General features: G+C 66.9%; 103 protein-coding genes, 1 tRNA gene and 1 pseudogene. 37 read left to right on the top strand and 68 right to left on the bottom strand.

Annotated features, from left to right (window positions below):
• Nucleotides 1–76 precede the first annotated feature (76 nt).
• The 5 genes from AC1D2F_RS17005 to glnA all read right to left on the bottom strand — a co-directional run bounded on the left by AC1D2F_RS17005 (nt 77) and on the right by glnA (nt 5,780).
• Complete coding sequence (locus AC1D2F_RS17005) at nt 77–277, bottom strand: AsnC family protein (RefSeq protein ID WP_229994708.1); 201 nt, start codon at nt 275–277, stop codon at nt 77–79.
• An 87-nt stretch (nt 278–364) separates the two neighbouring features.
• A complete protein-coding gene (locus AC1D2F_RS17000) occupies nt 365–880 on the bottom strand; it encodes a GNAT family N-acetyltransferase (protein WP_364743895.1) in 516 nt (171 codons plus the stop codon).
• A gap of 49 nt (nt 881–929) precedes the next feature.
• Entirely contained in the window at nt 930–1,346 is a 417-nt protein-coding gene (locus AC1D2F_RS16995) for a VOC family protein (protein ID WP_229994710.1), read from the bottom strand.
• A 72-nt stretch (nt 1,347–1,418) separates the two neighbouring features.
• Complete coding sequence (locus AC1D2F_RS16990; protein ID WP_229994711.1) at nt 1,419–4,430, bottom strand: bifunctional [glutamine synthetase] adenylyltransferase/[glutamine synthetase]-adenylyl-L-tyrosine phosphorylase; 3,012 nt, start codon at nt 4,428–4,430, stop codon at nt 1,419–1,421.
• Between the two features lie 9 nt (nt 4,431–4,439).
• Nucleotides 4,440–5,780: a type I glutamate--ammonia ligase gene (glnA, locus tag AC1D2F_RS16985; protein ID WP_120954845.1), complete on the bottom strand. Its 1,341-nt coding sequence runs from the start codon at nt 5,778–5,780 to the stop codon at nt 4,440–4,442.
• Nucleotides 5,781–6,042: 262 nt separating this feature from the next.
• On the opposite strand from glnA, the gene panB reads away from it, so the two are divergent.
• The 3 genes from panB (at nt 6,043) to AC1D2F_RS16970 (ending at nt 8,417) form a co-directional block, all read left to right on the top strand.
• Nucleotides 6,043–6,993: a 3-methyl-2-oxobutanoate hydroxymethyltransferase gene (gene panB, locus AC1D2F_RS16980; RefSeq protein ID WP_229994712.1), complete on the top strand. Its 951-nt coding sequence runs from the start codon at nt 6,043–6,045 to the stop codon at nt 6,991–6,993.
• 238 nt (nt 6,994–7,231) lie between these two features.
• Nucleotides 7,232–7,621 carry an SHOCT domain-containing protein gene (locus tag AC1D2F_RS16975; protein ID WP_476967227.1) on the top strand — a complete coding sequence of 130 codons (390 nt, stop codon included), beginning with the start codon at nt 7,232–7,234 and terminating at the stop codon, nt 7,619–7,621.
• Between the two features lie 37 nt (nt 7,622–7,658).
• Nucleotides 7,659–8,417 carry an MBL fold metallo-hydrolase gene (locus AC1D2F_RS16970; RefSeq protein WP_364743889.1) on the top strand — a complete coding sequence of 253 codons (759 nt, stop codon included), beginning with the start codon at nt 7,659–7,661 and terminating at the stop codon, nt 8,415–8,417.
• A gap of 44 nt (nt 8,418–8,461) precedes the next feature.
• Here the strand turns inward: AC1D2F_RS16970 and AC1D2F_RS16965 are convergent, their stop codons facing one another.
• Nucleotides 8,462–10,492 (bottom strand): phage holin family protein, encoded by a 2,031-nt coding sequence (locus tag AC1D2F_RS16965; protein WP_229994715.1) that lies wholly within the window; start codon nt 10,490–10,492, stop codon nt 8,462–8,464.
• Nucleotides 10,493–10,636: 144 nt separating this feature from the next.
• Nucleotides 10,637–10,801 (bottom strand): SPOR domain-containing protein, encoded by a 165-nt coding sequence (locus tag AC1D2F_RS16960; protein WP_139164280.1) that lies wholly within the window; start codon nt 10,799–10,801, stop codon nt 10,637–10,639.
• 142 nt (nt 10,802–10,943) lie between these two features.
• Here AC1D2F_RS16960 and map point away from each other — a divergent pair, with 142 nt between their 5' ends.
• Together map and ppgK are read left to right on the top strand one after the other, a co-directional pair.
• A complete protein-coding gene (map, locus tag AC1D2F_RS16955; protein ID WP_229994716.1) occupies nt 10,944–11,822 on the top strand; it encodes a type I methionyl aminopeptidase in 879 nt (292 codons plus the stop codon).
• Between the two features lie 98 nt (nt 11,823–11,920).
• On the top strand, nt 11,921–12,724 hold the full coding sequence (gene ppgK / locus AC1D2F_RS16950) for a polyphosphate--glucose phosphotransferase (RefSeq protein ID WP_229994717.1): 804 nt from the start codon (nt 11,921–11,923) through the stop codon (nt 12,722–12,724).
• A 206-nt stretch (nt 12,725–12,930) separates the two neighbouring features.
• Here the strand turns inward: ppgK and nrdR are convergent, their stop codons facing one another.
• The 3 genes from nrdR to AC1D2F_RS16935 all read right to left on the bottom strand — a co-directional run bounded on the left by nrdR (nt 12,931) and on the right by AC1D2F_RS16935 (nt 15,574).
• Complete coding sequence (gene nrdR / locus AC1D2F_RS16945; protein ID WP_229994718.1) at nt 12,931–13,434, bottom strand: transcriptional regulator NrdR; 504 nt, start codon at nt 13,432–13,434, stop codon at nt 12,931–12,933.
• A 147-nt stretch (nt 13,435–13,581) separates the two neighbouring features.
• Nucleotides 13,582–14,934 (bottom strand): histidinol dehydrogenase, encoded by a 1,353-nt coding sequence (hisD, locus tag AC1D2F_RS16940; protein ID WP_414645462.1) that lies wholly within the window; start codon nt 14,932–14,934, stop codon nt 13,582–13,584.
• Nucleotides 14,935–15,010: 76 nt separating this feature from the next.
• The gene (locus tag AC1D2F_RS16935; RefSeq protein ID WP_364743879.1) at nt 15,011–15,574 is read right to left on the bottom strand and encodes a hypothetical protein; all 564 of its coding nucleotides are present in this window, start codon (nt 15,572–15,574) and stop codon (nt 15,011–15,013) included.
• Nucleotides 15,575–15,770: 196 nt separating this feature from the next.
• Here AC1D2F_RS16935 and AC1D2F_RS16930 point away from each other — a divergent pair, with 196 nt between their 5' ends.
• The gene (locus AC1D2F_RS16930; RefSeq protein ID WP_018772361.1) at nt 15,771–16,229 is read left to right on the top strand and encodes a flavin reductase family protein; all 459 of its coding nucleotides are present in this window, start codon (nt 15,771–15,773) and stop codon (nt 16,227–16,229) included.
• A gap of 80 nt (nt 16,230–16,309) precedes the next feature.
• Here the strand turns inward: AC1D2F_RS16930 and dnaE are convergent, their stop codons facing one another.
• The 23 genes and pseudogenes from dnaE to dinB form a co-directional block, all read right to left on the bottom strand.
• Nucleotides 16,310–19,867, bottom strand: coding sequence for a DNA polymerase III subunit alpha (gene dnaE, locus AC1D2F_RS16925; RefSeq protein WP_476967226.1), 3,558 nt, complete (start codon nt 19,865–19,867; stop codon nt 16,310–16,312).
• A 144-nt stretch (nt 19,868–20,011) separates the two neighbouring features.
• Nucleotides 20,012–20,974, bottom strand: coding sequence for an RluA family pseudouridine synthase (locus tag AC1D2F_RS16920; RefSeq protein ID WP_229994722.1), 963 nt, complete (start codon nt 20,972–20,974; stop codon nt 20,012–20,014).
• A complete protein-coding gene (lspA, locus tag AC1D2F_RS16915; RefSeq protein ID WP_476967225.1) occupies nt 20,967–21,545 on the bottom strand; it encodes a signal peptidase II in 579 nt (192 codons plus the stop codon). Before lspA ends, AC1D2F_RS16920 begins: the two co-directional genes overlap by 8 nt.
• Before the next feature lie 151 nt (nt 21,546–21,696).
• Nucleotides 21,697–22,395 carry a DivIVA domain-containing protein gene (locus tag AC1D2F_RS16910; protein ID WP_229994724.1) on the bottom strand — a complete coding sequence of 233 codons (699 nt, stop codon included), beginning with the start codon at nt 22,393–22,395 and terminating at the stop codon, nt 21,697–21,699.
• Nucleotides 22,396–22,556: 161 nt separating this feature from the next.
• Nucleotides 22,557–22,865, bottom strand: a complete 309-nt coding sequence (locus AC1D2F_RS16905) for a YggT family protein (protein ID WP_229994725.1) — start codon at nt 22,863–22,865, stop codon at nt 22,557–22,559.
• A gap of 137 nt (nt 22,866–23,002) precedes the next feature.
• On the bottom strand, nt 23,003–23,533 hold the full coding sequence (locus AC1D2F_RS16900; RefSeq protein WP_026266243.1) for a cell division protein SepF: 531 nt from the start codon (nt 23,531–23,533) through the stop codon (nt 23,003–23,005).
• Nucleotides 23,534–23,621: 88 nt separating this feature from the next.
• The gene (locus tag AC1D2F_RS16895) at nt 23,622–24,419 is read right to left on the bottom strand and encodes a YggS family pyridoxal phosphate-dependent enzyme (protein WP_229994726.1); all 798 of its coding nucleotides are present in this window, start codon (nt 24,417–24,419) and stop codon (nt 23,622–23,624) included.
• The gene (locus AC1D2F_RS16890; protein ID WP_476967224.1) at nt 24,412–25,191 is read right to left on the bottom strand and encodes a purine nucleoside phosphorylase YfiH/LACC1 family protein; all 780 of its coding nucleotides are present in this window, start codon (nt 25,189–25,191) and stop codon (nt 24,412–24,414) included. The genes AC1D2F_RS16895 and AC1D2F_RS16890 overlap by 8 nt, the downstream gene beginning before the upstream one ends.
• A gap of 114 nt (nt 25,192–25,305) precedes the next feature.
• Nucleotides 25,306–26,523 (bottom strand): cell division protein FtsZ, encoded by a 1,218-nt coding sequence (gene ftsZ / locus AC1D2F_RS16885; protein WP_229994728.1) that lies wholly within the window; start codon nt 26,521–26,523, stop codon nt 25,306–25,308.
• A 308-nt stretch (nt 26,524–26,831) separates the two neighbouring features.
• Nucleotides 26,832–27,731 (bottom strand): cell division protein FtsQ/DivIB, encoded by a 900-nt coding sequence (locus AC1D2F_RS16880; protein WP_364743868.1) that lies wholly within the window; start codon nt 27,729–27,731, stop codon nt 26,832–26,834.
• Nucleotides 27,724–29,124: a UDP-N-acetylmuramate--L-alanine ligase gene (gene murC / locus AC1D2F_RS16875; protein WP_364743865.1), complete on the bottom strand. Its 1,401-nt coding sequence runs from the start codon at nt 29,122–29,124 to the stop codon at nt 27,724–27,726. Before murC ends, AC1D2F_RS16880 begins: the two co-directional genes overlap by 8 nt.
• A 4-nt stretch (nt 29,125–29,128) precedes the next feature.
• A complete protein-coding gene (murG, locus tag AC1D2F_RS16870) occupies nt 29,129–30,253 on the bottom strand; it encodes an undecaprenyldiphospho-muramoylpentapeptide beta-N-acetylglucosaminyltransferase (protein WP_229994731.1) in 1,125 nt (374 codons plus the stop codon).
• Between the two features lie 280 nt (nt 30,254–30,533).
• Nucleotides 30,534–31,853: pseudogene (ftsW, locus tag AC1D2F_RS16865) on the bottom strand (putative lipid II flippase FtsW); the annotation flags it as partial.
• 2 nt (nt 31,854–31,855) lie between these two features.
• Nucleotides 31,856–33,457 carry a UDP-N-acetylmuramoyl-L-alanine--D-glutamate ligase gene (gene murD, locus AC1D2F_RS16860; protein ID WP_229992573.1) on the bottom strand — a complete coding sequence of 534 codons (1,602 nt, stop codon included), beginning with the start codon at nt 33,455–33,457 and terminating at the stop codon, nt 31,856–31,858.
• Entirely contained in the window at nt 33,439–34,548 is a 1,110-nt protein-coding gene (mraY, locus tag AC1D2F_RS16855) for a phospho-N-acetylmuramoyl-pentapeptide-transferase (protein WP_229992572.1), read from the bottom strand. The genes murD and mraY overlap by 19 nt, the downstream gene beginning before the upstream one ends.
• A complete protein-coding gene (locus AC1D2F_RS16850; protein WP_229992571.1) occupies nt 34,545–36,110 on the bottom strand; it encodes a UDP-N-acetylmuramoyl-tripeptide--D-alanyl-D-alanine ligase in 1,566 nt (521 codons plus the stop codon). The genes mraY and AC1D2F_RS16850 overlap by 4 nt, the downstream gene beginning before the upstream one ends.
• A 6-nt stretch (nt 36,111–36,116) precedes the next feature.
• Complete coding sequence (locus AC1D2F_RS16845; protein ID WP_229992570.1) at nt 36,117–37,778, bottom strand: UDP-N-acetylmuramoyl-L-alanyl-D-glutamate--2,6-diaminopimelate ligase; 1,662 nt, start codon at nt 37,776–37,778, stop codon at nt 36,117–36,119.
• A gap of 133 nt (nt 37,779–37,911) precedes the next feature.
• Nucleotides 37,912–39,714 (bottom strand): peptidoglycan D,D-transpeptidase FtsI family protein, encoded by a 1,803-nt coding sequence (locus AC1D2F_RS16840; RefSeq protein ID WP_229992569.1) that lies wholly within the window; start codon nt 39,712–39,714, stop codon nt 37,912–37,914.
• Between the two features lie 41 nt (nt 39,715–39,755).
• Nucleotides 39,756–40,418, bottom strand: coding sequence for a cell division protein FtsL (ftsL, locus tag AC1D2F_RS16835; RefSeq protein WP_229992568.1), 663 nt, complete (start codon nt 40,416–40,418; stop codon nt 39,756–39,758).
• Nucleotides 40,415–41,413 (bottom strand): 16S rRNA (cytosine(1402)-N(4))-methyltransferase RsmH, encoded by a 999-nt coding sequence (gene rsmH / locus AC1D2F_RS16830; protein ID WP_229992567.1) that lies wholly within the window; start codon nt 41,411–41,413, stop codon nt 40,415–40,417. The genes ftsL and rsmH overlap by 4 nt, the downstream gene beginning before the upstream one ends.
• A 185-nt stretch (nt 41,414–41,598) precedes the next feature.
• On the bottom strand, nt 41,599–42,027 hold the full coding sequence (mraZ, locus tag AC1D2F_RS16825; protein WP_090956633.1) for a division/cell wall cluster transcriptional repressor MraZ: 429 nt from the start codon (nt 42,025–42,027) through the stop codon (nt 41,599–41,601).
• 425 nt (nt 42,028–42,452) lie between these two features.
• Nucleotides 42,453–42,824, bottom strand: a complete 372-nt coding sequence (locus AC1D2F_RS16820; RefSeq protein ID WP_229992566.1) for a DUF3040 domain-containing protein — start codon at nt 42,822–42,824, stop codon at nt 42,453–42,455.
• Nucleotides 42,825–43,141: 317 nt separating this feature from the next.
• The gene (dinB, locus tag AC1D2F_RS16815; RefSeq protein WP_414645461.1) at nt 43,142–44,290 is read right to left on the bottom strand and encodes a DNA polymerase IV; all 1,149 of its coding nucleotides are present in this window, start codon (nt 44,288–44,290) and stop codon (nt 43,142–43,144) included.
• Between the two features lie 223 nt (nt 44,291–44,513).
• On the opposite strand from dinB, the gene AC1D2F_RS16810 reads away from it, so the two are divergent.
• Together AC1D2F_RS16810 and AC1D2F_RS16805 are read left to right on the top strand one after the other, a co-directional pair.
• Complete coding sequence (locus tag AC1D2F_RS16810) at nt 44,514–45,041, top strand: hypothetical protein (RefSeq protein WP_229992565.1); 528 nt, start codon at nt 44,514–44,516, stop codon at nt 45,039–45,041.
• Nucleotides 45,038–46,132 carry a polyprenyl synthetase family protein gene (locus AC1D2F_RS16805; RefSeq protein ID WP_229992564.1) on the top strand — a complete coding sequence of 365 codons (1,095 nt, stop codon included), beginning with the start codon at nt 45,038–45,040 and terminating at the stop codon, nt 46,130–46,132. The genes AC1D2F_RS16810 and AC1D2F_RS16805 overlap by 4 nt, the downstream gene beginning before the upstream one ends.
• A 118-nt stretch (nt 46,133–46,250) precedes the next feature.
• Here the strand turns inward: AC1D2F_RS16805 and AC1D2F_RS16800 are convergent, their stop codons facing one another.
• A complete protein-coding gene (locus tag AC1D2F_RS16800) occupies nt 46,251–46,604 on the bottom strand; it encodes an Rv2175c family DNA-binding protein (RefSeq protein WP_026538795.1) in 354 nt (117 codons plus the stop codon).
• A gap of 307 nt (nt 46,605–46,911) precedes the next feature.
• Between AC1D2F_RS16800 and AC1D2F_RS16795 the strand changes: the two genes are divergently transcribed.
• Nucleotides 46,912–48,285 carry a lytic transglycosylase domain-containing protein gene (locus AC1D2F_RS16795; protein WP_229992563.1) on the top strand — a complete coding sequence of 458 codons (1,374 nt, stop codon included), beginning with the start codon at nt 46,912–46,914 and terminating at the stop codon, nt 48,283–48,285.
• A gap of 103 nt (nt 48,286–48,388) precedes the next feature.
• Nucleotides 48,389–50,560 (top strand): Stk1 family PASTA domain-containing Ser/Thr kinase, encoded by a 2,172-nt coding sequence (locus tag AC1D2F_RS16790; RefSeq protein WP_229992562.1) that lies wholly within the window; start codon nt 48,389–48,391, stop codon nt 50,558–50,560.
• Nucleotides 50,561–50,690: 130 nt separating this feature from the next.
• Here the strand turns inward: AC1D2F_RS16790 and AC1D2F_RS16785 are convergent, their stop codons facing one another.
• Together AC1D2F_RS16785 and AC1D2F_RS16780 are read right to left on the bottom strand one after the other, a co-directional pair.
• Nucleotides 50,691–52,082 (bottom strand): class II 3-deoxy-7-phosphoheptulonate synthase, encoded by a 1,392-nt coding sequence (locus tag AC1D2F_RS16785; protein ID WP_229992561.1) that lies wholly within the window; start codon nt 52,080–52,082, stop codon nt 50,691–50,693.
• 88 nt (nt 52,083–52,170) lie between these two features.
• On the bottom strand, nt 52,171–53,022 hold the full coding sequence (locus AC1D2F_RS16780; protein ID WP_229992560.1) for a lysophospholipid acyltransferase family protein: 852 nt from the start codon (nt 53,020–53,022) through the stop codon (nt 52,171–52,173).
• A gap of 113 nt (nt 53,023–53,135) precedes the next feature.
• On the opposite strand from AC1D2F_RS16780, the gene AC1D2F_RS16775 reads away from it, so the two are divergent.
• The 3 genes from AC1D2F_RS16775 to AC1D2F_RS16765 are packed head-to-tail and all read left to right on the top strand — an operon-like array spanning nt 53,136 to nt 55,466.
• Complete coding sequence (locus AC1D2F_RS16775) at nt 53,136–53,951, top strand: alpha/beta hydrolase (RefSeq protein ID WP_229992559.1); 816 nt, start codon at nt 53,136–53,138, stop codon at nt 53,949–53,951.
• Nucleotides 53,948–54,751 carry an alpha/beta hydrolase gene (locus tag AC1D2F_RS16770; protein ID WP_476967223.1) on the top strand — a complete coding sequence of 268 codons (804 nt, stop codon included), beginning with the start codon at nt 53,948–53,950 and terminating at the stop codon, nt 54,749–54,751. Before AC1D2F_RS16775 ends, AC1D2F_RS16770 begins: the two co-directional genes overlap by 4 nt.
• Nucleotides 54,744–55,466 (top strand): hypothetical protein, encoded by a 723-nt coding sequence (locus AC1D2F_RS16765; RefSeq protein ID WP_476967222.1) that lies wholly within the window; start codon nt 54,744–54,746, stop codon nt 55,464–55,466. Before AC1D2F_RS16770 ends, AC1D2F_RS16765 begins: the two co-directional genes overlap by 8 nt.
• Nucleotides 55,467–55,530: 64 nt before the next feature.
• Here AC1D2F_RS16765 and AC1D2F_RS16760 read toward each other — a convergent pair whose 3' ends face one another.
• On the bottom strand, nt 55,531–56,622 hold the full coding sequence (locus tag AC1D2F_RS16760; RefSeq protein ID WP_229992556.1) for an ROK family glucokinase: 1,092 nt from the start codon (nt 56,620–56,622) through the stop codon (nt 55,531–55,533).
• 235 nt (nt 56,623–56,857) lie between these two features.
• Here AC1D2F_RS16760 and AC1D2F_RS16755 point away from each other — a divergent pair, with 235 nt between their 5' ends.
• Nucleotides 56,858–58,681, top strand: coding sequence for an AMP-dependent synthetase/ligase (locus AC1D2F_RS16755; protein ID WP_229992555.1), 1,824 nt, complete (start codon nt 56,858–56,860; stop codon nt 58,679–58,681).
• 88 nt (nt 58,682–58,769) lie between these two features.
• Here AC1D2F_RS16755 and AC1D2F_RS16750 read toward each other — a convergent pair whose 3' ends face one another.
• Nucleotides 58,770–62,165: a pyruvate carboxylase gene (locus AC1D2F_RS16750; protein ID WP_229992554.1), complete on the bottom strand. Its 3,396-nt coding sequence runs from the start codon at nt 62,163–62,165 to the stop codon at nt 58,770–58,772.
• Nucleotides 62,166–62,483: 318 nt separating this feature from the next.
• On the opposite strand from AC1D2F_RS16750, the gene AC1D2F_RS16745 reads away from it, so the two are divergent.
• A complete protein-coding gene (locus tag AC1D2F_RS16745; RefSeq protein ID WP_229992553.1) occupies nt 62,484–63,359 on the top strand; it encodes a ParA family protein in 876 nt (291 codons plus the stop codon).
• A gap of 93 nt (nt 63,360–63,452) precedes the next feature.
• Here AC1D2F_RS16745 and AC1D2F_RS16740 read toward each other — a convergent pair whose 3' ends face one another.
• The 5 genes from AC1D2F_RS16740 to gcvH form a co-directional block, all read right to left on the bottom strand.
• Nucleotides 63,453–64,049 (bottom strand): MerR family transcriptional regulator, encoded by a 597-nt coding sequence (locus tag AC1D2F_RS16740; protein ID WP_018772320.1) that lies wholly within the window; start codon nt 64,047–64,049, stop codon nt 63,453–63,455.
• Nucleotides 64,050–64,399: 350 nt separating this feature from the next.
• Nucleotides 64,400–64,903 (bottom strand): bifunctional nuclease family protein, encoded by a 504-nt coding sequence (locus AC1D2F_RS16735; RefSeq protein WP_229992552.1) that lies wholly within the window; start codon nt 64,901–64,903, stop codon nt 64,400–64,402.
• Nucleotides 64,903–65,619 carry a transcriptional regulator FtsR gene (gene ftsR / locus AC1D2F_RS16730; RefSeq protein WP_476967221.1) on the bottom strand — a complete coding sequence of 239 codons (717 nt, stop codon included), beginning with the start codon at nt 65,617–65,619 and terminating at the stop codon, nt 64,903–64,905. Before ftsR ends, AC1D2F_RS16735 begins: the two co-directional genes overlap by 1 nt.
• Before the next feature lie 18 nt (nt 65,620–65,637).
• On the bottom strand, nt 65,638–66,114 hold the full coding sequence (locus tag AC1D2F_RS16725) for an FHA domain-containing protein (protein WP_229992550.1): 477 nt from the start codon (nt 66,112–66,114) through the stop codon (nt 65,638–65,640).
• Between the two features lie 159 nt (nt 66,115–66,273).
• Entirely contained in the window at nt 66,274–66,660 is a 387-nt protein-coding gene (gene gcvH / locus AC1D2F_RS16720) for a glycine cleavage system protein GcvH (RefSeq protein WP_229992549.1), read from the bottom strand.
• Between the two features lie 196 nt (nt 66,661–66,856).
• Here gcvH and AC1D2F_RS16715 point away from each other — a divergent pair, with 196 nt between their 5' ends.
• A complete protein-coding gene (locus AC1D2F_RS16715; RefSeq protein WP_229992548.1) occupies nt 66,857–67,726 on the top strand; it encodes an Fpg/Nei family DNA glycosylase in 870 nt (289 codons plus the stop codon).
• Nucleotides 67,727–67,840: 114 nt separating this feature from the next.
• Nucleotides 67,841–68,458: an adenylate kinase gene (locus AC1D2F_RS16710; protein ID WP_229992579.1), complete on the top strand. Its 618-nt coding sequence runs from the start codon at nt 67,841–67,843 to the stop codon at nt 68,456–68,458.
• A 62-nt stretch (nt 68,459–68,520) separates the two neighbouring features.
• Here AC1D2F_RS16710 and AC1D2F_RS16705 read toward each other — a convergent pair.
• The 9 genes from AC1D2F_RS16705 to AC1D2F_RS16665 form a co-directional block, all read right to left on the bottom strand.
• Nucleotides 68,521–68,597 (bottom strand) — tRNA-Pro (locus tag AC1D2F_RS16705).
• Between the two features lie 149 nt (nt 68,598–68,746).
• Nucleotides 68,747–70,297, bottom strand: coding sequence for a ribosome biogenesis GTPase Der (der, locus tag AC1D2F_RS16700; protein ID WP_229992547.1), 1,551 nt, complete (start codon nt 70,295–70,297; stop codon nt 68,747–68,749).
• Nucleotides 70,294–71,022 (bottom strand): lysophospholipid acyltransferase family protein, encoded by a 729-nt coding sequence (locus tag AC1D2F_RS16695; protein WP_364743904.1) that lies wholly within the window; start codon nt 71,020–71,022, stop codon nt 70,294–70,296. Before AC1D2F_RS16695 ends, der begins: the two co-directional genes overlap by 4 nt.
• Before the next feature lie 25 nt (nt 71,023–71,047).
• Nucleotides 71,048–71,791, bottom strand: coding sequence for a (d)CMP kinase (cmk, locus tag AC1D2F_RS16690; protein WP_229992546.1), 744 nt, complete (start codon nt 71,789–71,791; stop codon nt 71,048–71,050).
• The gene (locus AC1D2F_RS16685) at nt 71,791–72,900 is read right to left on the bottom strand and encodes a prephenate dehydrogenase (protein ID WP_229992545.1); all 1,110 of its coding nucleotides are present in this window, start codon (nt 72,898–72,900) and stop codon (nt 71,791–71,793) included. The genes cmk and AC1D2F_RS16685 overlap by 1 nt, the downstream gene beginning before the upstream one ends.
• Before the next feature lie 2 nt (nt 72,901–72,902).
• On the bottom strand, nt 72,903–74,156 hold the full coding sequence (locus tag AC1D2F_RS16680) for a pseudouridine synthase (protein WP_476967220.1): 1,254 nt from the start codon (nt 74,154–74,156) through the stop codon (nt 72,903–72,905).
• A 119-nt stretch (nt 74,157–74,275) separates the two neighbouring features.
• Nucleotides 74,276–74,881 carry an SMC-Scp complex subunit ScpB gene (gene scpB / locus AC1D2F_RS16675; RefSeq protein WP_229992577.1) on the bottom strand — a complete coding sequence of 202 codons (606 nt, stop codon included), beginning with the start codon at nt 74,879–74,881 and terminating at the stop codon, nt 74,276–74,278.
• Between the two features lie 101 nt (nt 74,882–74,982).
• Nucleotides 74,983–75,876 (bottom strand): segregation and condensation protein A, encoded by an 894-nt coding sequence (locus AC1D2F_RS16670; protein WP_476967229.1) that lies wholly within the window; start codon nt 75,874–75,876, stop codon nt 74,983–74,985.
• A 62-nt stretch (nt 75,877–75,938) separates the two neighbouring features.
• Complete coding sequence (locus AC1D2F_RS16665) at nt 75,939–76,838, bottom strand: ParA family protein (protein ID WP_476967219.1); 900 nt, start codon at nt 76,836–76,838, stop codon at nt 75,939–75,941.
• 333 nt (nt 76,839–77,171) lie between these two features.
• Between AC1D2F_RS16665 and AC1D2F_RS16660 the strand changes: the two genes are divergently transcribed.
• The 11 genes from AC1D2F_RS16660 to AC1D2F_RS16610 all read left to right on the top strand — a co-directional run bounded on the left by AC1D2F_RS16660 (nt 77,172) and on the right by AC1D2F_RS16610 (nt 86,235).
• A complete protein-coding gene (locus tag AC1D2F_RS16660; protein ID WP_229992541.1) occupies nt 77,172–77,501 on the top strand; it encodes a hydrogenase maturation nickel metallochaperone HypA/HybF in 330 nt (109 codons plus the stop codon).
• Between the two features lie 65 nt (nt 77,502–77,566).
• Complete coding sequence (gene hypB / locus AC1D2F_RS16655; RefSeq protein WP_476967218.1) at nt 77,567–78,439, top strand: hydrogenase nickel incorporation protein HypB; 873 nt, start codon at nt 77,567–77,569, stop codon at nt 78,437–78,439.
• Nucleotides 78,440–78,496: 57 nt separating this feature from the next.
• A complete protein-coding gene (locus AC1D2F_RS16650; protein WP_229992539.1) occupies nt 78,497–79,555 on the top strand; it encodes an NADH-quinone oxidoreductase subunit B family protein in 1,059 nt (352 codons plus the stop codon).
• A gap of 25 nt (nt 79,556–79,580) precedes the next feature.
• On the top strand, nt 79,581–81,374 hold the full coding sequence (locus AC1D2F_RS16645; protein ID WP_229992538.1) for a nickel-dependent hydrogenase large subunit: 1,794 nt from the start codon (nt 79,581–79,583) through the stop codon (nt 81,372–81,374).
• Between the two features lie 6 nt (nt 81,375–81,380).
• Nucleotides 81,381–82,355, top strand: a complete 975-nt coding sequence (locus AC1D2F_RS16640) for a NifU family protein (protein WP_229992537.1) — start codon at nt 81,381–81,383, stop codon at nt 82,353–82,355.
• A gap of 42 nt (nt 82,356–82,397) precedes the next feature.
• Entirely contained in the window at nt 82,398–83,144 is a 747-nt protein-coding gene (locus AC1D2F_RS16635; RefSeq protein ID WP_229992536.1) for a DUF5947 family protein, read from the top strand.
• Nucleotides 83,137–83,778 carry a DUF6084 family protein gene (locus tag AC1D2F_RS16630; RefSeq protein WP_229992535.1) on the top strand — a complete coding sequence of 214 codons (642 nt, stop codon included), beginning with the start codon at nt 83,137–83,139 and terminating at the stop codon, nt 83,776–83,778. Before AC1D2F_RS16635 ends, AC1D2F_RS16630 begins: the two co-directional genes overlap by 8 nt.
• A complete protein-coding gene (locus tag AC1D2F_RS16625; protein WP_229992534.1) occupies nt 83,775–85,268 on the top strand; it encodes a hypothetical protein in 1,494 nt (497 codons plus the stop codon). Before AC1D2F_RS16630 ends, AC1D2F_RS16625 begins: the two co-directional genes overlap by 4 nt.
• Nucleotides 85,265–85,384, top strand: coding sequence for a DUF6893 family small protein (locus AC1D2F_RS16620; RefSeq protein WP_414645459.1), 120 nt, complete (start codon nt 85,265–85,267; stop codon nt 85,382–85,384). Before AC1D2F_RS16625 ends, AC1D2F_RS16620 begins: the two co-directional genes overlap by 4 nt.
• Before the next feature lie 7 nt (nt 85,385–85,391).
• Nucleotides 85,392–85,964 carry a hydrogenase maturation protease gene (locus tag AC1D2F_RS16615; protein ID WP_476967217.1) on the top strand — a complete coding sequence of 191 codons (573 nt, stop codon included), beginning with the start codon at nt 85,392–85,394 and terminating at the stop codon, nt 85,962–85,964.
• Between the two features lie 13 nt (nt 85,965–85,977).
• Entirely contained in the window at nt 85,978–86,235 is a 258-nt protein-coding gene (locus AC1D2F_RS16610; protein WP_229992532.1) for a HypC/HybG/HupF family hydrogenase formation chaperone, read from the top strand.
• 28 nt (nt 86,236–86,263) lie between these two features.
• On the opposite strand, the gene AC1D2F_RS16605 is transcribed toward AC1D2F_RS16610, so the two are convergent.
• A complete protein-coding gene (locus tag AC1D2F_RS16605; RefSeq protein WP_229992531.1) occupies nt 86,264–87,037 on the bottom strand; it encodes a DUF6390 family protein in 774 nt (257 codons plus the stop codon).
• A gap of 213 nt (nt 87,038–87,250) precedes the next feature.
• Here AC1D2F_RS16605 and AC1D2F_RS16600 point away from each other — a divergent pair, with 213 nt between their 5' ends.
• From AC1D2F_RS16600 to AC1D2F_RS16590, 3 genes are read left to right on the top strand one after another with little or no spacing between them, the layout of a single operon-like run.
• Entirely contained in the window at nt 87,251–88,429 is a 1,179-nt protein-coding gene (locus tag AC1D2F_RS16600) for an ABC transporter substrate-binding protein (protein WP_229992530.1), read from the top strand.
• Complete coding sequence (locus tag AC1D2F_RS16595) at nt 88,389–89,495, top strand: FecCD family ABC transporter permease (RefSeq protein WP_229992529.1); 1,107 nt, start codon at nt 88,389–88,391, stop codon at nt 89,493–89,495. The genes AC1D2F_RS16600 and AC1D2F_RS16595 overlap by 41 nt, the downstream gene beginning before the upstream one ends.
• Complete coding sequence (locus tag AC1D2F_RS16590; RefSeq protein ID WP_229992528.1) at nt 89,488–90,237, top strand: ABC transporter ATP-binding protein; 750 nt, start codon at nt 89,488–89,490, stop codon at nt 90,235–90,237. Before AC1D2F_RS16595 ends, AC1D2F_RS16590 begins: the two co-directional genes overlap by 8 nt.
• Before the next feature lie 124 nt (nt 90,238–90,361).
• Here the strand turns inward: AC1D2F_RS16590 and AC1D2F_RS16585 are convergent, their stop codons facing one another.
• The gene (locus tag AC1D2F_RS16585; RefSeq protein WP_476967216.1) at nt 90,362–91,720 is read right to left on the bottom strand and encodes a cation:dicarboxylate symporter family transporter; all 1,359 of its coding nucleotides are present in this window, start codon (nt 91,718–91,720) and stop codon (nt 90,362–90,364) included.
• A gap of 139 nt (nt 91,721–91,859) precedes the next feature.
• Here AC1D2F_RS16585 and AC1D2F_RS16580 point away from each other — a divergent pair, with 139 nt between their 5' ends.
• Nucleotides 91,860–93,551 (top strand): sensor histidine kinase, encoded by a 1,692-nt coding sequence (locus tag AC1D2F_RS16580; RefSeq protein ID WP_229992526.1) that lies wholly within the window; start codon nt 91,860–91,862, stop codon nt 93,549–93,551.
• Nucleotides 93,548–94,267, top strand: coding sequence for a response regulator (locus AC1D2F_RS16575; RefSeq protein ID WP_229992525.1), 720 nt, complete (start codon nt 93,548–93,550; stop codon nt 94,265–94,267). The genes AC1D2F_RS16580 and AC1D2F_RS16575 overlap by 4 nt, the downstream gene beginning before the upstream one ends.
• Before the next feature lie 79 nt (nt 94,268–94,346).
• Here AC1D2F_RS16575 and AC1D2F_RS16570 read toward each other — a convergent pair whose 3' ends face one another.
• The gene (locus tag AC1D2F_RS16570) at nt 94,347–96,260 is read right to left on the bottom strand and encodes an AMP-binding protein (RefSeq protein WP_476967215.1); all 1,914 of its coding nucleotides are present in this window, start codon (nt 96,258–96,260) and stop codon (nt 94,347–94,349) included.
• A gap of 189 nt (nt 96,261–96,449) precedes the next feature.
• On the opposite strand from AC1D2F_RS16570, the gene AC1D2F_RS16565 reads away from it, so the two are divergent.
• The 4 genes from AC1D2F_RS16565 (at nt 96,450) to AC1D2F_RS16550 (ending at nt 100,726) form a co-directional block, all read left to right on the top strand.
• On the top strand, nt 96,450–97,109 hold the full coding sequence (locus tag AC1D2F_RS16565) for a GntR family transcriptional regulator (protein WP_091564429.1): 660 nt from the start codon (nt 96,450–96,452) through the stop codon (nt 97,107–97,109).
• Nucleotides 97,102–98,622 (top strand): MmgE/PrpD family protein, encoded by a 1,521-nt coding sequence (locus AC1D2F_RS16560; protein WP_229992523.1) that lies wholly within the window; start codon nt 97,102–97,104, stop codon nt 98,620–98,622. Before AC1D2F_RS16565 ends, AC1D2F_RS16560 begins: the two co-directional genes overlap by 8 nt.
• The gene (prpB, locus tag AC1D2F_RS16555; RefSeq protein ID WP_229992522.1) at nt 98,622–99,524 is read left to right on the top strand and encodes a methylisocitrate lyase; all 903 of its coding nucleotides are present in this window, start codon (nt 98,622–98,624) and stop codon (nt 99,522–99,524) included. The genes AC1D2F_RS16560 and prpB overlap by 1 nt, the downstream gene beginning before the upstream one ends.
• A gap of 62 nt (nt 99,525–99,586) precedes the next feature.
• Nucleotides 99,587–100,726, top strand: a complete 1,140-nt coding sequence (locus AC1D2F_RS16550) for a bifunctional 2-methylcitrate synthase/citrate synthase (RefSeq protein WP_229992521.1) — start codon at nt 99,587–99,589, stop codon at nt 100,724–100,726.
• Nucleotides 100,727–100,849: 123 nt separating this feature from the next.
• Here the strand turns inward: AC1D2F_RS16550 and AC1D2F_RS16545 are convergent, their stop codons facing one another.
• The 13 genes from AC1D2F_RS16545 to AC1D2F_RS16485 form a co-directional block, all read right to left on the bottom strand.
• Entirely contained in the window at nt 100,850–101,194 is a 345-nt protein-coding gene (locus tag AC1D2F_RS16545) for a hypothetical protein (protein WP_229992520.1), read from the bottom strand.
• Nucleotides 101,195–101,333: 139 nt separating this feature from the next.
• Nucleotides 101,334–102,833, bottom strand: a complete 1,500-nt coding sequence (locus AC1D2F_RS16540; RefSeq protein WP_476967214.1) for a hypothetical protein — start codon at nt 102,831–102,833, stop codon at nt 101,334–101,336.
• The gene (locus AC1D2F_RS16535) at nt 102,826–103,317 is read right to left on the bottom strand and encodes an RNA polymerase sigma factor (protein WP_229992518.1); all 492 of its coding nucleotides are present in this window, start codon (nt 103,315–103,317) and stop codon (nt 102,826–102,828) included. Before AC1D2F_RS16535 ends, AC1D2F_RS16540 begins: the two co-directional genes overlap by 8 nt.
• 86 nt (nt 103,318–103,403) lie before the next feature.
• Complete coding sequence (locus tag AC1D2F_RS16530; RefSeq protein WP_229992517.1) at nt 103,404–103,892, bottom strand: 8-oxo-dGTP diphosphatase; 489 nt, start codon at nt 103,890–103,892, stop codon at nt 103,404–103,406.
• A 66-nt stretch (nt 103,893–103,958) separates the two neighbouring features.
• Nucleotides 103,959–105,008, bottom strand: coding sequence for a site-specific tyrosine recombinase XerD (gene xerD, locus AC1D2F_RS16525; protein WP_290369319.1), 1,050 nt, complete (start codon nt 105,006–105,008; stop codon nt 103,959–103,961).
• The gene (locus AC1D2F_RS16520; RefSeq protein ID WP_229992516.1) at nt 105,005–105,670 is read right to left on the bottom strand and encodes an NUDIX domain-containing protein; all 666 of its coding nucleotides are present in this window, start codon (nt 105,668–105,670) and stop codon (nt 105,005–105,007) included. The genes xerD and AC1D2F_RS16520 overlap by 4 nt, the downstream gene beginning before the upstream one ends.
• A gap of 27 nt (nt 105,671–105,697) precedes the next feature.
• Nucleotides 105,698–107,479: a CTP synthase gene (locus tag AC1D2F_RS16515; protein ID WP_476967213.1), complete on the bottom strand. Its 1,782-nt coding sequence runs from the start codon at nt 107,477–107,479 to the stop codon at nt 105,698–105,700.
• 100 nt (nt 107,480–107,579) lie between these two features.
• Nucleotides 107,580–109,316, bottom strand: a complete 1,737-nt coding sequence (gene recN, locus AC1D2F_RS16510; RefSeq protein ID WP_476967212.1) for a DNA repair protein RecN — start codon at nt 109,314–109,316, stop codon at nt 107,580–107,582.
• A 3-nt stretch (nt 109,317–109,319) separates the two neighbouring features.
• The gene (locus tag AC1D2F_RS16505) at nt 109,320–110,345 is read right to left on the bottom strand and encodes an NAD kinase (protein WP_229992513.1); all 1,026 of its coding nucleotides are present in this window, start codon (nt 110,343–110,345) and stop codon (nt 109,320–109,322) included.
• A 22-nt stretch (nt 110,346–110,367) separates the two neighbouring features.
• Nucleotides 110,368–111,180 carry a TlyA family RNA methyltransferase gene (locus tag AC1D2F_RS16500; RefSeq protein ID WP_229992512.1) on the bottom strand — a complete coding sequence of 271 codons (813 nt, stop codon included), beginning with the start codon at nt 111,178–111,180 and terminating at the stop codon, nt 110,368–110,370.
• Nucleotides 111,177–111,542: a hypothetical protein gene (locus AC1D2F_RS16495; protein ID WP_229992510.1), complete on the bottom strand. Its 366-nt coding sequence runs from the start codon at nt 111,540–111,542 to the stop codon at nt 111,177–111,179. Before AC1D2F_RS16495 ends, AC1D2F_RS16500 begins: the two co-directional genes overlap by 4 nt.
• 9 nt (nt 111,543–111,551) lie before the next feature.
• Nucleotides 111,552–112,541 carry an HAD-IIA family hydrolase gene (locus AC1D2F_RS16490; RefSeq protein ID WP_229992509.1) on the bottom strand — a complete coding sequence of 330 codons (990 nt, stop codon included), beginning with the start codon at nt 112,539–112,541 and terminating at the stop codon, nt 111,552–111,554.
• Nucleotides 112,542–112,545: 4 nt separating this feature from the next.
• Nucleotides 112,546–113,697, bottom strand: a complete 1,152-nt coding sequence (locus AC1D2F_RS16485; protein WP_364743792.1) for a tetratricopeptide repeat protein — start codon at nt 113,695–113,697, stop codon at nt 112,546–112,548.
• Between the last annotated feature and the right edge of the window lie 1,646 nt (nt 113,698–115,343).

The raw sequence follows: 115,343 nt of genomic DNA, 5'->3' as shown, positions 1-115,343 counted from the left end.
ATTCTCAGGACTTCCGAACAAAAAGGCCGGTCACGGGTTTCACCCGTGGCCGGCCTTTTTCTGAATCTTCCGCACCTCAGCGCTTTCCGTACTTCTTGTGCACCGCCTGCTTGCTGACACCGAGGCACACCGCAATCGCCTCCCACGACAGTCCGGCCTGCCGCGCACGCAGCACCACCTCGGTTTCTGTGCGCGCCAGTTCCTTATGGAGCTCCGCCACGGCGCACAGCGCCTCGGCCGGGCCTTTGCCGTCCATCGAGCCAATCAAGGTCTTCATGCCACACCTCCTTGCGTCAACCCTAGTTGACGGATGCGGAGGGCGTCAACGCACGTTGACACACCGGCTGGAGCGGACTCCAGATGGTCAGAATGCCCGGTACATAATGCGTTGCGGGCCGGCGTCGCCGCCTTCGTAGCGGCCGCGGTCCTCGAAACCGGCCTTGCGGTAAGCGGCCAGGCCGCCCGGGTTCAGTTCGTTGACGGAGAGTACGACGCCGGCCTGGCCGCTGCCCAGGCCCGCCGTCAGTTTGGCGGCCTCCCGCACTGAGGCCTCCGCGGCGAGGGTGCCGAGGCCCTTGCCCTGCTGACGCCGGTCGATCAGGAAGCCCCGCAGCAGCCAGGCGGAGTCGTCGTCAGGCCAGCCGGCGAGGCGCGCCGCTCCGGCCTGGAGGGTGAGGACTCCGACGGCGGTGCCGTTCTCATCCACGGCGAACGGATGCCGGGACTCTTCCTCAAGCGCGATCAGCATCATCCGCAGCGGCTCGCCGACGAACTTCAGCTGCCCCTCGCCGAGCTCCAGCAGCGCGATCTCCCCAAGTTTGATGGCCCGGGCGTCGTCGTCGAGGTTCTTCAAGGGCAGCAGCCACACATGTCCAGACATGTAGACAGCGTACCCGCGCAGGCGGCGCCTGCCGCCACGCGCAAAACAGCTACAGCGCAGCGTCCTTAGGCGGGCCGGCCGGATCCATCCAGAAGACTTCCCAGAGGTGGCCGTCCGGGTCCTGGAAGCTGTGCGTGTACATGAAGCCGTAGTCCTGGGCCTCCTCCGATGCCGTGCCGCCGGAGGTCAGGGCGGTACGGATGACGTCGTCCACGGCTTCGCGGCTCTCAAGCGAGAAGGACATGATGACCTCGGCGGTGTCAGCCGTAGCGCCGACGGACTTCGAGGTGAAGGTCTTGAAGTAGGACTCGACGAGCAACATCACGTACGCGTCGTCATTGACGATCATGCAGGTGGCGTTCTCATCAGTGAAGTCGGGGTTGAAGGAGAATCCCAGCGCTGTGAAGAACTCAACGGTCTTATCGAGATTCCGGACGGGAAGGTTCACAAACAGTTGCCTGGCCATCCGCCCAAGGTAGCACCGCACTGCAATCGTGTCAGTAGGGAGTTTCAGTAGCCGCGTGCCAGCCAGCAAGCGCTACTGGCCGTAGAAGACCCGCTCGAAAACTGCCCGGGCGCGGCGGCTCAACCGGAGGTAGTCCTCTTCCAGCGCCGCCGCGTTGCCCTGTCCATAGCCGCACCAGCGGGCCACGGCCTCAAGGTCGCGGCGGGAGGAGGGCAGCAGGTCCGAGGACCGGCCGGTCCAGATGACATTGGCCGAACGGATCCGGCTCGCCAGCCGCCAGGCGCGGAGGAGGATTACGGTGTCCCCCGCGTCGATCAGATCCAGGGCCGCCGCCGCCTCGAGCGCCTCCACGGTGGACGTGGTCCGCAGCTGCGGATGTTTGCCGGCGTGCCGGAGCTGGAGCAGCTGGGCCAGCCATTCGACGTCGCTCAGCCCGCCCCTGCCGAGCTTCAGGTGCCGGGCGGGATCGGCCCCGCGCGGCAGGCGCTCCGCCTCGACCCTGGCCTTGACCCGCCGGACCTCCCGCACGTCCTGGTCAGACAACGACTCCGGGTACCGGATGGTATCGATCAGGGCCACAAAATCCTCGGCCAGGGCATCGTCGCCGGCCATGGGACGCGCCCGCAGCAGCGCCTGGGCCTCCCAGACAAGGGACCACCGGCGGTAGTACTCGGCATAGGACTCCAGGGACCGCACCATGGGCCCGCTCTTGCCCTCGGGGCGCAGGTCAGCGTCCACCGCCAGCACCCGTTCGGCCAAAATCGCCGGTTTGAGCGGCTGGGTCAGCAGGCTGGAGAGCTTGCCCACTATCTGCAGGGCCTGCGCCTGTGCCTCCTCTTCCGGCACGCCGGGGAGTCCGCGGTGGACGTACATGACGTCGGCGTCCGAGCCGTAGCCGATCTCCCGGCCGCCCTGACGGCCCATCGCGACCACCAGCACGTGCGTCTTCAGCGGTTCCTCGGCGGTGATGATCGTCTCCGCCACGCGCAGCGCCCCCAGGACGGCCGCCCGGTCCGTATCAGCGAGGGCTGCCCCCACCTGGTCCTGGTCCAGCAGCCCCTCGCTGTCCGCAATGGCGATCCGCAGGATTTCCCGGCGCCGGATCAGCCGGATCAGCCGCATGGCACTCTCCGGGTCCGCGTGCCGGGACATCTTCGAGGTGATCTCAAGCCATTGGGATTCGAAGCTGAGCGGCACCAGGTCCTTGTCCGTGCCCAGCCAGGCCACGGACTCGGGTGAAACCTCCAGCAGGTCCGCGATCAGCCGGGAGTTGGCGAGCACGTGGCAGAGCCGCTCTGCCGCGACCGTCGAATCCCGGAGCATGCCCAGGTACCAGTGCGTCGTGCCAAGGGCCTCGCTGACGCGCCGGAAGGCGAGCAGCCCGGCGTCGGGGTCCACGCCGTCGGCGAGCCAGTCCAGCAGAATGGGCAGGAGCTGGCGCTGGAGTGCGGCGCGCCGGCTCACGCCGGCGGTGAGGGCCTCGATGTGCCGCATCGCACCGGGGGGATCGAGGTAGCCGAGGGCCGCGAGGCGGCCTTGGGCGGCTTCCGGAGTCAGGCGCGCCTCTTCGCTGCTCAGGGTGGCGACGGTATTGAGCAGGGGGCGGTAGAAAATACGTTCGTGGAGTTCCCGCACAGAGCGCTTGGTCTTTCGCCAGGCGGCGACCAGGGCATCCGGCTTGGGCCGCTCGGCGGAGAACGGTCCCAGGACAGCCTTGGCCAGGGAGCGCAACGATGCCTCGTTGACCGGCATGAGGTGGGTCCGGCGCAGCTGGAACAGCTGGATCCGGTGTTCGAGGAGGCGCAGGTAGCGGTAGTCGCGGTCGAACTCCGCGGCGTCCGACCGGCCGATGTACCCGCCCGCGGACAGCGCGGCGATGGCCGAGGTGGTGTCCCGGCAGCGCAACGATTCATCGGACTTGCCGTGCACGAGCTGGAGCAGCTGGACGGTGAATTCGACGTCGCGCAGTCCTCCGCGGCCCAGTTTGATCTGCCGCTGTTCCTCATCGGCTGGAATATGTTCGGTGACGCGGCGGCGCATGGCGCGGACGGATTCGACAAAGCCGTCCCGTCCCGCAGAGGACCAGATCAAGGGCGTCACGGCTGCCTCGTAGCGGGCCCCCAGGGCGGTGTCGCCGGCAATCGTCCGGGCCTTCAGGAGGGCCTGGAATTCCCAGCTCTCGGCCCAGCGCGCGTAATAGCTTTCGTGCGAGGCGAGGGTCCGGACCAGCGGCCCGGATTTGCCCTCGGGCCGGAGGTTCGCATCCACTTCCCACAGCCCGGGTTCGCGGCTCGTGGACATGATCGCCCGCGAGATCCCGGCAGCCAGGACGGTGCCGATGGTAGTGGCCAGGGTGTCTTCCAGCGCGCCGGAATCGATCACGTAGATGACGTCGACGTCGGATATGTAGTTCAGTTCGCCGGCACCGCACTTGCCCATGCCGATTACGGCGAGCCCGACGTCGGCCACCTCCTCGGCGTCGAACTTCTCCGCTGCCTCGGCCCGGGACACGGCGAGGGCGGCCTCGAGGGCGGCTCCGGCGAGATCTGCCAGTTCCGCTCCCGCGGCCGGCATGAAGTCCAGCGGATCGGCCGCGCACAGGTCCTTGATGGCGAGTTCCACGAGCCCGCGCCGGTAGGCGGTCCGCAGGGCGGCGTAGGCTTCCTGACCGCTAAGGGCCGCCACCGGCCGGGCAGATTTGGGGTCGGCCCGCACCGACTGCAGCAGCCGGGACCGCAGGGCCGCGGCGTCTGCGGCCAGCGGTTCCGGGCTGACCCGGACCTCGAAGGCGTCGAGGTGCTCGGGGTGGCGGATGAGGAACTCGCCCAGCGCCTCGGAGGCCCCCAGGACCCGGTACAGCGGTTCGCTGCTCTCCAGGTCCGCGACGGCAAGCTTGCGCAGCTCCGGGTGCTTCTCGATCAGCCGCACCAGGGACTGCAGGGCCGTGTCCGGGTTCGCCGCCAGTTGCAGCCCCGCGAACAGGGCATCCTGGTCGAGCCCCTCCAGCTCCCGGGCCGCCAGGAACCGCTCGCCCTTGTCCAGATCACTGAAGCCGGCGGCAATGAGGCGTCGTGCCAGGCTCATTGGGGCAGCCTACAGAATGCCGAGATTGCGTTGCAGCTCGTAGGGCGTCACCTGGAGGCGGTAGTCCTGCCATTCTGCACGCTTGTTGCGCAGGAAGTGCTCGAACACCTGCTCGCCGAGGATCTGCGGCATGAGTTCGGAATCCTCCATGGTCCGGATCGCGTCGTGCAGGCTCGCCGGCAGCGGGTCGTGGCCCATGGCGCGGCGTTCCGCCGAGCTCAGTGACCAGATGTCGTCCTCGGCCGCCGCGGGGAGCTGGTAGCCCTCCTCGATGCCTTTCAGGCCGGCACCGAGGAGCACGGCATAGGCCAGGTAGGGGTTGGCGGCGGAGTCGATGCCACGGTATTCGATCCGCGCGGACTGGCCCTTGCCGGGCTTGTACAGCGGGACCCGGACCAGCGCGGAGCGGTTGTTGTGGCCCCAGCTCAGGTAGCTCGGTGCTTCCCCCCCGCCCCAGAGCCGCTTGTACGAGTTCACGAACTGGTTGGTCACCGCCGTGAATTCGGGGGCATGCTTGAGGATGCCGGCAATGAACTGGCGCGCCGTCTCGGAAAGCTGGAACTCCGCACCGGCCTCGTAGAAGGCGTTGGTGTCTCCTTCAAAGAGCGAGAAGTGCGTGTGCATGCCGGAGCCCGGGTGGGCTGTGAAGGGCTTGGGCATGAAGGTGGCGTACGTGCCCTGCTGCAGCGCGACCTCCTTGATGACCGTCCGGAAGGTCATGATGTTATCCGCGGTCTGCAGCGCGTCCGCGTAGCGCAGGTCGATCTCGTTCTGGCCCGGCCCGGCCTCGTGGTGGCTGAATTCCACGGAGATGCCGACGGATTCGAGCATGGTCACGGCGGTCCGGCGGAAGTCCTGGGCCACGCCGCCCGGGACGTGGTCAAAATAGCCGCCCTCGTCCACGGGGACCGGCGATCCGTCGGGGCCCGGCTGCTGGGACTTGAGCAGGTAGAACTCGATCTCGGGGTGGGTGTAGCAGGTGAAGCCCATGTCCGCGGCCTTGGCCAGGGTGCGCTTGAGGACGTTGCGCGGGTCCGCGGCGGAGGGTTCGCCGTCGGGGGTCAGGATGTCGCAGAACATCCGCGAGGTGGCCTCGGTCTCGCCGCGCCACGGCAGGATCTGGAACGTGGCCGGATCCGGCTGGGCGAGCATGTCGGATTCAAAGACACGGGCCAGGCCTTCGATCGATGACCCGTCGAATCCGAGCCCTTCCTCGAACGCGCCTTCAACCTCGGCCGGGGCCAGGGCCACGGACTTGAGCGATCCCACGACGTCGGTGAACCAAAGGCGCACAAACCGCACATCGCGCTCTTCGATCGTCCGCAGGACAAACTCTTGCTGGCGGTCCATACTGGCCTCTTTCCGGTTCTTCCATCCGCCCCAGGCCCGCCTTTCATGGGCCCTGCGGCTGCTCACGGTTCACTTTACTAAGCATTGCCTCCGATTGCTGAAGCCGGACCCCCGCGTAACACACCGTTAACACAACGGCGGAGGATTTCGCGGCGTACGGCGGCGCTGCGCCGTCACGCGGACCGCCCTTGTGACGTGATTCACTGCCAACGGGGACGTTCCCCGGTAGCTGCGGCACTTCGTATCGCATTACGCTCGTGGCATGGCCACACCTAACAGCTCTGATTCCAGCACGCCCGCAGAACTTGCGGCCCCCTACGGCAACGGCCCGGCAGCGGCTTCAGCGGCCGTCCCATCCGGAACCACGGGTGGCGCCGGCGGCGGCACTGGCGGGGCTGCGGAGGCGCCCCGGAAGCCGGCGGCCAGGATCCGCACGCATCATCTGTACCAGGCCAAGGTCAACGGTGAGCGCTTCGCCATGCTCACCGCTTATGACCAGTACACCGCCGAGATTTTTGACCAGGCAGGCATCGAGGTGCTGCTGGTGGGCGATTCGGCGTCCAATAACGTCTTCGGCAACGAGACAAGCCTGCCCGTGACGGTGGACGAGCTCCTTCCGCTGTGCCGGGCCGTCGCCCGCTCCGCGCGGCGGGCTCTGGTGGTCGCGGACCTGCCGTTCGGCAGCTACGAGGTCTCCGCCCAGCAGGCGGTCGCCACCGGCGTGCGGTTCCTGAAAGAGGGCCTTGCCCACGGGGTCAAGATCGAAGGCGGAAAGTTCTACGCCGAGACCGTCCGCGCCATGGTCCAGGCCGGGATCCCGGTCATGGCGCACATCGGCTTCACCCCGCAGAGCGAGCACGCCCTCGGCGGCTACCGGGTCCAGGGCCGCGGCGATGACGCCCAGCGGTTGATCGACGACGCCGTCGCGCTGGCGGACGCCGGCGCGTTCTGCGTGCTCATGGAAATGGTCCCGGCCGCCACGGCGGCCGCCGTGGATGCCGCGGTCGAGGTCCCCACCGTCGGCATCGGCGCAGGCAGCGCCACTACGGGACAGGTCCTTGTGTGGCAGGACATGGCGGGCCTGCGCGGTGGAAAGATGGCGAAATTCGTCAAGCAGTACGCGGACCTGCGCACCTCGCTCAGCGACGCGGCGAAAGCTTACGGCGAGGACGTGCGCTCGGGCCAGTTCCCCGGCCCGGAGCACTCCTTCTAAGCCACCTCCGGAGCACTCCATCTCAGCCGCCCTGGTGCCCACAAGGCATTCGTTATTCGTATCCAAAGCGTGACCTGCGGCGATACCTCATCCTTCACGGGCGATGCGTTGCGTCTCCGGTGCGGGCAGGCTGGCCATTAAGGTCTGCATTAAGGCCCCAAGATGTTCCGCCGGCCCGGACGGTTTCATGCGCGAAGCGCTGGGTCAGGCTCCGGCGGACACGACTGGAGGAGTATCGATGGACACGAATAGCTTCTGGGACGTCCTGCTGTGGAGTTTCTGGTTCTTCATCTGGATCGCCGCGCTGATGGTGTGGTTCCGTTGCCTGATGGACTTGTTCGGCGACCACGAGCTCAGCGGCTGGGGTAAAGYCGGCTGGGTAATACTGCTGATCTTCGTACCCTGGCTCGGCGCCCTCATCTACCTGATCGCCCGGGGCCGCAGCATGGCCGAGCGGCAGATGAAGACGCTGGCCCAGCAACAGGCTGCCCAACAGGAGTACATCCAGCAGGTCGCAGGCAAGTCGGCCAGTCCCGCCGCCCAGATCGCCGATGCCAGGGCGCTGCTCGATTCCGGAGCTATCAACCAGACCGAGTTTGATTCCCTGAAGGCAAAGGCCCTGGCCTGACGCGACACCTGACCTGGACAACGGGCGACGGCCCGGCATGAGAATCACCTGGCTTGGTCACTCCTCGGTGGTTCTGGATCTCGACGGAGTTCGGGTCCTGACCGACCCGCTGCTTCGCCCCCATGCCGGGCTGTTGCGACGCCTGGCACCGCGGCCGGCCCCGGAGTCGTGGAGCCGACCGGACGTGGTGCTGCTCTCCCACCTGCACCACGACCACGCCGAGCTGCGCTCCCTGCGCATGCTCCGCGGGGCAGCGCTGATGAGCGCTCCGGCGAACGTTGCCTGGTTGCGTCGCAGAAAGCTGCTGCACACGGTTCCTTTGGGGGACGGCTGGACGCCGGTAGGCGGCGGGGTCGAGATTCGCCAGGTGCCCGCCGAGCATCGCAGCCGCCCTATGCCGCACCGTCCCAACGACGCCAATGGCCAACTCGTTCGGGGCCCATCGGGCATCGTCTGGATCGCCGGTGACACGAGTTTGTATCCGGAGATGGCCGCGATCCCCGCCATGGCGGGAGGGCCCATCGATGTCGCCCTGGTGCCGGTCTGGGGGTGGGGACCGAGGCTCTCGGCGGGACACCTGTCTCCGGAGAGCGCCGCCCGGGCTGTCGCGATGAGCGGCGCGCGATTCGCCGTACCGGTGCACTGGGGAACGCTGCACCCTCCGTTCGTCACACATTTTGCCCGGAGCTGGTTTGAGCAGCCCGGGCACCGGTTTGCTGAGGCCGTGGCGGAGCAGGCTCCTGGCTGCACGGCAGTGGTCCTCGCTCCCGGCCAGTCATGGGTAGCGCCCGAGTGAGTCGCTCAGCCCAGTCATTCAATCCAGTCACTCAACCCAGTCACTCAATTGTGGAATGCCGTCGTGGCTCGTTGGCCGCAGGACTCGAGCATTCCCACCAGCACCCGGTGGAGTTCTCCGGCACCCTCGATCCGCTCGGGCAGCCCCGCCATGAGGTCGGCCGGGCCGATCAGCATGGCGCGGTCCTGCCAACCGCCGAGGCCCCCGTGGGATCCGACGAGGCCTTCGAATGCTGAGACGTCGTCGGTCACTGGATCGACCGCGCTGTTCACATATAAATCCGGTGCCTCGGGGTGCATCATCGCCCGGGCGAGCACCCGCGCCGCGTGGGAGCCGAAGCCGGCCAACGGATCGATGCCCTCCACCGCGCCGCTGGTGAGGTTGAGGCGCCCACCGCTTCCGATCGCCCACGACTGGCCGTCGTCATCAATGCCGGCGACAAACCCGACACCGGGATGGCCTGCCAGGCCCGGGATCAGGGCTGGCCACTGGCTCTCGAGGGCTCGGAGAGTCAAGCGCCGGTCACCCCGCACGTAGACCAGGCCCAGGTTGCCTGAACCCAACACGACCACCGGATCCTCGGCGTCGCCGGGAGCCGACGTCTGCTGCGCCTTGGTCAGCACCTTATCGGCACGGCCGGCCAGTTTCCCGGTCATCCCGCCGGCCGCAATGTCGCCGGCGATGGAGTCCGCGCGCCCAAGCCCCTCGACGGACGCGTCCACGTTCTGAACCTGTTCGTTCATCAGTTCCGCACACAGATCGCCGAGCGCCTGGCCATACCGGTCGGCGAACGGGGTGCCCTGGGACTGGCCGTGGTCCGAGAGCACCACCAGCCGGTAGCGGCGGGGGGCGGACCCGGCGAGCTGGGCCAGGGATCCGAGCGTGCGGTCCAGGCCATCGAGGGCGGCGAGGGATTCGGGCCGGAACATGCCTGCATGGTGGGCGATCTCGTCGTAGTCGACGTAGTCGACATAGATGACCTTCGTGCCACGACGCAGCTCCTCCGCCACCAAGGCCGTGTTCAGGTCTCGCAGCAGAGCGTTGGTGACGGCTCGCAGCAGGGCGAAGGTCCAGTCTCGATGCACACGCGGGTTGAGGTCACGCTTGACCTGTCTCCGGGCCTGCCAACGCTCCTTGAGGATCTCCGCGACTGTCCGCGTGAAGCTGCGCATGAATCCGTTCGGCGAAGCGAAAAACCACGCGAACGCACGACGGGTTTGGGTGGAACCGCGCCGGACCTCCACCCGGCTCATCGTCAATAGCGATCGGGGCGCGTCACCGGTGAACAGATTCGAAATGGAGACGCCGTCGTCGCAGAGCAGGCCTTGGCCGGTGCTGTGCCTTTCCTCGATCACCCGGGCGTCTGCCGGACGGTTGGCCACCAGGACCCGTTTGAGCTCACGGTCATACCACCGGAAGGCGGGGATCCCGTCGACGGTCCCGTGCAGAATGCCCAGCTGGCTGGCTGGCGTGGTGCACGGCAGCTGCGGAGTCCATTCACGGAACTGGTAATCCCCCGATGTCAGCCAGCGCCGGATATGGGGTACTGCCCCGGATTGGACCGCCCACTGCAGTACCGGGAAGGGGACGCCGTCGAGTTGCACGAACAGGACGCCGTCAACTTCCGGATCCGTCACCGTTTCCTGCCGGCGTGCCCTTCCGGCCAGCGAGGTGATGAGTCCGTCATCAGTCCCGGCCGTGGTGGCCCACGAGATGAGCGTGCCCACGACGGCACTGACCCAGGTCGCGGCAAGTGCGGTCCATGCCGTCGACTCGATGCCGGGCACCAGGCGGATGGCGACGTACATGATCAGGGCCTGCCCGATCAAAGCGGTGAGAAGCACCGCCAGCCAGCCCACCCGGGCGGAGATCTCCACCAGCGCGGGGCGGAGCACCAGACCGACGATGCCCGCCACTGCTGCCACTGCGGCGTAGGCCCACCAACTGGTTGCTGAGAACCCTGGCAGCAGGGCGCCGGTGATAATGAGGGCTGCAGTCGAAGCAGCCCAGGCAAGGGCCAGCCTGGCCAGGTCGGTGACTCGGGCGCCGCGGGTGCGGATAGCGCTGGTCGGCATTTTCTCAGTATGGCTGGCCGTAACCGGCTGGCACTCACCCTCGCAGGGTGAGAATGACAGGCTGAGAAAAATCAGCCCCCGTGCGCGTTGTCCGGTCTGCGATTGCCAGCGGATGCCCCCACCTGCGCGGCAGGCCGAAACAGGCTAGTCGTCCTCGTCCTTTTCCCACGCCTCGTTACGCGCCTTGACCTTCTCCAGGGCGTGTTCGGCTTCCTCACGGGTCTTGTACGGTCCGATCAACTGACTCCAGTCGGACATCGCGTCTTCCTCGATCTCGTGAGTGTTGACGTTGTACCAGTATTCGGGCATCGGGGTTCCTTCACTGTTCTTCCAGCTGTTTTCCTGCTGTTTTTGCTGCTCTTTCCGGATGTATTTTCCGGGCCCTATTTTCCGGACTCTGTTTTCCGGACTCTGTTTTCCGAGCTGTTCCGGCACCTTATATGATCAATCTATGCCTTCTCTAGCCTCGACTGCACCCATCGGCACGCTTGTCCCGGGGACAGTGAGCCCGCAGCTTCCCGTACCGCCCTCCATCCCGCGTCCGGAATATGTGGGCAAGCCGGCTCCGGCAAAGTTCACAGGCTCAGAGGTCAAGTCGGCAGAGACCATCGAAAAGATCCGGTTCGCCTCCAAGATCGCTGCCCAGGCCATCGTGGAGGTCGGCAAGCAAATCGAACCCGGCGTCACCACCGACCATCTGGACCGGGTTGGCCACGAGTTCCTGCTGGACCACAACGCGTACCCCTCCACCCTCGGCTACAGGGGTTTTCCGAAGTCCCTGTGTTCCTCCCTCAACGAGGTCATCTGCCACGGGATCCCGGACAGCACCGTGATCCAGGACGGCGACATCCTCAACATCGACATCACGGCCTTCGTCGGCGGCGTTCATGGCGACACCAACTACACGTTCCTGGTCGGCGATGTCGACGAGGAATCCCGGCTCCTCGTCGAGCGCACCCGGGAATCGCTGAACCGCGCCATCCGGGCCGTAGCTCCGGGACGCGAAATCAACGTGATCGGCCGGACCATCGAGTCCTACGCAAAACGCTTCGGCTACGGCGTGGTCCGCGACTTTACCGGACACGGAGTCGGCGAAGCTTTCCACACCGGGCTGATCATTCCGCACTACGACGCCGCGCCCGCGTACAACACCACCATCGAAACCGGTATGGTGTTCACGATCGAGCCAATGCTGACCCTGGGCACCGTTGACTGGGACATGTGGGCCGATGAATGGACCGTCGTGACCCGCGACCGCAAGCGCACTGCCCAGTTCGAGCACACCCTGCTCGTCACGGAGTCCGGTGCCGAGGTCCTCACGCTGCCCTGACTGTCCCGCTCCACACGCTATTTCCCCGAACATCCCGCTCTGCACCAGCCGGCCCTGTCCGGTCCCTACCGCCCGCCCCTGCCACGAACGGAACGAATTTGGCCAAGAAGGACGAGAAGTCGAAGAAGAACGCCCCTCTGATCGGCATTGACATCGGCGGGACCGGTATCAAGGGCGGGATCGTGGACCTCAAGAAGGGGAAGCTGATCGGCGACCGCGTGCGCTTCCCCACGCCACAGCCCTCCACCCCCGAGTCCGTGGCCGAAGTCGTCGCGCAGGTTGTCGCCGAGCTCACGGCACGTGCCGGCGCCCCCGACGCCAGCAGCCCCGTGGGTGTCACCTTCCCCGGCATCATTCAGCACGGCGTGGTCCACTCGGCCGCGAACGTGGACAAGTCCTGGCTGGAAGCCGACATCGATGCCATGCTCACGGCACGTCTGGGCCGCCCCGTAGAGGTCATCAACGACGCCGACGCCGCCGGCCTCGCCGAGGCCCGCTTCGGTGCCGGCGAGGGGATCGCCGGCACCGTCCTGGTGATCACCCTTGGCACCGGCATCGGTTCCGCCTTCATCTTCGACGGCAAGCTGGTTCCCAACGCCGAACTTGGCCACCTGGAGATCGACGGCTTCGACGCCGAGACCAAAGCCTCGGCCGTGGCCCGTGAGCGCGAGGGCCTCAGCTGGGAACAGTACAGCGTGCTGCTGCAGCGCTACTTCTCCCACGTGGAGTTCCTGTTCTCCCCCGAACTCTTCATCGTGGGTGGCGGCATCTCCAAGCGCGCCGACGAGTACCTGCCGCGCATGAAGCTGCGCACTCCGATCGTCCCGGCCGAACTGAAGAATGACGCCGGGATCGTGGGCGCGGCCATCGAGATTGCGCTGAAGCACAAGCTGGCCAAATAGAGGCGCATTCAGCTGTAAAAGCCAATTGAGCTATCACTCCGGGTCGTTCTGAACGCTGGGAACGCCCCGGAGTGATAGCTCAATATTTTTGGTGGAGCCGGTGGTGGCAGCGGCTTCCCCTCCGCTGCCACCACCGGAGTCTGTGGTGTGGATCCTAGGACACAGTCACTAAGACACGAGAATCAAAAACTACGACCGAACTGAATCTACGACGGCGCTTGGAGCGGACGTTTGTCCGGGCTCTTGCCGTCCCGGCCCTTGGTCTCCGCCTCGTGGCGAAGCAGGGAAATCGCCGATTCGAAGTCCTCCAGCGATTCGAAGGCCTGGTAGACGCTGGCGAACCGCAGGTAGGCGACCTCGTCGAGACGCTGCAGCGGCTCCAGGATCGCCAGCCCGACTTCGTGGGCATCGATTTCGGCGGCGCCGGAGCCCCGGATCGCCTCCTCGACTTCCTGCGCCAGCAGGGCGAGATCGTCCTCCGTGACCGGACGGCCCTGGCAGGCCTTGCGGACGCCGTTGATGACTTTGCTGCGGCTGAATGGCTCACCGACGCCGGAGCGCTTGATGACGGTCAGGCTGGTGGTCTCCACCGTGGTGAACCGTCGGCCGCATTCGGGGCACTGACGGCGGCGCCGGATGGCGGAACCGTCGTCGGCGATCCGGCTGTCCACGACGCGCGAATCAGGGTTTCGGCAGAACGGGCAATACATGTCGGTTCCTCCCCTGTCGCAATCCGCGGCGTCAATGCTGTTTCAATGCTGTATCAGTGCAGTCGGCGCTGCCCTGTGTCCCCAGTTTACGACTACATGTAGCTGAATAACAAGCCTGTAATTACTACATGTAGTGGTCTGTGCCTGCTACCGGGCGGCGAACCGCACCGTGACGGCCTCGCCGTGCGCGGGCAGGTCCTCCGCGCCGGAGAGGCTGACGATGTGGCCGCTGACCTGCTCCAACGCGGACCGGGTGTAGTTGATGACCTGGATGGCGCGCAGGAACGTTGTCACGTTCAGTCCCGAGGAGAAAGCCGCCGTGCCGCTGGTGGGCAGCACGTGGTTGGAGCCTGCGCAGTAGTCGCCCAGGCTCACCGGGCTGTAGTCGCCCACGAAGATCGCGCCGGCGCTGCGGATCCGACTGGCCACCCGGGCAGCATCGGCGGTCATGATTTCAAGGTGTTCCGCGGCGTACGCGTCGCAGGCGGCGATGCCCTGCGCCAGGTCCTCGACCAGGACCACGCCGGACTGCGGACCGGAGAGTGCCTCGCGGACGCGGCTGGAGTGCTTGGTGGCTGCGGCCTGCCGCTCAAGCTCCACGCGGACGTCGGCGGCGAGGGCCTCTGAGTCGGTGAAGAGAACCGATGCCGCCTTGGGGTCGTGTTCTGCCTGGCTGATGAGGTCCGCGGCCACGAGGGCGGGACTGGCGGTGGAGTCCGCGAGGATCGCAATCTCGGTGGTGCCGGCCTCGGAATCGATCCCCACGACCCCCTTGACCAGCCGCTTGGCAGTTGCCACGAAGATGTTGCCCGGACCGGTCACGACATCCACGGGGTCGATCCCGGGGAGGTTGCCGCCGTCGGACGTGTCGGCCGGGATGCCGTAGGCGAAGGCGGCGATGGCCTGCGCCCCGCCGATCGCGTAGACCTCCTCGATGCCCAGCAGGCAGGCTGCCGCCAGGATTGTGGGGTGCGGAAGGCCGCCGAAGTCCTTTTGCGGCGGCGAGGCCAGGGCAATAGATTCGACGCCGGCGGCCAGTGCCGGGACCACGTTCATGATCACCGAGGACGGGTAGACCGCCAGGCCGCCGGGGACATAGAGCCCCACACGCGCCACCGGCACCCAGTTCTGGCTCACGACGGCGCCAACGCCCAGTTCGACGTCGATGTTCGCCGGGCGCTGGGCGTCGGCGAAGGCGCGGGCCCGCTTGATGGATTCCTCGAGTGCCGCGCGTACGGCGGGGTCCAGGCCCTCAAGGGCCGCACGCAGCGCCTCGGCCGGGACGCGGGGATGCGCCTGCTCGACGCCGTCGAAGGCAAGGGCCAGCTCCCGGAGTGCGCCGAAGCCGCGCGTGCGGACAGCGGCGATGATGTCCAGGACCTTGCCCTCGGCGTCCGCCATGGTGCCGGACTGTGCCCGGGGCACGGCAGCGCGGAGTCCGGCGAGGGACAGTTGCGCACCGCGCACGTCCACCGTGCGGAAGTTGAGGGCGGCGGTCATCGGGGTCACGGGGCTGTCAGGAGTTAGGCTCACCCGATCATTTTACGTGCCCTGCCCCGGCGCGCCGGCACTGGCGTCAGCGGCGGGCTTTGCCGCCGGAGCCCGGGAAGAGGCTGTTCAGGAAGATGGCCAGGGCGATCGCCGCGGGCCAGATGGCGAGGACCGCATAGGAGCGCAGTGAGAAGGCGACGCTGGCGCTGGCGGAGGTATCCGCCGGCGCTCCCCACCACTGGGCGCTGAGCACGCCGGTTCCCCACGCGATGAGCGCACCTGCGGCACCGGCCAGGACCACCAGGATGACGGTTCCGGGACCGGGCTGGTGGTGCTTGGTGCCGGCGACGAACGACCCGGCGATGCACCCTGCGAGCAGGCACAGCCCTGCCAGCACCAGGTCCCTGGGCAGCCAGGTTGCGGTGTTGGTGCCGGCGGCGAGGTCCGGGTCTCCCGTCAGGAGATTCAGGCCCGACGGCGCCAGCAGCCACCAGAGCAACCCCACCGGGACACCGGCGGCCGCGATGACCGCGGCCTTGCGCCACGGGTTTCCGCCGGGTCCGCGCTGCTGCTCTGGAGACGCGGGCCGGAGCGGCTGCGCGGGCTCCCCGGCGTGGTGGACGGGGCCGTCTAGTGCGGGCTGTGTCATGCAACAAACCGTAACAAGGATTCCGCCGGCGCATGACGAAGCCCGGCAGCACATGACGGCGGAAGTAATCAAAATGCCATACTCGATTCCCCTGCGGAATACGCTGGCAGAGTAGGAAGTATGACACGCACGTGCAGCAGGGAGTTGGATCGCAGTGGCCACAGATGAAGGAGTTTTCGAGGGGACGTTCAAGGAAATGTTCCGTCGGCACGCGGCGGGCGTGGCCATCATCACGGCCAACCACAACGGCGTACCGTTCGGATTCACGGCAACCTCCGTGGCCTCGCTGTCCGCCAAGCCGCCGCGCTTCACGTTCAACATGGCCAGGACCTCCAGCTCGTGGCCGGCTGTGGCGAACACAACCTACATTGGCGTGCACATGCTCGGGCTGGAAAACCAGGAGCTCGCCGACCGCTTCGCCCGGGCCGGCAACCGGTTCGACGGCGACCACTGGGAGCTCGGACCCCATGAGGTGCCCGTGCTCAAGGGAGTCAGCGGCTGGCTGATCGGCAAGGTCCAGATGCGGCTCTCCTTTGAGAACAACGCCGTTGTGGTGGTCGAGGTGGTGGAGGGCCAGGTCGGCGACGACGGCGTTCCCCTGCTCTACCACTCCGGGGCGTACAGCCAGCCGGTTCCGCTCGACTACGAGATCTAGGGACCGCTGGCCGGCACTGGTGACCGGGCTAGTCGCCGGCGCTAGTGACCGGGGCTAGCGGCATGCGTTAGTGACTGCGGCTAGTTATCCAGGCACGTCGGGCCCAGCAGCACCTTCAAATCGCCGAACAGCGACGGGCTCGGGTTGACGCGCAAATGCACCGGCAGGCCCATGACCTCCACCCGAGTGTCGCCCTGCAGGTGCAGCCGGACCTCGGAGTTTCCGCGGTGGGTGCGCAGCACGTCGCCCAGCTCAGTGACCACGGCCTCGGTGGCCTTGTGCGTGGCCATGGTGATCACCACGGGCCCGTTCTGGCTGTCGCTGAGGTCCGGCACGGAAAGTTCCATGCAGTTCAAGGTGACGGCGCCGTCGTCGCGCCGTTGCAGGCGACCCTTGACCACCACAATCAGGTCCTCCGCGAGCACCGAGGCGATGGGGCCGTAGACCTGGCCGAAGAACATGACCTCCATGGAACCGGCGAGGTCCTCGATTTCGGCGCGGGCGTAGGCGTTGCCGCTCGCCTTGGCGATCCTTCGGCTGAGCGAGGTGATCATTCCCGCGATGGTCACGATCGAGCCGTCCGGCGGGCCGTCTTCGGCGATGATCGAGGTGATTGACCGGTCGGCGTGCTGGCTCAGGAGCCCTTCCAAACCTTGCAGCGGGTGGTCGGAGACGTAGAGGCCCAGCATGTCGCGCTCGAACGCCAGCTTGTCCTTTTTCTCCCATTCCGGCAGGTCCGGGATTTCCGTGCTGAGCGACGCCTCGGGCTCCTGGTCCTCAAAGCCGGCGAAGAGGTCGAACTGGCCAATCGCCTCGTTGCGCTTGAGCGTGATGACGGAGTCGATCGCCTCTTCATGGATCATGGCCAGAGCCCGGCGGTGGTGTCCCAGCGAGTCGAAGGCACCGGCCTTGATCAGCGATTCGATGGTCCGCTTGTTGCAGACCACCGCGGGGACCTTCATGAGGTAGTCCTTGAAGGACGTGTAGGCGCCTTCTTTTTCGCGCGCCACCACCATGGCTTCGACGGCGTTCACGCCGACATTGCGGATGGCGCCCATGCCGAAGCGGATGTCAGTGCCAACAGGGGTGAAGTTGAGGGCTGACTCATTGACGTCGGGCGGCAGCACGGTGATGCCCATCCGCCGGCATTCGTTGAGGTAGATGGCCGATTTGTCCTTATCGTCCCCCACCGAAGTCAGCAGGGCCGCCATGTACTCCGGCGCGTAGTGCGCCTTCAGGTACGCCGTCCAGTAGGAGATCACGCCGTACGCGGCCGAGTGGGCCTTGTTGAAGGCGTAGTCGGAGAACGGCAGCAGGATGTCCCAGAGGGTCTTGACCGCGGCCATGGAATAGCCGTTGTCCTGCATGCCCTGGGAGAAGCCGGCGAACTGCTTGTCCAGCTCGGACTTCTTCTTCTTGCCCATGGCGCGGCGCAGGATATCCGCCTGGCCCAGGGTATAGCCCGCGAGCTTCTGCGCCACGGCCATAACCTGCTCCTGGTACACGATCAGCCCGTAGGTCCCGCCGAGGATTTCGGACAGCGGTTCCTCCAGCTCCGGGTGGATCGGGATGACCTCTTGGATCTTGTTCTTGCGCAGCGCGTAGTCGGTGTGCGCGTTGGCGCCCATGGGTCCGGGCCGGTAGAGGGCCAGCACGGCGGAGATGTCTTCGAAGTTGTCAGGCTTCATCAGCTTGAGCAGGGAGCGCATGGGTCCGCCGTCGAGCTGGAAAACGCCCAGCGTGTCTCCCCGGGCCAGYAGCTCGTAGGACGCCGTGTCATCCAGCTCAAGGGTTTCGAGGTCGAGGTCGATGCCCCGGTTCATTTTGATGTTTTCCAGGGCATCGGAAATGATCGTCAGGTTTCGCAGCCCGAGGAAGTCCATCTTGATCAGGCCGAGGCCTTCGGAGGTCGGATAGTCGAACTGGGTGATGACCTGGCCGTCCTGGAAGCGGCGCATGATCGGAATCACGTCGATGATGGGGTCCGAGGACATGATGACACCGGCGGCGTGCACGCCCCATTGCCGCTTCAGGCCCTCAATGCCCAGTGCCGTCTCGAAGACCTTGGCGGCCTCCGGGTCAGTGCTGATCAGMTGGCGGAAGTCCCCCGCCTCGCTGTAGCGCTTGGACTGGGAGTTCTGAATGTCGGCCAGCGGAATGTCCTTGGCCATCACGGCCGGCGGCAGCGCCTTGGTCAGCTGCTCGCCCATGCTGAACGGATAGCCCAGCACGCGCGAGGAGTCCTTGAGGGCCTGCTTGGTCTTGATGGTGCCGTAGGTGACGATCATCGCCACACGTTCGTCACCGTACTTGCGCGTGACGTAATCGATCACTTCGGACCGGCGCCGGTCATCGAAGTCGACGTCGAAGTCAGGCATCGAGACGCGGTCCGGGTTGAGGAAGCGTTCGAAGATCAGGCCGTGGTGCAGCGGGTCAAGGTCGGTGATGCGCATGGCGTACGCCACCATGGAGCCGGCACCGGAGCCGCGCCCGGGACCGACCCGGATGCCGTTGTTCTTGGCCCAGTTGATGAAGTCGGCCACCACGAGGAAGTAGCCCGGGAAGCCCATGGAGGTGATGACTTCCAGCTCATAGTCGGCCTGCTTGCGGACCTTGTCCGGGATGCCCTTGGGATAGCGGTACCGAAGTCCCTTATCGACTTCCTTGACCAGCCAGGACGTTTCGTCCTCCCCTTCCGGGCAGGGGAACCGCGGCATGTAGTTGGCGCCGGTGTTGAACGAGACTTCGCAGCGCTCGGCGATCAGGAGCGTGTTGTCGCACGCCTCCGGGTGGTCGCGGAACAGCTCCCGCATTTCCTGCGGTGACTTCAGGTAGTAGCCGCTGCCGGAGAAGGCAAAGCGCGAACCGCCGTTGTCGTAGGTCGGCTCCAGGAGCGTGGAACCGGACTGGATGGCCAGCAGGGCCTCATGCGCCTTCGCGTCGTGCTCGTGCGTGTAGTGCAGGTCGTTGGTGGCCACCAGCGGCAGGTTCAGGTCCTTGGCCAGGCGCAGCAGGTCACCGGTGACGCGCCGCTCGATGTCCAGGCCGTGGTCCATGAGCTCGCAGAAGTAGTTCTCCGCACCAAAGATGTCGCGGAACTCGGCCGCGGCCTCAAGCGCTTCGCGGTACTGGCCCAGGCGCAGCCGGGTCTGGACTTCACCGGACGGGCAGCCGGTGGTGGCGATGAGCCCTTCCGAGTACGTGTTCAGCAGCTCACGGTCCAGCCGGGGCCATTTGCCGAAGACCGAATCCAGTGAGGCGATCGAGGAAGCCCGGAAGAGGTTCCGCATGCCCACGTTGTTGTAGCTGAGCAGGGTCATGTGCGTGTAGGAGCCACCGCCGGAAATGTCATCCTTGCGCTGGTGCTCCTCGCCCCACCGCACACGGGTCTTGTCCGTGCGTGCGGTCCCGGGAGTCACATAGGCTTCGACGCCGATGATGGGCCTGATGCCCTGGTCGGTTGCCCGCTTCCAGAAGTCGAAGGCGCCGAACAGGTAGCCGTGGTCCGTCGTGGCGAGGGCCGGCATGCCGAGCCGCTCGGTTTCGTCGAACAGCTCACCGAGCCGGGCGGCACCGTCCAGCATCGAGTACTCGGTGTGGTTGTGGAGATGGACAAACGAGTCGTTGCTGGAAGTCACCGCACCATTCTAGTGCCGTGCCACGACGGCGGCGTGCAACCACGACGGCCGGAACGGAACCTGCCGGACAGGCCGGCGGGATCCGCCGCGGAAACTAAGAGCAAACTGGTACCGGAGTGGATCCGGCCGCCCGCGCCGGACAGCTCAGGCGTTCCCGGATTCCAGGACCTCGAGCGCATACTTCAGGTCCTGCGGGTACTCGCTGCTGACGGTAACCCGCTCCCCCGTCCGCGGGTGGTCGAAGGAGAGTTCCCGGGCGTGCAGCCACTGCCTGGTCAGTCCGAGGTTGGCGGCCAGCCGCGGGTCCGCGCCGTAGGTGAGGTCACCGGCGCAGGGGTGCCGCAGGGCCGCGAAGTGCACACGGATCTGGTGGGTGCGGCCCGTTTCGAGGTGCACCTCCACGAGCGAGGCCTTCCCGAAGGCTTCCAGGACCTCGTAGTGCGTCACTGAATCACGGCCGTCCTCGATCACGGCGAAGCGCCAGTCATGGCCCGGGTGGCGGCCAATGGGCGCGTCGATGGTTCCCGCCAGCGGGTCGGGAAGGCCCTGGACGACGGCGTGGTAAACCTTGTCCACGGTGCGTTCCTTGAAGGCCCGCTTGAGCACGGTGTAGGCGTTTTCGGTCTTGGCGACCACCATGACGCCGGAGGTCCCGACGTCGAGCCGGTGGACGATGCCCGCGCGCTCGGGGGCGCCCGACGTCGAGATCCGGTAGCCGAGACCGGCGAGGCCACCGACCACCGTGGGTCCCACCCAGCCGGGCGAGGGATGGGCTGCCACACCCACCGGCTTGTCGATGACAACAAACTCGTCATCGTCCAGCAGGATCAACAGGTCGTCCACTACTTCCTCCACGATTTCCAGGGGGTCCCTGCGGTCCGGCACGACGACGTCGAGCACGGTGCCGGGGGTGAGCTTGAGCGACTTCCCAACCCGCTTGGCATCGCTGGAGACGTTGCCCTCCGCGATCAGGGCGGCCGCCTGGGACCGGGAGATGTCCATCAGCCTGGCCAGGCCTGCGTCCACGCGGGAACCGGCCAGGTCCTCCGGGACGGTGAACCGCAAGGGCCCCGCGGCTGTCGCGTTATCCGGGGTGTTCTCAGACATCCTTGGCCACCGTATCCTTCGTGTGGCGCGAGCCGTCCAGGGAGATCCCGCGGAAGGTGAGCAGGCAGATAATCACGACGGCGGAAACCACGGCCGAGTCGGCGATGTTGAAGATCGCAAAGTTTGGCAGCTGGATGAAATCCACCACGTGGCCCATTGCGAACGAGGGCTCGCGGAACAGCCGGTCCGTCAGGTTGCCGAGTGCGCCGCCCAGCAGCAGTCCCAGCGCCAACGCCCACCAGAGCGAGCCGAGCTTGCGCAGCTGCAGCAGGATTGCGACAGACACGGCCGCCATGATGATCGTGAACACCCACGTGACGTTCTCGCCGATCGAAAACGCCGCCCCGGAGTTGCGGATGTAGAACCAGTGCAGCAGCGGTGGAAAAACGGCGATCCGCTCGCCCTCAGTCATGGTGCTCGTTACCCAGAGCTTGGTCAGCTGGTCGAACACATAGGCGAACACCGCGAAGGCAGCGAACAGGACAAGCAGCTTGGCCCGGCGCGGCCGGGCCTGCACGGGCTGTGCCGCGTCGACAGGCTGAATGGCGTCTGGTGATGGTGCGTCAGTCATAGGGCTTTCGTTCGGGAGCCAGTGCGGAGACCGGGGGCCGGGTACCCGGCAAGCGCCGTGCACCGGACCGGTGGCGGCACGTTGCGGAAAAATGAAAAGCCGGCGGCCGAGGAAACCTCAGCCACCGACTTTCAGAATACTTGGCTTTTGCCTAGCTGTTGGCCTCGACCTCAGGGGCCGCAACGGAGCCACGGGCATCGAGGTCACGGAGCTGGCCCTCAATGTAGGCCTTCAGGCGTGAGCGGTAGTCACGCTCGAAGCCGCGAAGCTGCTCGACCTTGCGTTCGAGCACGGAGCGCTGCTGCTCGAGGGCACCAAGGATCTTGCGGGACTTTTCCTGCGCATCGTTGACAAGGCTGCTGGCCTCGATCTGGGCTTCAGCGATGATCTTGTCCCGCTGCTGCTCGCCGTCGGCGACGTGCTTGTCGTGCATCTGCTGCGCCATGGCCAGCAGGCCGGCGGCGGACTCGGAAGCCGGGGTGGCAGCGTTACGTGCCGGTTGGACTGCCTGGGCTGCCTTGGCAGCCTGCTCGGCTTCCTTCTTCTTGGCAGCTTCAGCGGCTGCTGCCTTTGCCTTGGCCTCGGCCTCGGCCTTGGCGGTGTCTTCCTTCTCGGCCTTGACGGGCGCCGGGACCTTCTCCACCACGGGTGCGGCGGCTGCGGAGCTGGCAGGCGTGCCGGCGCCGGATTCGGCGAGCTTCTTGCGGAGCTCGTCGTTCTCCTGGTTCAGGCGCCGAAGTTCGACGACGATCTCGTCCAGGAAGTCATCAACCTCGTCCTGGTCGTAGCCTTCGCGGAACTTGGTCGGCTGAAAGCGCTTGTTGACAACGTCTTCTGGCGTCAAAGCCATCTGGTCACCTCGTTGGTCTAGTTAGTCAGTAGGCCTTCCGGCCGTCAAAACTACGGTACCTAAATATGGTCTGGTTCCTCTAATTCAACACCGCAGTGTCAAACCGGAGTTTCTTTCGGTTGGGCCTCGGCCCGGGCAAGTCCCCTGCTCGGCCCGGTGGCTCATGCTGCGACAGGCTGGGCGTACACCAGGCCCTTGACGATCCACATCGCCACGCTGACGGCCACGAACAGCAGCAGGAAGCCAATGTCCAGCGATATTCCGCCCAGCCGCAGCGGCGGGATGAGCCGGCGGAGCAGCTTGAGGGGCTTGTCCGTGACCGAATACACAGCATGGGCGGCCACGAGTGCCAAACCGCGCGGCCGCCAGCTTCGGGCGAACATCTGCACCCAGTCGTAGACCAGGCGGATGATCAACGCCACAAAAAATAGCAACAGCGCGATATAGACGAGCCCGAAAACAAATCCCATGAGCTAACTCATATCTCCATGTTCATTCCGGATACCGCAGTGTCCTAAGGAAAGTGTCACTTCTATTTCAACACGGATAATTCCGCAGGGATGCCAGGCAGGTGTCCCCGCCTGGCATCCGTACCGAATATTCGGGCCTAGCTCTGGTTGAAGAAACTTGCCTGCGTCTCGCTGACCTTCTTGTCATCGCCAATGACTTCGATGTACGACGGCGAGAGCAGGAAGACCTTGTTCGTCACCCGTTCGATGCTGCCGCGGAGGCCGAAAACCAGTCCGGCGGAGAAGTCCACGAGGCGCTTGGCGTCGGCCTCCCCCATGTCGGTGACGTTCATGATGACGGGGATGCCGTCGCGGAAGCTTTCGCCGATGAGTTTGGCGTCGTTGTACGACCGCGGGTGGATGGTAGTGATTTGCCGGAGTCCGGTGGTCTCTTCGCGGCTCGATGCCGCACGCTTGATGGGTGTCACAGGTGCGCGATATTCCTCTTCAGCGGCGTGAGGCTCTTCCCGGGGGACCTCGCGGACGGGCGCCGGCGCACGTCGTTCCTCGCGGTCCTGCTCCATGGATTCGTCCTCATCCTTGTGCGGTGTGGGGTGCTCAGACTCGTAGTGTTCGTCGCCGTCGGCGAGCCCAAGATAGATCATTGTCTTGCGCAGAGCGCCAGCCATGGTCGACTCCTAATCTTGTCCGTAAGCGGGCCGCTTAATGACTAGATAGCCTTGGAATCCCCGCCATTACCTTCCAATACGTTCGAACTTACCGCAGGGCCGGACGCGGACCGAGAATATCGGAGCCAATGCGCAGGTGTGTCGCCCCAAAGCGGACGGCCTCTTCGAGGTCCTGGCTCATTCCGGCGGATATTCCCGTGGCGTCCGGAAATTGTTCTCTCAGCCGCCCGGAAATGCGTGCCAGATTTTCGAAGGCGGCCGCCGGATCCGCCCCGAGCGGGGCGACGGCCATGACGCCCGCGAGCCTTAGCCCGGCAGCACCGGCCAGCTGCTCGGCCAGTGCCGGGACCTCGTCGGGGGCTGCGCCGCCGCGGTGCGCCCCGGAGGCCTCGTCCAGGCTGACCTGGATGAAGCAGTCCAGGGGCGGGCGCCCGGTGCGTTCACTTTCGGCTGCCATCGCCTTGGCGAGTGCGGAAGCCAGGGCTTCCCGGTCCACGGAGTGCACGGACGCGGCGTACTTCACCACGGACTTGGCCTTCTTGCTTTGGAGCTGGCCGATGAAGTGCCAGCTCAGGCCGAGGTCTTCGAGCTGCGCCGCCTTTTCCGCGGCCTCCTGGTCCCGGTTTTCGCCGACGTCGGTGACGCCCAGCGACGCCAGCCGCCGGACGTCCTGCGCCGGATGGAACTTGGTGACGACGATCAGGCGTGGTGGCGTCGCCGTGCGGCCGGCGGCGGTAACGGCGGCGTCGATCCTGCGGCGGACGGCCGAGAGGTTCGCGTCCAGCTGGGCAAGCCGCGGGCCCTCCAGCGCGTCCTGCCGGCTCTCCCCCGGCACGTTGACCGGCCTGTACGTGTTTGTGTCCGGTACGTCCACCGGCTCAGTCATGGCCATGCGCCCTGTTCCCGTCCGTCCCGTGCGTCCCGTCAGTCCCGTCCGTCCATGCCAGCCCGGCGAAGCGGCCGGTGTGGCTGTTGCGGCGGTAGGAGAACAGGGTGTTGTCCTCGAGGGTGCAGCCCCCGGAGTATTCGATCGCGACGCCCGCTGCTTCCAGCTGGCTCCTGACACCTGCCGGCAGGTCCAGGCCGGGGGTGCCGGTGGACGTGGTGCACCAGGTGGCAGGCACGGTGGCGGCAACGTCCGCGCGCAGCGATTCGGGGACCTCATAGCAGCGGCCGCAGACCGAGGGCCCCACCCAGGCGCTGATGCGGTCCGCGCCGAGCTCCCGCAGGCGGGCCACAGCGGCCGGCACCACCCCGGCGGCAACGCCGGGCCGTCCGGCATGGACGACCCCGAGGACGGGTGCCCCAGCAGCGTCCTCGCCGACCAGTACCACCGGCACACAGTCCGCCACCAGGACGGCCAGCGGCTCGGTCAGGGAGACCATGGCATCGGCCGTGGGGGCTGCCGGAACCTGGCCCGCGGCGTCCGCTGCCGCCGGTGCGGCCGTGGAGCCAACGATCGTGGCGACGTCATTGCCGTGGACCTGGTTCATGTACCGGAAGGATCGCCCACCTAGCCCGGCGGCCGCTTCGAGCTCCGCGCGCCGGCGGCGGACCGCCGCGGGGTCGTCGCCAACATGCAGTGCCAGGTTCCCGGCTCCGGCGTCGGTGAAGGCCACCCACACGCCCGGCCGGACTTCAGCCCGCCAGCAAAACAATCACAACACCGCCATCGACATGTCCGGAATACCTACGTTCATACAATCCACCGTAACCCGCCGCAAAGCAGCATGGCACCGCCGGGCGGCGGTGCCATGCTGAAGCAGAACGATTTACTTGAGGAAGTCCGGGACATCCAGGTCATCGGAGTGCCGGCCGGACAGGTCCGGCTCCACGACGGCCGGCAGGTCGACGTCGAAGCCCGAGTCAGCCGGTATGGCTGAGGGACGCTGCTGGCCCCAGCCGCCGTAGCCGGAGGCGCCGACAGTGGCGTGCAGCGGCTGCACCGGGGCGGAGGCGGGTGCCTGCGCCGGAGCGGGGGCGGCGGACGCGGGCCGCTGCGGCGCGGCCGGCAGGGACTGGTCCATGGACGGCGAGGTGGCCTTCACGTCGTCGAAGCCGGCTGCGATGACGGTGACGCGTGCCTCGTCGCCGAGGGCGTCGTCGATCACGGCGCCGAAGATGATGTTGGCCTCCGGGTGGGCGACTTCCTGGACCAGGCGGGCAGCCTCGTTGATTTCGAACAGGCCAAGGTCCGAGCCGCCCTGGATGGAGAGCAGGACACCGTGGGCGCCGTCGATCGATGCCTCCAGCAGCGGCGAGGCGATGGCCAGTTCCGCGGCCTTGACGGCACGGTCTTCGCCGCGGGCAGAACCAATGCCCATCAGCGCGGAACCGGCACCCTGCATGACGGACTTGACGTCGGCGAAGTCGAGGTTGATCAGGCCGGGGGTCGTAATGAGGTCCGTGATGCCTTGGACGCCGGAGAGCAGCACCTGGTCGGCGGAGCGGAACGCATCCAGGACCGAGACGTTGCGGTCGCTGATGGAGAGCAGACGGTCGTTCGGGATCACGATCAGGGTGTCGACTTCATCGCGCAGTGCGTCGATGCCGGCCTCGGCGGAGCCGGCCCGGCGGCGGCCCTCGAAGGTGAAGGGACGCGTCACGACGCCGATGGTTAGGGCGCCAAGGGAACGGGCGATCCGGGCGACGACGGGGGCGCCGCCTGTACCGGTTCCGCCGCCTTCGCCGGCGGTGACGAAGACCATGTCCGCGCCCCGGATGACCTCTTCGATTTCATCGGCGTGGTCCTCCGCGGCCTGCCGGCCAACCTCAGGGTTCGCGCCAGCACCGAGACCACGGGTCAGCTCACGCCCGACGTCGAGTTTGACGTCGGCATCGCTCATCAACAATGCCTGGGCATCGGTGTTGATGGCGATGAATTCGACGCCGCGAAGACCGACCTCGATCATGCGGTTGACTGCGTTCACGCCACCGCCGCCGATGCCGACGACCTTGATGACGGCCAAGTAATTCTGCGGAGCTGCCACGTTACGTGTCCCTTGTTCGTGTACTAATGCGAAATCTGGTCGAGTCCTGCTTGAAGCTTTGAACCTTAACCTTCGACTTGAAGGTTATAGTTATGTCAAGTAACTCATGTCTGTGACGGTATTTCCTATGCCGGGGACATTCAATAACCGGCGCCGCGTGTCGCGGTAATACCGGGTAAATAGCCCCTGTATGTACTCCCGCGGGCGGCTGGACGTCCCGCGCTCGCCCCTCGGCGAGTGCGCGGACGCATCCGTGTGCCTGCCGGCGCCACGTCCGGAGTCCCGGAGCGCGGCGGAAGTGGCCGCAGCTACCGGGTGACAGGGTGCCGGGGCACGCTGACATCGTAGACCTTGACGGGGTTCTTCGGATCGGCCGGGACCTTCAGGAGGGCCGAAAGGACCCGCGCCTTCAGCTCCTTCTCCCCCGCGTTGCCCCAGACGATTGTCTGCCCGTCGACGAGTTTGAGTTCGACGGCGTCGGCGGAGGCGGCGGAGGCGTTGGAGAGCCGCGCCAGCACATCCGCCGGCAGTGCCCCCAGCACCGCGGTGATGGCCTGGAACAGGTCCTTCGGCAGCGTCCCGCTGCCGCCGTCGATCACCGGGAGCGATACCGTGGCGGCATCCGCGGTGGTGCTGAGCTGGACGCCGTCGACGTCCACCAGCTGGAATGTCTTGCCCTGCTTGACCAGGGCCACGGGAATGCGCTCGGTGACGTGAACCTGCAAGGTGGCGGGCGGCAGCGCCTTCACGGTGACGTCCTTGACCTGGACCAGCGGCTTGAGCAGGGCCGTGACCTCCTCCTCGCTGATCTGCGGCAGTGGCTTGCCCTGGAGCGGCGCGAGGGCGGCCTGAACCTGATCCGGGTTCAGCATCTTCGTGCCCTCCACCGTGACCGTCCGCAGGGCGAGCACAGGCGAGTACACGGCGGCTGCGACGATCCCCGCCATCAGCACGGCCACGATGCCGATGGTACTGAGCACGATGCGCCGGCGGCGTTTGCCCTTGGGCTCGGGGAAGGAGAGCACGTTGCCGGGCTCTTTGCCCGATGTGCCCTGCGGGTTCCGCGGGTTCTGTGCGTTGCCGCCGGCCGTGTCCGCGGCGTTCTTGGACGCCGAAATGACATCCGTGCCCGCTCCGCCGGGCGGCCGGGAGCCGGTTCCGGAAGCGTTGGATCCGCCCCGGTAGGTGGGGCGCCTGGTGCTAGGCACCGGCGGCCTCGACCGTGAGGGCGTCGACAATCAGCGGCCCGTAGGCCGTGACGTCGCCCGCGCCGGCTGTCAGGACGATGTCCCCGGGTCCGGCGTCCGCCAGCAGAGCCTCCACAGCCTCCCCGCCCGGTCCCACGAGGCGGCCGCCGGAGCCCAGGTGCTCGGCGATCAGCCCGCTGGTGACGCCGGGAATGGGATCTTCGCGGGCAGGATAGATGTCCAGGACCAAGGCCGTGTCCGCCGTGTTGAGGGCTTCGGCGAACTCGCGCGCAAACTCGCGGGTCCGGGAAAACAGGTGGGGCTGGAAGAGTACGTGCACCTTATGCTCCCCGGCGACGGCCCGTGCCGCGGACAGGGCGGCCCGGACTTCCGTGGGGTGGTGGGCATAGTCGTCGTAGACGCGGACGCCCCGCCCTTCCCCCTTGAATTCGAAACGGCGCGAGGCACCGGAGAAGTGGGCCAGTGCCGCAGCCGCGGTCTCCGGCGCGACGCCGAGTTCGACCGCCACGGCGAAGGCGGCGGCAGCGTTGAGCGCGTTGTGCCGGCCCGGAACCTGGAGTTCGACGCCGAAGGTGCCGGCCGCTGTCGAGATCCCCATCCGCCCCGGTTCGGCGTCGTGCAGCCGGATGGCGGCGTCGGCCGCCGTCCCGTACAGGACCACGCGGGTGTTGCCGCGGGCCAGGGTGCGCTCGGCGAGGGCCCTGGCCCCGGGGTCGTCCGCGCAGGCCACCATGACGCCGTCCGCCGGGAGCAGGGCCGTGAAGCTGTCGAAGGAGGCGTAGACGGCCTCGGCGGTGCCGTAGAAGTCCAGGTGATCCGGCTCGACGTTGGTCACCACGGCGATCGTGGGGCGGTAGTTCAGGAAGGAGCCGTCCGACTCGTCGGCCTCCGCGACGAAGATTCCCGAGGTGCCGTGGGCCGCGTTGACGCCGAGCGCCGGGACGTTGGCGCCGATGGCGAACGACGGGTCCAGTCCGGCGCCCTGCAGCAGCACCGTGATCATGGAGGTCGTGGTGGACTTGCCGTGCGTTCCGGCCACTGCCACCACGGTGTCGTCCGCCATGGTGGCGGCCAGCGCCTCGGAGCGGTGCAGCACCGGGAGCCCGGCGGCGCGGGCCGCTGCGAGCTCGGGGTTGTCGGGCCGGATCGCAGAGCCGGCGACCACCGTCTGGGCGTCGCCGAGGTTCCCGGGACCGTAGCCGACGGCGATCCGGGCCCCGGCGGCTGCCAGATCCGCCATGACGGGCAGCGCCTTGGCGTCGGAGCCGCTCACCGGGATGCCGCGCGCCACCATGATGCGGGCAACGGCGGACATGCCGACGCCGCCGATGCCGATGAAGTGGACGCGGCCGAGGGATGCCAGGGAACGGGTTCCGTGCTGGGGCTGGGTCATTGCTTTACTGCTTCCTGCCGTGCTGGTTTGTGGACGCGACTTCGAGGATGAGATCGGCCATGCGCCGGTCCGCGTTCCGGATCCCGAGCTGTTCGGAGCTGGCGGCCATCCGGGCCAGCTTGTCCGTGTCCAGCAGCAGGGGAATGATGTTCTCGCGGATCCAGTCAGCGGAGAAGGCCTTGTCGTCGACGATCAGGGCGCCGCCTGCCGCGACCAGGCCCGCCGCGTTCAGCGCCTGCTCGCCGTTGCCAATGGGCAGGGGGACGAAGACGGCGGGGACGCCCACCGCGGCCACCTCGCAGACCGTGGCGGCTCCGGCACGGGCCAGCAGCAGGTCAGCCGCGGCGTAAACAGTTTCCATGCCGTCCACGTATTCCACCTGCCGGTAGCCCGGCGCGGCGAGCGGCTTGCCGTCGGCGTCGTGCACGGACTTGCCGCGACCGGTGATGTGCAGGGTCTGCACGCCGGCGTCGGCGAGGGCTCCGACGGCCGCGGCGAGGGACCGGTTGATGCTCTGGGCGCCCGAGGAGCCGCCCGTGACGATCAGCGTCGGTTTGTCCGCGTCCAGTCCGAGCGCCTGCCGCGCCCCGGCCTGGGCGGCAGCGCGGTCGAGGCCGGAGATCTCGGGGCGCATGGGCATGCCCACGTGCCGCGCGCGGCCCAGTTTGGTCGCGGCGAAGGCGACGGCCACGTGGGCGCCGAGGCGTGCGCCGACCCGGTTTGCCAGGCCGGGGCGGGTGTTGGCCTCGTGGACCACGATCGGGATCTTCCGGCGCCGGGCCGCGAGGTACATCGGCGTGCACACATAGCCGCCGACTCCCACCAGGACGTCGGCGGCTGCCTCATCAAGGATGGAGCCCGCTTGCTTCACGGCACCGGCCATCCGCCCGGGAAGCCGGAGCAGGTCCGTGGAAGGCTTGCGCGGGAGCGGGACCCGGCTGATGGTGGCGAGGTCCAGCCCGGCGGCCGGTACCAGCCGCTCTTCCATCCCTCCTGGAGTCCCGACAGCCAGGAGCTGCACTCCGGGGCGGGACTGCCGGAGGGCGCCGGCAATGGCCAGCAGCGGGCTGATATGACCGGCGGTTCCGCCGCCGGCGAGGACCACGGACAAGGGCGACTCGGTGTTCATGAAGGGCTGTTTACGCTTTCGTACGGTTCTTGGAGGCGGGGTTCTTGCTGGTGGGGTTCTTGCCGGTGGGGTTCTTGCCGGTGGGGTTCTTGCTGGTGGGGTTCTTGCTGTTGGGGATTTTGGCCGATGAATTTTTGGCGGCACTCCGAGACGGGCTCCCGGATCCGTTCCCGGCGCCCTTGGTGGCGGGACGGGAGGCTTCACGGGCGGCGGATCGGCTGGCTGCATTGCTGGTGGCCCGGGCAGCGCGGGCGCTCCGCACGGAATTCGCGAACGCGGCCGGGCCGAACCTGAGCATCTTCTTCGGCTGCATGCCGGGGTCCATCTGGGCCCTGGCCAGGGACAGGACGACGCCGATTGCGCACAGCGACATCAGCAGGGCCGAGCCGCCGTAGGAAATGAAGGGCAACGGGACGCCGATCACCGGTGCCAGCCCCGTGACCACGGCCATGTTGACGCTGGCCTGGCCCAGCAGCCAGACCATGATCGCGCCGGCCAGGACGCGGTGGAAGACATCGTGCTGTGCGACGACGACGCGGTAGATGGCGGTGCCGAGGATAGCGAAGAGGACCAGGACCACGAGCGTGCCCACCAGTCCGAGTTCCTCGCCGATGATCGCGAAGATGAAGTCGTTGTGCGCTTCCGGGATCCAGCTGTACTTCTGCCGGCTCTGGCCCAGTCCGACGCCGAACCATCCGCCGGACGCGAGCCCGTACAGACCGTTGGTGGACTGGTAGTTCAGGTCGGAGCCATCGGCACAGGTCTGGCCCGTCCATGACAGGATACGGCACATCCGGTTCGGGCTCGTGACGGCGAGGACGGTCGCGCCTATGGCCAGTAACGCCCCGGAAATGCCGAAGAAGGAGAGCCGGACTCCGGCGAAGAACAGTGCGGCGGCCACAATGATCATCACAATCATGGCCGTGCCGAGGTCGTTTCCGGCGAGGATGAGGCCAAGGACCACAATAGCGCCCGGGAGCACGACCGGAATGAGCGCGTGGCGCCACTCCTGGAGGAGCTTGGCTTTGCGGTCAAGCACCGTGGCCATCCAAAGCGCCAGGGCAAGCTTGGCGGCTTCGGAGGGCTGGAAGGTGAACGGGCCGACGTCGATCCAGTTCTGGTTGCCCAGGGCGCTGCGTCCCACGAGGAGGACCAGGCCCAACAGCGCAATGGCCAAGAACATGAGCCCCCAGGCCACGCGCCTGAGCCAGGCGACGTTGACGCGCGAAAGGACAAACATGGCGAAGAGGCCAATGGCGGCGAATCCGCCCTGTTTGAGGGCAGCGGAGTACGGTGACTCCCCCGCAGCGATGGCTTCCACGCTGGAGGCGGAGAGGACCATCATGATGCCGATCGCCGTCAGGGCCAGGGTGGAGCCAAGGATCAGGTAGTACGTGGATCCGTTGCGGGACTTGCCGGTGCCTTCGAGCGCCGACCAGAATCCGCGGTTCCAGGCACGCACCCGGGCTGCCGGGGTGACGGAGGGCCTGCCGGCCGTTGACGCGGTAGCCGAAGGCGTCCTGCTGCCGGCGGACTTGCCACTGGTGGCACCGCCTCCGGCGGGTCGTGCCGCCGTCGTACGTGTGGGCGTGCTGACCATTGTTACTCCTCGCTGGTCTGAGCCTGCCCTTCCACGAGCTCGCGGACAGCTTCGATGAAGGCATCGCCACGGTGAGCATAGGAAGAGAACTGATCCATGGAAGCAGCCGCCGGCGCGAGCAGCACAGTGTCCCCGGAGGCGGCCAGCTGCGCCGCCGAGGCAACGGCCTGGGCCATCACAGTCTCACCGAAAATCGGCGAAGGGCCTGCGTCGGCTTTGGCCGTTACGGCAGTCTGCACGTCTTCAGTCTCGCCCTTGGCCGGCAGGATCACGGGGACATCCGGCGCGTGTCGCTTCAGTGCGGCCTGCAGATCGCTGGAGTCAGCGCCGATCAGGACCACGGCTTTGAGCCGGCTGCCCTGTTCCTGGATCAAGGAGTCGTAATTCACGCCCTTGGACAAGCCACCGGCGATCCACACCACGTTCTGGAAGGCGGATAAAGCAGCGGCGGCGGCGTGCGGGTTGGTGGCCTTGGAATCATTGACCCAGAGCACACCCTCATAGCGGGCCACGGGCTGGATCCTGTGGTCTCCCGGAAGGTAGTCCAGCAGGCCCTGGCGGACAGCCGACGGCGCCAGGCCGTAGGCCCGGACCAGGGCGGCCGCTGCCAGAGCGTTCGCCACCATGTGGCGCGGAGCCGCCGACCCCAGGTCAGCAATCGAGGCGAGTTCGGCCGCGCTGTCCTTGCGTTCGGCGATGAACGCGCGGTCCACCAGCAGCCCCTCCACGACCCCAAGCATGCTGATGGCCGGCGTCAGTGTGGTGAAGCCCACGGCCCGGCAGCCTTCCACCACGTCCGCGTCCTCGACCATGCGTTCGGTCTCGATCTGCTCGGCGTTGTAGATGCAGGCCTTCTGCGTATTCGCGTAGACCTTGGCCTTGTCGGCGAGGTAGGAGGCGTACGAACCGTGCCAGTCCACGTGGTCTTCAGCGACGTTGAGGCACACGCTGGCCACTGGGGACACCGAGTGGCTCCAGTGCAGCTGGAAACTGGAGAGTTCCACTGCAAAGACGTCGTAGTCCACGGGATCGCGCAGGGCGTCCAGGATCGGGGTCCCGACGTTGCCTACGGCGATCGCCTTGAGCCCGGCGGCCTGGAGCATGGACTCGGTGAGGCCGACCGTGGTGGTCTTGCCGTTGGTGCCGGTGATGGTCAGCCAGTCGGCGGTCTTGCGGCCCTTGCGTTCGCGGAGCCGCCAGGCGAGTTCGACGTCGCCCCACACCGGAATGTGCGCCCGCGCCGCAGCGGCGAGCAAGGCCTGGTCCGGGCGCCAGCCCGGGGACGTGACAACGAGGTCGGGCTTGTGCCCGTCGATCTTCGGAACCGACTCCACGGCTTCTTCGCCCAGCAGGACGTCCACGGCGCCGACGATGCGGAGCGTGTCGGCCTGGGCCAGCGCTTTGGCGCTGGTCGCGGCGTCCACCACGACCACCCGGGCACCGAGTTCGATCAGGGTATCGGCGGCGGCGAAGCCCGAGACGCCGATGCCGGTGACCACGACGCGCAGGCCGGACCAGTCGGAGTCCCACGTGGTGAGGCCCTGCAGCCGGGGTGAGGTGGTGAGCGGGGCGGGGATCGGTCCGGTCACAGGAGTACCACCCATTCAGCGTAGAAGATGCCCAGGCCGGCGGCGACAAACAACCCGCACAGGATCCAGAACCGGACCACCACCGTGACTTCGGCCCAGCCTTTGAGCTCGAAGTGGTGCTGCAGCGGTGCCATCTTGAAGAACCGTTTGCCCTTGGTGATTTTGAAGTAGCCCACCTGGATGATGACCGAGAGCGTGATGAGGACGAAGAGCCCGCCGATGAAGGCCAGCAGCAGTTCGGTGCGGGACAGGATGGCGAAGGCTGCGACGGCGCCGCCGATGGCCAGGGAGCCGGTGTCGCCCATGAAGATTTTCGCGGGCGAGGTGTTCCACCACAGGAACCCGACCATCGCCGCGCTCAGGATGGCGGCCAGCAGGGCCAGGTCCAGGGGGTCGCGGACGGAGTAGCAGCCGCCACCGGCCTGGCGCGGGGACCCGCAGGCCTGGTTGCTTTGCCAGATGCCCATGAGCGTGTACGCCCCGAACACCATGACCGAAGCGCCGGCGGCCAGGCCGTCGAGGCCGTCGGTGAGGTTCACGCCGTTGGTCGCGGCCGTGACGATCAGGTTGGACCACAGCACAAAGAGTATGGCGCCGAGCACGGTTCCGGCGAAGGCCAGGTTGAGCCACGGAATATCCCGCACCAGTGAGATCTGGGTGGAAGCCGGGGTCAGGCCGGCGGCATTGGGGAAGTTCAGCGCCAGCACGGCGAAAATGATGCCCACGGCACCCTGGAGGATCAGCTTGGCTTTGGCATCCAGCCCCAGGCTGCGCTGCTTGGAAATCTTGATGAAGTCATCCAGGAAGCCGACCAGCCCCATACCCACCATGAGGAACAGCAGGAGCAGCCCGGAGGCGCTTGGACCCGGGGAGTGCGGGTTCATCATCCACATGATCAGGTGCGTGAGCCCGTAGCTGACGAGGACCGCCACGACCACAACGGTGCCGCCCATTGTCGGGGTGCCGCGCTTGGTGTGGTGGGAGGTGGGTCCGTCGTCCCGGATGAATTGTCCGTAGCCCTTGCGGACCAGGAACCGGATAAACAGCGGGGTGCCCACAAACGCGAGGAGCAGCGCCATTCCGGCGCCCATCAGCAGTGCAATCACAGCTGTGCACTCCCTTCGGTGGCGGTGGCGGCAGTTCCCTCAGCAGATCGCTCGGGAGAGTCCTTGGTGGCATGTGGGGGTAATGCTATCCGATCCCCCAAGTGGCGCAGCCCGATGCCGTTCGATGACTTGAACAGGACCAGGTCGCCGGGCTGGAGCTCGGCTTGAAGGAGCTCGTAGGCCTCGTCCGCAGTCTCGGCGAAAACACATTCGTCGCCCCAGGAGCCCTCGTTGATGGCGGAGACATACAGCGACCGGGCTTCCCGGCCCACCACGACGAGACGGGAGATGTTGAGCCGCACCACCTGGGTGCCGACTGCCATGTGCTCGCGGATGGAATCCGGGCCGAGTTCCAGCATGGCGCCCAGGACCGCCCAGGTGCGGCGGCCGCGTCCCAGCTCGGCCAGCGTCCGCAGTGCCGCCCGCATGGACTCCGGGTTGGCATTGTAGGCATCGTTGATGACTGTCACGCCGTCGGGACGCTCCGTGCGCTCCATCCGCCAGCGGCTGGCGGCGGCCTGCGTACCGAGCGAGGCGGCGATCTGCGCGCCCGGAATGCCGGCCGCGTGCGCCGCGGCCGCAGCCGCGAGGAGGTTGGCCATGTGATGGGCACCGATCAGCTTGGCGGCAACGTGGTACTCGGTCGGTCCTTGCTGGCTCAAGTCGCCGGGGAGGAACAGCTCAAATTCTGGATGGCCGTCGGCGTTCAGTTCCACACCCTCTGCCCTCACCACATCGGCTTGGGCCATGCCCGTCTGGACGCTGTTGTCTTGGCCTATGCCGGCCGCGCGGGAGGTGTAGCCGAGCACGCGGGCCCGGGTCCGGGCGGCCATCGCTGCGACGCGGGAATCATCCAGGTTCAGCACGGCGGTGCCCGTGGCCGGGAGCGACTCCACGAGTTCGCCCTTGGCCACCGCGATGTTGTCGATACCGCCGAATTCTCCGGCATGGGCGGAGCCGACACCGAGGACGACGCCGATCTCCGGCTGGACCATGTCCGCGAGGTATTGGATGTGGCCGATACCCGTGGCGCCCATCTCGATGACGAGGTAGCGGGTGTCGAAGTCGGCCTTGAAGACGGTGAGCGGGACGCCGATCTCGCCGTTGTAGGACCCTTGCGGCGCAACGGTGGCGCCTTCAGTGCCGGCTGCCGCGAAGATTCCGGCGAGCAGGTCTTTCGTGGTGGTCTTGCCGGCGGAACCGGTAATGCCGATCACCGTGAACGCGGCGCCGGCAGCTGCGCGGCTGGCCCGGATCCGGCGGACGGATTCAGCAGCCAGTGCGCCCATGGCGAGGACAGCGTCCTCAACGACGACGGCGGGAAAGTTCGTTCCGGCGGCGTCGGCGACTTCGCGCTCGACGAGTGCCAGGACGGCGCCCCGGTCAAAGGCGGCGCCCACGAAGTCGTGTCCGTCGGCGTTCTCCCCCGGTTTGGCCACATAGAGGGAACCCGCCGTGGCCTCGCGGGAGTCGGTCACCACGGATGCGGGAGTAATTCCCGGTTCCGCGGCGAGCCGGCCGTTGGTTATGTCGGCGATTTCCGCCGCTGTAAGTGCAATCATCTCGGTTTAGGACTCTATCCGGTGGTCTTCGAGAACGGTGAATCCCCGTGCTGTCAAGGCGTTCCGAAGCTCCACCCGGTCATCCAATGCCAGGTTGACTCCCTTGACCTCYTGCCACACCTCGTGCCCGCGCCCGGCCACGAGGATGGTGTCCCCGGCTCCGGCGAGCTCTACGGCCTTCACGATGGCCGCGTCGCGCGGGAAGACCTCCAGGACAGTGCAGTCCAGGCCTTCGTCATCCTTGGCCGCCAAGGCCCCGGCAAGGACGTCCGCGCGGATGGCCGCCGCGTCCTCGTCGTGGGGATCGTCGTCGCTGACAATTACGGTGTCCGCCAGCCGGGCCGCAATGGCCCCCATGGCGGGGCGCTTGCTCTGGTCGCGTTGTCCGGTGGCGCCGAAAACGATGATCACCTTGGACCCGGGCTCCGGGGACCGGACGGCTTCGAGGGCACGTTCGAGGGCGTCGGGGTTGTGCGCGAAATCCACCACGGCCGCCGGGGCCGTGGAGACGAGCTGCATCCGGCCGGGCACGGCGACGGTGAAGGGGTCTGCGGCGTCGAGGGCGGCCTGCACGGCGGCAGGCTCGTGGCCGCCGGCGAGCACCATGACCGTGGCCAGTGCTGCGTTGGCGACGTTGAAGCCTCCCGGCAGGCCAGTGTGGACGCGCAGCTCGGCGCCGTCCAGGTGCCTGAGTACGAAGTCGGAGCCAAGGCCCCGCGGAGCAGTCCGGGCCACAGTCCAGTCCGCGGTCCAGTCTGCGTCAGTCTGCCCGCTGCCGGTGGTCCCGGCCGCGGCGAGGGTTGTGACCGGGATTTCGGCGGCGGCCGCGAGCTTCCGGCCCCAGGCGTCGTCGATTGTCACCACCGCGGCGCGGGCGCGTTCCGGCGTGAACAGCCGGGCTTTGGTCTGGAAGTATTCCTCCATGGTCCCGTGCAGGTCCAGGTGGTCCTGGGTGAGGTTCGTGAACCCGGCGACGTCGAACACCACGCCGTCCACGCGGTGGAAGGACACGGCGTGCGAGGAAACTTCCATGGAGGCGGCATCGAGCCCGCGTTCGCGCATGAGCGCCAGCAGGGCGTGCACATCCGTGGATTCGGGGGTGGTCAGCAGGCTCGGGATCGGCTCGCCGCCGGCCAGGATCTCAATCGTTCCGATCAGCCCGGTCCGTTTGCCCAGCGCCCGCAAGAGGGCATTGATGAAGTAGGTGGTGGTGGTCTTGCCGTTGGTGCCCGTCACGCCGAAGAGGGCCGGCGCCCCGGCGCCGTCGGGCCGGCTCTGGTAAATGAGTGCGGACAGCCGGCCGACCACGCTGCGCGGCTCGGCGGACAGCAGCACCGGGACGGGGATGTCATTGGCCAGTGCCAGCAGGCGCGCTCCGGCGTCGTCTGTCAGGACCGCCACGGCGCCGGCGTCGACGGCCTGGGACACGAAGTCGGCCCCGTGCCGTGCGGCGCCGGGCAGGGCCACGTAGAGGTCTCCCGGGCGGACCGACCGGGAGTTCAGGGAGATCCCGGTGACCGGGACGGAGCTGGATGCCCCGGGAACGGCGACGCCGATCGCCGCACCGATGGCTGACAGCGGCACTGCGGCAACCGCAGTGGGCCGAAAGCCCGGGGTGGCGTCATGGCCGGACGGCGCGGAAGCATCGGGGGCGGTGAGCTCTGACAAGTGGATCTCCGTTGTGGTGCTAGTGGATCGGGCACTGAATGAATCGGGACCTGCGCACGGAGATAGGCTCCGGCGGGCAGGCACTGGGCAGTGGCGCCGGCTGGTAACTTCCGGGTGCCAGGTGGAACGGGCGCTACTTGGCGTACTGCGGCAGCCGGGCAGGTTCGCCGGTGGAGGGCTGGACGTTGAACGTGCGCAGCGTCTGGCTCATCACCGATCGGAACACCGGTCCGTTGGTGATTCCGTAGATGCTTCCCTTGGGCCGTTGCAGGACCACCTCAACAATAAACCGCGGATTGTCCATGGGCGCCATTCCCACCATGGAGGCCGTGAAGCCGCAGAAGCCGGATTTGCCGTCGTCGCACGGGGACTCGGACGTGCCTGTCTTGGCGCCCACGCGGTACCCGTCGATCGCGGCCTCCTTGATCTCGCCCTCGGTCACCGCGCTCTCCAGGATGTCGCGGACCTGCTTGGCGGTCTCCTTGGAAACGATCTGCTGCGGGGCCTTGGCCGGGACTTTTTCCTCGGTTCCGTCCGGGTTGATGTAGCTGTCGATCAGCCGCGGCTGGAGCATCACTCCGTCGTTGGCGATGCTCTGGTAGGCCCGGACGGTCTGGAGGGTGGATTGGGCGACGCCCTGGCCGAAGAGGACGGTGTACTGCTGGCGGCCATCCCACTGGTCAGCCGGGGTCAGGATGCCCTTGGATTCGGCCGGGAGTCCAATGTCGGGGGCGTCGCCGATCCCGAACTTCCGCAACCAGTCATGGCGCTGGTCCTTGCTCAGGCGCTGGCCCACCATGACCGTGCCGGTGTTCATGGAGTAGCCGACAATTCCGGCCAGCGTCCGGCGCTCGGTGCCGTGTTCGAACGCGTCGCTGAAGGTCTGCCCGTCCACGGTGTAGGTGGGCGGAATGGTGAAGGTGTCCAGCGGGCTGGACTTGCCTTCTTCGATCGCGGCGGCGGCCGTGATCATCTTCTCCACCGAGCCGGGCTCGTAGGAGGCGGTGACGGCCCGGACGCCGCGGTCCTCGGCCGCGACCTTGCCGGGGTCGTTGGGATCCGGGGAGTCGGTATCGGCCATGGCGATGATGTTGCCGGTCTTGGCGTCGGAGACCACAATCACACCCCACTCGGCGCCGAGCTTGTCTTTTTGGCTTTGAATCGCCTGCTGGGAAAAATACTGCAGGTCCGAATTCAGCGTGAGCTTGATGTCCTTGCCGTTAATCGCCGGCGTCAGCTCGTCCACGCCCACGGGGATGCGCAGTCCGTCGGCGCCGATTTCGAACAGGCGCTTGCCGGGTGTCCCTTTGAGGATCTCGTCCTGGGTCTGTTCGAGTCCTGCCTGCCCGGTGGTGCCGTCCTTGAGGAACCCCACAATTCCGCCGGCCACGGAGCCGTTGGGGTAGACCCGTTTGCTGGTGCCTTCGGTGACAATGCCCGGAATCTGCAGCTTGGACACCCGGTCCTCGACGTCCGGTTTCAAGTCCTTGGCCACGATGTAGTAGCGCTGGGTTCCGGTCAGGGCATCGCGCAGCGCGTCGCGGTCCATGCCGAGCACGCCGGCCAGTTCGGAGATGCCCTGGTCACGGGTGACCTTGACGAGTTCGTCCTTGCCCTTGATGGTTTCGAGCCGGCGGAACGAGTCGGTCTTGGTGTTGACGGTCTGGTCCACCACGACGTTATAGCGGATGACGCTGCTGGCCAGGACCGTGCCGGAGGAATCGAGGATACTGCCGCGCTCCGCGGGCAGCTCTATGGGCGTGAGCCGGTTATTGAGGGCCGCCTCCGCCATGCCCCCAATGTCCAGGCCCTGGACCATGAACAGCTTGCCGCCGACCACCAGCAGGAGCGCCAGCATGATGCCGAGTCCCCAGCGGAGCCGCCGGGTGGCGTTTGGGGCTTTCGCCTTGCTTGCCTTGCCGGAGTTCTTCGCCACGGTGAGTCCTTGCTGCTTGCCTTGCTGGTGGTCAGTGAGCGTTACTGCCCGGGGGTCTTCTGCGCCGGGGCGGGAACCGATCCACCGTGGAGCTCCGCCGCGGGAGCGGGCTTTGCAGGTGCCGCCGCGGGAGCGGGCTTTGCAGCCGCCGGCGCCGGCACGGTGTCCGCCGCCTTGCGCTGGGCCAGCGGTTCATTTTCCGTGACAGGCGGAACGACGTTGAGCTGTCCTGCGACGGCCGGTGCGGCGATGACGGCGCCCGGGGCATCGCCCTTGACGGCCGGTTTGGCCTTGCCGGTGACACTGAGGGTGGAGAGATCGATCTGGCCCTTGGCCAGGGATGCCACCATGCCCAGTTCCGCGGCCTTGGCCGCGAGGTTCTGCGGGGCGTCGAAGTTCTGCACTTGCTGGGTGAGGTCCTGGTTCTGCTTGGTCAGGGTGCTCTGTTCACTGCGGAGCTGGACCAACTGGTACTGGGCGGAGGAAACGGAGATGTTCAGGACCAGTACGGCCATGAGGGCAATCGCCAGGAGACCGAAGCAGAGGACCACGAATGGTGCGCGGCGCTTGCGGGGCACGGAGCGGACCACAGAAAGCGGAGTGCGCGCCTTCCGGGTCTGATCAGTGCCGGGGCGGAGGCCGGGCAGGGCACGGGCAGTGGCGCCCTGGGCAACGGGGTAGCTGTTGACGGCGGCGGTGCTCATGCGGCTCTCCTGGCTTTGATGCGTTCGACGGCGCGCAGCCGGGCGGAGGCTGCACGGGGGTTTTCGGCGATTTCAGCGGCGGTAGGTACCTCGGTGCCCTTCGTCAGGGTTTTGAGTTCGGCTTTGTGCTCTTCGAGCTCGACCGGGAAGCCGAGCGGGGCCGAGGACTTCGACCCGGCCTGGAAGAAGCCCTTGACGATCTTGTCTTCCAGGGAGTGGTAGGACATGACCACCACGCGGCCACCGAGGGCGATGGCCGCGATGGCTGCCGGAATGGCACGCTCCAGGACGTCCAGTTCCTCGTTGACCTCGATCCGGAGTGCCTGGAAAGTGCGCTTCGCGGGGTGGCCGCCGGACTTGGCGGCACCGGCGGGCACCACGGACCGGATCTGTTCGACCAGTTCGCCGGTGGTGGTGAAGGGCTTTTCGGCACGCGCGGCCACGATCCTGTTCGCGATGCGGCCGGCGAACTTCTCCTCGCCCCATTTTCGGATGATCCGGACGAGTTCTTCTTCGCTGTAATTGTTGACGACGTCGGCGGCAGTCTGGCCGCGGCTGGTGTCCATCCGCATATCCAGGGGCGCATCAAAGGAGTAGGCGAAACCGCGCTCCCGCTCGTCCAGCTGGAGGGACGAGACGCCAAGGTCCATCAGCACACCGTGGACTTCGGTGAAGCCCAGGTCCGCGAGGACGTCCGGGATTTCGTCGTAGACGGCGTGAACGAGGTCGGTCCGGTTCGCGAAGGGCGCCAGACGCGCCCCCGCCAGCGCCAGGGCTTCCTCGTCCCGGTCGATGCCGATCAGGTGGAGGTCGGGAAAGCGCTGCAGGAGGGCCTCGGAGTGGCCGCCCATGCCGAGCGTCGCGTCGATCACCACGGGGGTCTCGCCGCGGCTCCGGGCAGCCTCGAAGCCAGGGGCCAACAAATTGATGCACCGGTCCTTGAGGACCGGTACATGGCGTTCGGACGTTGGCTTCGCCTGGTCGGGATCAGTCATGCCGTCGTCCTTTCGTTGCGGGAGTTTGCTGGTTGCGGCCCTTACGCAACGTTCCTTGGTCCAGATCCCCATCCGCGCCTACCCGGTGCCGGCCTGGCTCCGGGGAAGTGAGCCAGGACAACAACCGGATGGGCGGCTGGAGATCTCGATCAAGGAACGTTGTGTGCTTGTGGATGAGTGGGGGTTCAGAGAATCCCCGGAATAGCGTCGTCTGTTTCCGAGAAGGCGGTTTCCTTTTCGGCCAGGTACTCACTCCAAGCCTGGGCGTCCCAGATCTCCGCGCGGGAACCTGCGCCAATGACGGCGAGTTCCCGGCCAAGACCTGCGTATTCCCGGAGCGCCGGCGGAATCGTCACGCGCCCCTGCTTGTCAGGTACCTCGTCCGAGGCTCCAGAGAGGAAAACACGGATGTAGTCACGTGCCTGCTTGGAGGAAATTGGAGCCTCCCGCATCTGCTCGTGAACCCGGCCGAATTCCGCCTCACTGAAAACGTAGATGCAACGCTCCTGGCCCCTTGTGAGAACCAGCCCGCTGGCAAGTTCCTCGCGGAACTTCGCGGGGAGGATAATTCGACCTTTTTCGTCCAGACGCGGCGAATGTGTGCCGAGAAACACGGCCCACCGCCCGTCTGTTCTAGAAAGTCCAACGTCCCCTGAGTTGCAACTACCCTCTTACGCCCTCCACATTACTCCACATCGCTCCACAGTCAACGACACGCCCGGGATGTTTAGACAAATTTGCGGATGTTTATCCCCTTTCGTCCCAGCATTTGCAGGGAAACAGGATTGGTGGGGGAAAGTGGAGTGATTTTTCCTGCTTGCCTCACTCGCCCTGGCCGATTCACGGTTCGGACCGGCGCCAGGGTGAATCAATTCGACGGCGCCGCCCCTTTTATGGCCCGATCGCGGCGAACCCGGGCAAGAACCGGAGCAAAATTTCTGCTTTAAATGGCGAAAGACCCGCCGAAGCGGGTCTCGCGCCGTCCCCCGGAGAGCCGGTGGCGGAAAGTGGAGGGCCTAAGGGGCCGTCACGGATTGGTTCAGGACTCGCCCCCGTGCCGTTCGTCCCAGCGCTGTTCAAGGTTGCTCATGAACGAGTTCCTGGGTTTGCCCTGCTTGCGGCCGCCGGCTGCCCGGGACCTGCCCACAGCCGAACTGCGCATCGTGGCGAAATAGACGCCGGCGCCCATCACTACAAAGCCCACAACCCCGACGATGATAATTTGCGTGGACACGCCGACCAATAACAGAAGCACGCCCGCGAGAGTCGCGAGCACGCCCATGACGAGGTGGCGTGTGGACCAAGAGCGTCCGGGGACCGATCCCATCGAGCTTGCAAACTTTGGGTCGTCCTCATTCAGCTGCTTCTCAAGTTGCTCCAGCAACTTCTGTTCGTGTTCCGAGAGCGGCATCACGACCTCCTCAAGTCTGCCAACGTCCGGGCGTGACGTATCCAGTGCCCTAATCGCCTAACGCCCGGGATTCCGAAGAGGTTCCCATTCACCGCCCTTGGTGAAAGGGGCAATTCAGCAGTCCCGTGCCGGTCTTAGCTGGCCGGGTCGCCCGAACGGTCGATCCAGTAGTCCTAAACCTAGGTATTAATAAGGATAGATTGTTGCGGCCTGTTCTGAAAGACAGTCTTAAGGCCCTGTCCCGTGTCCGAAACCCCTCGCTGGAGCCCTTGTCGGGGCGGGGCCGCCATATTCCTGCGCCGGTCCCTGCGCCGGGCTCACTCGAGGGGGCCCCCGGGATCCAGGAGCCGTGCCGGTAGAACCGACTTATTGCCGAATTTCCGGGTGACAGCATCGAGGGCTTGTTCGGCGGCCCGCCAGTTGTCGTCCCGGCGGTCCAGGCTGAGCTGGAGCGGGGCGTGGGCAGCCTCTTCCAGCTGTTCGGCCCGAATGCCCACGAGCCGGACTGTCATGGGCCTCTCACCTACCGATTCCAGGAGCTGCACTGCCACGGCGTAAAGAAGTTGGGCGCTGTCGATCGGTGTGCTGACGGTGCGGCTGCGGGTGATGGTGGAAAAGTCCGCGTAGCGCAGCTTGAGCGCCACGGTGCGGGCGTGCATGCCGGCGCCCCGGAGGCGCTCCGCGGTCCGGTGCGAAAGCCGCAGCAGCTCACGGTGCAGCAGGGCGTCATCCGCAGTGTCAGTGGCGAACGTCTCTTCGGCTCCAATGCTCTTTTCCAGCCGGACCGGCGTCACGGGCCGCGGATCGATGCCCCAGGAGAGCCGGTAGACATGCTCCCCCGACGCGCCCAGCAGCTTCCGCAGCGAGGGCAGCGGCGAGGCGGCGACGTCTGCCACCGTCCGGATCCCCCTGCGGGCAAGCACTTCCACTGTCTTGCCGCCGACGCCCCACAGCGCACTGACGGGAAGGCTGTGCAGGTACGGGACGGTTTCCTCGGGCCTGATCAGCAGCAGCCCGTCCGGCTTGCACCGGGTGGAAGCGATCTTGGCCACAAACTTGCTGGCGGCAATGCCCACCGACGCCGTGATTCCCAATTCCCGGAAGACGCGGGCCCGGATCAGTTCGCCAATCTCACGGGGCGGACCGAGCCGCCGGATGGCTCCCCCGACGTCCAGGAACGCCTCGTCCACGCTGAGCGGCTCGACGAGATCGGTGATGGAGCCAAAGATTTCCATGATCTGGCCGGAGACTTCGTAGTAGAGCTTGTGGCGGGGCTCGATAATGACAGCCGAGGGGCACATGCGTGCCGCCACCACCATAGGCATCGCTGATCTGACGCCGAACGCCCGGGCCTCGTAGGACGCGGACAGCACCACGGAGCGGTCCGCCGGATAGCCCACAATCACGGGCCTTCCCTTCAACTCGGGACGGCTGCGCAGCTCCACGGAAACAAAGAACGCGTCCATGTCCACATGCATGATGCTGCTGCGCCTCAGTTCCAGCAGGGAATCCCCGCTCAGGCGGCCGGGAAGCTGGCTGTGGGGCTGCGCATTCGGCAGCCCCCGAGGGTGCACATTTGACTGCACTCTCTGCTGATTGTCTGCGTCCGGCCCCACGTCTTCAATCCTATGCCCGGGGACTGACTAAACTGGAGGCTGATTCCGCTTCAACACCAGGAGGAAAGTCCCTGTGAAGGTATTTGGACAGCGCAAACGTGCCGCAGCAGCCATCGCGGCGGCGGGCGCGTTATTGGCCTTGGCCGCATGCACGCCCGCCGGCTCCGCGAGCCCGGCGGCGTCGTCGGCGTCGAACCCGGCCGCATCTGCGCAGTCCTCCACCACGGCTCCCCCCAGCCCTTCGGCGCAGCCCGGCACGTCGGCGACGGTTGGCGCGCTGGTTCCCGGCTTCCCGCAGAAGCTCCTGCCGCTCATGCCCGGGGCCAAGTTGGTCTCCAGCAGCTTCGATAAGACCACCGTGCCGGCAACCGTGGCACTGGTCGGCAGCATCACCGCCCCTGCCGCAGATGTCCTGGCCTTCCACACCAAGACGCTGGAGGCACAGGGCTTCAAGGCCGTACCCGGTGAAACCGTGGGCGCCCTGCCCTCGAAGGACTTCCTGCGCGGGGACAACGAAACTGTGAACATCTCCGTCATGCAGAAAGCAGGCGTGTCCACGTTCACGATTGGCGCGAACGTCGCTGCCGAGTCCGTCAAGTGAGTCTCGCTGAACAGCTAAGGCTAGAGCAGGCGGATTACGTGGCCGCCGTCGCCGGCCAGCTGACGGAGTTCCTGACCAGCCGCCAGGCCGTCATGTCCTCGATCTCCCAGGACATCGATCCGCTCATGGGCTCGATCTCAAACCTGGTCACGGGCGGAAAGCGCCTGCGGGCACTCATGTGCTACTGGGGGTGGCGTGGCGCGGGCGGGGAGGCAGGCGCCACCGAGGTGGTCACAGCCGGCTCAGCCCTGGAGCTGTTCCAGGCTGCGGCCTTGATCCACGACGACATCATTGACCGCTCGGATACCCGCCGGGGCGGCCCCAGCGTCCACCGCCGCTTCATTGAACTTCACGAGGCCCAGGGCTGGGCGCTGGACAGTGAGCGGTTCGGCCACGCGGCAGCGATCCTGACCGGGGATCTCTGCCTGTCCTTCAGCGAGGAATCCTTCACGGAAATCGGCCACCGCGCCGCCTCGGGCAGCCCGGCACGGCTGATCTTCAACCTGATGCGTGCCGAAGTGATGGCCGGGCAGTACCTGGACATCCTCGAAGAGGTCGCCGGGCCCAGGCGGGACCGCGCCGGGGCAGTCAGCCGGGCCCAGTCCATCATCCGGTTCAAGTCGGCCAAGTACTCCACCGAACACCCGCTCGCTCTCGGCGGCGCCCTGGCCGGCGCCGGCGACGAGCTGCTGCGCGGCTATTCCGCCTTCGCCCTGCCGCTCGGCGAGGCGTTCCAGCTGCGGGACGATGTCCTTGGCGTCTTCGGCGACCCCGTCACCACGGGCAAACCTGCCGGGGACGATCTCCGTGAGGGCAAGCGCACGGTCTTGGTGGCTTTCGCCCTGGACCAGGCCTCGGCGGCCGAATCAGAGTTCATCGACGCCAAACTGGGCAGCCCCGATCTCAGCGACGCGGACATCGAGGAGATCCGGCGGATCATCGTGGACTGCGGTGCGCTCCAGGCCACCGAGGTACTCATCGAGGAATTCGGCAAGGCGGCCTTCGCCGCCCTGGACCTCCTGCCGCTTCAGGAGCTGCCCAAGACCGCGCTCCGCAGGCTGGCAGAGGCCACGGTCAGCCGCGCCGCCTAATCAGAACGAAACACCGGACCAAAACGCAGCGGGCCGTGCACAGCGGCTTGCGCTGTACACGGCCCGTCATGGCACGTCTTGGGGATGCTGCCGGCTCCTTGATGCTGCCAGCGGGCTCCTACCAGGCCAGTGACTGCGCCCTGCGTCGGATTTCGGTCTTGCGCCCTTCCCGGAGGGCATCGATCGGCCGGCCGCGGAGGGACTCGTCCGGGGTAAAGAGCCAGTTGATCAGTTCCTCATCGGAGTACCCGGCGTCCGAGAGGACAACAATGGTGCCTTTCAGGCTCTCCACTGCGTGCCCGTCCTGGATGAAAGCTGCAGGCACGGACCGGATGCGCCGGTCGCCGATTCTCACAGCCGCCAGCGCACGCTCGTCCAAAAGTGCATGGACCTTGGTAATAGATACGTTCAGAAGCTGTGCGACATCGGGCAGGGGCAGCCATTCGCCCACGAGGCTTTCTACATTACTCACGCATAAAGATTGCCACGACGGGTGCCCCGCCGCCTAGTCGGCAGGCGCAGAAATGACGGCAGCGGCCATAGCCCATCCCACCGGCGGCAATGCCGCCCGGGTTCACCCGGGACCCCGCCGGGACACCAATTGCCCGACACTCCGCCGGAGAGTGGTTTGTGGAATGCCAAACAGTTCTTGTGCTAATTGCCAATTCATGAGACATTCACATAGATCACATTTGTAACAGAAATAACTTTTGTCACACTGGTAACACCAGTTCCACCGGCCTGACCGCAGCGTTGCCGCTGAGAAGAGGATCTTTCCAATGACGACCTCACGTTCGCCACAGCTCCGTCCGGGGCGCAGCCTGCCGCTGATCGCGGCCACGACGGCGGCGCTTCCCGCCGTCGTGCTTTCCTCCCTGGCGATCGCCCAGCCGGCCGCAGCCGAATCGCGTGTACGCTCGGTCCCCGCAACCCTCGCGGCTGCCATGCGAGCCCAGGCGCAGGCGGACGCAACGACGTCCCTCAAGGCGGCACTGATCCCCTCCGCCTCCGTGCCGGCAACGCTGCCAAGCGCCATGCGGCCCGCGCAGTCCGCGGCTCCCGCCGTCTACACGATCGCCCGCGGCGACACCATCAGTGCCGTTGCCGGCCGCTACGGCCTGGACACCTTCGCCGTGCTGAAGCTGAACAATCTGCAGGCGAACACCATCATCTACCCGGGGCAGAAGATCAAGCTCACGGGCTCGACGCCGGCCCCGGCAACCAAGCCCGCCGCCCCGGCCAGTTCCGCCTCTGTTACCTCCGGCTCTGGCCGCGTCTACGTCGTGAAGGCAGGCGACACCCTGAGCGCCATCGCCGCACGCCACGGCGTTGGGCTTTCCGAGCTCTTCAAGTGGAACGGGCTTGGCATGAGCTCAGTGATCTACCCCGGCCAGAAGGTCAAGGTCGGCGGCGGTTCCAGTACCCAGGCTCCGGCCGCGACAAAGCCCGCGTCGTCGGCACCCGCGCCGGCCAGCTCGGGCTCTTACACCATCAAAGCCGGCGATACCCTTTCCGGCATCTCGGCCCGCAACGGCGTCAGGCTCTCGGATGTCCTCTCGGCCAACCGGCTGACGATGTCGAGCATCATCTACCCGGGCCAGAAGCTCGTCATCCCCGGTGCGTCGACGATCGCGCCGGCTTCGAGCAAGCCTGCTGCCACCACGCCCCTCGTGCCCAGCACGTTCCTCGGGTTCAGCTACCCGGCCGCCGTGGTCAGCTCGGCCAACCAGAACAAGGCGCTGCTCAACGCCTCTCCCGTGCCCAGCCATCAGCAGATGAAGTCGATCGTGGCGGACACGGCACGGCGCATGGGCGTGGATGCCAGCCTCGCCCTGGCCTTTGCCTTCCAGGAATCCGGCTTTGACCAGCGTGCCGTGTCACCGGCCAACGCGATCGGCACCATGCAGGTCATCCCGTCCTCCGGCCAGTGGGCCTCCGATCTCGTGGGCCGCAAGCTGAACCTCCTGGACCCGTACGACAACGCCACGGCAGGCGTAGCGATCATCCGCCAGCTGGTCCGCACGAGCCCTGACTTGGACACTGCGATCGCCGGCTACTACCAGGGCCAGTACTCGGTGAGCCAGAATGGCATGTTCGAGGACACCAAGGGATACGTCGCGGCCATCAAGGCCAACCGGAGCCTGTTCGGTTAAGCACAGACACCAGCACAGGCTCCCTGACAACGGAGCGTGACGCTACGGGCCCGGATCGCATGTTGATTCGGGCCCGTTTCTGTCCAGCGACTACGATTGTAAGGTGCAAGAATACGTGTCGGACGCTCTCGTAGGGAACCTGGTGGACAACCGCTACCAGGTTCAATCCAGGCTTGCCCGCGGCGGGATGTCCACCGTGTACCTCGCCACAGACCAGCGCCTCGAGCGCGACGTCGCGCTGAAGGTGCTCCATCCCCATCTGGCCGACGACCCGCAGTTCCTTGACCGGCTGGGCCGCGAAGCCAAGGCCGCCGCCCGGCTTTCCCATCCCCACGTGGTGGGCGTCCTGGACCAGGGTGAAGACGGCCGGCTCGCCTACCTGGTCATGGAGTTCATCAAGGGCCACACGCTGCGGGACGTCCTCAACGACAAGGGCGCCCTGTCTCCCCGGCTGGCCCTGGCGCTGATCGATCCGGTCGTCGAAGGGCTCGGCGCCGCGCACGCCGCCGGAATGATCCACCGGGACATCAAACCGGAAAACGTCCTGATCGCCGACGACGGGCGGATCAAGCTCGGCGACTTCGGCCTGGCACGCGCCATCTCGACGTCCACGAGCACCGGCGCCCTGATCGGGACTGTCGCCTACCTCTCCCCCGAACTCGTCCTGGGTAAACAGGCAGACGCGCGCAGTGACATCTATTCCGTAGGGATCATGCTCTACGAGATGATTACGGGCCGGCAGCCGTTCGACGGCGACGTGCCCATCCAGGTCGCCTACCAGCACGTCAATTCCACCGTGGGAGCTCCCTCGTTGGAGGTTCCCGGACTGGCTGCGGAGATCGACGAACTCGTCCAGTGGTGCACGGACCGGGACCCGGACAAACGCCCCGTCGACGGGAGCGCACTGTTGTCCGAGCTCCGGCACATCAGGACCAACCTCAGCGACGCCGAGCTCGACCTCGTACCGCCGGCGGCTATCCTCAGCCCGCTGCCGGCCGTGGCCGCCCCGCCGAACCGGCGGCCCGGCAGTGCCGGCCCGGCGCCGGACGCGCACGACACTCAGGACACAACCTACGTGAAGCCGCCCACCGAGGCGCCCACGGAATTACACACTGAGGTATACGGCAGCCTTGCCCGGCCCACCGAGATGATCTCCCGCGCCAGCGGCAACCCGACCACAGTGATGTCCGGTGCCCCGCGGCGTCCGTCCTACGGTCCGTTGTCCACTCCGGACGAGGCGGCCTACGACGGCGCCGCCGGCTACGACGACCCGGCGGCAGTTGCGGTTGCCCCCAGCAAGCGCGCCCAGCGCAAGCTGGACCGGGACGAGGAGAAGGCGCGCCAGCGCGCCGCGGCCACGCCCACCAAGACCCTGCACGAGGGGAACCCGCGACGCCGCGGGCTGCTGTGGATCGTCCTGCTCGTCGTCGCGGCGCTGCTCGCCGCCGTCGCCGGCTGGTTCTTCGGGATGGGACCGGGCTCGCCCGGAACGATCCCCCCGGTGGCGAACAAGACCGTTGCCGAGGCCCAGGACCTGCTCCGCACCGCCGGGTTCCAATCCACCGTCAAGGATGTCTTCGACGACGACGTCTCGCCGGGGCTGGTGGTCGGCTCGGAACCAAACGCCGGCGAGGTCATCCGCAAGTTCCAGCCCGTGTCCCTTGCCGTTTCCAAGGGCCCGGAACTGTTCCCGCTGCCGGAACTGACCGGCAAGACCCTGGACGAGGCCAAGACCACCCTCAACGCCGCCGAAATGGCCCTGGGTCCGATTACCGAGACGTTCGATGAATCGGCGCCTGCCGGCACGGTGCTTGCCCAGGCGCCTCGCAGCGGCAATCCGGTGCGGCACGGGACGCCCGTGGGCCTCACCGTCTCGAAGGGCCCGCAGCCCATTCCGGTCCCGGATGTCCGCGGCCAGGAGCAGCGTGCCGCCGTGAGCGCGCTCGAAGCCGCCGGGCTGAAGGCCGTGGTCTCCCCGGAGACAGTCAATGACCGGAAGGTGCCCAAGGGTTCCGTCGTGGCGCAAGACCCGGCCTCCGGCAACCTGACCAAGGGCGGATCGGTCACCCTGACGATCTCGAAGGGTCCGAAGCTCGTCGAGGTACCCAGCTTCATCGGGAAACAGGCCTCGGAAGCCAAGGAGGCCCTCGAAAAGCTCGGCTTCGAGGTCCAGATCGATGAGATCCTGGGAGGATTCTTCGGAACAGTCCGCGCCCAGGATCCCGTGAACACGGCCGTCCCCGAAGGCTCGCTTGTCACCCTGACCGTGGTCTGACCGCACGCGGCTCAAGGCAGACCTGCTCCACATAAAAGCTCCGCCCGGCTGCATCAGCCGGGCGGAGCTTTTTTAGCAGCGTTATTGTCTGCGTTTTTCAGCGAATTCTGTTGTCGATTAGTGCCGCGGGTCAGCGCTTGGCGAGGGCTCCGGCCACAAGGAACGCCATTTCGAGCGACTGCATGTGGTTCAGGCGCGGATCGCAGACCGACTCGTAGCGGTCCAGGAAGGCTTCCTGGTCGATCGGGTCGGCTCCGCCGAGGCATTCGGCGACGTCGTCGCCGGTCATCTCCACGTGCAGGCCGCCGGGGACGGTGCCGAGCGCGTGGTGGACTTCGAAGAATCCGCGCACTTCGTCGATGACGTCGTCGAAATTGCGGGTCTTGTAGCCGTTGGGCGAGGTGACCGTGTTGCCATGCATGGGGTCGGTGACCCACAGGACCTGAGCCCCGGAGGCGGTGACGCGTTCGACGATCGCCGGCAGCTTCTCGCGAATGTTGCTGGCGCCCATGCGGGTGATGAAGGTAAGCCGGCCGGGCTCCCGGTCCGGATCCAGTTTGTCTATCAGGCGCAGGGCGTCGTCGCCGCTCGTTGACGGGCCGAGCTTCACGCCGATCGGGTTACGGACGCGGGAGAGGAAGTCAACGTGTGCATGGTCCAGCTCGCGGGTGCGCTCCCCGATCCACAGGAAGTGCGCCGAGGTGTCGTAGGGCAGCCCCGTGCGCGAATCGATGCGGGTCAGGGCGCGCTCATAGTCCAGCAGCAGCGCCTCGTGGCTGGCGTAGAATTCCACGCGCTTGAGTGCCTCGAAGTCGGCGCCGCAGGAGGACATGAACTTGATGGCGCGGTCGATGTCCCGGGCCAGGGACTCGTAGCGGGCGTGCGCCGGGTTTTCGGTGAAGCCCTTGTTCCACTGGTGCACCAGGCGCAGGTCCGCGAAGCCACCCTGGGTGAAGGCACGGATCAGGTTCAGCGTCGAGGCGGAGGTGTGGTAAGCCTTCAGCATCCGGCCGGCGTCGTGGGCGCGGGAAGCGGGTGTGAAGTCGTAGCCGTTAACGATGTCGCCGCGGTAGGCCGGCAGGGTGACGCCCTCGCGCGTTTCGTCGTTGGAGGAGCGGGGCTTGGCGAACTGGCCAGCCATGCGGCCCATCTTGATGACGGGCATGGCCGCACCGTAGGTGAGGACGACGGCCATCTGGAGGATGGTCCGGACGCGTGCGCTGATCTTGTCCGCCGTCGCCGCTTCGAAGGTCTCGGCGCAGTCGCCGCCTTGGAGCAGGAATGCCTTGCCCTGCGCGGCAGCGGCGAGCCGTTCACGAAGGATGTCCACTTCGCCGGCGAACACGAGGGGCGGGAGGACGGAAAGTTCCTTGACGGACGCCTCAAACACAGCCGGGTCGGACCACGTGGGCTGCTGCGAGGCCGGGAGTTCCCGCCAGTTGTCCAGTCCGGGATAGTTGGCGGCTCCGCTCTGGGCGGTGCTGGTCAGCGGGGAAACTGGTTTCTCAGATAGCTCGGTCACCCTCTAAGGATAGTTGCCCCAACGAGGTTCGGCGGCCCTGCCTGTCATTGACTGCTCCGTTGCCGTCACATGGCACCCGTGGCGCCAGTTAGGCAGTCCCGGGAACCTCGGGGCCGTCTTCCGTGGCCGCCGTCGGCGCACCGGGGTTGTGAGCGTTGTCTGGCGTTTTTTCCGATGTTTTGTCGGCGGCTTTGTCGGCGGGCGCTTCCTGCGCCGCATCGGGGCCCGCGGAGGCCTTGTCCGGCGCTGCTTCCTGCGCTTTGCCCGCCAGGCGGAGCTTCACGACGGCGGCGTACTCGTCCACGTATTCCTGACCGGACAGCCGCATGAGTTCATACATGATCTCGTCAGTCACCGAACGCTGGACCAGCCGGTCATCCTCCATCCCGTAGTAGCGGCTGAAGTCGAGCGGTTCGCCAAAGATCATGCCGATGCGACGGATATTGGGGACGCGCTTGCCGATCGGCTGGACTTTGTCCGTTCCGATCATCGCCACGGGAATGACCGGTACACGGGCCTGCAGCGCCAGGCGGGCAACGCCCACCTTGCCGCGGTAGAGGCGCGCGTCGGGGCTGCGTGTCCCCTCGGGATAGATGCCCAGGAGCGAGCCGTTCCTGAGTACGTCCATGCCAGCGTTCAGGGACTGCGCGGACGCGGCTCCCCCGGACCTGTCCATGGGGAGCTGGTTGGTGAGCCGGAAGAAGGCGGCGGTCAGCCTGCCCTTGATCCCGGTGCCGGTGAAGTATTCGGATTTTGCCAGGAATGCGACGGGCCGCGGCACCATGACCGGCATGAAGATGGAATCCGAGAAGGAGAGGTGGTTCGAGGCCAGGATCGCGGCGCCCTCGGCCGGGACGTTGTCCAGGCCCTTGACCCAGGGCCGGAACAGCAGCTTCAGCACCGGTCCCAGGACAAACGTCTTCATGAACCAATAAAACACTCGGTGACCTCTCCGGAAGGCGTCTGGCCGGCCGCCCAAATCGGGTCCGGCCAGGACTTCAATGGACACCTTACTCTAGTGAGTTTTGCCGCCAAGGGTGACACGATGGGCTCATGACTGAAAGCAGCACTCCCCCGGCGCCCGCCGCTTTCAGCTACCCCGGCCACGGCCCCAACGCCCGGACCGGCGTGGCCATCTGCCACGGCTTCACGGGCAGCCCGCACAGCGTCCTGCCGTGGGCCCACCACCTCGCCGCCCAGGGCTTCGCGGTATCGGTGCCACTGCTGCCCGGGCATGGCACCCACTGGCGGGATCTCGCCCGGCAGCGCTGGCAGGACTGGTACACGAGCTTTGAAACGGCGTACCTGGACCTGGCCGCCCGGACCAACGACTGCTACGTCGCGGGGCTGTCCATGGGCGGCACCATAGCGCTGCGCACCGCGGCCCGCCACAGCGTGGCCGGCGTGGCCGCAGTCAACCCCGGCCTGAGCTTCTATGACCGCAGGGTCAGGATCGTGGGACTGCTCAAATACTTCCAGCGCACCACCATGCCGCTTCAGGAGGAGAATTCCACGGCGGCCGCCACCGACGACGGCGACTACTCGCTGACGCCGTTGGCCGCCGTCCACCAGCTGCGCCGGCTGTTCTCCGCGACCCTGCGGGACCTGCCGGCAGTGCAGGCTCCTGCCCTGGTCTTTAAGTCGGCCACCGACGCCGTGGTCCCGCCGTCGTCCCTGGCGCTGCTGCGCAGGAGGCTCGGATCCCGGGAACTCACCGTGATCCCGCTGCCGCACAGCGGGCACGTTGCCACCCTGGACGCCGATGCGCCGCTACTCTTTGAAGAATCAGTCCGCTTCTTCCTTCAGCACGCCCACGCCACCCACACACGGTCCACCATGCCGCCCACCGCCCCCTCGGAGACCACATGAGCATCCTTCCGGACCACTCGCCGTTCAGCAGCCCGTTCACGGGAACCGGCCCCCGGACCGGCGTCGTGGTGTCCCACGGCTTCACCGGCAGCCCGCACGGTGTGCGGGACTGGGCGTCGTCGCTGGCCGGTGCCGGGTTCGCCGTCCGGCTGCCCCTGCTGCCGGGGCACGGAACGAGCTGGCAGGAGCTGGCCAAGACCCGCTGGCAGGACTGGCATGCGGCCCTGGACGCGGCCTACCTGGAGCTAGCGGAAGAATGCGACATCGTGGTCGTGGCGGGGTTGTCAATGGGCGGTGCCCTGGCGTTGCGGATTGCGGCCACCCGTCCCGTGGCGGGGGTTGTGGTGGTCAACCCCGGCCTGGTCATCGATGATCCCCGTGCCCCGCTGGCCGGCGTCCTGAAGTTCGTCCTCAAGAGCACCCCTGCGATCGCCAATGACATCCTCAAGCCGGACATGGATGAGGGTGCCTACCCGCGCACGCCGGTGGCCGCGGCGCACGAGCTCAACAAGATGTTCAAGGACACCGTGCGCCTGCTGCCCCGCATCACGGCTCCTGTCCGGGTGTACCGTTCAGCAGTGGATCATGTGGTGTCCGAATCCAGCATGGTGGCCCTGCGCCGCGGGTTGACCAACGCCCCGCTCGAGGTGGTCCGTCTGGAAAACAGCTACCACGTGGCTACTATGGACAACGACGCGCCCGAGATCTTCCATGGCACAGCCGAATTTGTCCGGTCCGTTGCCTCCGCAGCCAGTCCGGGCGCGGCCCGCGCCAGCCGGAAGGACACGGCCAATGAGTAAACCAGACCCCGACCTCCCGGATCCCGAGACTCCGGACCCGGACCCCGCCGATGCCCGGCACTCCGGCCCGGACGCCACCGCGCACCAGGAGCCCCAGCCCCCTGAGTCCCAGGCCGATGAGTCCCAGGACTCCCCCGCCTCGGACGCACAGTTGGCCGACGACGACGCCGTCTGGCTGGATCTCGTCGCCAGGCTTGAAGGGGTCGGGGCAGCCGGGGACGAGGCAACCGGCGGGCCGGCCGACGGAGCCGAAAGCGCTGCCGGCGGCGGGGCCGGCTCCGGCGCTGGTTCCGGCGCTGGTTCCCCTCCGGGTCGGACGTTCCGGGATTTTGACCCGTTGGGCCTCTCCGGCGCCGCACCGATCGAGCTCTCCGCCAAGGAGCGCCTCGCCCCGGCCCCGGGGCAGCCGGCTGCGGGCACCAACGAGATACCGGATACTGCGCCCGGCCCCCGCGACTACGAGCCCGACGACGACGACGGCGCGTTCGTCCCGGAGGAGCCGCCCAGCCTGGCCGGGGCAGATCCGATGACTGTCCTTGCCTGGATTGGCGCGGTGGGCGGCCCGATTGCGCTCGTGCTCTCGGCAATGTTCTGGCGGTCGGCGCCGCTGGTGGCCATCCTTGGCATGGTGGCCGCGTTCGCGGCCGCAGTGGTCTTCCTGATCATGAAGCTGCCCGGCGAGAAAGACGAGCACGACGACGGGGCGCGCATCTAGCCCACCCGCTCATTTAGGCCACCAGCTACTCCGCCTGTATCTCAGGGCTGGCTACATCGCGCTGCTACGTGTGCATCCGGCTGCTGACCCGGGAGAGGTCGGCCGCGCCGATCAGTCCGGCGTTGGGTCCGAGGGCAGCCAGTTCGATCTCCGCCGCCGGGCGGAAACCGCGGCCGGTTAGGTTCCGGGCGAAGGCCTTCCGGGCCGGCGCGACCAGCAGCTCGCCGGCATCGCACAGTCCGCCGCCGATCACGAACTTTCCGGGGTCCAGGGCCGCTGCGAGGTTCGCCAGGCCAAGGCCCAGCCATTCCCCGACGTCCTCGAGGAGTTCGCAGGAGGTCTGGTCCCCGGCCTTGGCCAGCTCGGTCACAATCACGCCCGTGATCCGTCCCACGTCTCCGTCCACAGCCTTGAGCAGCTCCTGGGCAACCGGAGAATTAGCAGCGGCCAGTTCCCTGGCCTCGCGGCCGAGCGCATTGCCTGAGGCGTACTGTTCCCAGCAGCCGCGGTTGCCGCACTCGCAGCGGTGCCCGCCCGGCATGATGATCTGGTGGCCGAACTCCCCCGCCACGCCGAAGCGGCCGCGTTCCAGCCGTCCGTCCATCACCATGGCGCCGCCGATCCCGGTGCCCAGGGTGATGCAGACCAGGCGGTTCTGTCCCTGTCCGGCGCCGAAGCGCCATTCCGCCCAGGCGGCAGCGTCGGCGTCGTTGGTCAACAGGACGGGGCGGCGCAGCAGCCGCTGCAGGTTCTCGCGCAGCGGTTCATTGCGCCAGGCCAGGTGCGGGCTGAAGAGAACGGTACCGCCGTCGAGGTCCATCCAGCCGGCGGCGCCGATGCCGACCGACCAGATCCGGTGCCCGGCGCCCAGTTCCTCGACCAGCTCGACAATGACCTGCTCCACGGCGCGCGGGTCATTGCCCGGAGTGGAGCGTTTAGCCTGGCTGAGGATCCGGCCCTCGGCATCGACCACCCCGGCAGCAACCTTGGTTCCCCCGATGTCGACGCCGATCGCCAGGCCCTTGCGGCCCAGCCGCAGGTGTGAGCGGATGTCGTGCCCGGCCGTGGCGGCCGCCGCTCCGGCCACGGTCCTGCTCCGCCAGGCGGCGGTCCGGCCGCGCAGGCCGGGCTGCCGGCCAGGTGTTGGTGTCTGCATGGTGCCCCATTCTATTCGCCGGGACCGCCGCAGCCGCGAACGCCCCCGCAGCACGACGCGCCAGCACGACGCGGAGCATTACGCCGCGCCGGTGTCCGCAGCATCCAGACTGGCGGAAAGTCGGGCCCGCCCGTAAAGTTACCGGCCAGTAGGTGTCGCAGAACACACCTTGGGGGAACCGCATACTAGGCTTAGCGGTACCCCTTGCGGGCCTATGGATACCTAAGGAGCTGTCGTGCGAGAAATCATTGTCCCGCCACTGGTGAATGTCGATCCGGACACCAACGTCACCGATCTCGTAGTGCGCCAGGCGGCCAAGGCCTCCAACCCTGCGCTTTTCTCGCGGCTCGACGCGGCGGGCCAGTGGCAGGACGTCCGCGCCACGGATTTCCTGGCCGACGTGTCGGCCCTGGCCAAGGGCCTCATGGCCAGCGGCGTGGCGGCCGGCGACCGCGTGGGCATCATGTCCCGCACGCGGTATGAATGGGCCCTGATCGACTTCGCCATCTGGTTCGCCGGCGCCGTTTCGGTCCCGATCTATGAGACCTCCTCCCCCTCCCAGGTGGCGTGGAACCTTGGCGATTCCGGCGCGGTAGCCGCGTTCGGCGAATCCGCGCATCACGAGGACATCATCCGTCAGGCCGCCACCTCCGAAGGGCTCACGGCCCTGCGTCATGTCTGGCAGCTCGAGGGCGACAGCCTGGAGGAGGTCCGTGCGGCTGGAGCCGGCATCAGCGACGCCGAGCTCGAAGCGCGGCGCGGCCAAGCGTCCCTGAACGATATCGCCACGATCATCTACACCTCAGGAACCACCGGCCGGCCCAAGGGCTGCGAGCTGACCCACGGCAATTTCGTGGAACTGTCCGAGAACGCCCTGGTCACGTCGCTGGGCAAGATCGTGCACGAGCAGGCCAGGACCATCATGTTCCTGCCCATGGCCCACGTCTTCGCACGCTTCATCTCCGTGCTGGCCGTCGCAGCCGGCGTCACGGTGGCGCACACACCGGATATCAAGAACCTGCTGCCGGATCTGCAGAGCTACAAACCGACCTTCATCCTCGCCGTCCCGCGCGTCTTCGAAAAGGTCTACAACTCCGCCCTGACCAAGGCCGAGGACGGCGGCAAGGGCGCCATCTTCCACCGCGCTGCGGACACCGCCATCGAATTCTCCCGGGCCCGGCAGGCCGGCAAGGTGGGGCTCGTGCTGAGGCTCAAGCACGCCTTGTTCGACAAGCTCGTGTACAGCAAGCTTCGGGCCGCCATGGGCGGGCACGTCGCCCATGCCGTTTCCGGCGGCGGCCCGCTCGGCGAACGGCTGGGCCACTTCTTCCAAGGCATCGGCATGCAGATCCTGGAAGGGTACGGGCTGACCGAAACCACGGCGCCGGTCACGGTCAACACCCCGGACCTGATCAAGATCGGCACCGTTGGCGCCCCGATTCCCGGCAACTCCGTCAGGATCGCGGACGACGGCGAGATCCTCACCAAGGGCGTGTGCGTCATGCGCGGCTACTACAAGCGCGATGACCTGTCCGCCGCGACCTTCGACGAGGACGGCTGGTTCCGCACGGGAGACATCGGCCAGCTGGACGAGGCGGGGTTCCTGACCATCACGGGGCGCAAAAAGGAAATCATCGTCACGGCGGGCGGCAAGAACGTGGTTCCTGCCCTGCTGGAAGACCAGATCCGGGCGGACGCGCTTGTCTCGCAGGTGCTCGTGGTGGGCGACAACCGCCCGTTCATCGGCGCCCTTGTGACCCTGGACGAAGAGGCCCTTCCCGGCTGGCTGGGCCGCCACGGACTCCCGGCCTCGACCTCGCTTGCCGAGGCTGCCGGGCACCCGACGGTCAAGGCCGCCGTCCAGGAGCTCATCAACCACGCCAACCAGTCTGTGTCCCAGGCTGAGGCGATCAAGTCCTTCCGGATCGTGCCGGCCGACTTCACCGAGGCCTCCGGCCATCTGACCCCTTCCATGAAGGTCAAGCGGGCGCAGGTGCTCAAGGACTTCGAGAACGTGATCGAGGAGATGTACAGCGCCAAACGTCCCACCCTCGCGTAGGCAACGGACGCCCGCACCACAGCAAAGGGCCCTTCCAGCTTCGGCTGGAAGGACCCTTTGTCTGTGTTCCGGGTTGTTTCTGCTGCCGCTATTCGACGACGAGCAGCAGATCCCCGCCCTGGACCTGTTCGATCGAGCCGACGGCGAGGCGCGCCACGGTGCCGGCCACCGGCGTCGTGATGGACGCTTCCATCTTCATGGCCTCGATCGTGGCCACCGTGTCGCCGGCCTTGACCGTGTCGCCGGCTTTGACGGTCAGCGTGACGGCACCGGCGAACGGCGAGGCCACCTGGCCCGGCTGGGAGGCATCGGCACGTTCGGCGGCCTTGACGTTGCTCACCACTGAACGGTCACGGACCACCACGGGCCGGGACTGGCCGTTGAGCGTGCACATGACCGTCCGCATGCCCTTTTCGTCCGGCTCGGAGACGGCCTCGAGCGAGGCGATCAGGTGGACGCCCTTCTCGAGTTCGATCTCGTGCTCCGCACCGCGCTGCAGCCCGAAGAGGTAGTCGCGCGTGTCCAGCACCGAAAGGTTGCCGTAGGACTCGACGCTCTTCTCGTAGTCCTTGGTGGGACCGGCGAAGAGCAGCCGGTTGAGGGTGCGCCGACGGGTCTTGGAGTCGCCGTTGAGCGCGGCGCTGTCCTCGGTGCTGAGCTCGACGTCGCGGACCTTGACGTTGCGGCCCTGCAGCGCCTTGGTCCGGAAGGGCTCGGGCCAGCCGCCGGGCGGGTCGCCGAGTTCGCCGGAAAGGAAGCCGATCACGGAATCCGGGACATCGTACTTCTGCGGGTTCTCGTTGAAGTCCGCGGGATCGGCGTTGAGGCCCACCAGGTGCAGGGCGAGGTCGCCCACCACCTTGGACGACGGCGTCACCTTCACCAGGCGGCCGAGGATCCGGTCCGCCGCGGTGTACATGTCCTCGATCGCCTCGAAACGCTCGCCCAGGCCCAGCGCCATCGCCTGCTGGCGCAGGTTGGACAGCTGTCCGCCCGGAATCTCGTGCTGGTAGACCCGGCCGGTGGGGCCCGGCAGCCCGGACTCGAACGGCGCGTAGACCCGGCGGACGGCTTCCCAGTAGGGCTCGAGGGCACAGACGTTCGCGAGGCTGAGGCCGGTGTCGCGCGGCGTGTGGGCCAGCGCGGCGACGAGGGCCGAGGCCGAGGGCTGGCTGGTGGTTCCGGCAAGGGAGGCCGAGGCCACGTCCACGGCGTCCACGCCGGCATCCACGGCCGCGAGGAGCGTGGCCAGCTGGCCGCCTGCGGTGTCGTGGGTGTGCAGGTGGACGGGGAGGTCGAACCGCTCCCGCAGCGCCGAGACGAGGCGTGCCGCGGCAGCCGGACGCAGCAGCCCGGCCATGTCCTTGATCGCGAGGATGTGCGCCCCGGCGTCGACGATCTTCTGCGCCAGCTCCAGGTAGTAGTCCAGGGTGTAGAGCGTTTCCTCCGGATCCAGCATGTCCGCGGTGTAGCAGAGGGCGACCTCGGCGACGGCGGTACCGGTCTCGCGGACGGCCCGGATGGCCGGGGCCATCTGGTTGACGTCGTTGAGGGCGTCGAAGATGCGGAAGATGTCGATGCCCGTGGCGGCGGCCTCGTTGACGAACGCCACCGTGACCTCTTCCGGGTAGGGCGTGTAGCCGACGGTGTTGCGGCCGCGGAGCAGCATCTGCAGGCACAGGTTCGGCATTGCCTTGCGCAGGGCAGCAAGACGGTCCCACGGGTCTTCGCCGAGGAAGCGCAGGGCGACGTCGTAGGTTGCCCCGCCCCAGGCCTCGACCGACAGCAGCTCCGGGAGCAGCTTGGACTCGGCCGGACCGGCCGCCACGAGGTCGCGGGTGCGCACACGGGTGGCCAGCAGGGACTGGTGCGCGTCGCGGAAGGTGGTGTCCGTGACAGCCACGGCGTCCTGCGCGCGCAGGGCCCGCGCAAATCCTTCCGGGCCGAGCTCCAGGAGCCGCTGCCGGGACCCCGGCCGGGCCTCAGTGTCATCGAGGGCCGGAAGCTTGTCCGCCGGGTCCGTGTGGACCCGCAGTTCGCCGTTGGGCTTGTTGACGGTGACGTCGGCAAGCCAGGTCAGCAGCTTGGTGCCGCGGTCTGCGGAGACCCGCGCCTTCAGCAGCTGGGGCCGTTCGTCAATGAACGAAGTGGCCACATCCCCGGCGACAAAGTCGGCGTCGTCGAGGACGGCCTGCAGGAAGGAGATGTTGGTGGACACCCCGCGGATGCGGAATTCGGCGAGGGCGCGGCGGGCGCGGGCGACGGCGGCCGGGTAGTTGCGGCCGCGGCAGGTCAGCTTGACCAGCATCGAGTCGAAGTGCGGGCTGATCTCCGCACCCGAGTAGACGGTGCCGCCGTCGAGCCGGACACCGGCGCCGCCGGCCGAGCGGTAGCCGGTGATCTTGCCGACGTCGGGCCGGAAGCCGTTGGCCGGGTCCTCCGTGGTGATGCGGCACTGCAGGGCGGCGCCCTTGAGCTGGACGCTCTCCTGCGACAGGCCCAGATCCGCGAGGCTCTCACCGGCGGCGATGCGCAGCTGCGCCTGGACGAGGTCGACGTCGGTGACTTCCTCGGTGACGGTGTGCTCGACCTGGATGCGCGGGTTCATTTCAATGAACACGTGCTGGCCGGCGCGCTCCCCTACTGTGTCGACAAGGAATTCGACCGTACCGGCGTTGACGTAGTTCAGCGCCTTCGCGAACTTCACGGCGTCGCGGTACAGCGCCTGCCGGATGCCTTCGTCGAGGTTCGGGGCCGGTGCGATCTCCACCACTTTCTGGTGGCGGCGYTGGATGGAGCAGTCACGCTCGAAGAGGTGCATGATGTTGCCCTGGGCATCGGCCAGGATCTGGACCTCGATGTGCCGCGGGCGCAGGACGGCCTGCTCGAGGAACATGGTGGGGTCCCCGAACGCGGCGTCCGCTTCGCGCATGGCGGCCTGCAGGGCCTCCGGGAGCGCTTCGCGGGTGTCCACGCGGCGCATGCCGCGCCCGCCGCCACCGGCGACGGCCTTGGCGAAGATCGGGAAGCCGATCTCATCCGCGGCGGCGATCAGCTCGTCCATGTCCTTCGACGGCTGGCTGGACTTGAGCACCGGGACGCCGGCCTTGCGGGCGGCCTCCAGGGCGGCAACCTTGTTGCCCGCGAGTTCCAGGACCTCCGCCGGCGGGCCGACGAACGTGATGCCGGCCGCCTTCGCGGCCCGCGCCAGGCGCGGGTTCTCGGAGAGGAAGCCGTAGCCGGGGTAGATGGCGTCCGCCCCGGACTCCTTGGCGACCCGCACCACCTCGTCTACGTCGAGGTACGCCCGGACCGGGTGGCCCTCTTCGCCGATCAGATACGCCTCATCGGCCTTCTGGCGGTGAATAGAGTTGCGGTCCTCGTGGGGAAACACAGCGACAGTCTTGGCACCCAGCTCGTAGCTCGCGCGGAAAGCGCGAATCGCGATCTCGCCGCGGTTGGCCACCAGAATCTTAGAAAACATACTTCTCCTGCATCATCGCGGGCGTATCGGTAAGTGCTCACAGTGTCTAGGACCTGTGCGGGCAAACACAAATCATTGTGGCCACTGTCACAGCATTATCCGTCACGGACGCTGCGATGGGCAGGGCCCCGGCCATAGAGCTTTCCCCGCCGGCCCGGTTCGCGAGGTTCCGGCGCCCCCGCGCCGGATGAAACGGGATTCGCCGGAGCATCAACATATGATGAGTGGGTGGGTGGCGCATGCACGCCCCGGCTCCGAAGAACGCAGGAGCCGGCACGACCCCGTCTCGGCAACCGGCGTTAGGTATTGGTTTTTCAAGTGCAAGTAGTGAGCATCAGCAGCCTCAAAGGCGGTGTCGGCAAGACATCCGTGACCACTGGACTGGCATCGGCAGCATTGGCCGCCGGCATCCCCACCCTCGTCGTTGACCTTGACCCGCACGCTGACGCCAGCACCGCCCTCGGCGTGAGCCCGGACGATCAGCTCGATATCGGCAGGATGCTGAGGTCGCCCCGGCGGGCGCACCTGGCGGACAACGTGGTTCCCAGCGGCTGGGTGGAGCGCGCCAGGATCAACGGCGCYGCCAACGGCCGCGCCAATGGTAGAACGCAAGCCGGCGCTGCAACCTCAGTCCTCGACGTAGCCGTCGGCTCTGCCTACACCGGCATCTACGACCGGCCTGACCTGGGCCGCCGCGACCTCCGCCGGCTTTCCACTGTGCTGGCCGGCGCCACGAACTACGAACTCGTCCTGGTCGATTGTCCCCCGTCGCTGAACGGCCTGACCCGGATGGCCTGGTCCGCAAGCGACAAGGTGACCCTGGTGGCCGAACCCGGACTCTTCTCGGTGGCCGGCACGGAGCGCACCATGCGCGCCATCCAGCTGTTCCGGCAGGAATTCGCGCCCAATCTGTCCCCCGCCGGCATCGTGGCCAACCGGGTGCGCAGCGGCTCGGCCGAACACACGTTCCGGCTCTCGGAGATGGAATCCATGTTCGGCCAGCTGCTGCTGAGCCCGCACATCCCTGAGCAGGCCAACTGGCAGCAAATCCAGGGCGCGGCCCACTCCATCCACCACTGGCCCGGAGACTCGGCCAAGAATGCGGCCGGACTCTTCGATGCCCTGCTGCAGAACCTGCTGCATCCCAACGGCGCGGCCCCGGCCGGCACCGTCCGCGACCGCAGCCAGCGCTGACCAGCGACCGGCGCACCCGGGCGCAACGCTCAACGAACTGAGGCCGCCTCCCTGTCCGGGAGGCGGCCTCAGTCTTGTCTGTAACGGTGTGTGCTAGCCGATCTTGCGGGCCGCGCGGCGCTTGCTCAGTTCGTCGTCGGGAAAGGACTGGTCCGCGGCGTGTTCGCTGGGAAGGGCTGCGAGGCTTCCTTCAACTTCGCGCCACACACGGCCGACGGCGATGCCGAACACCCCCTGGCCGCCCTGGACGAGATCAATCACTTCATCCGCCGACGTGCACTCGTAGACGCTCGCACCGTCGCTCATCAGCGTGATCTGGGCGAGGTCTTCGACGCCGCGCTCCCGCAGGTGCTCCACGGCGGTGCGGATCTGCTGCAGGGAGACGCCGGTGTCCAGGAGCCGTTTGACTACTTTAAGGACCAGGATGTCGCGGAAACCGTAGAGCCGCTGGGAGCCGGAGCCGGCTGCGCCGCGGACGGCGGGCTCAACCAGTCCGGTGCGTGCCCAGTAGTCGAGTTGGCGGTAGGTGATGCCGGCCGCCTTGCAGGCGGTGGGCCCGCGGTAGCCCGCATCTTCGTCCAGAACGGGAAGATCCTCGGTGAACAGCAGGCCTTGGGCACCGCTGGCGGGCACAGCAACGCCGGCCGTTGCGGCCTGCTTCAGCTCGCCTGCTTCGCCTTTCGGACTCACGTGGACCCTCCTTGTTGTGGGTTCCCCTGGGTAAGTTGCATCGGCAGCATTATCTGTGAACAGCTGCACGACACAGGATGATGACTTCACCCGTGTAATTCAGCCGGGGCTGCACTTTCCAGTGTGACTTGCGCGGCTACCGTATGCAATGGGAACTTGTACCTCCGACGTTAGGCCTGCCAGGGCCCAAGGTCAAAGACGTTGGGGCTATTCGGCGGGCGTGTCGAAAGTTTCATCCTCGGCTTTAACGTTTGGCGCCGCCACAGCTGTCCCCGGCGTTTCAGAAACCTCACCCGTAACAGGCGCACCAACAACCCCGGCAGCCTCCTTGGCTCCGGTTGCCGGGCAGTTCAGCCGCCGAAGTCTTCCGGTTCGACGTCGTCGAGGAACTCGCGGAAGCGCCGCAGTTCGCCTTCCTCGTCCACGGCGGGTCCGGGATGCGTGTCCTCGCCCTCGTCGTGTTCGGTGATCCGGACGCCGGCCTCGTCCATGACGGCGTCGGCACACCAGATCCGGCACTTGGCGCGCAGGCCAAGCGCCAGGGCATCCGAGGCGCGGGAGCTTACGGTGGTTCCGTTCTCGAACTGCAGCTGCCCGTAGAAGATGTTGTCCTCCACTGCGACGATGTTGACGCTGACGATGCTGTGGCCGAGGGCCTCGACAACGTCCACCAGGAGGTCGTGGGTCATCGGCCGGGGCGGGACGACTCCCTGCTGGGCCAGGGCAATGGCGCTGGCTTCCGGAGTCCCGATCCAGATCGGCACGTGGCGCTCACCATGGATTTCCTTGAGCAGGACAAGCGGCTGGTTGGACGGCAACTCAATCCGCACGCCGACAATCTCCACCTCAATCATCAGATGTCCATCCTTGAGATGCGGTCATGGACCAGCGCCTGGTGCAGGGACAGGCAGAGGTCGCTGATTTCCCGGGCAGCCTCGGCGGCGCGGGCGTGGGAGGCCGCGTCTTTGCGGGACGTCAGCGTGGCCACTGCGCGTTCCACGAGCCCGAATTCGCGGTCGGCAGCCGCCTGGAACGGCCGCAGGTGGCGGGGCTCCAGGCCATGGCTCTCCAGCTGGACGCAAGCCCGCGCCACCTGCAGGGCGTGTTCGTCGAACTTGCCGTTCACGTGCCCGATCAGGCCGTAGCTCAAGAGGGATTCCAGCAGCGGGACGCTCGCCCCGGATTCAGCACGGAGCTGCTCCTCGCTGAGCCGGCGCGCACGGCTCTGCAGCTCGGTGGCGAGCTCCTCGGAGACGACCCGCGGGGAGACCCCTGCCGGCAGGTTTTCCGGCCGTTCGCCCCGGTCGATCGCGTCAAGGTAGTCCTTGATGACCTTTAGCGGCAGGTACTGGTCACGCTGGAGGGACAGAACGAAGCGCAGCCGTTCGACGTCGTTCTCGGAATACTGTCGGTAACCGGCAGGGGTCCGCTGCGGGTTGATGAGTCCCTTTTCCTCAAGGAACCGGATTTTTGACGCCGTCATGCTGGAAAAGTCGTCGCTCAGTTGAGCCAGGACTTCCCCGATGTTCAGAACCTGGGGTCCGCGCCGATCCGCATGTGCCGTGGCCACAGGCAGCTACCCCCGGAATCAGACGTTGCCTGCTGCGCGGGCAGGGCTGAGGTAGAAGGTGAGGCGGAACTTGCCGATCTGGACCTCGTTGCCGGACTTCAGTTCCACGGAGTCCACGCGGTCGTGGTTGACGTAGGTGCCGTTCAGGCTCCCGGTGTCCACTACCTCGAAGCTGCGCGCGGTGCGGCGGAATTCCACGTGCCTGCGGGACACGGTGACGTCGTCGAGGAAGATATCGGCGTCCGGGTGGCGGCCCGCCGTCGTGACGTCCGAGTCCAGCAGGAACCGCGCGCCGGCGTTGGGGCCGCTGTGTGCCACGAGCAGGGCCGATCCGAAGGGAAGGGCCTCGACCGCTACCCGCTCCTCGGCCGAGAGCTTCGGCGTGAAGTTGGGTTCATCGCGCACCGGAGTGAGGTTGATCGACGTGGTCTCCGAAGCTTTCACTCCACCCGTGCCGTAACCGTCACCGGTGTCGTTCCGTTCGTGCCCAAACATTGAGTCCTCCTCATTCGTTGCAGGTGTCCCCCCTGCAAACAACGCATGCCGTCCGGAAAAGCCTCGCAGTCCCGGTATTGAGGCCTTTCGGCGGGGCGCGGCTTGTTTTGTTATCCCAACAACACACTCCGGCGACCCCGGACCGAACGACCTCTGTCTTTAGCCTACCTGCTGTTCATACTCGGATGCACTGAGCAGGGACTCTACCGCGTCGGCTTCCGCGAGCTTGATTTCGATCAGCCAGCCGTCACCGTACGGATCCGAGTTAATAAGGGCGGAATCGGTGTCCAGAGCCTCGTTCCGGGCCACCACCTCGCCCGTCACGGGGGCGTAGATGTCGCTGACGCTCTTGGTGGATTCGACTTCTCCAACCACGTCATTGGCCTTGATGGTTGTCCCCACTTCAGGCATCTGGGCGTAGACGACATCCCCGAGGGCGTCCTGGGCAAAATCGGTGATGCCGACGCGCACAATCCCGTCAGCATTGGGGGCCGAAACCCATTCGTGTTCTGCGGTGTAGGACAGGTCTTCGGGAATGATGCTCATGACGGGCCTTTCATCGGGTCAATCACCTATGCGGCGGCAGTCGTTTGTTCTAGCCGCCGCTGAAAGTATAGGCATATCCGGCAGGGGCCGGGGAGGGATCTGAGAAGATGGTGCGATGTCAGAACATGCGCCGCTGTGTGTCAGGAACGTGAACAACCGGGGCGCCGGGACCCTCCGGACCCGCAGGGGCTAGGCCATGCCTGAGCTTCCGGAAGTTGCGGCCCTGACGGACTTTCTCCACGAGCACCTGCGCGGGGCAGTTGTGACGAAGATCCAGCTGGTCTCCTTCGCCGTGCTCAAGACGGCAGACCCCCTCTTCACCGACCTCGAGGGCAGGGCCGTCAGCGGGGTGCGGCGGTTCGGCAAGTTCGTCAGCATGGAAGCCGACGGGCTGCATTTTGTCTTCCACCTGGCGCGGGCCGGCTGGGTCCGCTTCACTGACACGCCCACCGACGCCCAGCTGAAAATGGGCAAGGGGCACATCGCGGTGCGGCTGACATTTTCCGGCGCTTCCGGCCCGGTGGGCATGGACCTGACCGAGGCGGGCACGAAAAAGAGCCTCGCGGTCTATGTGGTCCGCGATCCGAACGACGTTCCCGGCATCGCCGCGCTCGGACCGGATCCGTTCAGTCCAGACTTCGACGTCGACGCCTTGGCCGGGATCCTCGGTTCCAGTTCCCACCAGATCAAGGGCGTCCTGCGGAGCCAGAGCATTATTGCCGGGATTGGGAATGCGTACAGCGACGAGATCCTGCACGCCGCCAGGATCTCGCCTTTCGCCCTCGCCAAGTCCCTGGACCGGACGGACGTCCAGCGCCTCTACGACGCCGTCCACACCATTCTGGGCACGGCCGTGAAGGAAGCCCAAGGCAAGCCGCCCAACGAACTCAAGGACACCAAGCGGAGCCACATGAGGGTCCACGGCCGCACCGGCGAAGCGTGTCCGGTGTGCGGCGACACGGTTCGGGAGGTCTCCTTTGCGGACACCGCCCTGCAGTACTGCCCGACGTGCCAGACGAAGGGGAAGATCCTGGCCGACCGCCGGACTTCGCGCTTCCTGAAATAGGCGCTTCTTGAAACGGGCACCGGCGTCTGAATCCCTTGCGCTGGCGCCTCCTGAGCGAACACGATACAAGGACACCTTTCAACGGCGCCTGAGGGAGTTGTCTCCAAGATGCGAATGCTGATTATGGGTCCCCCGGGGTGCGGCAAGGGCACCCAGGCCGAACGTTTGTCCCGGCGCCTCGGCATCACCGTGGTGTCAACCGGCGAGGTATTCCGCGACCATGTGAGGAACCTGACGCCGCTGGGCCGGGAAGTCATTGTGCATCTGGATGCGGGCGACTTGGTGCCCGACACCCTGACGAACCGTGTGGTGCGTGAGCGGCTGAACCAGAAGGACGTCAGGGCAGGGTTCCTCTTGGACGGGTACCCCCGAAACACGGCTCAGCTGGCTGAACTCGACGTCATCCTTGCCGCCAACGGACAGGTTCTGGACGTTGCGGTCCAGCTGACGGTTGACGACGGCGAACTTGTCCGCCGAATGCTCCACCGCGCCACTTTGACCGGACGCAGCGACGATACCGAGGACGTCATCCGGCACCGTTTGGAGCTGTACCACCACGAGACTGAGCCTGTGGCCTCAGCATACTCACAGCGCGGGATCCTCCTGAGCGTCAACGGCATGGGAAGCGAGGATCAGATCTTCGGCCGGCTGCTCGCGGCGCTCCGCGCGTCCTTCCCCGCGGCCATACCCGATGCCAACACTGCCTCCATGGACGGAACGGCGCCGAACTGAGTCGCCCTCCAAAACAGAAAACCCCGCCATTCCTTCGTCAGGAATGGCGGGGTTTCGTCTGTTGGTCGGGCTGACAGGATTTGAACCTGCGACCCCTTGACCCCCAGTCAAGTGCGCTACCAAGCTGCGCTACAGCCCGCTGGTTCCACCGTTCTCCGCTGGGAAGTCTGCCCGGATTCGCTCCAGGTTTTCTTCCAAGCAGTCCGGCCGAACCACCTCCAAAAGCTTACACGATCCCGGAGGGTGCCTGTGACAATTTCATGCTGTCACGCCCAAGGTGTGTCGGAATTAACGTTTCTTGCCGCGCTTTTCACGTACACGCATGTTGACCTCGATCGGCGTGCCCTCGAAACCGAAGGTCTCGCGGAGGCGCCGGGTGATGAAGCGGCGGTATCCCGGATCCAGGAATCCGGTGGTGAACAGCACGAACTTCGGCGGCCGGCTGGACGCCTGGGTGCCGAACAGGATGCGCGGCTGCTTGCCGCCGCGGACCGGGTGCGGGTGCGCTGCCACGAGTTCGCCAAGGAACGCGTTGAGGCGTCCGGTGGGGATGCGCTTGTCCCAGTTCTCCAGGGCAATGTCCAGGGCCGGGACCAGCCGGTCCTTGTGCCAGCCAGTCAAGGCTGAGATGTTCACGCGAGGGGCCCAGGCGACGTGTGCCAGGTCCTGCTCGATTTCGCGTTCCAGGTAGCGGCGGCGTTCGTCGTCGAGGAGGTCCCATTTGTTGAAGGCGAGCACCAGGGCGCGGCCGGATTCGACGGCGAGCTGCAGGATGCGGACATCCTGCTCGCTGAGCACTTCGTCCACGGCCAGGAGCACGACGGCGACCTCAGCCTTTTCGAGCGCGCTCTGGGTGCGCAGGGAGGCGTAGAAGTCTGCGCCCTGGGCCATGTGCTGGCGGCGCCGGATGCCGGCGGTGTCCACGAAGCGCCACGTGCGGCCGCCGAGTTCGATGAATTCATCGACCGGGTCACGGGTGGTGCCGGCGGTGTTGTCCACCACCACGCGCTCGGAACCGGCGAGCTTGTTCAGCAGCGAGGACTTCCCGACGTTCGGGCGGCCGATCAGGGCGATGCGGCGGGGTCCGCCGGAGCGCTCGAGGCCCTCGATCAGGGAGTACTCCGGGAGGGTGTCCATGACGTGGTCCAGGAGGTCGGCCACGCCGCGGCCGTGCAGGGCCGAAACCGGGTACGGTTCGCCGAAGCCGAGGCCCCAGAGGGTTGCCGAATCGGCTTCCTGGGCGAAGTCGTCCACCTTGTTGGCCACCATGATGACCGGCTTCTTCGACTTACGCAGCATCTTCATGACGCCTTCGTCGGTCGCGGTTGCGCCCACGGCGGAGTCGACGACGAACAGGACGGCGTCCGCGAGTTCTACAGCCATCTCGGCCTGCTCCGCCACACGGGCGTGGATGCCGCGGGCATCGTGTTCCCACCCGCCGGTGTCCACTACCGTGAAGTTGCGGCCGTTCCAGTTCGCCGAGTACATGACGCGGTCGCGGGTGACGCCGGGGGTGTCCTCGACGACTGCCTCGCGGCGGCCCAGGATCCTGTTGACCAGGGTGGACTTGCCCACGTTGGGCCGGCCGATGATGGCCAGGACAGGATCCAGTTTGACCGGACCGTCAAAGTCCTGGTCGTCGAACTGGCCGCTCAGCAGCGCGGCGTCGTCCTCGTCCAGCTCGTAGTCGTCAAGGCCGGCCCGAAGGGAGGCCGCGCGTAGCTCCGCTTCGTCATCGTCCAGGGCGGCGAGGTGTTCAGCCACCTGGTCGGTGCCGGTGGGCGTGTATTCGTCTTCGCCGGCGCCAAAATTGCCGGAGGTTTGAGTCGTATCGCTCATTGCACTTTCCTTAGGTGGTGATCTGCCGGCGTCCCGGCTACTGCAACATGTCGTTCGTGCGGGGATTCCGCGTGGGGCAGGGACTGCCCGGTTCTTAGTACTGAGTCCTGGACATGGCGCGCTAGCGCGGCCCGGATTTCGGTTCCCGCCCTGTCCATTGAAACACGCCCGGTCTCACCGGGCCTGCGGCTGACGTTGATGGCACCGCCGAAGCTGACATGCAGCCGCCGGCGGGGCGGGGGAACCGTGTCCAGGTGTTCGCCGCCGATTCTGGTGCCCAGGATGGCGACGGGAACCACTGTGGCGCCGGAGTTGAGCGCCAGCCAGGCGACGCCGTTGTTGATCGCGGCTGCCTCACCGCTCCCCCGGGTGCCTTCGGGCAAAATCCCGACACACCGGCCGGCGTCGAGCAGGCTCCGGGCCGTGGCCAGCGCCGCACGGCCGCCGCGGCGGTCGACGGGCAGCTGGCCCGACGCCGCCAGCACGCGGCCGAGGAGCCCGGTGAACATCTCCTGCTTGACGAGGATGTGCATGGGCCGGGGCGAGGCGCCGTACATGACGGGTCCGTCGAGGAAGCTGATGTGGTTGCCCGCGAAGATGACAGGGCCGGCCGCCGGGACGTTGGACCGTCCGGTCACCGAGGTGCGGTAGACGAGGTGGTCCAGGATCCAGCCGACCGGCCGGCTCCACGCCGTCGTCCAATGGCCGGGCAGGGAGGCGTGCACGCCCGCCTGCCAATCTGCGCGCCCCTCAGTCACCGTGGACGGTCCGGTGTGGGACAGCGGTGTGGTTGACCACCGTGTCCACGATGTCGAGAGCGGCCTGAACCGTCTCGTCGAAGTCCAGCTCCGAGGAGTCGAGCGTGACGACGCCGTCGGCGGCTGTGGTGAAGTTCACAACGGTGGAGTCCCTGGCATCGCGGTGCGTGACCTGGGCTGCCAGTTGCTCGGCATTCTGGCTCCCGCCCAGCTGGATGCCGCGGCGGCGCAGCCGGGCTTCCTCGCTGGCGGTCAGCAGCATCCGGACCTCGGCATGGGGCGCGACGACGGTGGTGATGTCCCGGCCCTCGACCACCATGCGGCGGTGGTGCTTTTCGATCAGCTCCCGCTGCCGGCGGATCAGTTCCGTACGTGCGCCCAGGGTAGTGGCGACGGCGCTGACGGCCGCGGAAATGGCCGGCTCCCGGATGGCGAGAGTGACATCGTGGCCGCCGACGCGGACGTACTCTTCCTGCGGACTCGTGCTGATTTCCAGCGGGAGCGCCTCAGAGGCGGACTCGACGGCCGCCCCGTCGTCCAGGTCCGTGCCGTTCTCCAGGCAGAACCACGTCAGGGCGCGGTACATCGCGCCTGTGTCGAGGTAGGCCAGCTTTAGCCGGCGGGCCACCTCTTTGCTGACGCTGGATTTGCCGGAGCCGGAGGGGCCGTCGATGGCCACCACGAGGCTTTTCCCGGGGCGGAGCACGTCCACTGTCTCGATGAGTTCCTGGGTCATTACTGGAGTACCCGCCATCCGCGGTCGTTGAGGGCTTCGATCAAAAGGTCGTGCTTATTGGGCAGGACGGAAATTTCCACCATGCCCACATTCTGTCCCGAGGAGTGGTCGAGGCGGAGGTCCTCGACGTTGACGCCGATCTCGCCGATCTCGGTCAGGAGCTTGGCGATCTGTCCCGGCGTGTCATCCACCAGGACCGTCAGCCACGAATAGGCCTGCGGGGGTCCGCCGTGCTTGCCCGGGATCCGGGACTGGCCGGCGTTGCCTTCGCTGATCAGCTGGGCAAGGTCCAGCCGGGCACCAGGAGCGGTCGGGGCCTCCAGAGTGCCGATCAGCCGGTTGAGGTCCTCGCGGACTCCGTGCAGGATCTCCACCACCTTGTCCGCGTTCGCGCCCAGGATCTGGACCCAGAGCGTGGGATCGCTCGCAGCGATCCGGGTGACGTCCCGCAGCCCGTTCCCGGCCAGGGAAAGGGCGTGCAGGGGCGTGCCCTGCAGGCGGCTGGCCACGAGCGAGGACATCACCTGCGGCAGATGTGAGACAAGCGCCACGGCTTCGTCGTGTTCGTCGGCGGCGAATTCGGACACGACGGCGCCGAGATCGCCGGCCAGCGAACGCGCCACCTGCAGGGACTCCGGCAGAGTCTCTTCCGCGGGGCACACGACCCACGGCATGGAGGTGAACAGCTCGCCGCGGGCTGCGACGGGGCCGGATTTCTCGCGCCCCGCCATGGGGTGGGTCCCCACGTAGCGGCCCACGTCGGCACCGCGGCTGCGGAGATCGGCCAGGATGGACGCCTTCACACTCGCGATGTCCACCACGACGGCGTGCGGGTAGTCCCGGAGCGCGCCGGCAACGACGTCCGCCGTGACATCCGGCGGCGCCGCCACTACGACGAGCTCCGGCTGGTCCCCGTCGAGGCGCGCCAGTGGCAGGCCGGCGCCGATGTCAACGGCGACGGCCTGGTTGGTCGGMGAGGGATCCGAGAGGAACACAGCGACACCGCGCCCCCGCAGCCCCAGCCCGATGCTGGTGCCCAGGAGCCCGGAGCCCAAGACGACCACCGGGCCGTTCAGGTGGCCGCGGCCGTGCGTGCGGAAAGCGGACATGCTTACAGCCCCACGGATGCCAGCAGGTGGCCGACTTCCTGCTTGCCGAGGTTGCGGATGCTGCCCTGGCGCTGGTCGCCCAGACCGATGGGGCCAACCTTGACGCGGACCAGGCGCAGCACGGGGAAGCCAACGGCGTCGAACATGCGCCGGACGATCCGGTTCTTACCCGAGTGGAGCACGACCTCGATCAGCACGTGGCCGGGGGTCGAGTCGACGAGCTTGAAGGAGTCCACCGAGGCGATACCGTCCTCGAGTTCGACTCCGGCCTTGAGTTCGGCGCCGATGCCCTGCGGGAACGGCCCGCGGACCTGCACGAGGTAGGTCTTGGGCACTTCGTAGGACGGGTGCGTCAGGCGGTTGGCAAGCTCGCCGTCGTTCGTCAGGAGCAGCAGCCCTTCCGTGGCGACGTCGAGCCGGCCCACGTGGAACAGGCGTTCGCCGTGGTGGTTGCGGACGAAATCGCTGATGCACGGGCGGCCATCCGGGTCCTCCATGGTGGAGACAACGCCCTTGGGCTTGTTGAAGACCATGTAGACCATGTTCTCGTCCAGCTGGATGCGCAGTCCGTCGACGTGGATCACTGCCGTTTTCGGGTCGACGCGCACGCCGAGCTCGGTGACCACCTGGCCGTCGACCTCGACGCGGCCTTCGGCAATCATTTCTTCGCAGACGCGCCGTGAGGCGACTCCGGCGGAGGCCATGACCTTCTGGAGGCGGGTGCCGTCGGCGTCGTGCAGCTCAGACTGCGGCACCTCGCGGCGCGGTCCGCGGTTGCGGACTGGCTTGCTCACCGGTCCGAGGTTCTGGCCGAAGCGTTCGCTGCCGAAGGCCCGGGGACCGGCGAACTTGGCGGCGCCGGTGCGCGGCTTGGGCTTGAGGGCACCGGGGGTGCCGGGGGTCTTGCCGAAGCCGGGCTTGCGGGCGGCGGCCTTGCGGGCTGCTTCCTTGCCAGATGGCGCTTTGGACTTCCAGTCAGCGGAGGCCTGGCGGGCAGCCGACGGCGCGCCGTCGGGACCCTGGAGGTCCGGATCGATGAAGGCCTCTTCGCGAGGCTTGGGGTGCTTGAAGGGGCGGTCTCCGCCGCCCTTGGAGAAGTCACGGCCTCCCTTGCCGCCGGCGGCGCGCGGTCCGCCGCCCTGGACCGGGCCGCGTGCGGTCTTGCCCTGGCCTCTGCTTTGTCCGGCACTGCTTTGTCCGGCACTGTTGCGTCCCGAACTGTTACGTGGTGAACCCTGGCGTCCCGCCTGTGTCATGACCCGTCCTTACGTTGGTGGCCCGCGGCCGCTGTCTCCCGACAACACCCGCCGGCCGGGCAAATTATTCTGCCCGGTGGATACTCTTGTGCAGACGTTGTGCCCGCACAAGATACTTCTTACATTCTTCCTGCGTCGTAGTACTCCTCGATGCCTTCCAGACCCGGAAGGTGGGGGGAAAGCTGTGGCAATTCAGCCACAGAGCCGATTCCCATCCGCTCAAGGAAATACGATGTCGTGCGGTACAGGATTGCCCCGGATTCGGGATCAGTTCCCGAGTCCTCGATCAGCCCCCGCTGCGTCAGCGTCCGCACGACAGAGTCGACGTTGACTCCTCGAATTGCAGACACCCGCGCCCTTGATACGGGCTGGCGGTATGCGATGACGGCGAGCGTTTCGAGCGCCGCCTGCGTCAGCCTGGCTGTTTGTCCTTCCAGCACGAATCCGCCAACGATCTCGGCGAACTCCGCGCGGGAATAGATCCGCCAGCCTCCGGCGATATTCCGCAATTCAAAACCCCGGGGGGCGGCATTGTTGCCGTCAGTTTTGCCAGTGTTGCTACTGGTGTTGGTGCTGTTCTGGCTGGCGACGTCCGCATCCGGGGCATTAACAGTATAGCCGTTATAATCACGCTGCAGTTCAGCCAGGAGGGACTCGACGACGTCGACCGTCAGGTCCAGTCCGGCGGCGAGGGCCATGGTTGTGGCCGGTTCGTCGATCACCATCAGGACGGCTTCGAGGGCCGCGCGGGCCCCGCCGGGCAGGCTCTCGACGTCCGGCCGCGTGTCCGGTTCGGCGTCCGGTTCGGTGTCCGGCAATCGTTCGTTCACGGCTGGTCCTCGTATTCTTCACTCAGGTTTTCGCTGCTCCACCCRTCGGCATCGGCCGTCCAGTGCACGGTCAGCTCGCCCAGCGGCAGCAGCTGGTCAAAGCCCACCGCGCGGTCGCGGAACAGTTCCAGCAGGGCCAGGAACCGCGCCACCACCACCAGCGTGGATTCGGCGTCGGCGATCAGCGCCCGGAACGTCAGCGGCGTCCCCAGCCGCAACCGGTTCCCCAGCAGCTCGGCCTGTTCCTTGACGCTCACGGGCGTACCGTGCAGGTGCGCGAGGCCTACTTCCGTGGGGGCGGCCTCCTTGGGCTTGAGGGCCGCCTCGGCCAGGGAAGCGAACTGCTCCGGGGTGTGCCGCCAAAGAAGTTCCGGAAGGAGGGCAGCAAAGTGTCCCTCCAGGGCAACCTGCCGGGGATACCGCCGGGCTTCGAGCTCAAGGGTGGAGCCGATCATGCCGGCCACGTGTTTGAAAGCCTTGTACTGCAGCAGCCGGGCGAACAGGAGGTCCCGGGCCTCCAGCAGGGCAATGTCCTCATCGTCCTCGACCTCGCCTGCGGGCAGCAGCCGGGCCGCTTTGAGGTCCAGGAGCGTGGCCGCAATCACCAGGAATTCGCTGGCCTCATCCAGTGCCCATTCCTCCCCCAGCTGCTGCAGGCCTCGAATGTACTTGATGAATTCGTCTGTGACCGTGGACAGCGCCACCTCGGTGATGTCCAGCTGATGCTTGGAGATCAGGCCGAGCAGGAGGTCGAACGGGCCGGTGAAGTTGGCGAGCCGCACTTCGAATCCGGGCTTCTTCCCGGACGACGCAGCCAGGTCAGGTGCTGCGGGGACGGCCGGGCCTGCGGACTGCGCGGAATCCGCGCGTGTGTCGAACTCCGCCGGCATGTCGAGAGTCGCCGGCATGTCGAGCTCCGCTGGCGGAGAGAAGGCGCCTGCCACGATCCTGGCTAGGGCGCGCCGCCGCGCGAGATCAGCTCTTTGGCCAGGCGGCGGTAGGCGTCGGCACCGACGTGGTTGCCCGCGTAGGTTGTGATGGGCTCGGCTGCAACCGTGGCGTCGGCGAACTTGATGGAGCGCTTGATGACGGTTTCGAAGACCTTGTCACCGAAGGCCTCCACCAGGCGGGCGATCACTTCCCGGCTGTGAAGGGTCCGCGCGTCGTACATCGTGGCGAGCACGCCGTCGACCTGCAGGCGCGGATTGAGGCGGTCCTGGACCTTGTCGATGGTTTCCACGAGCAGCGCGACGGCGCGCAGGGCGAAGAATTCACAGATGAGCGGGATGATGACGCCGTGGGCGGCGGTCAGCGCGTTGACCGTGAGGAGCCCGAGTGAGGGCTGGCAATCGATCAGGACGACGTCGTAATCGTCTTCGACCTTTTTCAGCGCACGGTCCAGGACCTGCTCGCGGGCCACTTCGTTGACCAGCTGCACCTCGGCGGCGGAGAGGTCGATGTTGGCAGGGAGCAGATCCACGTTTTCCACGCCGGTCTTCTGGATGGCGTCGCGGATGTCCACTTTGCGGTCCATCAGCACGTTGTAAACGGTGAGATCGAGCTCGTGCGGGTTAGTGCCCAGGCCGGCGGACAGGGCACCCTGCGGATCGAAGTCGACCAGGAGCACCCGGCGGCCGTATTCGGCCAGGGCTGCGGCGAGGTTGATCGTGGACGTGGTTTTGCCCACGCCGCCCTTCTGGTTCACCATGGCAATCACCCGCGCAGGACCGTGGGAAGACAGCGGTGCGGGCTCCGGAAAGTCGCGATGGGGCCGCCCGGTGGGACCCATAACGGCGTCTTCCAGGTCGAATTCGGTGCCTTCCAGAGTTGCTGAACCCTGCTCGCTGCTCACGTATCTATCCACACTTTCGATGACGGTGATTGTCGTGCTTCATATTGCCGCCTCCGGGCTCCCAGAGCCCAGCGCGTTCCTCCCAAGGTTACAGCGCCCGACACGGTATTCGCCGGACCTTGACACTGGCGCGGGCGCTGTGCCTTGACGTTCTGGTTGAAGTCGAAGGTTGCGGCCTCCGGCCGGGCACGACGGCCGGAGCACGCCGGCAGCTTTGGCGGGAGCGGCTACGGGAGGAAGACAGCCGGCGAGGGGCGGCTCCGAGCCTAGTGCAGGCATATTGAAGTTTGTACCCCGCGGGCCTACATTGAAACGACGAGGTGGCAGCAGCTCATGCACGAACTTGCGATTACCCAAAGTCTTGTGGAGGCGGTCCTGAACCGGACCGGCGACCGCCCCGTCACGGGCGTCAACCTGCGAATCGGCCCCTTGAGCGGTGTCCTGCCGGACGCAGTGCGCTTTTGCTTCGAAGTGGTTTCAGCTGACACGCCGCTGGCCGGGGCAGCCCTCACTATCGATGAATCCGAGGGCCGGGCCAGGTGCCGCAGCTGCCGCGACGAATTCGTCCTCGAGGACATATTTCTGCTCTGTCCGTGCGGCAGCGCCGATGTCGAAATCGTCAGCGGCCGGGAACTCCTGGTCACGTCGGTGGAGGTTGCATAGGTATGTGTGCGACGTGCGGATGCGGCGACGACGCCGGAACAAGGGTTTCCGACCTCGACGGAACGGTGCACGACGGAACGGTGCACGACGGAACAGTGCACGACGGAACAGTGCAGAATACGGTGCACGCTGCTGCAGCCCCGCACGAGCATCCGCATCCCCATCCGCATCCCCACGATCACGGGCACGAACATCCGCACGATCACGGGCCTGACGGGCACAGCCACGCGCCTGATGGACGGACGCTCATTTCCCTGGAGGAGAATCTTCTCGCCAAGAACGACCTCCTGGCCGCACGGAACCGGGGATGGCTGGAAGGACGCGGCATCCGGGCCTTCAATGTCATGAGTTCCCCCGGGGCCGGCAAGACCACGCTCCTGGTGCGGACCATCCGGGAACTGGCCGGAGAACTGGACATCGGTGTCATTGAAGGCGACCAGGAGACTTCGCTGGACGCCGACCGGATCCGGTCCACGGGGCGGCCGGTGATCCAAATTAACACCGGAGCAGGCTGCCACCTGGATGCCGGGATGCTGCAGCGGGCCCTGGACGCACTGGACCCTGGACCCGGCTCCACAGTCTTCATCGAAAACGTGGGCAACCTGGTGTGCCCGGCATTGTTCGACCTCGGCGAATCGGCCAGGGTCGTCGTGATCTCAGTTACGGAGGGCGATGATAAACCGCAGAAATACCCCCACATGTTCCTGGCTGCCGACCTGGTGATCATCAACAAAGCAGACCTGCTCCCCTACGTGGAGTTCGACGTCGAGCGCTGCGTTGGCCAGGCGCGCCGGCTGAATCCCGGCGTCGACGTCCTGACCCTGTCAGCTACCACCGGCGAAGGCATGGATGGCTGGCTGGAGTGGATCCGGAAGAATCCCCACGCGGCGACGGCCGCCGTCGGGAGCGCACCGCGCTCCGGTGGACTACGCGTTTGACCTGCTGACGCAACATTCGAGCCGCAGCCGCAGGGCGGGGCTCCGAAGGAGGCAACGATGCCTACAGCTACTGCATTGAAAGCGGAAGAAACTTTGATCCACGTCCTGTGGATCAACGCCGGACTCAGCTGCGACGGTGACTCCGTGGCCCTGACGGCGGCAACCCAGCCCAGCGTCGAGGAGATAGCCCTCGGGGCGCTTCCCGGACTCCCCAAAATCGCCATGCACTGGCCGCTGATCGACTTCGAATGCGGCCCGCAGCAGGGAGCCGACGACTTCCTCGAGTGGTTCCGCAAGGCGGACCGCGGCGAGCTGGAGCCGTTCGTGCTGGTGGTGGAGGGGTCCATCCCGAATGAGAAGCTGCACGCCGCGGGCGGCTACTGGGCTGCCTTCGGCAACAACCTTGAGACCGGACAGCCGATCACCACCAGCGAGTGGTTGGACCGGCTGGCCCCCAAGGCGACGGCGATCATCGCGGCGGGAACCTGCGCGACCTACGGCGGCATCCATGCCATGGCCGGGAACCCCACCGGGGCCATGGGGGTGCCCGACTATCTCGGATATGACTGGCGGTCCAAGGCCGGAATCCCGATCGTGTGCGTCCCGGGCTGCCCCATCCAGCCGGACAACCTGTCAGAGACCATGACATATCTGCTGTATCAGGCCACCGGGCAGGCACCCATGATTCCCCTTGACGAGGCACTCCGGCCAACGTGGCTGTTCGGCCAGACGGTGCACGAGGGATGCGACCGCGCCGGGTACTACGAACAGGGCGACTTCGCCACCGAATACGGGTCCCCGAAGTGCATCGTCAAACTCGGCTGCTGGGGACCTGTGGTCAAGTGCAACGTGCCCAAGCGTGGCTGGATGAACGGAATCGGCGGCTGCCCGAACGTGGGCGGCATCTGCATCGGCTGCACGATGCCGGGATTCCCGGACAAATTCATGCCGTTCATGGACGAACCTCCTGGCGGCAAACTGTCCACCGCGTCGGTCATGCCCTACGGCAAGACCATCAGGACACTGCGGAACATCACGAAGCACACGCTGGACCAGGAACCACGCTGGCGCAAACCCGGCAATGAACTGCTGACCGGCGCCAAGCGGACCTGGTAGGGACGCTAAGCAGAGAGGCAATGCAATGACTTCGACGATTCCGATGCCTTCGGCGGACGGTTCCGCGGGCGAAAACCTGGTGGAGATGGCCTGGGACCCGATCACGAGGATCGTCGGCAGCCTCGGCATCTATACCAAGGTCGACTTCAAGAACAACGAAGTGGTGGAATGCCACAGCACGTCATCGATTTTCCGCGGCTATTCCATCTTCATGCGCGGCAAGGACCCCCGGGACGCCCACTTCATCACGAGCCGGATCTGCGGAATCTGCGGCGACAACCACGCCACGTGCTCCTGCTACGCGCAGAACATGGCCTACGGGGTGAAGCCTCCGCACCTCGGCGAATGGATCGTCAACCTGGGCGAGGCTGCCGAGTACATGTTCGACCACAACATCTTCCAGGAGAATCTGGTCGGCGTTGACTACTGCGAGAAGATGGTCTCCGAAACCAACCCGGCGGTGCTCGCCAAAGCCGAGAACACGCCGGCCCCTCACGCGGCCGAGCACGGCTACCGCACCATCGCGGACATCATGCGCTCGTTGAACCCGTTCACCGGGGAGTTCTACCGCGAGGCGCTGCAGGTGAGCCGGATGACCCGGGAAATGTTCTGTCTGATGGAGGGCCGGCATGTCCATCCCTCCACGCTTTACCCGGGCGGCGTGGGCACCGTGGCGACGATCCAACTGATGACGGACTACATCACCCGGCTCATGCGCTACGTGGAGTTCATGAAGAAGGTCGTGCCGATGCACGACGACCTGTTCGATTTCTTCTATGAGGCACTTCCCGGTTACGAGCATGTGGGGCTGCGGCGCACCCTGCTGGGCTGCTGGGGTTCCTTCCAGGATCCGGAGTTCTGCAATTTCGCCTACAAGGACATGACGGAGTGGGGCCGGAAGATGTTCGTCACCCCCGGGGTGGTGGTGGACGGCAAACTCGTGACCACGGACCTGGTGCGGATCAATCTGGGGATCCGCATCATGCTGGGCTCGTCGTACTACGAGGACTGGGGCGACCAGGAAATGTTCGTCACCCGTGATCCGCTGGGCAACCCGGTGGACCGCCGGCACCCCTGGAACCAGCACACCAACCCGCGGCCGCAGAAGCGCGACCTGGAGGACAAGTACAGCTGGGTAATGTCGCCACGGTGGTCTGACGGCGAAAACAATCTGGCGCTGGATACCGGCGGCGGGCCGCTTGCCCGGCTGTGGTCCACCGCCCTTGCCGGACTCGTCGAGACCGGCTACCTCAAGTCAACGGGCAGCAGCGTCCAGATCGAGCTGCCCAAGACGGCGCTGAAGGGCCCGGTGACCCTGGAATGGAAGATCCCGCAGTGGAGCAACACGCTGGAACGCAACCGGGCGCGGACCTATTTCCAGGCCTACGCGGCCGCCGCTGCACTGCACTTCGCCGAAAAGGCACTCGAGGAGATCCGGGCGGGCCGCACCAAGACCTGGGAGTCCTTTGAGGTCCCGGACGAAGCCATCAGTTGCGGCTTCACCGAAGCCGTCCGCGGCGTGCTCTCCCACCACATGGTGATCCGCGACGGCAAGATCGCCAACTATCATCCCTACCCGCCGACGCCATGGAACGCGAGCCCGCGCGACTCCGAGGGAACGCCGGGTCCGTACGAGGACGCGGTGCAGGGCCAGCCCATCTTCGAGGAGAACGACCGCGATCATTTCAAGGGCATCGACATCATGCGCACCGTCCGGAGCTTCGACCCCTGCCTGCCGTGCGGCGTCCACATGTACCTGGGGGACGGGCAGACGCTGGACCTGCTGCACTCCCCCACGCAGTCGCTCACCGGTGAGTAGCCCGCCATGGACCGGGAGAATCTGTTGGGCTCGGCCGGTGAACGGATCAGTTCGCTCCTCGATGCGCTGGGTTCCGGCGGTCCTGTGGCCCGGGACCGGGCAGAGGAACTGGTCCGGCAGGTAACGGAGCTGTACGGTGCCGGGCTGGAACGAATCCTGCATGTGCTGGATGCGCAGGGTGTGCTCGATTCTGGAACGGTGTCCGCTCTCACGTCGGACCCGTTGGTGTCCGGCCTGCTGCTGATCCACGGACTGCACCCCGTGGACCTGCCCGGGAGGGTCGCCGCCGCCCTCGACTCAGTCCGGCCTTACCTCGGCTCGCACGGCGGGGATGTGGAGCTTCTCGGCATCAGCGAAGAGGGCGTCGTCCGGCTGAGGCTGCTGGGCAGCTGCCAGGGCTGTCCGTCGTCGTCGGTCACTCTCAAACTCGCCGTCGAGGACGCGATAGAAACCGCGGCGCCGGAGGTGACCGCCATCGAAGTGGAGGAGGCGGCCCCCGCCGCCGTACCTGCCCTGATCCCGGTCGGTGCCCTGCGCTCCAGGCTGGACGGGCTGGGCGGCCACGACGGCGGCCCGTCCGACGCCGGCGCACCGGACTGGACGGCGCACGACGCCGCCACGCCGGCCTCCGGCACGTGGCAGGCGGTCCCGGCCCTCGCTGAACTCGAGTCCGGGAGCGTCGCGGGCTTCCTGGTGGCGGGCGTCGAGGTGCTCACCTGCCGGATCGGCCCGGACGTTTACGCGTTTGTGGACCGCTGCCCCCGTTGCACCCATTCCATGCCGGGCGCCTCGCTGCAGCGTGCACTGGCGGCCCCGGTGGGCGGCGGGCTGTTGCGCTGCCCGCACTGCCGCAGCCACTTCGACGTCCGGAAGGCCGGGGCCTGCCTCGAGGACAAGGCACTGCATCTTGATCCTCTACCACTGCTGCTCCGCGACGGTGTTCCCTCCGTGGCCGTTCCCACCACCGCGGACCCGCTGTGAGGTGCCGCAAATGAACGCCGCGGCACGGGAACGGAGCCGGGAATGACGGCGCCGCCGGGAACCGGGAGGCCGGCGACGGGCGGCACAGGAGCCGGGAGGGAGCCCACGGGCGGTACAGGAGCCGGGGGAACGTCGGCGCTCTCCGTGCTCCGCCGGATAGCTTCCACCCGCCCGGCCCAGCCTGCCGGCGAGCGCTGCGAGATGTGCGCGGAGCCCATTCCGGAGGCCCACCAGCATGTGGTGGATCTGGAGAGCCGCTCCCTGCTGTGCACGTGCCGGCCCTGCTATCTGCTGTTCACGGACTCGTCGGCCCATCTGCGCTACCGTTCCGTCCCTGACCGCTACGTCTCATTCGAGCCCTTCGAGCTCGGGCAGGCCCAGTGGGACGAGCTGGAAATCCCGGTGGGACTGGCATTTTTCTTCTTCAACTCGGCGCTGGGCCGGACCGCTGCTTTCTACCCGAGCCCGGCGGGCGCCACGGAGTCGGAACTTCCCCTGAACGCCTGGGCATCGGTCCAAGCCGCCAACCCGGCAATCGCCATGCTCGCCCCCGACACGGAAGCCCTGCTGATCCGCTCCCCCGGCCCCGAGCGGGACCGGGCGGACTGCCATCTGGTCCCCATCGATACGTGCTACGAGCTGGTGGGCCGCCTGCGGCGGGTGTGGAAGGGCTTCGACGGCGGCCAGGAGTCCCGCCAGGAGCTCGCCGGCTTCTTCGACCGGATCAGCAGCCGCAGCAGGCCCGCCCCCGCTCCGGCCCAGGCAGAGCAGGAGGGACGCCATGGTTGACCTCGAATTCAGCGTGCTGGACATCACCCCCGAGCCCTACGCGGCCGCACCCCAGCTGACCGCGCGCCTGCGGATCCAGGAGCGAAGCGGCGCCGCCATCCACGCCATGGCCCTGCGCTGCCAGGTGCGGATCCTGGCCCAACGCCGCGGTTACGACGCCGACGAGGAAGCCGGGCTGCTGGAACTCTTCGGCAACCGCGGGCGGTGGCCCACCACCCTCAAGCCCTTCATGTGGATGCACAGCAGCGTCCTGGTGCAGGGATTTGCGGACAGCGTCGAGGTTGACCTGCCGCTCCCCTGCACCTTCGATTTCGAGGTCGCCGCGGCAAAGTACCTGAACTCCCTGCGGGACGGGACCGTTCCGCTGGAGTTCCTCTTCTCCGGGACAGTTTTCACGCGCGGCGCGGCGGGCTTCGGCGTCGAGCAGATTCCCTGGGACCGGGAAGCGCGGTACGCCCTGCCCGTGGCCGTCTGGCGCTCGCTGATAGACGCATTCTTCCCCAACCAGGGATGGATCCGCCTGGACCGCGACGTCCTGGCGGCCCTGGCCAGGTACAAGGCGGTCCACGGCCTGACTTCCTGGGAGGCGGCAATCGAGGGCCTGTTGGCCGGGGCGGGTGACCCGGTACCGTGAACGCCGGCCTCAGCCTGGCACGCGCCGTCGCCGACGCTGTCCTCTATGAGGGGTACCTCCTGTACCCGTACCGCGCCTCGTCCGCCAAGAACCAGGCCCGCTGGCAGTTCGGGGTGCTTGGGCCGCCGGGCGCGGCAGCCGCCGGCGCCGGTGAAGAGCCGGACATGGCAGCGGACTGCCTCCTCGAGCCGGGACCCGCAGCCCGGGTCGAAGTCCATCTTCGCTTCCTGCACCTGCAGACAAGGTCCGCCGAGCGCGCGGATGACGGCGGCTTCACACCCGTCGATGAACTCTTGGTCGGCCCGTCCCGGTGGCTCAGCTGGGACGAGGCCACGGATCAGGAGATCACGCTCGGGCCGTACAGCCTCGGCCAACTTGCCGCGGGCGTGCGCGCGCCGGTCAACGTCCCGGCGACCGAGGACATCGAGCCCTTACGGGACACCCGCGGCGCCACCGCCGGCAGGCTCGTACGCCGGCGTCGGACGCTCCGCGGGGAGCTGCGCCTGATGGCGACGCAAGTGGCGACACCGGTGCCGGCGGCAGGTCCGCTGTGGCGGCTCAGGGTCACGGTCGAAAACACGGCGGCAGCAACCACCGACAAGCGGTCCGCCATCGAGCTCTCGTTCATCGGAGCCCACGTCCTGCTCGCAGTCCACGACGCCGACTTCCTCTCGGTGATCGATCCGCCGCAGTGGGCGTCGGCGGCGGCGGCTTCGTGCCGCCAGCACCGCTGCTGGCCCGTGCTCGCCGGCCCCGAGGGGCAGCGCGATGTCCTGCTCCTGTCCCCGATCATCCTCTATGACCACCCCGCGGTGGCGCCGGAGAGCACCGTGGAACTGTTCGACGCGACGGAGATCGATGAAATCCTGACCCTCCGGGTGCTCACGCTGACCGATGAGGAAAAGGCGGAAGCCCGGTCAACCGATGCCCGGGCGGCAGCGATCATCGATCGCTGCGAAAACATGACAGCAGAGGAGCTCCAGCAGTTGCACGGCATCCTGCGGAACCCGCACGCCGGTTCGCCCCGCGGACCCGGGACGTCCGGGTACGACGAGTTCCCCGGCTTCGCCGTTCCGGAATATTCAGATTCGGAATTGTCCGTCCCTGAATTTTCCGTCCCGGGCAACGGCGCCGCCGCGAACACCGGCGCCGATACGCCGTGGTGGGATCCGGCCCGGGACGCAGCCGTGGATCCGGAATCGGACACTGTCTTCATCGACGGCGTCCAGGTCTCACGCGGCAGCCGGGTGCGGGTTGTTCCACTGCGCCGCGCCGATGCGCAGGACCTCTTCTTCGCCGGTAAATCGGGACGTGTCACAGGAGTCCACTTCGACGTCGACGGCGGAACGCACGTCGCGGTGGTCCTCGAAGCCGACCCGGCGGCCGAACTGCAGGAATGGTACGGCCGGTATCTGTATTTCGCCCCCGAGGAACTCGTGCCGCTCGCCGCGGCGCAGCCCCCGGACAACGGAAAGGAACCATCATCATGAAAGGTCTGGGCATCATGACCGTCGTGCTCCTGCTGGCCGCGGGCCTGGCAGTGGCCGTCGTCGGACTGCGTTCGATTCCGGACATCAAGCGCTACATGCGAATGCGCAGCATGTGAGCCCGCTGTGAGCAGGGTTCTCGTGGCGGGCGTGGGGAACGTGTTCCTCCGCGACGACGGATTCGGACCGGCCGTCGCCCGCCGCCTGGCGCAGGAGGCGTCAAGCCTGCCCGGCTGGGTGCCAGAGCACGTTCAGGTGAGGGACTACGGGGTCCGCGGGCTGCACCTCGCCTACGATCTCCTGGACGGGGTGGATGCGCTGGTGCTCGTGGATGTGCTTCCGGCCCCGGCGGACGGAAGCACAAGCGCCGGGACCCTCCGGATCCTCAAGATCCGGGCGGAGGATCTGGAACCCGGCGGACCGCTCACGCCGGCCGGCCTGCCGGTCAACCCGGAGTTCGATCCGCATGGCATGGACCCGCTGGCTGTCCTGCGCCGCCTCCGCATCCTGGGCGGATCGCTGCCGGAGACCTACCTGGTGGGTTGCATCGCGGGGCGAACAGACGACGGCATGGAGCTGACCGAGGACGTGTCCCGCGCCGTCCCGGCAGCCGTGGAGGCAGTGCGCACACTGGTCACGGCCCACATAACGTGCGCGGACGCAGCGACCGCGAGCGCCGGTTCGGATGAAGCAGGCTGAGGAGGAAGCGCGGATGTGCTTGGGAATACCGGGCCGGATCATCGAAGTGATCGACGGCTACAACGGGCAACTGGCCCTCGTGGATGTGGCAGGCGTGCAGCGAAAGATCAACATTGGGCTCCTCGACGACGGCCCGTTGGAGAGCGGTACGTGGGTCCTGATCCACATGGGCTTCGCCCTGGAGCGCGTGGACCAGGCTGGCGCCGACCGTGCCATGACGGGACTGGAGCTCATGGGACGGGGCCCGGACCCCACCGACAACGTCCCGTAGCCTGCGCTCCCCCCTTACTGTTCTGTATTCACTGTTCGAGTGCAATCGCGGCGCCGCGATGCTCCACGCCGGAGTTGGCGATCTTGAGGTGGCGCGCAAAGTAGTGCTGGAGCCGGTGGAGCTGCGCCGGCCCCAGCCGGTCGCACACCCAGTCCCAGTGAAGGGACACCATGTCGCCTGCCGTGAGGTCAGCGATGAAGCCGGACCCGGCCACGGCGTACTTGGCCGTCTCGATCACCGGTTCGCCGAGCGAGAGCGCCATCCCGTCCCAGACCAGGGGCCGGGAGCGCACCAGGGCGCTGTCCCCTTCGACGGCCACCACTTCGCCCCACCGGATGCGGCATTGGTCAAGGACGTTCAGGGCCGTGGATGAGCGCCGATCATCGCGCAACAGTCCAAGCCACGGATAGATTTCCAGCACATGGAAGCTGTGGTGCGGTACGCCGCCGGCCAGGACCCCTTCCATGAGATGCGGAAACTGATGGCCGGTCCGTGCTCGGAACCTGTCCTCCATGGAATTGCCGATGCTGCGCACACCCACGGAGTCCAGCAGCGTGTTTCCCACCCAGTAGGCCTCCACTACCGGGTAGTCAAGCGGGTCCGGGTTGCCCGTGGCACCGGCGATGAGCTCCAGATACGGCCAGGCGCCGGCGAACCCCTTGGCCAGTTCCCGCAGGCCCGCGTCCGTCACCCCCGACTGGCCATAGTGCAGCAGCGCATCGCTGTCCGGCGGCCCGCAGCTGCCCCGCGAATTCGGCGGATATGCGTACCGGACAAAGAGTTGAGCGCCATTGACTTGCATCCCGTGGCCTCGTTTCACAGGGGATATGTGCGAGGCTAGCACCGCCGCCCATCGGCAAACAATGTCCGCGTTGCCGGCATTGACACCCCTGCGCATTCGGCAGATGCTGTGAGGGAATGCCGTGCCTGGAACACTGTCGTGGCTGGAAACACTGCCATGGCTGGCGCGGAGCGAATGGCCGCTCGTGTGCGGTCCTTCCCGGGAGGTAGGCCGATGAACATCCCCGAAGCCAACCGACGATCAGTACTGGCAGCGGCCCTCTACGGCGGAGGGGCGCTGTTCCTCGCTTCCTGCGCCCCGGGAAGCACGCCGCCGCAGCCAACACCACTGTCAATGCCACCGGCAGGTACCTCGCCACCGGGTTCCGCCGCCGGTTCGGCCGGGATCCAGGTCACGGACCAGCGCGGGACCGTGCTGAGTTTCGACCGCCCGGTCACCCGGGTGGTGACCATTCCCATGCCGGCCGCCTCCCTGCTCGCCGCCGTCGACCAGGGCGCAAGCCATCTCGCCGGGATGCATAACGCCTCCTGGGTTGCCATGCGTGACGGCGCCATGGGCACCATGTACCCGGAGGCCCTGAATATTCCGCACGACATCGCCACTACCGATTTCACGCCCAATGTCGAAAGCATCCGGGCACTGAACCCGGACGTCGTGGTCCAGTGGAGCGATGCGCAACTTACGGCACCGCTGGAACAAGCCGGGATGAAGGTCCTGGGCATCACGAACACCGGTACGCAGCAGGATGTGGACACCTGGACCGCGCTGTTCGCGACGATGCTGGGGCACCCGGAGCGGGCCGCGCAGATGAAGGCGCGCAGCGACGAGCAACAGAGGTCCATCCAGGCCGAGGCCGCCTCCCGCGGCACCGGCGGCCCGGGCATCATCTACTTCAACAGGTTCAGCGGCGGGCTCAAGGTTGCCGGAAACGACAGCTACAACGACTTCTACATCAAGCTCATCGGCGGCCACAATCCAGCAACCGGCCCGCAGGGCCTCCAGGGCAAGGGCATGGTGGGGGTCGACGTCGAACAGGTCCTGGCATGGGATCCGGAGATCATCCTGCTGGGGAACTTCGACGACGCGATGCCCGCGGACGTCTACGGCAATCCGGTGTGGCAAAGCGTGTCCGCCGTGCGTTCCCGGCGCGTGTACAAGGTGCCGCTGGGCGGGTACCGTTGGGATCCCCCGGGCCAGGAGTCACCCCTGATGTGGCGCTGGCTCAGCGATATCAGTTTCCCCTCCGGCAGCCGGTCCGCGCTGAGGGACCAGACCAGCGACTACTTCGATTTCCTGTACCGCTACCGGCCATCAGCGCCGGAGACGGACAAGATCCTGTGGACTGAAGCCAATGGCATCTCGGCCAACTACCGGCAGTTCGATGCTTCGTGAGGCCCAGCCTCTGACCACGGGACACCTTGGCGGCCGCCGCGGACCGAGGCTGCGCCAGGTCATCGGTCCATGCCTGCTCTCAGCGGCCGTCCTGGCCGCCGTGTCGGCGCTTGCCCTCGCCAGCGGCCGCTACAACGTGTCCCTCGCCCATGTCGCGGAAATCCTGGCCTCCCGGATAGTTCCCTTGGGCTCAAGCCTTCCCGCTGCCGAGGAAAACGTGGTGCTGCTGGTCAGGCTGCCCAGGGTCCTGCTGGCCCTGCTGGTGGGTGGTGGCCTCGCACTTGGCGGTGCGGCGCTGCAGGCCGTGTTCCGTAATCCCCTGGTCAGTCCGGAGGTCATCGGCGTTTCATCCGGTGCCTCCTTCGGTGGTGCCCTGGCCCTGCTGCTGGGCCTGGGTCCGGTGGCCCTCGTGGGCGGATCGTTCGGCTTCGGGCTGCTGGCACTGGCCATCGTCTTCCTCATCACGTCCGGCCGGGGCGGCACCCACATCCTCATGGTCGTCCTCGGAGGAATCGTCACGGCCTCGTTCTTCTCCGCCCTGGTGGCCCTGGTGACGTATCTGGCGGACCCGTTCACCACCCTTCCCGCAATCGTCTTCTGGCTGCTTGGCAGTGTCGCCACCGCAACCTGGGCGAAGGTACTGGTGGCCTTCATTCCGATTGCTGCCGGCGGCGTCGTCCTGCTGGCACTGCGGTGGCGGATCAATGTGCTCTCGCTCGGCGACGACGACGCCGCGGCCCTGGGCCTCCGGCCGCGTCCGCTGCGCTGGGCTGTCCTCTCCGCCGTGGCCCTCATGGTGGCAGGGGCCGTGGCCGTCAGCGGCGTCATCAGTTGGGTGGGGCTGGTCATCCCGCACCTGGCGCGGATGTGGGTGGGCCCGGACCACCGCGTCCTGCTGCCGGTCTCATTCCTGCTGGGCGGGGCGTACCTCATCGCCATAGACACCATTGCGCGCACCGCAACGGCCGGTGAAATCCCGTTAGGAGTCCTCACCGCCCTAATCGGGGCGCCGGTCTTCTTCGTGCTGTTGCGCCGGAACAGGGAGAGGATCTGGGACGGTGCTTGAACTACGCGGTGCCGGGTTTGGCTATTCACCGCAGAACTGGGTGTTCAAGGATCTGAGCTTCTCGGTGCCGCCGGGCACCGTGACGGCGGTCCTGGGGCCAAACGGCAGCGGCAAAACGACGCTGGTGCGCTGCGCGGCGGGCATGCTGGCCGTCCAGGAGGGGGCGGTGCGCCGGTCCGAGACGGCCGGCTATGTTCCCCAGGCGCGTGGCAGCACGTTCGGCTACCCGGCCCTGGACATGGTGGTCATGGGCCGTGCCCGTCACATCGGCGTCTTCCGCTCCCCCGGCACCCGGGACAGGGCTGCCGCCCTCCAGGCCATGGACCGGGTGGGGATCGCCGCCCTGGCCGACCGGCTGTTCCCGACCCTGAGCGGCGGCGAGCAGCAGCTGGTCCTCATTGCACGGGCCGTCGCGGGAGGTTCGCGGCTCCTTGTCCTGGATGAGCCGTCCACCGGGCTGGACCTGAAAAACCAGGTCCGGGTCCTCCAGCTCCTGAGGGAACTCGTGCGGAGCGGGATGTCGCTGCTGGTGAGCACCCATCACCCGGACCACGCCCTGTTCCTCGCAGACTCGGTGGTCCTCATGGGCGCCGAGGGGGTGGTGACTGGTCCTGCCGGGCCGCTACTCGCCGACGCGCAGCTCTCGGCGCTGTACGGCGTCCGTGTCAGCACACTGAACTACGACGACGCCGGGACGCCCCGCCGGACAGTGGTGACCCCATTCGGCGCAGACGAGCGCTGATCCGAACGCCAAAGCGCCCGGCAGCTTAGCTGCCGGGCGCTTTGGCGTCATCTGGCGGTTTGATGTCCGGTCCGGCCGCGGCCGGGGTTCAGGCCGCGGTTCAGGCCGGTGTCCGGCCTGGGGTTCAGGCGTGTGCCAGGACCGGCTGCGTCGGTTGTTCGACGGTTTCCTGCCCACCGATGTGGTCGGCGAGCATGGTCACTTCGTCGAACGGCTCGGCACCGGCGAGGACACGGTCCACGCGTCCGGCGTCGATCTCCTTGACCCAGGTGCCGATCAGCACCGTGGCGACGGCGTTGCCGGTGAAGTTGGTCAAGGCGCGGGCCTCGGACATGAACCGGTCGATGCCTACGATCATGCCCACGCCGCCCAGCAACTGAGGTGCATGCGCCTGGAGTCCAGCGGCCAGCGTGGCCAGGCCGGCGCCGGTGACGCCGGCGGCACCCTTGGAAGCGATGATCATGAAGACCAGCAGGGAAACCTGGGCACCAAGATCCAGCGGCGTGCCCATGGCGTTGGCGACGAAGAGCGCGGCCATGGTCAGGTAGATGGCGGTGCCGTCCAGGTTGAAGGAGTAGCCGGTGGGGACGGTGACGCCCACGACCGGCTTGGACACACCGAGGTGTTCCATCTTCGCGATCAGGCGGGGCAGCGCCGCTTCGGAGGAGGACGTCGAGAAGATCAGCAGGTATTCGCGGCCGAGGTACCTCATGAGCTTGAAGATGCTGACGCCTGCGACCACCCTGAGCAGGCCACCGAGGATCACGACGATGAACAGGGCACAGGTGACATAGAAGGCGCCCATCAGGGTCGCCATGCTGATGATGGCCTGGAAGCCGGTGGCACCGACAACTGCGGCGATCGCACCGAAGGCTCCGACCGGGGCCAGCCACATGATCATGATCAGGATGCGGAACACGAGGGCCTGTCCATAACCGACCGCCTTGAGGATCGGTGCTCCCTGAGGGCCCATCTTTTGCAGCGCGAAGCCGACCAGGATCGCGGCGAGGAGAGTCGGCAACACAGGAATGTCGCCCGGGATGATGCCGAGCAGGAAGTCAACGGTGCTGTCGACCGCCGCCTTCTTGTTCGGATCATAGGGGGCGAGCTTGAGGCCCTCGCCCGGGTGGATCAGGTTGCCCACCACGAGGCCGATCGCCAAGGCGAAGGTGGACATGACGACGAAGTAGGCAAGCGCCAGGCCGCCGACCTTGCCTACTGTGGCGGCCTTGGCGATCGAGCCGATGCCCAGCACGATCGTGCAGAAGATCACCGGAGCGATCATCATCTTGATGAGTTTGATGAAGCCGTCGCCCAGCGGTTTGAGGGATTTGCCGACCTCGGGGAACAGCAGACCGATAACGGCACCTGCAATCACGGCGACGATGACTGCAATGTAGAGGTAGTGGGACTTGTCCAGTCCCTTGCGCTTCTTGGCCGGGGCTGCGGCCGGTACTGCTGACTCTCCTCGTTGAGAGGCCATGGTGTTCTCCTTGGATAGGCTGGACTTTCGTGAGCTTCCCGCTAGGGTCCGCTCGCGTCCGTTCTTGCGTGTACCCCCATCATTGATGACAAGGTGACGCGCATCACCCTTGCGTTCATATTGGTCATGGAAGGTGTTGATGATCCAGCGCTGGAGCATCGCCCGCAGGCTGTTTGTGGCCCAACTGCTGTTCGTGGTGGCCCTGACGGCCATCGTCGGCACGGCCACGTTCGTCGACGCGCGCGACCACGCCTACGACGAGGCCGGCCGCCGGATGGCCGGCATAGCCACGACGGTGGCCGACGCCCCCTTCGTCCTCGAGGCGGCGGGCGCCACCGACCCCACGGCCCTGCTCCAGCCGTATGCCCTCAAAATCATGAAGGATGCCGACGCCGATTTCGTCACGATCATGGCCCCGGACCGCACGCGGTGGACCCATCCGCGCGATGAGGAACTGGGCAAGCCGTATATCGGTTCGATCGATGCGGCCCTCAATGGCCAGGTGTTCACGGAGGTCACGGCCGGCACCCTCGGCCCCTCGGTGCGCACCATCGCCCCTGTCAAGGATGCGGACGGCAAGGTCCGGGCACTCGTGGCCGCTGGCGTGACCGTCCGGACCGTGGACGTGGCAGTCTCCGGCAGGCTGCCGGCGCTGCTGGCCATCGCTCTGGCGCTGCTGGTAGGCGGTTCCGTGGCGTCCTGGCTGCTCGGGCGCTACCTGCGCCGGGTGACCCGCGGCTGGGGCCCGGAGCAACTGGGCCAGCTCTTCGCGTACTACGAATCGGTGCTTCACTCGGTGCGTGAGGGCGTGATCCTCATCGACCCCAAGGGCAAAGTGGTGATGTACAACGATCAGGCCGCCGAACTGCTGGGGCTGAAGAAGCAGGCCTCCGACGCCGCTGCCGGCACGCATGCCCCCGGCGCGCCAGACGGCAGGCGCCCGGAGGCGCCCTCCCTCGCGGAGTTGCCGCTGGCACCCAGCCTTAAGGAACTCTTCGAATCCGGGCGTACCGCGCACGACGAGATCCACCTGACCGGCTCACGGATCCTGGTGGTCAACCAAGGCCCGGCGGTCGGACCCGCATCGGCCGGAGCCCGCCAGCGGGGAGCGGCTTCCGGCGCCCATGTTTACGGCACTGTGGCCACCATCCGGGACCGCACCGAAATCGAATCCCTGGGCAGCGAACTCGAAACCATGCACACGCTCTCCGACGCCCTGCGGGCACAGACGCATGAACATGCCAACCGGCTCCACACGATCGTCTCGCTCATGGAACTGGGGCGTACCCCCGAGGCGCTGGACTTCGCCACGAAGGATCTGGAACTCAGCCAGAGTCTGACGGATGACATTGTCAGCTCCATCGAGGAACCGGTGCTCGGCGCCCTGATCATGGGCAAGGCCGCCGAAGCGCACGAGCGCGGCGTCGAACTGATCCTGAACGCAGGCGGCTCCACGTCGGTGACCGGACTGGCCGTGCAGGATCTCGTAGCCATCCTTGGAAACCTGCTGGACAACGCCATCGACGCCGCGGCCGAGGCGCCGGCGCCCAGGCTCGTGGAGCTGACCGTCGAGTCCACCGGGTCCGCGCTGGAGATCACCGTGGAAGACAGCGGCCCGGGAATCGACCCCTCGGCCGTGGACGACATCTTCCGTCACGGCTTCAGCACCAAGACACCGGGACCTTTCGGACGTGGCCTCGGGCTGGCCCTGGTCCGCCAGGCAGTGCAGCGGCTGGGCGGTACCATGACAATCACCAGCCCGGCCGGGGCGCTCTTCCGCGTCACGCTGCCGGTCACAACGCTGCCGGTCACAACAGAGGGACAGCCATGAGCGAGATCAGGGTGCTCGTCGTCGAAGACGAGCCCATCGCCGCCGCGGCGCACGCCGCCTACATTGAACGGCTGGACGGTTTCACCCTGGCCGGCTCCGCGCCGGACGGGCAGTCCGCGCTGCGCCTGCTCACGGATTTCGCGGCGGCGGGCAATCCGGTGGAGCTGGTACTGCTGGACATGAACCTCCCGGACCTGCACGGGCTGGACATCGCACGCCGGATGCGGGCGGCCGGGCTCTTCGCGGACATCATCGCCATCACCGCCGTGCGGGAACTGAATATCGTCCGCAGTGCTGTGGCCACCGGCGTGGTCCAATACCTGATCAAGCCGTTCACCTACGCAACGTTTGCGGACAAACTCGCCAGTTACCGGCAATTCCGCGAGCAGCTGGCCTCCCCTGTGACCGGAGTCGCGGGGGCCCGGGCGTCCCAAAGCGATGTGGACCAGGCCTTCGCCAGCCTGCGTGCCCCGTCCGAAGTGTCGCTGCCCAAGGGCCTGGCCGTATCCACGCTGGAATCCGTCCAGGACTACATCAAAGAGCAGGACGGGGCGGTCTCGGCCAGCGAAGTCATGGAGGCGCTCGGCATGTCCCGGGTCACCGCCCGGCGCTACCTCGAGTACCTCGCCGATGCCGGAACGGTCTCCCGCGCCGCACGCTACGGCGCCCCCGGCCGGCCGGAGAACGAATACCGCTGGTTACGGCCGCGGCCCTAAGCTTCACCGCTCCCCCGCGGTTCCTGTCATCGACATGGCACTTGGCGGCAATGATTCCCGGAAACACTGCCGCCAAGTGTCATCTCGACGGCGGGCCGGGGCGCAGGGCTACGAGCAGCCGGTCGATCACGCCGGCATCCTCGATCGTGGACGGCACCACGTAGGTCTCGCCGTCGGCGATCTGGCGCATGGTCTTGCGCAGGATCTTTCCGGAACGGGTCTTGGGCAGGGCGTCGACCACGGTGACGTGCTTGAAGTCCGCCACGGCCCCGATGTCGCGCCGGACCAGGGCAATCAGGTCCTTGGCCAGAAGGTCCTCGGGAATGTCCACACCGGATTTGAGGACCACGTAGCCGCTGGGACGCTGGCCCTTGAGCGGGTCGGCGAGGCCGATCACCGCGCATTCGGCGACCGCCGGGTGCTGGCCGATCACCTGTTCCATGGCGCCGGTGGAGAGCCGGTGTCCGGCGACGTTGATGATGTCATCGGTTCGGCCCATGACAAAGACATAGCCGTCCTCGTCCCGGTAGCCGGAGTCGCCGGTGGCGTAGTAGCCTTCGAACGCCTGCAGGTAGGAGGAAATGTAGCGTTCGTCGTTGCGCCACAGCGTGGTCAGGGTGCCCGGGGGCAGCGGAAGGCCCAGGACGATGTTCCCTTCCGTGCCGGCCTCGACGTCCCCGCCCCCGCCGTCGACGATGTTGAGCCGGAAGCCGGGCATCGGGACGCTCGGTGAACCGGCCTTAATCGGCAGACCGTCGAGGCCGCGGGGGTTGGCGCAGATGGCCCAGCCCGTCTCCGTCTGCCACCAGTGGTCGACCACCGGAACGCCGAGGACCCTGGAGGCCCAGTGGAAGGTGTCTGTGTCCAGCCGCTCGCCGGCCGCGAACAGGGTCCGCAGGCTGGAAATGTCGTACTTGTCCAGGAGCTGGCCCTCAGGGTCGGCTTTTCGGATGGCGCGCAGCGCGGTGGGCGCGGTGAACAGCACGTTGACCTTATGGTCCTCGATGACCCGCCAGAACGCGCCGGCGTCCGGTGTCCCCACCGGCTTACCTTCGTACAGCACCGTGGTGGCGCCGGCCAGCAGCGGCCCGTACACAATGTAGGAGTGGCCCACCACCCAGCCGACGTCCGAGGCGGTCCACATGACGTCCCCGGGGCCGACGTCGTAGATGTTTTCCATGGTCCACTTCAGGGCCACGGCATGGCCGCCGTTGTCCCGCACCACGCCCTTCGGCGCCCCGGTGGTGCCCGAGGTGTAGAGGATGTACAGCGGATCCGTGGCCGTGACATCCACCGGCGCGGCAGGCTCGGCGGTGGCCATCTCGGCGTCCCAATCGAGCCACCCGGGCTGTTCGGCCGCCATGGAGGCCATGGTGGACGCGAAGCCTTCCCTGGCTTTGACCAGCACCGGGATGTCCGGGGCGCCGGCGATGCCGAGGGCCTCGGCGACGGCGGGAAGGTATTCGATCCGGCGCGATGGCTCGATGCCGCCGGACGCCGTCACCACCGCCGCAGGGGCAGCGTCGCGGATGCGGGCGGCAAGTTCCTTGGGGGCGAAGCCGCCGAAGACCACCGAGTGCACGGCGCCGAGCCGTGCGGTGGCCAGCATCGCGATCACGGCCTCGGGGATCATCGGCATGTAGATCACCACGCGGTCGCCCTTGCCGACGCCGCTGCGGCGCAGGACACCGGCGAACCGGGCCACGAGGTCCGTCAGTTCCGCATACGTGTAGCTCTGCTGGATGCCCAACATCGCGGAATCGTAGACCAGGGCGTCCTGCGCACCCCGGCCCTGGGCAACGTGCCGGTCGAGGGCGTTGTAGGTAGTGTTCAGGACACCGTCCGGAAACCAGTCGTAGAGCGGTGCCCGGCCCGGATCGAGGGCCTGCCGCGGTGGCGTCTGCCAGGAGATCCCGTCCGCGGCCTCCAGCCAGAACTCCGCGGGGTGATCCAGGCTCCGCTCGTAGGCGGCCTGGTAGCTCTTGGTGACCATGACTTACATCCTGTCCACGACGTTGTGATGTAGCCCATGGTAAACCGGGGCGGACCGGCGTTACAAGGGCTTCTGTATACACAGCTCATCAATTTCCACCCCACGGACCGCAATTGCTGGGCAAAGCGACCCCGCGTGTATACACTGTTGATGTTCCACCGTTACGGAGCCACCACCGAAGGAGGCAGGATGCGCGCCAGCGACAAGGCCTACGCGGCCCTGCGCGACGACATCATCGAATGGCGCCTCCTGCCCGGAACCGTGCTCGCGGAAGTGGAGCAGTCGGAGCGCCTCGGCATCTCCCGCACCCCGCTGCGGGAGGCCCTGAGCCGGCTCACGGCCGAGGGCCTGACGACGACGGCGGGCGGCCGCGGCGTCGTCGTGACCGACATTTCCCTGGACGACATCGACGAACTGTTCGAACTGCGCGAAACCCTCGAAGGCAGGGCAGCAGCCCTGGCCGCCGAGCGCGGAGACCCCGCAACCTTCGAACAGCTCCGGCGCGAACTGCTCCAGGCACCGGAACTGATCGGCGGTCAGGATCCGGCTCTGCACGACTACTACGGGCTGGTCGGGCGGCTCGACGCGGCCATTGACGCCGCAATCTCCAACGCCTACCTCGTCCAGGCCATGCGCAGCCTGCGCGTCCACCTCGTGCGCGTCCGGCGCCTGGCCGCCGACGACGCCGCACGGCTCACCGCCGCCGCCGCAGAGCACGCCGCCATCGCCGAGGCGATCGCCGCAGGCAACCCGCGGCTGGCCGAGGCCGCCACTACGCTTCACCTGCACCGCAGCCTCTCACACGTCAAAGCCACTCATACACCTCAGCAAAAGGAGCACCATGGTTAAGGAACACCACGTCCGCGTTTACAAGAGCGAGGAAAACCTGGGCCGCGAGGACCAGCTCGCCTACAAGATCGCCAAGGTCGCCGCGGATCCCGTGGATGTCACCGATGAGGTCACCGACATGGTGATCAACCGGATCATCGACAACGCCTCGGTGGCGATCGCGTCGCTGAACCGTGCCCCGATCGTCGCTGCCCGGGCCCAGGCCCTCACTCACGGCCCCAGCACCGGCGGCAAGGGCTCGAAGGTCTTCGGCATCGAGGAACGCGTCTCCCCCGAATGGGCTGCCTGGGCCAACGGCGTCGCGGTCCGCGAACTCGACTACCACGACACTTTCCTGGCCGCGGACTACTCGCACCCGGGCGACAACATCCCCCCGATCCTGGCCGTCGCGCAGCACGTCGGTTCCAGCGGCCAGGACCTGATCCGCGGCATCGCCACCGGCTACGAGATCCAGGTCAACCTGGTCAAGGCCATCTGCCTGCACAAGCACAAGATCGACCACGTGGCGCACCTCGGCCCCTCCGCCGCGGCCGGCATCGGCACCCTGCTGGGACTCGACGTCGAGACCATCTTCCAGTCCGTCGGCCAGGGCCTGCACACAACCACCGCCACGCGGCAGTCCCGCAAGGGCGAAATCTCCACCTGGAAAGCCCACGCCCCCGCGTTCGCCGGCAAGATGGCCGTCGAATCCGCTGACCGCGCGATGCGCGGCCAGACCTCCCCGGTGCCGATCTACGAAGGCGAAGACGGCGTGATCGCCTGGATGCTGGACGGCCCGGACGCTTCCTACACCGTGCCGCTGCCCGAAGCTGGCGAGGCCAAGCGGGCCATTATGGACACCTACACCAAGGAACACTCCGCCGAATACCAGGCCCAGGCGTGGATCGACCTCGCCCGCAAGCTCAACGGCGAACACCCCGAAGTCACGGACCCTGCCAACGTCGAATCCGTGCTGATCAAGACCAGCCACCACACCCACTACGTGATCGGCTCCGGCGCCAACGACCCGCAGAAGTACGATCCCACGGCCAGCCGCGAGACGCTGGACCACTCGATCCCGTACATCTTCACCGTCGCCCTGCAGGACGGCACCTGGCACCACGTGGACTCCTACGCCCCGGAACGCGCCGCCCGCCCCGACACCGTGGAACTCTGGCACAAGGTCACTACGGTCGAGGACCCGGAATGGACCCGGCGCTACCACTCCCTGGACATCGCCGAGAAGGCCTTCGGCGGCACCGTGGAGATCACGCTCAAGGACGGTACCGTCATCACCGATGACATCGCGGTCGCCGATGCCCACCCGCTGGGCGCCCGCCCGTTCGCACGGGAGCAGTACGTCAACAAGTTCCGCACCCTCGCCGCCGGCCTTGTGGCCGACGAGGAGATCGAGCGCTTCCTCGCCGCTGCTGCCCGGCTCCCCGAGCTCGCCGCCGGCGAGCTGGACCAGCTGAACATCCGGGCGGCCGACGGCGTGATCGACCTCGCCGCCGCCCCGAAGGGACTCTTCTAATGTTGTATTCGAAGGTCACGCCGGAGCAGAAGCGGATCCGGTTCCGCGAACTCCTCGCCTCCGGCACCATCGCCCAGTTCCCCGGCGCGTTCAACCCGCTCTCGGCGCGGCTGATCGAGGAGAAGGGCTTCGCCGGGGTGTACATTTCCGGTGCCGTCCTCGCCAACGACCTCGGCCTGCCGGACATCGGGCTGACCACCCTCACCGAGGTCGCCACCCGCGCCGGGCAGATCGCCCGGATGACGGACCTGCCGGCAATCGTCGACGCTGACACCGGTTTTGGCGAGCCCATGAACGTGGCCCGCTCGGTCCAGGAGCTCGAGAACGCCGGCCTGGCCGGCTGCCACATCGAGGACCAGTTCAACCCCAAGCGCTGCGGCCACCTCGACGGCAAGAACGTTGTGGACCTGGACACCGCCACCAAGCGGATCCGGGCTGCGGCCGACGCCCGGCGTGACCCGAACTTCCTGATCATGGCCCGGACCGACATCCGCGCCACAGACGGCCTGCAGGCCACGCAGGAGCGCGCCCGGGCCCTGGTCGAGGCCGGTGCGGACGCGATTTTCCCCGAGGCGATGAAGGACCTGAGCGAGTTCCAGGCCATCCGCGACGCCGTCGACGTCCCGATCCTTGCCAACATGACCGAATTCGGGCAGAGTGCCCTGTTCACCGTGGAGGAGCTGGCCGGCGTCGGGGTCAATATGGTGATTTATCCGGTCACGCTGCTCCGTAGTGCCATGGGCGCTGCGGAGCGTACTCTGGAATCGATTAAGGCCGACGGAACCCAGGAGGCACAGGTTGGAAGCATGCTGACCCGTGCGCGTTTGTACGATCTCGTTGATTACGAGGCTTATAACCGTTTCGATACCGGAGTTTTCAATTTCCAGATCCCCGGTAAGTAAGCCCCGCATAGAACCTCCGGCATATGCCGGTATACAAGCGTTAGGAACAAAGGAGTTTCAGCATGGCTGAACAGGACATCAAAAAGGGCCTCGCCGGCGTCGTGGTTGACTACACCGCGGTCTCCAAGGTCAACCCGGACACCAACTCGCTGCTGTACCGCGGCTACCCCGTGCAGGAGCTGGCCGCCAAGTGCAGCTTCGAGGAGGTCGCCTACCTTTTGTGGAACGGCGAGCTGCCCACCACGGACCAGTTGGCGGAGTTCACTGCCAGGGAACGTGCCGGCCGCGCCCTGGATCCGGTTGTCAAACAGGTGATCGACGCGCTGCCCACCACCGCGCACCCCATGGATGTATGCCGGACCGCCACGTCGGTCATCGGCGCCCGGCACCCCCTGGCGGAGGATTCCTCGCGCGAGGCCAACCTGGCCAAGGCCGTTGACCTGTTCGCCGCGATGCCCGCCGTCGTGGCCTACGACCAGCGCCGCCGTCACGGCCAGGACCTCGTGGAGCCCCGCGAGGATCTGGGCTACGACGCCAACTTCCTCTGGATGACCTTCGGCGAGGAGGCCGTCCCCGAGGTAGTCGACGCTTTCAACGTCTCAATGATTTTGTACGCCGAGCACTCCTTCAATGCCTCCACCTTCACTGCCCGCGTGATCACCTCCACGCTCTCGGACCTGCACTCGGCCGTGACCGGGGCCATCGGCGCCCTCAAGGGCGCGCTGCACGGCGGCGCCAACGAGGCCGTCATGCACACCTTTGACGAGATCGGCATCAGGCCCGAGGAATCACTGGAGGACGCTCACGTCCGGGCCAAAGCCTGGATGGAAAACGCCCTGGCCCACAAGAAGAAGGTCATGGGCTTCGGCCACCGCGTCTACAAGCACGGCGACTCCCGCGTGCCCACCATGAAGTCCGCGCTGGACAAGATGATCGCCCATTATGGCCGGCCCGAGCTGCTGGGCCTCTACAACGGGCTCGAGACCGCGATGGACGAGGCGAAGGGGATCAAGCCGAACCTCGACTATCCGACCGGCCCCACGTACCACCTCATGGGCTTCGACACCGCCACCTTCACTCCCCTGTTCGTCGCCAGCCGCATCACCGGCTGGACGGCGCACATCATGGAGCAGCTGGATGCGAACTCCCTGATCCGTCCGTTGAGCGAGTACAACGGCGTCGAGGAGCGACACCTGGCGTAGCAGGGACTCCTGCAGAAAAAACGCGGGCAGAAAACACGGACCGGTCACCCCCCAAAGGTGGCCGGTCCGCGTTGTCTGCCCGCGTTTTTTTCTGCCCGCTTTCTCCTGCCTGCGGCGTTGTGCCTAGCTGGCCTTGATTTTCAGCGACGTGATCATGCGCTTCGCGTTCACGTACTCCGGGGTCTGCATGTAGGCCCTTGCCGCTTCCAGCGAGGGGAACGTCTTGGCGCCCTTACGGTTTCCGGTCTGCTCGGAACCACCGCTGTTGACCTGGACGGCGTCGGCAAAGTAATAGAAAGGCGACTCTGCCGGACCACTGACCACGTTGTAGAACATGCAGGACTTTCCGTCCTTGCCCGCTACTCTGCCCGCGATGCCGTACGAAGCGGTGACGCGGCCCGGTTCCTGGAGGGCGCGGAAGGCAAAGCGGGGCGTGATGGTGTCAGCCGCGGCAGTGTTGTACGGCAACGCCAGCTCCACCGAGTCCAGGACACTGTAGGGAACCGGGTTCTGGCGGCAGCCGCCGAGCCCGTCAAACGGTTCGTCCAGGCTGATCGGTCTGACGGGTGCCGGTCACCCCTACGGGTGACCGGCCCACCGCATTTCGCTATCCTTGTGCCGGCAATTTCAGGCTGCGAATCATGCTCTTTAGTTTTGTGTACTCGGGTGTCCCCATGTAGGCCTTGGCCTCGGCCATGCTCTGGAACACCGGTTCGTCAAGACTCTTCGAGTCCCTGTCGGCGAAGGTCAGCGAACCCCTCGGTGCGCCGCTGACCACCGAATACATGAGGCAGCTGTTCATGAGCTGGCCGCTGGACTTGTCCACCAGGCCAACCTGGTAACTGAAGCCCTTCCCTACCGATGTCTGGTCGAGTACGCGGTAGGAAAACCGGACCTGCGCCGCGACCGCCCAATCGGAGCTGAGCGACGACGGTGCGGAGTCGAGCTCAGTGGCCGTGTATTTTTCCGGACCGCAGCCGCCTCCCAGCCCACCGCCCAAGCCGTAGTAGAGTCTCGCCACGCGCTTGCTGGACTCATCGAACACACCCACGCCGGTTGCCGGAAAATCTGGAGTGCCTGCTGGCTCGTCTTTCGCGGTCCAGCCCGCGGGGAGTTCGAAACTAACGCTCCCGTCCTTACTGACGAAGCGTCCGGCGGCAGCCACATTGACCGGATGCAGTGCCAAGGAAATCAGCATGCGCTTAGTGTCCTGGTAATCCTGCGTCTGCATGTAAGCCGTGGCCTCCGCAACGCTGTCGAAGGCCAGTGCGGCCTCCTCGCCGTCGGGCTTGAGCCACATGGTATCGCCGAAGTGTGCGAAGGGCATGTTGTCCGGGCCCAAGATGCTGTTGTACAGCCCGCACGTCGTGGTACCCGGAGCCAGCTCTGCGTCATTGAGGGCCATGGAACCATAGATTTTGTCTCCCTGGACGATCCGAAAGACAAACCCGGACGGGCCCCGGGGCATTTCCTTGAGTTTCTGCGCCTTTTGCGGAATGTCGACAATGACTGAGTCAAGGGTGGAGAACGGCTTGGGATCCGCGCAGACGGGTCCTCCCGTTCCGTCGTAGACCAGGCTGAGGGTTGACATCGTCTTGCCGGTGGAATTCTTCACCACGACGGTGTTGTAGGCGCCCCCGTCGATCGATTGCGGCGCCTGGGACACGGTCCAGCTCGCGGGGAGTTCAAACGTGGCCTGGCCAGTCGTGTCAGTGAAGGTAGTCCAGACAGCCGGAGCGGATGTTGCCGTTGGTGTCGGCGACGGCGTCACGCTCGCCGAGGCGGTCGCTGAAGCCGTCGGGGAGGCAACGGCCGTGGGAGCAACGGTGCTGGCCGGCTCCGGGTCGGTGGTGAGTGCCCCCAGGTTCGTTGCCACCAGGACGCCGGCGGTGACGGCCGCCGCTGCCAGGGTCAGCACACCGCCCAGCCTGGCCCGCCGGTGCTTCCGGTCCGCCAGGGAGACGACATTGCGCGGCAGGCGATCTCTAAACTCGCCGGATTCGGCGAGCATCCGGCGCAGTGCTGCCTCGCCGTCGGGCACGGACGGATCGTTGTGCACGGGGTCCGTCGCGGAAATCATGTTCTTGATCGGATCCATCTCAGGCACCCATCTTCTGTGTCATCGTGTCAGCACTGACCGGCATTTGCTTGCGAAAAGCGGCCCGGGCCCGGTGCAGCCGGACCTTGGCGGCGGACTCGCTGCAGTGCAGCACGCCCGCGATGTCAGCGATACTCAATTCATCCCAGTAGGCGAGCTGGAGAATGTCCCGGTCCTTCTCCCGCAAACCGGCCAGGGCGTCCTGGACCGCCACGTTGTCCGAGCCGTCACCGAACCGGACAACGGCCGCGGAGCGCAGCTTGTCCTGCAGCGCCTGCTGCCGGTCCCGGCTACGGTACGCGTTCCCGATCAGGTTGCGGGCCACCGTCAGAAGCCACGCTGTATCCGTCCGCGGTGCGTCATCCCATTTCTGCCACACCACCCGGAAAACATCGGCGGCGAGTTCCTCCGCCAGCTCGGCTGATTCAACCCGCCGCCGCACAAATTTGTAGACCAGTGGGTAACTGTCTTTGTGAATGGCGATAAATGCCAATTCGCGCTCCGAAAGCACGCATCCCCCAAGTATGTTGTGTCCGAAACTGCTGGATAACTGTATTGTTTCCGGCCGCCGGCCCGGGGTTACACGCCCCGCAAAGAATATTCCGCGGAGGCCACGGTCTCGTTGTCGTCGTTCAGGGTGATGACGGCTTCCACAGTGCCTTCCCCCAATGCCAGCGGCAGCCAGTGCTCGGCATCCTGCCACATGCGCGCCAACGGCAGGGACGCGACCTGGAACCATTCCGGGATCATTTCCTGGCTTTCGACGGGTTCGCCACTCCAGCGGCGCGTGGTGAAAAGGCTGGTGGACATGTTCCATTCCGGCCGTGCGGGAAAGACGAATTCGATCAGCCCGGCAACGCGGAGGTCGTCCTCTATGACCACGATTCCGGCTTCCTCAAAGACTTCGCGGCAGGCAGCCTCGGCGTCGGACTCCCCCGGTTCCACGTGCCCGCCGAGCCCCACGATCTTTCCGACACCGAACCCGGTCTTCTTCGTACCGAGGAGGACCTGCGTGCCGGCAGCTCCGTCGCGTAGCAGGAAGCACAGAGTGACAGCTGTCGAGTTCATGAATCCACCCTAGCGCCAGCCCCCGGGGCCGTCGGTGCCCGGCCGCAGGCGTGCCGCGGCGCGGATTTAACCCAGGGCGCGCGGATGCGCTGCGGCGTAGATCTCCCGCAGCGTATCGGCCGTCACCTGGGTGTAGACCTGCGTGGTGGTCACCGAGGCGTGCCCCAGCAGTTCCTGGACCACCCGGACATCGGCGCCACCCTCAAGCAGGTGGGTGGCGAAGGAGTGCCGCAGGGTGTGCGGCGAAACGTCTTTGGTGATGTTGGCCTTGTCCGCCGCCGCCTTCAAAATGGTCCAGGCGCTTTGCCGGCTGATCCTGCCGCCGCGGGCGTTGAGGAACAAGGCAGGGGTGCCCTTGCCCTTGGCGGCCAGCAGGGGCCGGCCGCGGACAAGGTAGGCGTCGAGGGCGCGAGCTCCGTAGGATCCGAGCGGCACGAGACGTTCCTTTGAGCCCTTGCCGAACAGCCTGACGATCGCCGGGCCGTCGCTTTCGCCGGCCTGTTCGGGCGTGTGCAGGGAGATGTCGTCCACATCCAGGCCCACGGCTTCGCTGATGCGGGCACCGGTGGAATAGAGGAACTCGAGCAGCGCGCGGTCGCGCAGGCCGGTGGCCGTATCCGTGCCGGCCGCCTCCAGGATCCGGGTGACCTCGTCGACGCTGATGGCCTTGGGCAGCCGCTTACCGGGCATGGGCGGGTGGACGTCACTGGCCGGATCGGCGGGAGTGACGCCTTCGAGGGCCCAGAACTTGTGGAGTCCGCGGACGGCCACTACCGTCCGGGCTGCCGAGCGGATGCCCAGGGCAGAGCCGCCGTCGGACCCGTCGGAGAGGGCCTGGACGAAGCCGGTGACGTCGTGCCGGGTGATCTCGGCGGGGCGTTCCCGGCCTGTGCTGGCGAGGTGCCTGGCGTACCGGGCCAGGTCCCGCCGGTAGGCGGAGAGGGTGTTGGCCGCGAGCCCCCGTTCCACGCCCATGTGCTGCAGATAGTCAGTTATGGCGCGGTCGATCGCTGTGAGCGGCCGGATGGGCGGGCGTTCGGGAGCGGCTGCCTCCGCCGGCGCGGGGGCCTGAAGTTGCGCGGGGGCCGGAGGCTCGGCAATCAGCGCATCGGTCATTGGCGCTGGCTGGGATGGGCGGGCCAGGGCGCGTCGGCCGGGCGGAGGCTCTCGAAGTTGTCGGCGCGGGCGGCGGCAGCGGCCAGCACGCCGACGACAGCGGACGGGTTGTGCAGGCGGCCATCAAGCACCGCCTGCACAGCCTCGTCCAGCGGGGTCCAGTGCAGTTCGATTTCGGCTTCCTCGTCGGTGCGGACGTGCCGCTCATGTCCCGGCACCTCGCTCAGCCCGCGGGCCAGGTAGATGCGGATGGCTTCGCTGGAGGATCCCGGGGAGTTGAAGAAGTCCGCCAGCACGTTCCAGCGCTCCGCCACGAGGTCCGCTTCCTCGGCCAGTTCGCGGGCGGCGCCGATGACGAAGTCCTCCCCTTCGACGTCCAGCAGCCCGGCGGGGATCTCCCAGAGGTCCATGCCGACGGGGTGCCGGTACTGCCGGAGCAGCAGCACGTCGCCGGCGTCGTTCATGGGAAGTATGGCCACCGCGCCGGGATGGTCGATGTAGTCCCGGACCAGGGTGTCGCCGTCGTCATTGAGCTGGAAACTGTCGCTGACAACGTCCCAGATCCTGCCTTCGTAAACCTTCCGGGAAGACAAAAGACGGCGCGGGCTCGGCTCATCCGAAACCTGCCGTGCAGCATTGGGGGTCTCAGACATACCGGGCATCGCGCCGTCCTTTGATTCAGTTGGAAATTACTTGGACACTGCTGCCGACGAGGGCTTGGGCGCAGCAGCCGGGGCATCGGCCTTTGCACTGGCCGCAGGCACGCCGTTGGCGGCCCGCTGATGCCCAAGGGCAGCTTCGATCAGGCCCGCGAACAGGGGGTGCGGGCGCGTGGGCCGGGAGCTGAGCTCGGGGTGCGCCTGCGTGGCCACGTAGTACGGGTGCACGTCGCGGGGAAGTTCCACGAACTCGACCAGCTTGCCATCGGGCGACGTTCCAGAGAACGACAGGCCCTTGGCGGCAATCTGATCGCGGTACTTGTTGTTGACCTCGTAGCGGTGGCGGTGCCGTTCGCTGACCTTTGTGGTGCCGTAGGTCTCGGCGACGACGGAGCCTTCGTCAAGCTTGGCTTCGTACAGGCCCAGGCGCATGGTGCCGCCGAGGTCGCCCTTGCCGTCGACGATGTCCAACTGCTCTTCCATCGTGGCGATGACGGGGTACTTGGAATCCGGCTCGAACTCGGACGAAGACGCTCCCTCGAGGCCGACCACGTTGCGGGCGTACTCGATCACCATGCACTGCAGGCCCAGGCACAGGCCCAGGACCGGGAGCTTGGTTTCGCGGGCGTACTTCAGGGCGCCGAGCTTGCCTTCGAGGCCGCGAATGCCGAAGCCGCCCGGAACGCAGATGGCGTCGACGCCGGCCAGGGACTGCACGGCACCCTCGCGGGTTTCGCATTCGTCCGAGGGGACCCAGCGGATCTTGACCTTGGTGTCGTTGGCGAAGCCGCCGGCGCGCAGGGCCTCCGTGACGGACAGGTAGGCGTCCGGCAGGTCGATGTACTTGCCCACGAGCGCGATCTCAACTTCGTGCTTCGGGTTGTGGACGGCGTCGAGCAGCTTGTCCCAGCTGGTCCAGTCCACATCCTTGAACGGCAGGTCCAGGGCGCGGACGATGTACGAATCCAGGCCCTGGGAGTGCAGGGTCTTCGGGATGTCGTAGATGCTCGGTGCGTCCGGGCAGCCGATCACGGCGTCGATGTCAACGTCGCACATGCGGCCGATCTTGTCGCGCATCGGCTGCGGGACTTCGCGGTCCGAACGGATCACGATTGCCTCCGGCTGGATGCCGATGGAGCGCAGCGCGGCAACGGAGTGCTGCGTCGGCTTGGTCTTCAGCTCCTGCGACGGGCCGATGTACGGCACGAGGGACACGTGGAGGAAGAAGACATTTCCGCGGCCGATGTCCTGGCGGACCTGTCGTGCGGATTCCAGGAACGGCTGGGACTCAATGTCGCCCACCGTGCCGCCGATTTCGGTGATGATGACGTCCGGGGCGTTCTTGCCCTCGGCGGGAAGCCGCATGCGCCGCTTGATCTCATCGGTGATGTGCGGGATGACCTGGACGGTGTCGCCGAGGTATTCGCCGCGGCGTTCCTTGGCGATGACGGTCGAGTAGACCTGGCCGGTTGTGACGTTGGCCGATCCTTCGAGGTTTTCATCGAGGAAGCGCTCATAGTGGCCGATGTCCAGGTCCGTTTCGGCGCCGTCGTCAGTGACGAAGACTTCGCCGTGCTGGAAGGGGTTCATCGTGCCCGGATCCACGTTCAGATAGGGATCGAGCTTTTGCATTGTTACAGACAGACCACGTGCCCGCAGGAGGTGGCCGAGGCTCGAAGCCGTCAGTCCCTTACCGAGCGAGGACGCTACACCACCGGTGACGAAGATGTGTTTGGTCGTCTTGGACGAGCCCGGAAACCGGGAATTTACACGAGAGTTTGATCGCTGCACCACGGGGTTTGAGCTTATCATCAATTCGGCCTTCCACGGGCTCCTTGGCGGGATCCCAATGTGATTGTTGTCCTAGCAGCGGTCCCGGCGGGAATCCTTGCGGAGGTCCCCGGCGGCCCGCCTAGATTTGCGGCAGGAGTTTGGCGTCGTCCAGCAGCTCCTGGGCGTGGGCCTGCGCTGATTCCGAGTCCTCCTGGCCCGCCAGCATGCGGGCCAGCTCGCGGACGCGTTCGGCCTCGTCCAGCAGCTGCACGTCGCTGGAGGTGAAGCCCGTGGCCGTAGCGCCGTCAGCGCCCCGCACGGAGGTCTTGGTGACCCTGATGTGCTGGTTCGCGAACGCGGCCACCTGCGGCAGGTGGGTCACCACGAGGACCTGGACGTGCTGGGCCAGCATCGCCAGCCGGCGCCCTATCTCGACGGCGGCACGGCCACCCACGCCGGCGTCGACCTCGTCGAAGACGAACGTCGGGACGGGATCGACGGCGGCCAGCACTACTTCGATGGCGAGCATGACTCGGGAGAGTTCACCGCCCGAGGCGCCCTTGCCCAGCGGCCGGGCCGGCGCGCCGGAGTGCGGCTGGAGCAGGAACGAGATCTCATCGGCCCCGAACGGTCCCAGCTGGCCCGCGGATTCCACGTTGATCACCAGGGTGGCGTCTGCCATGGCCAGCGCGGTCAGCTCTGCACTGACCCGTGCGGAGAGATCCTTGGCGGCCTTCGTGCGCGCTTTGCTGATCGCGGCGGCCTTCTTCCGAAGCTCGGCTTCGGCCCGGGCAACCTCGGCGTCCAGCGATTCGATCCGGGTGGAGTCGTCCTGCAGTTCCTCGTGCCGGGCGCGGGCGGCCTCGGCCCAGACCAGCACCTCGTCGATGCTTGGCGCGTACTTGCGCACCAGCTTGGCCAGCGCGGCCCGGCGGTCCTCGATCTCGGCGAGCCGTTCCGGGCCCTCCGTGTCCAGGGCGGCCTGGTAGCTGGCGAGTTCCGCGGCGATGTCGTTGAGCAGGAAGCCGACCTCGGCCAGGCGCGCCGCGGCGGACCCCAGCTCCTCGTCGTGTTCGGCAACGTGCTCCAGGGTGCGCTTGGCGGCATCCACCAGGGTGGTGGCGTCGGCTTCTTCGCCGAAGTCCTCCGCGATGAGCGCCTGGTGGGCGGTGCTGGCTGCGATCCGCAGTTCCTCGACGTTGGCCAGTTTCACGGCCTCGGCCTTGAGGGCATCGTCCTCCCCCGGCTGCGGGTCCACGGCGTCGATCTCGGCCAGGGCAACCTGCAGCGACTCGGCCTCGCGGAGGCGTTCACGGGCGGCGCTGCGCAGGGCGTCCAGTTCGCCCTGGCTGGCGTGCCAGTGGGTGTAGAGGTCCTGGTAGGCGGCAAGCGTGCCCGCGAGGCTCTCGCCAGCGAATTTGTCCAGGGCGCCGCGTTGCGCCACCGGGCTCTTGAGCCGGATCTGGTCCGACTGCCCGTGCACCACCACGAGGGTTTCGCCGATTTCGGCCAGCACCCCGACCGGCGCGGCGCGTCCGCCCAGGTAGGCACGGCTGCGGCCGTCGGCTCCGACGCTGCGGGCAAGCAGCAGTTCCACGCCGCCGTCGAACTCCTCAACCTCCGCGCCGGCCTCGCGGGACCGCGCGACGGCGGCGTGGCCGGCGTCGAGCTTCAACACCGCCTCCGCGGAAGCGCTCTTCGCACCGCTGCGGACGGCACCGGCGTCGGACCTGGCACCCAGAAGCAGGCCGACGGCGGTGACCACCATGGTCTTGCCGGCACCGGTTTCACCGGTCACCACGCTGAGGCCCGGGCCCAGCGGCAGGATGGCGTCGGTGATGACGCCGAGATCGCGGATACGCAGTTCTTCAAGCATGGTTCACTTCGCAGTCGAGGGATCGGGGGTGTCACCGGGATCCGTGTGGCCCGGCAAGGGCAGCGGCGGCATGGGACGGGGCGTGCGAATTATCGGGATGGGTCCGGTGTGGATGACCTCGGCCTGCGGCATGGGGCCGCGCCAGCCCTGGATCGGGAGCTCGAATTTGCGCACCAGCCTGCCTGAGAAGGGGGTCTGGTGCGTCCTGGCCAGCCGCACGGGCGTCGCGGAGCGGGTCACTTCGACGCGCGCGCCGGGCGGCAGATCCACCGAGCGGCGGCCGTCGCACCAGAGGACGCCCTGGGCATCGGTCCGGTTCAGGATCTCGACCGCAAGCCTGGACCGGGGCGAGACCACGAGCGGCTTCGCGAAGAGGGCATGGGCACTGATCGGCACGATCAGCAGGGCCTCGACCTCGGGCCACACCACAGGACCGCCGGCGGAAAACGCGTAGGCCGTGGAGCCTGTGGGCGTGGCCAGGACTACGCCGTCGCACCCGAATGAGGTCAGGGGGCGTTCGTCGACTTCCGTGACCACCTCCAGCATCCGTTCCCGGTTGCCCTTTTCGATCGCGGCCTCGTTGAGGGCCCACGTGTGCCAGATCTTCTGACCGCGGACCCAGACCTGGACGTCGATCGTCATGCGCTCCTCCACCGTGTAGTCACGGCTGGCGATCCACTCGACGGTCTGGGCGAGGTCGGCCCGCTCGCTCTCTGCCAGGAACCCCACGTGGCCGAGGTTGACCCCGAGCAGCGGCACGTCGACTTCGCGGACGAGCTCGGCAGCGCGGAGGATGGTGCCGTCCCCGCCCAGCACCATGACGAGTTCTACCTCGGGCAGCTTCACGTGGTCGTGAAGGACCTCGACGGGGTGGTCGAGCCGGCCGAAGAAGCGGACCATGTCCCCGAGCTCGTTCTCCTGCAGCACAGGGACCAGCCCGGATTCATGCAACAGGGCGCACGCTTCCCAGGCAGCCTTGAGGGACTCCTCGCGCCCTGTGTGGGCAAGGATGAGGACACGCCTGCTCATCGGGTTCCGCCTTCTGGTGGTACTAGTGGTTCGGCCAGATTGTTCCGAGCAACGCAGCAACGGCTGCGTCCCGCTCCTCGATCTTAGGCGGGACTTCCGACATCGCGCGTTTTATCCACAGGAAGTATTCGACATTGCCGTCCTGGCCCGGCAGCGGGCTTTGGGCCAGGCCGGACAAGACCAGGCCCGCATCCACGGCGGCGGCAGCCACCTTGCCCACGGCGAGCCGGCGTTCCCGTTCCGAGGTGACCACGCCGGTCCGGCCCAGCCGGTCCTTGCCGATCTCGAATTGTGGTTTGACCATGAGGACGAGGTCGCCGCCGGGCTCGGTGCAGGCCGCCAGCGGCGCCACCACGAGTGTCAGCGAGATGAAGGACAGATCCGCCACCGTCAACGCAGACTGGCCGCCGATTTCCCCGGGCGTCATGTACCGCACGTTGAGGCCTTCGTGCACGGCAACGCGGGAGTCATTCCGGATTTCCGGCACCATTTGGCCGTGCCCTACGTCCACGGCCACCACGTGGGCGGCTCCGCGCCGAAGCAGCACATCCGTGAACCCGCCGGTCGAGGCACCGGCGTCGAGGCACCGTTTGCCCGCGACGTCGACGGCGGGAAAGGCATCCAGCGCCCCGGCCAGCTTGTGCCCGGCGCGGCTGACGTAGCCGTCCTCGGCGGAGGCCATGACATCCAGCGCGGCATCGTCCGGGACCTGCAGTGACGCCTTGGCGAGGACCTCGCCTCCGGAGCTCACCTTGCCCTCGGAAATCAGCCGGGCGGCATGCGTCCGGGACCTGGCGAGCCCCCGGCTGACGAGCGCCTGGTCTAGCCGACTCACGATCCCCCGTCCCCCGCGGCATGGATACGGCGCGCCACGCCGGCGTGGGAAGCCACGTCTTCGTTCAGGGCCTCCAGCAGGGCATCATGCATGTCGGCATAGACTTCCCCGTGCCCGGAAACGGGCGTTTGCCGCACGGCCGCAAGCCGGTCCAGCACAGCGCTGACGGCCGCGTCCTGGACGTGTGCCTGCTGTTCTGGTGCCTGCTGTTCTGATGCCGCGTCCCCGGACGGTTCCGCCGGGAGCTGCCGCGAAGGCAGATCCGGCCACGCGACGTCGGCCGCGGGGCTAGGCGCCTCCGCCTCCGCCACAGCTGGCGGCTGGATTGGGGCCTGGTTTAGCTGCTGGTTCGGCTCGGTCATGTCTCCAGCCTAGTGATCGAGCCACTCGAGGGCCGGAGCCAGTGCGCTGGTGGTCTCGGGGTTCGCTGCCCACCAGGCCGAGCAGGCGGCACGCCATGAATCGAGGTCGGCGGGGTCCCCGCTGATGTGGACGGACTGGCCCCGTACGATCGCCGAGGCCGTGCCGCTGCGGAACCGCCCGGCGTCGTGCTCCACGGCCGGGTATGGCGCGTACAGGCCGGTCAGGTCATTGATGAGGAAATCGGGGCGTTCCATGGACTTCGCGGCGAGGATTGATTCCCTGGTGTCCACGCCTGTCAGCACAGCCACCGTGGCGAAGCCGGCGTTGTTGCCGCCGAGGATGTCGGTGTCCAGTCGGTCACCGACGACGAGCGGCCGGTCCGCGGCCAGCCGCTTGGCGGCGGTGTGGAACAGCGGCGCCTCGGGTTTGCCCGCCACGATCGGGCTCTTGCCGGTCGCGGCGGCCACGGCTGCCACGAGCGTCCCGTTACCGGGGGCAATTCCGCGCGCCTGAGGTATGGACCAGTCAGTGTTGGTCGCCACCCAGAGGGCGCCGCCGGCGACGACGTACGACGCCTCGGCGAGGTCCTTCCATCCGATGTCCGGGCTAAAGCCCTGCACGACGGCGACGGGGTCATCCTCCGCGCCGCGGACGGGAACCAGACCGACCAGCTCAATTTCCTGGGCCAGTGCGGCACTGCCCGTGATCAGCACGTGGGCCCCGGCCGGCAGCAGCGAGGCCAGCAGCGCTGCCGCCGCCTGCGAGGAACTCACCACTTGGTGGTCCTCGGCGGGGGCGCCGAGATCGCGAAGGTGTTGCGCTACCTGCGCCGGAGAACGGGATGCGTTGTTGGTGACGTAGCCCAGGCCGACGCCTACACCGGCGAGCCGGCGCAGCGACTCGACGGCCCCGGGGATGGCATGGGGGCCGGCATAGACAACGCCGTCGAGGTCGGCGAGCAGGGCATCAAAGGTGGAGATCAGCGCAGTATCCGTCATGCGGTTAGTCCTCCACACGTTCACGCTGGGCAGGCTCTGAGTCGTCGACGAGTTCCTGATCCGCTTCAGCGTTCCGTTCCCCGTCGGCGTCATCTTCAGCTTCGGTGTCGGCTTCGGTGTCGGCTTCGGTGTCGGCTTCATCGAGCACGTCGGCTTCGACCGAATCCTGGTCGGACTCGGCGTCGTCGGACTCGAAGTAGTCGGCTTCGGCGTCGTCGCTGCTGTCGTCAATGGCATTGTCGTCGATGGAACTGTTGTCGCTCGCGCTGCCGTCGATCGCGTTCAGGCCGGCCGCTCCGGCTGCGGTGCCGGTGGCTTCTGCCGCGACAGCAGCGCCGGCGGCACGCGGCGCGCGCTCTTCGGTTCCGCCGTGCATGTCGGCATTCTCCTGCTCGCGGAGCCTGCGCTGCCGGTTCTCCTCGCGGGCCTCTTCTTCCTCGTCCCAGCCGAGATCGATGATGTCAGGGTCTTCGTCAGCCCCGAGTCCGAGTGCGTTTTCGGCCACGACGGCCTGCCGCTGCCACTTGTCGGCCTCGGCAGCGCGGCCGGCAGCCGTCAGTGCGTCAGCGTAGGCGCGGAACAGTCGCGGGCTGTAGGAAAAGGCGCGGTTAATGTCCAGCAGCGGAATTTCCAGTTCGGAAACCGCGGCGTCGAACTGCCCGAGGTCCGTGCGGGCCCCGGCTGCCACGATAGCCAGCTCCACCTTGCCGGGGGCGTCCAGATCCTTGGCTTCGTCGGACCGGGCCATGTCCAGGGCGCGGTCCGGGCGGCCAAGGCCCCGCTCGCAGTCGGCCATGACCGGCAGGTGCATGTTGGAGCCGCTGATCCGTCGGTAGGTGCGGAATTCCCGGAGGGCTTCACCATAGTGGCCGGCCGCATAGGCGGTCAGGCCGACAGCTTCGCGGACGGACGCAAGGCGTCCGCCGCGGCGGCTGGCTGCCAGGGCATGCTGGAAGGCAAGCTCAGGTTCTTCGTCCAGAAGCCGTCCCGCCATGACGAGGTGGCGGGCCACCCATTCGGCGCTGGTGCCTTCGAGGGTCTTGATCTGGTGCTGGGTGGCACGGTCAAGTTCCTTGCCCGTGACGTCCTCGTCGATCTGGGGTGAACGTTCCCGGTCGGGACGGTTGGCGCTGCGGAGATCGCGGGCATTGGGCACGCGTACCGGACGGTCTTCCGGACGGTCCCGCCCGTACTGGCGCGGGCCTGAGTCGCCACGGTCGAAGCTCCGTGCCGGACGGTCCTCGCGGTTGCCGAACGGCTTGCGGTTGTCGCCGCTGCCATAAGGCTTGCGGTCACGGTCACGGTCGCCGCCGCCGAAGCTGCGCTGTCCCCCGCCTTCACGCGGAGCACGATCACCATACGGCTTGCGGTCACGATCGCCACCGCCGCTATACGGCTTTCGGTCGCCATAGGTCGGGCGGCTATCGCCACCAAAGCTGCGCTGTCCCCCACCCTCATGCGGAGCACGATCACCATACGGCTTGCGGTCACGATCTCCACCGCCGCTATACGGCTTACGGTCGCCATAGGACGGGCGGCTATCGCCACCGCTGTACGGCTTGCGGTCGCCATAGGTCGGGCGGCTATCGCCGCCGAAGCTGCGCTGTCCCCCGCCTTCACGCGGAGCACGATCGCCGTACGGCTTGCGGTCACGATCGCCACCGCCGCTATACGGCTTACGGTCACCATAGGACGGGCGGCTATCGCCACCAAAGCTGCGCTGTCCCCCACCCTCACGCGGAGCACGATCACCATACGGCTTACGCTCACCGCCGGAATACGGCTTACGTTCGCTACCGCCGAACCCACGCTGATCCCCGCCCTCACGCGGAGTCCGCTCACCATACGGCTTACGGTCGCCATAGGACGGGCGGCTATCGCCACCGAAGCTGCGCTGTCCCCCACCCTCACGCGGAGCACGCTCACCATACGGCTTACGCTCACCGCCGGAATACGGCTTACGTTCACTACCGCCGAACCCACGCTGATCCCCGCCCTCACGCGGAGCACGCTCACCATACGGCTTACGGTCACGGTCTTCCCTGGAACGGAACCCGCGAGGATCGCCGCCCGAGTTGCTCGTGCCGCGGAAAGGGGCTCCACCGGAACTGCGTCCGCCAGAGTTGTCGTGGGCCTTGCCGCCACGGTTGCCATCATTGTGCTCAGCCATGCTGGAATCCTCCTGTTGCGAGCTGACCACTGGCGCAATCGCAGCCGCTCTGTTCCGTGTTTCGTCTCCTACGCAACCCGAAATCAAGCGCTTCGAAGTCCGTACATCTCCCCCAATTCTAGGCGAGCAACCCGCCACCGGCTAACGGCAACCCCCAAGAGGGCACGTCGGTGGCGAGGCTCACAACGCCTCAGCAGCAGGGGCTCATGGGGCCGTTCAGGAACCAGGCTGAACGAGGCTCCCCCGGGATGGTGCGGGACGTGAGGGAACATGTCCAACTAGGTAGCAGCCGGGGGTAGAAAGGTAGCTAAATGGCTCTTCCTACCTGAGGTGGGGATGGGACAGTCCGCCGCCGATGAGCAGCATGCGTAGTCGGTAGTGCTTCCGGTTGCGGAAGCCGCGGGCAACGCGGCGGTGGAGTTCGATGAGGCCGTTGATCGCTTATGCCGATGTTGGGATTATGCCGATTTTCGGGTGACTGGCCTGTTCAGGGCCGGTTTCTTGCAGTGTCTGGTCGGCATAGTCGCGGCGTGAGATTCTCCCTTCTCCTGACAGGAGAAGGGAGTGTGCCATGGATGATCCAAGGCGGGTGGAGGGCCCGGCGGTCGGCGCCGACGACGGTCTAGCAGATG

This window comes from Arthrobacter sp. P1_B3 (assembly GCF_056406615.1).
This window is presented reverse-complemented; position numbering and strand designations above follow the sequence as displayed.

Coding starts and splice junctions, on each gene's coding strand:
- AC1D2F_RS17005 (WP_229994708.1), bottom strand. CDS start 277: ATGAAGACCTTGATTGGCTCGATGGACGGCAAAGGCCCGGCCGAGGCG.
- AC1D2F_RS17000 (WP_364743895.1), bottom strand. CDS start 880: ATGTCTGGACATGTGTGGCTGCTGCCCTTGAAGAACCTCGACGACGAC.
- AC1D2F_RS16995 (WP_229994710.1), bottom strand. CDS start 1,346: ATGGCCAGGCAACTGTTTGTGAACCTTCCCGTCCGGAATCTCGATAAG.
- AC1D2F_RS16990 (WP_229994711.1), bottom strand. CDS start 4,430: ATGAGCCTGGCACGACGCCTCATTGCCGCCGGCTTCAGTGATCTGGAC.
- glnA (WP_120954845.1), bottom strand. CDS start 5,780: ATGGACCGCCAGCAAGAGTTTGTCCTGCGGACGATCGAAGAGCGCGAT.
- panB (WP_229994712.1), top strand. CDS start 6,043: ATGGCCACACCTAACAGCTCTGATTCCAGCACGCCCGCAGAACTTGCG.
- AC1D2F_RS16970 (WP_364743889.1), top strand. CDS start 7,659: ATGAGAATCACCTGGCTTGGTCACTCCTCGGTGGTTCTGGATCTCGAC.
- AC1D2F_RS16965 (WP_229994715.1), bottom strand. CDS start 10,492: ATGCCGACCAGCGCTATCCGCACCCGCGGCGCCCGAGTCACCGACCTG.
- AC1D2F_RS16960 (WP_139164280.1), bottom strand. CDS start 10,801: ATGCCCGAATACTGGTACAACGTCAACACTCACGAGATCGAGGAAGAC.
- map (WP_229994716.1), top strand. CDS start 10,944: ATGCCTTCTCTAGCCTCGACTGCACCCATCGGCACGCTTGTCCCGGGG.
- nrdR (WP_229994718.1), bottom strand. CDS start 13,434: ATGTATTGCCCGTTCTGCCGAAACCCTGATTCGCGCGTCGTGGACAGC.
- hisD (WP_414645462.1), bottom strand. CDS start 14,934: ATGACCGCCGCCCTCAACTTCCGCACGGTGGACGTGCGCGGTGCGCAA.
- AC1D2F_RS16935 (WP_364743879.1), bottom strand. CDS start 15,574: ATGACACAGCCCGCACTAGACGGCCCCGTCCACCACGCCGGGGAGCCC.
- AC1D2F_RS16930 (WP_018772361.1), top strand. CDS start 15,771: ATGTTCCGTCGGCACGCGGCGGGCGTGGCCATCATCACGGCCAACCAC.
- AC1D2F_RS16920 (WP_229994722.1), bottom strand. CDS start 20,974: ATGTCTGAGAACACCCCGGATAACGCGACAGCCGCGGGGCCCTTGCGG.
- lspA (WP_476967225.1), bottom strand. CDS start 21,545: ATGACTGACGCACCATCACCAGACGCCATTCAGCCTGTCGACGCGGCA.
- AC1D2F_RS16910 (WP_229994724.1), bottom strand. CDS start 22,395: ATGGCTTTGACGCCAGAAGACGTTGTCAACAAGCGCTTTCAGCCGACC.
- AC1D2F_RS16905 (WP_229994725.1), bottom strand. CDS start 22,865: ATGGGATTTGTTTTCGGGCTCGTCTATATCGCGCTGTTGCTATTTTTT.
- AC1D2F_RS16900 (WP_026266243.1), bottom strand. CDS start 23,533: ATGGCTGGCGCTCTGCGCAAGACAATGATCTATCTTGGGCTCGCCGAC.
- AC1D2F_RS16895 (WP_229994726.1), bottom strand. CDS start 24,419: ATGACTGAGCCGGTGGACGTACCGGACACAAACACGTACAGGCCGGTC.
- murC (WP_364743865.1), bottom strand. CDS start 29,124: ATGACCCAGCCCCAGCACGGAACCCGTTCCCTGGCATCCCTCGGCCGC.
- murG (WP_229994731.1), bottom strand. CDS start 30,253: ATGAACACCGAGTCGCCCTTGTCCGTGGTCCTCGCCGGCGGCGGAACC.
- murD (WP_229992573.1), bottom strand. CDS start 33,457: ATGGGTGGTACTCCTGTGACCGGACCGATCCCCGCCCCGCTCACCACC.
- AC1D2F_RS16850 (WP_229992571.1), bottom strand. CDS start 36,110: ATGATTGCACTTACAGCGGCGGAAATCGCCGACATAACCAACGGCCGG.
- ftsL (WP_229992568.1), bottom strand. CDS start 40,418: ATGAGCACCGCCGCCGTCAACAGCTACCCCGTTGCCCAGGGCGCCACT.
- rsmH (WP_229992567.1), bottom strand. CDS start 41,413: ATGACTGATCCCGACCAGGCGAAGCCAACGTCCGAACGCCATGTACCG.
- AC1D2F_RS16820 (WP_229992566.1), bottom strand. CDS start 42,824: ATGCCGCTCTCGGAACACGAACAGAAGTTGCTGGAGCAACTTGAGAAG.
- dinB (WP_414645461.1), bottom strand. CDS start 44,290: ATGGACGCGTTCTTTGTTTCCGTGGAGCTGCGCAGCCGTCCCGAGTTG.
- AC1D2F_RS16795 (WP_229992563.1), top strand. CDS start 46,912: ATGACGACCTCACGTTCGCCACAGCTCCGTCCGGGGCGCAGCCTGCCG.
- AC1D2F_RS16775 (WP_229992559.1), top strand. CDS start 53,136: ATGACTGAAAGCAGCACTCCCCCGGCGCCCGCCGCTTTCAGCTACCCC.
- AC1D2F_RS16770 (WP_476967223.1), top strand. CDS start 53,948: ATGAGCATCCTTCCGGACCACTCGCCGTTCAGCAGCCCGTTCACGGGA.
- AC1D2F_RS16765 (WP_476967222.1), top strand. CDS start 54,744: ATGAGTAAACCAGACCCCGACCTCCCGGATCCCGAGACTCCGGACCCG.
- AC1D2F_RS16760 (WP_229992556.1), bottom strand. CDS start 56,622: ATGCAGACACCAACACCTGGCCGGCAGCCCGGCCTGCGCGGCCGGACC.
- AC1D2F_RS16735 (WP_229992552.1), bottom strand. CDS start 64,903: ATGATTGAGGTGGAGATTGTCGGCGTGCGGATTGAGTTGCCGTCCAAC.
- AC1D2F_RS16725 (WP_229992550.1), bottom strand. CDS start 66,114: ATGTTTGGGCACGAACGGAACGACACCGGTGACGGTTACGGCACGGGT.
- gcvH (WP_229992549.1), bottom strand. CDS start 66,660: ATGAGCATCATTCCCGAAGACCTGTCCTACACCGCAGAACACGAATGG.
- AC1D2F_RS16715 (WP_229992548.1), top strand. CDS start 66,857: ATGCCTGAGCTTCCGGAAGTTGCGGCCCTGACGGACTTTCTCCACGAG.
- AC1D2F_RS16710 (WP_229992579.1), top strand. CDS start 67,841: ATGCTGATTATGGGTCCCCCGGGGTGCGGCAAGGGCACCCAGGCCGAA.
- der (WP_229992547.1), bottom strand. CDS start 70,297: ATGAGCGATACGACTCAAACCTCCGGCAATTTTGGCGCCGGCGAAGAC.
- cmk (WP_229992546.1), bottom strand. CDS start 71,791: ATGACCCAGGAACTCATCGAGACAGTGGACGTGCTCCGCCCCGGGAAA.
- AC1D2F_RS16680 (WP_476967220.1), bottom strand. CDS start 74,156: ATGACACAGGCGGGACGCCAGGGTTCACCACGTAACAGTTCGGGACGC.
- scpB (WP_229992577.1), bottom strand. CDS start 74,881: ATGGTGATCGACGAACCGGCCACAACCATGGCCCTCGCCGCCGGACTG.
- AC1D2F_RS16660 (WP_229992541.1), top strand. CDS start 77,172: ATGCACGAACTTGCGATTACCCAAAGTCTTGTGGAGGCGGTCCTGAAC.
- AC1D2F_RS16650 (WP_229992539.1), top strand. CDS start 78,497: ATGCCTACAGCTACTGCATTGAAAGCGGAAGAAACTTTGATCCACGTC.
- AC1D2F_RS16645 (WP_229992538.1), top strand. CDS start 79,581: ATGACTTCGACGATTCCGATGCCTTCGGCGGACGGTTCCGCGGGCGAA.
- AC1D2F_RS16640 (WP_229992537.1), top strand. CDS start 81,381: ATGGACCGGGAGAATCTGTTGGGCTCGGCCGGTGAACGGATCAGTTCG.
- AC1D2F_RS16635 (WP_229992536.1), top strand. CDS start 82,398: ATGACGGCGCCGCCGGGAACCGGGAGGCCGGCGACGGGCGGCACAGGA.
- AC1D2F_RS16630 (WP_229992535.1), top strand. CDS start 83,137: ATGGTTGACCTCGAATTCAGCGTGCTGGACATCACCCCCGAGCCCTAC.
- AC1D2F_RS16620 (WP_414645459.1), top strand. CDS start 85,265: ATGAAAGGTCTGGGCATCATGACCGTCGTGCTCCTGCTGGCCGCGGGC.
- AC1D2F_RS16610 (WP_229992532.1), top strand. CDS start 85,978: ATGTGCTTGGGAATACCGGGCCGGATCATCGAAGTGATCGACGGCTAC.
- AC1D2F_RS16605 (WP_229992531.1), bottom strand. CDS start 87,037: ATGCAAGTCAATGGCGCTCAACTCTTTGTCCGGTACGCATATCCGCCG.
- AC1D2F_RS16600 (WP_229992530.1), top strand. CDS start 87,251: ATGAACATCCCCGAAGCCAACCGACGATCAGTACTGGCAGCGGCCCTC.
- AC1D2F_RS16595 (WP_229992529.1), top strand. CDS start 88,389: ATGGCATCTCGGCCAACTACCGGCAGTTCGATGCTTCGTGAGGCCCAG.
- AC1D2F_RS16585 (WP_476967216.1), bottom strand. CDS start 91,720: ATGGCCTCTCAACGAGGAGAGTCAGCAGTACCGGCCGCAGCCCCGGCC.
- AC1D2F_RS16580 (WP_229992526.1), top strand. CDS start 91,860: ATGATCCAGCGCTGGAGCATCGCCCGCAGGCTGTTTGTGGCCCAACTG.
- AC1D2F_RS16575 (WP_229992525.1), top strand. CDS start 93,548: ATGAGCGAGATCAGGGTGCTCGTCGTCGAAGACGAGCCCATCGCCGCC.
- AC1D2F_RS16570 (WP_476967215.1), bottom strand. CDS start 96,260: ATGGTCACCAAGAGCTACCAGGCCGCCTACGAGCGGAGCCTGGATCAC.
- AC1D2F_RS16565 (WP_091564429.1), top strand. CDS start 96,450: ATGCGCGCCAGCGACAAGGCCTACGCGGCCCTGCGCGACGACATCATC.
- AC1D2F_RS16560 (WP_229992523.1), top strand. CDS start 97,102: ATGGTTAAGGAACACCACGTCCGCGTTTACAAGAGCGAGGAAAACCTG.
- prpB (WP_229992522.1), top strand. CDS start 98,622: ATGTTGTATTCGAAGGTCACGCCGGAGCAGAAGCGGATCCGGTTCCGC.
- AC1D2F_RS16550 (WP_229992521.1), top strand. CDS start 99,587: ATGGCTGAACAGGACATCAAAAAGGGCCTCGCCGGCGTCGTGGTTGAC.
- AC1D2F_RS16530 (WP_229992517.1), bottom strand. CDS start 103,892: ATGAACTCGACAGCTGTCACTCTGTGCTTCCTGCTACGCGACGGAGCT.
- xerD (WP_290369319.1), bottom strand. CDS start 105,008: ATGACCGATGCGCTGATTGCCGAGCCTCCGGCCCCCGCGCAACTTCAG.
- AC1D2F_RS16520 (WP_229992516.1), bottom strand. CDS start 105,670: ATGCCCGGTATGTCTGAGACCCCCAATGCTGCACGGCAGGTTTCGGAT.
- AC1D2F_RS16515 (WP_476967213.1), bottom strand. CDS start 107,479: ATGATAAGCTCAAACCCCGTGGTGCAGCGATCAAACTCTCGTGTAAAT.
- recN (WP_476967212.1), bottom strand. CDS start 109,316: ATGCTTGAAGAACTGCGTATCCGCGATCTCGGCGTCATCACCGACGCC.
- AC1D2F_RS16505 (WP_229992513.1), bottom strand. CDS start 110,345: ATGAGCAGGCGTGTCCTCATCCTTGCCCACACAGGGCGCGAGGAGTCC.
- AC1D2F_RS16495 (WP_229992510.1), bottom strand. CDS start 111,542: ATGACCGAGCCGAACCAGCAGCTAAACCAGGCCCCAATCCAGCCGCCA.
- AC1D2F_RS16490 (WP_229992509.1), bottom strand. CDS start 112,541: ATGACGGATACTGCGCTGATCTCCACCTTTGATGCCCTGCTCGCCGAC.